The organism is Faecalicatena faecalis (assembly GCF_012524165.2).
Lineage (GTDB): Bacteria > Bacillota > Clostridia > Lachnospirales > Lachnospiraceae > Faecalicatena_A > Faecalicatena_A faecalis.
In genome coordinates this window covers 115,343-226,559 of sequence record NZ_JABACJ020000006.1, presented here as the reverse complement: position 1 = coordinate 226,559, position 111,217 = coordinate 115,343, and the positions used below count along the sequence as shown (strand labels likewise).

Annotated in this window: 98 protein-coding genes, 1 other RNA gene, 3 pseudogenes and 1 riboswitch (1 of these 103 only partly in view); of the genes and pseudogenes, 12 read left to right on the top strand and 90 right to left on the bottom strand. The window is 44.7% G+C overall.

The features are described from left to right. Positions 1-102: 102 nt before the first annotated feature. The 55 genes and pseudogenes from HGO97_RS09100 to HGO97_RS08830 form a co-directional block, all read right to left on the bottom strand. A complete protein-coding gene (locus tag HGO97_RS09100; protein WP_207711964.1) occupies positions 103-483 on the bottom strand; it encodes a MerR family transcriptional regulator in 381 nt (126 codons plus the stop codon). 351 nt (positions 484-834) lie between these two features. Then, complete coding sequence (gene ltrA / locus HGO97_RS09095; RefSeq protein WP_168866438.1) at positions 835-2,088, bottom strand: group II intron reverse transcriptase/maturase; 1,254 nt, start codon at positions 2,086-2,088, stop codon at positions 835-837. Between the two features lie 547 nt (positions 2,089-2,635). Beyond that, positions 2,636-3,016 (bottom strand): TnpV protein, encoded by a 381-nt coding sequence (locus HGO97_RS09090; RefSeq protein WP_005816155.1) that lies wholly within the window; start codon positions 3,014-3,016, stop codon positions 2,636-2,638. 330 nt (positions 3,017-3,346) lie between these two features. After that, the gene (locus HGO97_RS09085; RefSeq protein WP_050619561.1) at positions 3,347-3,526 is read right to left on the bottom strand and encodes a hypothetical protein; all 180 of its coding nucleotides are present in this window, start codon (positions 3,524-3,526) and stop codon (positions 3,347-3,349) included. Further along, a complete protein-coding gene (locus HGO97_RS09080) occupies positions 3,523-4,914 on the bottom strand; it encodes a zinc-ribbon domain-containing protein (RefSeq protein ID WP_216240978.1) in 1,392 nt (463 codons plus the stop codon). The genes HGO97_RS09085 and HGO97_RS09080 overlap by 4 nt, the downstream gene beginning before the upstream one ends. A gap of 286 nt (positions 4,915-5,200) precedes the next feature. After that, a pseudogene (lysS, locus tag HGO97_RS09075) lies at positions 5,201-6,700 on the bottom strand (lysine--tRNA ligase); the annotation flags it as partial. A 73-nt stretch (positions 6,701-6,773) separates the two neighbouring features. Further along, a complete protein-coding gene (gene greA / locus HGO97_RS09070; RefSeq protein WP_216240976.1) occupies positions 6,774-7,259 on the bottom strand; it encodes a transcription elongation factor GreA in 486 nt (161 codons plus the stop codon). A gap of 123 nt (positions 7,260-7,382) precedes the next feature. Beyond that, positions 7,383-8,342 carry a tRNA dihydrouridine synthase DusB gene (gene dusB / locus HGO97_RS09065; protein WP_216240975.1) on the bottom strand — a complete coding sequence of 320 codons (960 nt, stop codon included), beginning with the start codon at positions 8,340-8,342 and terminating at the stop codon, positions 7,383-7,385. Positions 8,343-8,355: 13 nt separating this feature from the next. Continuing rightward, positions 8,356-9,126, bottom strand: coding sequence for a type III pantothenate kinase (locus HGO97_RS09060; protein ID WP_216240974.1), 771 nt, complete (start codon positions 9,124-9,126; stop codon positions 8,356-8,358). Further along, positions 9,110-9,451, bottom strand: coding sequence for a DUF6145 family protein (locus HGO97_RS09055; RefSeq protein WP_216240994.1), 342 nt, complete (start codon positions 9,449-9,451; stop codon positions 9,110-9,112). The genes HGO97_RS09060 and HGO97_RS09055 overlap by 17 nt, the downstream gene beginning before the upstream one ends. A 57-nt stretch (positions 9,452-9,508) precedes the next feature. Then, a complete protein-coding gene (locus HGO97_RS09050; RefSeq protein WP_216240973.1) occupies positions 9,509-10,489 on the bottom strand; it encodes a biotin--[acetyl-CoA-carboxylase] ligase in 981 nt (326 codons plus the stop codon). Between the two features lie 87 nt (positions 10,490-10,576). Beyond that, entirely contained in the window at positions 10,577-12,670 is a 2,094-nt protein-coding gene (gene argF / locus HGO97_RS24385) for an ornithine carbamoyltransferase (protein WP_216240972.1), read from the bottom strand. 169 nt (positions 12,671-12,839) lie between these two features. After that, entirely contained in the window at positions 12,840-13,619 is a 780-nt protein-coding gene (locus HGO97_RS09040; protein ID WP_216240971.1) for a DeoR/GlpR family DNA-binding transcription regulator, read from the bottom strand. A 181-nt stretch (positions 13,620-13,800) separates the two neighbouring features. Beyond that, positions 13,801-15,795 (bottom strand): transketolase, encoded by a 1,995-nt coding sequence (gene tkt / locus HGO97_RS09035; RefSeq protein WP_216240970.1) that lies wholly within the window; start codon positions 15,793-15,795, stop codon positions 13,801-13,803. Further along, positions 15,792-16,736 carry an ABC transporter permease gene (locus tag HGO97_RS09030; RefSeq protein ID WP_216240969.1) on the bottom strand — a complete coding sequence of 315 codons (945 nt, stop codon included), beginning with the start codon at positions 16,734-16,736 and terminating at the stop codon, positions 15,792-15,794. The genes tkt and HGO97_RS09030 overlap by 4 nt, the downstream gene beginning before the upstream one ends. A 1-nt stretch (position 16,737) precedes the next feature. Further along, entirely contained in the window at positions 16,738-17,823 is a 1,086-nt protein-coding gene (locus tag HGO97_RS09025; RefSeq protein WP_216240968.1) for an ABC transporter permease, read from the bottom strand. Then, positions 17,813-19,345, bottom strand: a complete 1,533-nt coding sequence (locus HGO97_RS09020; protein WP_216240967.1) for an ABC transporter ATP-binding protein — start codon at positions 19,343-19,345, stop codon at positions 17,813-17,815. The genes HGO97_RS09025 and HGO97_RS09020 overlap by 11 nt, the downstream gene beginning before the upstream one ends. 15 nt (positions 19,346-19,360) lie before the next feature. After that, positions 19,361-20,194, bottom strand: coding sequence for a nucleoside phosphorylase (locus tag HGO97_RS09015; protein WP_216240966.1), 834 nt, complete (start codon positions 20,192-20,194; stop codon positions 19,361-19,363). A 138-nt stretch (positions 20,195-20,332) separates the two neighbouring features. After that, the gene (locus tag HGO97_RS09010) at positions 20,333-21,424 is read right to left on the bottom strand and encodes a BMP family ABC transporter substrate-binding protein (protein ID WP_246597370.1); all 1,092 of its coding nucleotides are present in this window, start codon (positions 21,422-21,424) and stop codon (positions 20,333-20,335) included. A gap of 31 nt (positions 21,425-21,455) precedes the next feature. Then, positions 21,456-22,775: an amidohydrolase family protein gene (locus tag HGO97_RS09005; protein WP_216240965.1), complete on the bottom strand. Its 1,320-nt coding sequence runs from the start codon at positions 22,773-22,775 to the stop codon at positions 21,456-21,458. Positions 22,776-22,783: 8 nt separating this feature from the next. Next, positions 22,784-23,953, bottom strand: coding sequence for an iron-containing alcohol dehydrogenase (locus HGO97_RS09000; RefSeq protein WP_216240964.1), 1,170 nt, complete (start codon positions 23,951-23,953; stop codon positions 22,784-22,786). A gap of 9 nt (positions 23,954-23,962) precedes the next feature. Further along, positions 23,963-25,126 carry a phosphopentomutase gene (locus tag HGO97_RS08995; RefSeq protein WP_216240963.1) on the bottom strand — a complete coding sequence of 388 codons (1,164 nt, stop codon included), beginning with the start codon at positions 25,124-25,126 and terminating at the stop codon, positions 23,963-23,965. A 9-nt stretch (positions 25,127-25,135) separates the two neighbouring features. After that, entirely contained in the window at positions 25,136-25,573 is a 438-nt protein-coding gene (locus tag HGO97_RS08990) for a VOC family protein (RefSeq protein ID WP_246597369.1), read from the bottom strand. After that, positions 25,563-26,132: a DUF1097 domain-containing protein gene (locus HGO97_RS08985; protein ID WP_216240961.1), complete on the bottom strand. Its 570-nt coding sequence runs from the start codon at positions 26,130-26,132 to the stop codon at positions 25,563-25,565. The genes HGO97_RS08990 and HGO97_RS08985 overlap by 11 nt, the downstream gene beginning before the upstream one ends. Positions 26,133-26,204: 72 nt before the next feature. Continuing rightward, a complete protein-coding gene (locus tag HGO97_RS08980; protein ID WP_216240960.1) occupies positions 26,205-27,518 on the bottom strand; it encodes a transaldolase family protein in 1,314 nt (437 codons plus the stop codon). Between the two features lie 36 nt (positions 27,519-27,554). Beyond that, positions 27,555-28,244, bottom strand: a complete 690-nt coding sequence (deoC, locus tag HGO97_RS08975) for a deoxyribose-phosphate aldolase (RefSeq protein ID WP_216240959.1) — start codon at positions 28,242-28,244, stop codon at positions 27,555-27,557. Between the two features lie 324 nt (positions 28,245-28,568). Next, the gene (locus HGO97_RS08970; protein WP_216240958.1) at positions 28,569-29,345 is read right to left on the bottom strand and encodes a TrmH family RNA methyltransferase; all 777 of its coding nucleotides are present in this window, start codon (positions 29,343-29,345) and stop codon (positions 28,569-28,571) included. An 18-nt stretch (positions 29,346-29,363) separates the two neighbouring features. After that, the gene (locus tag HGO97_RS08965) at positions 29,364-30,008 is read right to left on the bottom strand and encodes a potassium channel family protein (protein WP_216240957.1); all 645 of its coding nucleotides are present in this window, start codon (positions 30,006-30,008) and stop codon (positions 29,364-29,366) included. Between the two features lie 59 nt (positions 30,009-30,067). Beyond that, on the bottom strand, positions 30,068-31,447 hold the full coding sequence (locus HGO97_RS08960; protein ID WP_216240956.1) for a TrkH family potassium uptake protein: 1,380 nt from the start codon (positions 31,445-31,447) through the stop codon (positions 30,068-30,070). Between the two features lie 271 nt (positions 31,448-31,718). Continuing rightward, entirely contained in the window at positions 31,719-32,411 is a 693-nt protein-coding gene (locus HGO97_RS08955; protein ID WP_216240955.1) for a response regulator transcription factor, read from the bottom strand. Then, complete coding sequence (locus HGO97_RS08950) at positions 32,404-33,468, bottom strand: sensor histidine kinase (RefSeq protein ID WP_216240954.1); 1,065 nt, start codon at positions 33,466-33,468, stop codon at positions 32,404-32,406. The genes HGO97_RS08955 and HGO97_RS08950 overlap by 8 nt, the downstream gene beginning before the upstream one ends. A gap of 164 nt (positions 33,469-33,632) precedes the next feature. Then, complete coding sequence (gene metK, locus HGO97_RS08945; RefSeq protein WP_216240953.1) at positions 33,633-34,820, bottom strand: methionine adenosyltransferase; 1,188 nt, start codon at positions 34,818-34,820, stop codon at positions 33,633-33,635. Positions 34,821-34,948: 128 nt separating this feature from the next. Then, positions 34,949-35,046, bottom strand: a riboswitch (SAM riboswitch). A gap of 76 nt (positions 35,047-35,122) precedes the next feature. After that, positions 35,123-35,707, bottom strand: coding sequence for a GNAT family N-acetyltransferase (locus HGO97_RS08940; RefSeq protein WP_216240952.1), 585 nt, complete (start codon positions 35,705-35,707; stop codon positions 35,123-35,125). Further along, positions 35,694-37,139, bottom strand: coding sequence for a CapA family protein (locus tag HGO97_RS08935; protein ID WP_216240951.1), 1,446 nt, complete (start codon positions 37,137-37,139; stop codon positions 35,694-35,696). The genes HGO97_RS08940 and HGO97_RS08935 overlap by 14 nt, the downstream gene beginning before the upstream one ends. A gap of 279 nt (positions 37,140-37,418) precedes the next feature. Then, a complete protein-coding gene (locus HGO97_RS08930; RefSeq protein WP_168866676.1) occupies positions 37,419-38,711 on the bottom strand; it encodes a UDP-N-acetylglucosamine 1-carboxyvinyltransferase in 1,293 nt (430 codons plus the stop codon). A gap of 150 nt (positions 38,712-38,861) precedes the next feature. Next, a complete protein-coding gene (locus HGO97_RS08925) occupies positions 38,862-39,371 on the bottom strand; it encodes a shikimate kinase (RefSeq protein WP_168866675.1) in 510 nt (169 codons plus the stop codon). A 419-nt stretch (positions 39,372-39,790) separates the two neighbouring features. Continuing rightward, a pseudogene (locus tag HGO97_RS24380) lies at positions 39,791-40,105 on the bottom strand (hypothetical protein); the annotation flags it as partial. Positions 40,106-40,288: 183 nt separating this feature from the next. Continuing rightward, positions 40,289-40,507, bottom strand: coding sequence for a hypothetical protein (locus HGO97_RS08915; protein ID WP_216240949.1), 219 nt, complete (start codon positions 40,505-40,507; stop codon positions 40,289-40,291). Positions 40,508-40,570: 63 nt separating this feature from the next. Further along, the gene (locus HGO97_RS08910; protein ID WP_216240948.1) at positions 40,571-40,759 is read right to left on the bottom strand and encodes a hypothetical protein; all 189 of its coding nucleotides are present in this window, start codon (positions 40,757-40,759) and stop codon (positions 40,571-40,573) included. A gap of 477 nt (positions 40,760-41,236) precedes the next feature. Continuing rightward, positions 41,237-41,908 carry a V-type ATP synthase subunit D gene (locus HGO97_RS08905; RefSeq protein WP_216240947.1) on the bottom strand — a complete coding sequence of 224 codons (672 nt, stop codon included), beginning with the start codon at positions 41,906-41,908 and terminating at the stop codon, positions 41,237-41,239. Between the two features lie 80 nt (positions 41,909-41,988). Next, entirely contained in the window at positions 41,989-43,362 is a 1,374-nt protein-coding gene (locus HGO97_RS08900; RefSeq protein ID WP_216240946.1) for a V-type ATP synthase subunit B, read from the bottom strand. After that, the gene (locus HGO97_RS08895; protein WP_216240945.1) at positions 43,363-45,129 is read right to left on the bottom strand and encodes a V-type ATP synthase subunit A; all 1,767 of its coding nucleotides are present in this window, start codon (positions 45,127-45,129) and stop codon (positions 43,363-43,365) included. Positions 45,130-45,267: 138 nt separating this feature from the next. After that, positions 45,268-45,588 carry a V-type ATP synthase subunit F gene (locus tag HGO97_RS08890; RefSeq protein WP_216240944.1) on the bottom strand — a complete coding sequence of 107 codons (321 nt, stop codon included), beginning with the start codon at positions 45,586-45,588 and terminating at the stop codon, positions 45,268-45,270. Beyond that, positions 45,581-46,552 (bottom strand): V0D/AC39 family V-type ATPase subunit, encoded by a 972-nt coding sequence (locus tag HGO97_RS08885; RefSeq protein WP_216240943.1) that lies wholly within the window; start codon positions 46,550-46,552, stop codon positions 45,581-45,583. The genes HGO97_RS08890 and HGO97_RS08885 overlap by 8 nt, the downstream gene beginning before the upstream one ends. A 117-nt stretch (positions 46,553-46,669) precedes the next feature. Continuing rightward, a complete protein-coding gene (locus HGO97_RS08880) occupies positions 46,670-47,260 on the bottom strand; it encodes a V-type ATP synthase subunit E (protein WP_216240942.1) in 591 nt (196 codons plus the stop codon). A gap of 40 nt (positions 47,261-47,300) precedes the next feature. Next, positions 47,301-47,777 carry a V-type ATP synthase subunit K gene (locus HGO97_RS08875; RefSeq protein WP_216240941.1) on the bottom strand — a complete coding sequence of 159 codons (477 nt, stop codon included), beginning with the start codon at positions 47,775-47,777 and terminating at the stop codon, positions 47,301-47,303. Beyond that, positions 47,774-49,792 (bottom strand): V-type ATP synthase subunit I, encoded by a 2,019-nt coding sequence (locus HGO97_RS08870; RefSeq protein WP_216240940.1) that lies wholly within the window; start codon positions 49,790-49,792, stop codon positions 47,774-47,776. Before HGO97_RS08870 ends, HGO97_RS08875 begins: the two co-directional genes overlap by 4 nt. A gap of 83 nt (positions 49,793-49,875) precedes the next feature. Then, on the bottom strand, positions 49,876-50,184 hold the full coding sequence (locus tag HGO97_RS08865; protein ID WP_216240939.1) for an ATP synthase subunit B family protein: 309 nt from the start codon (positions 50,182-50,184) through the stop codon (positions 49,876-49,878). Between the two features lie 331 nt (positions 50,185-50,515). Beyond that, positions 50,516-51,007 carry a tRNA (cytidine(34)-2'-O)-methyltransferase gene (locus HGO97_RS08860; protein ID WP_216240938.1) on the bottom strand — a complete coding sequence of 164 codons (492 nt, stop codon included), beginning with the start codon at positions 51,005-51,007 and terminating at the stop codon, positions 50,516-50,518. Between the two features lie 6 nt (positions 51,008-51,013). Next, positions 51,014-52,183 carry an aminotransferase class I/II-fold pyridoxal phosphate-dependent enzyme gene (locus HGO97_RS08855; RefSeq protein ID WP_216240992.1) on the bottom strand — a complete coding sequence of 390 codons (1,170 nt, stop codon included), beginning with the start codon at positions 52,181-52,183 and terminating at the stop codon, positions 51,014-51,016. Continuing rightward, positions 52,183-52,674 carry an Lrp/AsnC family transcriptional regulator gene (locus tag HGO97_RS08850; RefSeq protein ID WP_216240937.1) on the bottom strand — a complete coding sequence of 164 codons (492 nt, stop codon included), beginning with the start codon at positions 52,672-52,674 and terminating at the stop codon, positions 52,183-52,185. Before HGO97_RS08850 ends, HGO97_RS08855 begins: the two co-directional genes overlap by 1 nt. Positions 52,675-52,772: 98 nt before the next feature. Next, positions 52,773-53,789 (bottom strand): AIR synthase-related protein, encoded by a 1,017-nt coding sequence (locus HGO97_RS08845; protein ID WP_216240936.1) that lies wholly within the window; start codon positions 53,787-53,789, stop codon positions 52,773-52,775. Between the two features lie 57 nt (positions 53,790-53,846). Next, positions 53,847-55,436 carry a VanW family protein gene (locus tag HGO97_RS08840; protein WP_216240935.1) on the bottom strand — a complete coding sequence of 530 codons (1,590 nt, stop codon included), beginning with the start codon at positions 55,434-55,436 and terminating at the stop codon, positions 53,847-53,849. A 227-nt stretch (positions 55,437-55,663) separates the two neighbouring features. Further along, positions 55,664-56,290, bottom strand: coding sequence for an endonuclease III (gene nth / locus HGO97_RS08835; RefSeq protein WP_216240934.1), 627 nt, complete (start codon positions 56,288-56,290; stop codon positions 55,664-55,666). 59 nt (positions 56,291-56,349) lie between these two features. Next, positions 56,350-58,098, bottom strand: coding sequence for a B12-binding domain-containing radical SAM protein (locus HGO97_RS08830; protein WP_216240933.1), 1,749 nt, complete (start codon positions 58,096-58,098; stop codon positions 56,350-56,352). Between the two features lie 209 nt (positions 58,099-58,307). Here HGO97_RS08830 and ffs point away from each other — a divergent pair. Next, positions 58,308-58,571: signal recognition particle sRNA large type (gene ffs, locus HGO97_RS08825), an RNA gene on the top strand. Between the two features lie 107 nt (positions 58,572-58,678). Here the strand turns inward: ffs and tadA are convergent. Both tadA and HGO97_RS08815 read right to left on the bottom strand, forming a co-directional pair. Further along, positions 58,679-59,155: a tRNA adenosine(34) deaminase TadA gene (tadA, locus tag HGO97_RS08820; RefSeq protein ID WP_216240991.1), complete on the bottom strand. Its 477-nt coding sequence runs from the start codon at positions 59,153-59,155 to the stop codon at positions 58,679-58,681. A gap of 29 nt (positions 59,156-59,184) precedes the next feature. Then, on the bottom strand, positions 59,185-59,667 hold the full coding sequence (locus tag HGO97_RS08815; protein WP_216240932.1) for a hypothetical protein: 483 nt from the start codon (positions 59,665-59,667) through the stop codon (positions 59,185-59,187). Positions 59,668-59,887: 220 nt separating this feature from the next. Here HGO97_RS08815 and HGO97_RS08810 point away from each other — a divergent pair, with 220 nt between their 5' ends. The 6 genes from HGO97_RS08810 to HGO97_RS08785 all read left to right on the top strand — a co-directional run bounded on the left by HGO97_RS08810 (position 59,888) and on the right by HGO97_RS08785 (position 66,696). Beyond that, the gene (locus HGO97_RS08810; protein ID WP_216240931.1) at positions 59,888-60,856 is read left to right on the top strand and encodes a DUF6128 domain-containing protein; all 969 of its coding nucleotides are present in this window, start codon (positions 59,888-59,890) and stop codon (positions 60,854-60,856) included. A gap of 240 nt (positions 60,857-61,096) precedes the next feature. Then, on the top strand, positions 61,097-61,726 hold the full coding sequence (locus HGO97_RS08805) for a TetR/AcrR family transcriptional regulator (protein WP_216240930.1): 630 nt from the start codon (positions 61,097-61,099) through the stop codon (positions 61,724-61,726). Between the two features lie 100 nt (positions 61,727-61,826). Then, entirely contained in the window at positions 61,827-63,062 is a 1,236-nt protein-coding gene (locus HGO97_RS08800; protein WP_216240929.1) for an MFS transporter, read from the top strand. Positions 63,063-63,163: 101 nt separating this feature from the next. Continuing rightward, positions 63,164-65,509: an ABC transporter permease gene (locus HGO97_RS08795; protein WP_216240928.1), complete on the top strand. Its 2,346-nt coding sequence runs from the start codon at positions 63,164-63,166 to the stop codon at positions 65,507-65,509. Between the two features lie 13 nt (positions 65,510-65,522). After that, complete coding sequence (locus tag HGO97_RS08790) at positions 65,523-66,281, top strand: ABC transporter ATP-binding protein (RefSeq protein ID WP_216240927.1); 759 nt, start codon at positions 65,523-65,525, stop codon at positions 66,279-66,281. Between the two features lie 118 nt (positions 66,282-66,399). Next, entirely contained in the window at positions 66,400-66,696 is a 297-nt protein-coding gene (locus tag HGO97_RS08785) for a hypothetical protein (RefSeq protein ID WP_216240926.1), read from the top strand. A 113-nt stretch (positions 66,697-66,809) separates the two neighbouring features. Here the strand turns inward: HGO97_RS08785 and HGO97_RS08780 are convergent, their stop codons facing one another. The 7 genes from HGO97_RS08780 to HGO97_RS08750 all read right to left on the bottom strand — a co-directional run bounded on the left by HGO97_RS08780 (position 66,810) and on the right by HGO97_RS08750 (position 76,956). Continuing rightward, entirely contained in the window at positions 66,810-69,299 is a 2,490-nt protein-coding gene (locus tag HGO97_RS08780; protein ID WP_216240925.1) for a transglutaminase domain-containing protein, read from the bottom strand. After that, positions 69,289-70,047 (bottom strand): copper homeostasis protein CutC, encoded by a 759-nt coding sequence (locus HGO97_RS08775; protein WP_216240924.1) that lies wholly within the window; start codon positions 70,045-70,047, stop codon positions 69,289-69,291. The genes HGO97_RS08780 and HGO97_RS08775 overlap by 11 nt, the downstream gene beginning before the upstream one ends. A 53-nt stretch (positions 70,048-70,100) precedes the next feature. After that, on the bottom strand, positions 70,101-71,540 hold the full coding sequence (locus tag HGO97_RS08770; protein ID WP_216240923.1) for a leucyl aminopeptidase family protein: 1,440 nt from the start codon (positions 71,538-71,540) through the stop codon (positions 70,101-70,103). Positions 71,541-71,570: 30 nt separating this feature from the next. Continuing rightward, positions 71,571-73,562 carry a putative glycoside hydrolase gene (locus HGO97_RS08765; protein ID WP_216240922.1) on the bottom strand — a complete coding sequence of 664 codons (1,992 nt, stop codon included), beginning with the start codon at positions 73,560-73,562 and terminating at the stop codon, positions 71,571-71,573. Between the two features lie 15 nt (positions 73,563-73,577). Continuing rightward, positions 73,578-74,423 (bottom strand): carbohydrate ABC transporter permease, encoded by an 846-nt coding sequence (locus tag HGO97_RS08760; RefSeq protein ID WP_216240921.1) that lies wholly within the window; start codon positions 74,421-74,423, stop codon positions 73,578-73,580. An 18-nt stretch (positions 74,424-74,441) separates the two neighbouring features. Next, the gene (locus tag HGO97_RS08755) at positions 74,442-75,329 is read right to left on the bottom strand and encodes a carbohydrate ABC transporter permease (RefSeq protein ID WP_216240920.1); all 888 of its coding nucleotides are present in this window, start codon (positions 75,327-75,329) and stop codon (positions 74,442-74,444) included. Positions 75,330-75,624: 295 nt separating this feature from the next. Beyond that, positions 75,625-76,956 (bottom strand): ABC transporter substrate-binding protein, encoded by a 1,332-nt coding sequence (locus tag HGO97_RS08750; RefSeq protein ID WP_216240919.1) that lies wholly within the window; start codon positions 76,954-76,956, stop codon positions 75,625-75,627. 191 nt (positions 76,957-77,147) lie between these two features. On the opposite strand from HGO97_RS08750, the gene HGO97_RS08745 reads away from it, so the two are divergent. Together HGO97_RS08745 and HGO97_RS08740 are read left to right on the top strand one after the other, a co-directional pair. Continuing rightward, the gene (locus HGO97_RS08745; RefSeq protein ID WP_216240918.1) at positions 77,148-78,869 is read left to right on the top strand and encodes a sensor histidine kinase; all 1,722 of its coding nucleotides are present in this window, start codon (positions 77,148-77,150) and stop codon (positions 78,867-78,869) included. Beyond that, positions 78,841-80,364, top strand: coding sequence for a response regulator (locus tag HGO97_RS08740; protein WP_216240917.1), 1,524 nt, complete (start codon positions 78,841-78,843; stop codon positions 80,362-80,364). Before HGO97_RS08745 ends, HGO97_RS08740 begins: the two co-directional genes overlap by 29 nt. Before the next feature lie 25 nt (positions 80,365-80,389). On the opposite strand, the gene HGO97_RS08735 is transcribed toward HGO97_RS08740, so the two are convergent. The 13 genes and pseudogenes from HGO97_RS08735 to HGO97_RS08675 all read right to left on the bottom strand — a co-directional run. Beyond that, positions 80,390-81,799: a deoxyguanosinetriphosphate triphosphohydrolase gene (locus HGO97_RS08735; protein WP_216240916.1), complete on the bottom strand. Its 1,410-nt coding sequence runs from the start codon at positions 81,797-81,799 to the stop codon at positions 80,390-80,392. A gap of 62 nt (positions 81,800-81,861) precedes the next feature. Further along, complete coding sequence (locus HGO97_RS08730; RefSeq protein WP_216240915.1) at positions 81,862-83,181, bottom strand: ribonuclease E domain-containing protein; 1,320 nt, start codon at positions 83,179-83,181, stop codon at positions 81,862-81,864. A 180-nt stretch (positions 83,182-83,361) separates the two neighbouring features. Next, the gene (locus tag HGO97_RS08725) at positions 83,362-84,156 is read right to left on the bottom strand and encodes a M15 family metallopeptidase (protein WP_330665471.1); all 795 of its coding nucleotides are present in this window, start codon (positions 84,154-84,156) and stop codon (positions 83,362-83,364) included. A gap of 58 nt (positions 84,157-84,214) precedes the next feature. Further along, positions 84,215-84,844, bottom strand: a complete 630-nt coding sequence (locus HGO97_RS08720) for a 4'-phosphopantetheinyl transferase family protein (protein WP_216240914.1) — start codon at positions 84,842-84,844, stop codon at positions 84,215-84,217. A gap of 57 nt (positions 84,845-84,901) precedes the next feature. Beyond that, a complete protein-coding gene (locus HGO97_RS08715; protein ID WP_168866478.1) occupies positions 84,902-86,521 on the bottom strand; it encodes an EAL domain-containing protein in 1,620 nt (539 codons plus the stop codon). 189 nt (positions 86,522-86,710) lie between these two features. Further along, on the bottom strand, positions 86,711-87,127 hold the full coding sequence (atpC, locus tag HGO97_RS08710) for an ATP synthase F1 subunit epsilon (protein ID WP_168866479.1): 417 nt from the start codon (positions 87,125-87,127) through the stop codon (positions 86,711-86,713). Positions 87,128-87,139: 12 nt separating this feature from the next. Further along, positions 87,140-88,537, bottom strand: coding sequence for a F0F1 ATP synthase subunit beta (atpD, locus tag HGO97_RS08705; protein WP_216240913.1), 1,398 nt, complete (start codon positions 88,535-88,537; stop codon positions 87,140-87,142). A gap of 112 nt (positions 88,538-88,649) precedes the next feature. After that, positions 88,650-89,537: an ATP synthase F1 subunit gamma gene (atpG, locus tag HGO97_RS08700; protein ID WP_216240912.1), complete on the bottom strand. Its 888-nt coding sequence runs from the start codon at positions 89,535-89,537 to the stop codon at positions 88,650-88,652. A gap of 1 nt (position 89,538) precedes the next feature. After that, positions 89,539-91,047: a F0F1 ATP synthase subunit alpha gene (gene atpA / locus HGO97_RS08695; protein WP_216240911.1), complete on the bottom strand. Its 1,509-nt coding sequence runs from the start codon at positions 91,045-91,047 to the stop codon at positions 89,539-89,541. 5 nt (positions 91,048-91,052) lie between these two features. After that, complete coding sequence (gene atpH, locus HGO97_RS08690) at positions 91,053-91,658, bottom strand: ATP synthase F1 subunit delta (RefSeq protein WP_246597368.1); 606 nt, start codon at positions 91,656-91,658, stop codon at positions 91,053-91,055. Further along, positions 91,636-92,139 (bottom strand): F0F1 ATP synthase subunit B, encoded by a 504-nt coding sequence (gene atpF, locus HGO97_RS08685; RefSeq protein WP_216240910.1) that lies wholly within the window; start codon positions 92,137-92,139, stop codon positions 91,636-91,638. Before atpF ends, atpH begins: the two co-directional genes overlap by 23 nt. 33 nt (positions 92,140-92,172) lie before the next feature. Further along, positions 92,173-92,397 carry an ATP synthase F0 subunit C gene (atpE, locus tag HGO97_RS08680; protein ID WP_109732527.1) on the bottom strand — a complete coding sequence of 75 codons (225 nt, stop codon included), beginning with the start codon at positions 92,395-92,397 and terminating at the stop codon, positions 92,173-92,175. 126 nt (positions 92,398-92,523) lie between these two features. Beyond that, positions 92,524-93,186, bottom strand: a pseudogene (locus HGO97_RS08675) (F0F1 ATP synthase subunit A); the annotation flags it as partial. A gap of 749 nt (positions 93,187-93,935) precedes the next feature. Here HGO97_RS08675 and HGO97_RS08670 point away from each other — a divergent pair. Next, a complete protein-coding gene (locus HGO97_RS08670) occupies positions 93,936-94,619 on the top strand; it encodes a TMEM164 family acyltransferase (RefSeq protein WP_216240909.1) in 684 nt (227 codons plus the stop codon). A gap of 99 nt (positions 94,620-94,718) precedes the next feature. On the opposite strand, the gene HGO97_RS08665 is transcribed toward HGO97_RS08670, so the two are convergent. Beyond that, positions 94,719-95,615, bottom strand: a complete 897-nt coding sequence (locus HGO97_RS08665; protein WP_216240908.1) for a hypothetical protein — start codon at positions 95,613-95,615, stop codon at positions 94,719-94,721. Between the two features lie 170 nt (positions 95,616-95,785). Here HGO97_RS08665 and HGO97_RS08660 point away from each other — a divergent pair, with 170 nt between their 5' ends. Continuing rightward, positions 95,786-96,493, top strand: a complete 708-nt coding sequence (locus HGO97_RS08660; RefSeq protein ID WP_216240907.1) for a FadR/GntR family transcriptional regulator — start codon at positions 95,786-95,788, stop codon at positions 96,491-96,493. A gap of 62 nt (positions 96,494-96,555) precedes the next feature. Here the strand turns inward: HGO97_RS08660 and HGO97_RS08655 are convergent, their stop codons facing one another. From HGO97_RS08655 to HGO97_RS08625, 7 genes are all read right to left on the bottom strand, one after another. After that, positions 96,556-97,596 (bottom strand): DUF5692 family protein, encoded by a 1,041-nt coding sequence (locus tag HGO97_RS08655; RefSeq protein ID WP_216240906.1) that lies wholly within the window; start codon positions 97,594-97,596, stop codon positions 96,556-96,558. A 13-nt stretch (positions 97,597-97,609) separates the two neighbouring features. Then, positions 97,610-97,954, bottom strand: a complete 345-nt coding sequence (locus tag HGO97_RS08650) for a hydrogenase maturation nickel metallochaperone HypA (RefSeq protein WP_216240905.1) — start codon at positions 97,952-97,954, stop codon at positions 97,610-97,612. A gap of 6 nt (positions 97,955-97,960) precedes the next feature. Beyond that, a complete protein-coding gene (locus HGO97_RS08645) occupies positions 97,961-100,663 on the bottom strand; it encodes an FAD-dependent oxidoreductase (protein WP_216240988.1) in 2,703 nt (900 codons plus the stop codon). A gap of 91 nt (positions 100,664-100,754) precedes the next feature. Further along, positions 100,755-101,423, bottom strand: coding sequence for a hydrogenase nickel incorporation protein HypB (hypB, locus tag HGO97_RS08640; RefSeq protein WP_216240904.1), 669 nt, complete (start codon positions 101,421-101,423; stop codon positions 100,755-100,757). Between the two features lie 304 nt (positions 101,424-101,727). After that, positions 101,728-102,351 carry a DapH/DapD/GlmU-related protein gene (locus HGO97_RS08635; RefSeq protein WP_216240903.1) on the bottom strand — a complete coding sequence of 208 codons (624 nt, stop codon included), beginning with the start codon at positions 102,349-102,351 and terminating at the stop codon, positions 101,728-101,730. Between the two features lie 15 nt (positions 102,352-102,366). Continuing rightward, on the bottom strand, positions 102,367-103,734 hold the full coding sequence (locus HGO97_RS08630) for an MATE family efflux transporter (RefSeq protein ID WP_216240902.1): 1,368 nt from the start codon (positions 103,732-103,734) through the stop codon (positions 102,367-102,369). Next, positions 103,731-104,573 (bottom strand): histidinol-phosphatase HisJ family protein, encoded by an 843-nt coding sequence (locus HGO97_RS08625; RefSeq protein WP_216240901.1) that lies wholly within the window; start codon positions 104,571-104,573, stop codon positions 103,731-103,733. Before HGO97_RS08625 ends, HGO97_RS08630 begins: the two co-directional genes overlap by 4 nt. A 159-nt stretch (positions 104,574-104,732) precedes the next feature. On the opposite strand from HGO97_RS08625, the gene HGO97_RS08620 reads away from it, so the two are divergent. Then, positions 104,733-105,629, top strand: coding sequence for an AraC family transcriptional regulator (locus tag HGO97_RS08620; RefSeq protein ID WP_216240900.1), 897 nt, complete (start codon positions 104,733-104,735; stop codon positions 105,627-105,629). Positions 105,630-105,705: 76 nt separating this feature from the next. Here HGO97_RS08620 and HGO97_RS08615 read toward each other — a convergent pair whose 3' ends face one another. The 5 genes from HGO97_RS08615 to HGO97_RS08595 all read right to left on the bottom strand — a co-directional run. Further along, complete coding sequence (locus tag HGO97_RS08615) at positions 105,706-108,147, bottom strand: ABC transporter permease (RefSeq protein WP_216240899.1); 2,442 nt, start codon at positions 108,145-108,147, stop codon at positions 105,706-105,708. Next, the gene (locus HGO97_RS08610; RefSeq protein ID WP_216240898.1) at positions 108,144-108,824 is read right to left on the bottom strand and encodes an ABC transporter ATP-binding protein; all 681 of its coding nucleotides are present in this window, start codon (positions 108,822-108,824) and stop codon (positions 108,144-108,146) included. Before HGO97_RS08610 ends, HGO97_RS08615 begins: the two co-directional genes overlap by 4 nt. 183 nt (positions 108,825-109,007) lie before the next feature. Then, the gene (locus HGO97_RS08605; protein WP_246597367.1) at positions 109,008-109,949 is read right to left on the bottom strand and encodes a sensor histidine kinase; all 942 of its coding nucleotides are present in this window, start codon (positions 109,947-109,949) and stop codon (positions 109,008-109,010) included. A 72-nt stretch (positions 109,950-110,021) separates the two neighbouring features. Next, positions 110,022-110,771, bottom strand: a complete 750-nt coding sequence (locus HGO97_RS08600) for a response regulator transcription factor (RefSeq protein ID WP_246597366.1) — start codon at positions 110,769-110,771, stop codon at positions 110,022-110,024. Between the two features lie 267 nt (positions 110,772-111,038). Beyond that, a protein-coding gene (locus HGO97_RS08595) for an AP2/ERF family transcription factor (protein ID WP_216240897.1) crosses the window boundary here: on the bottom strand, positions 111,039-111,217 show its 3' portion. It continues 784 nt past the right edge of the window; 179 of the gene's 963 nt are visible here — the last part of the coding sequence; its start codon lies off the right edge, out of view; it ends in the stop codon at positions 111,039-111,041.

Genomic DNA, 111,217 nt, shown 5'->3' with positions numbered 1-111,217 from the left:
GAATATTTAGTACCTTTTGACATATCCATTCTCCTCCTTGTCTTATGACTATCATATAGTATTTATCGAAAATGGTCATGTTTATTTTGTACTATTTATATTCTAGCACCAATCACCAATAGATTCAATGGAGAAATTTTCTATGGTTTTTAGTTCTTGTTTAATACCATCGAGCATATCAAGTTTTACTTGTCTTTCATGTATTTCTTCTTTCAGAATATTTTCTTGTTGTTCAAGCAAAACGGAAATAACACTACCAGGGTCATGTTCAGACAACAACTCTCCTATGCTGTTTATTGAAATGCCAGCATCACGAAGAAAGCAGATAATCTTCATCCGTTTTAAATCCTCTTCTGAATAAAGTCTCCTTCCGCCCTCTGTTAACTCGCTGGGTGTTAGAATGTTACGGGTATCATAATACTGTACCGTTCTGACAGATACACCGCAGAGCTTTGCAATTTCTCCAGTTGTATATTTTGACATAGCCTCCACCTCCTTTCATCACTATCTTATTTCATTACGCAGCGTCATAAGCAATATGTTACGCAGGGGGATTTTTACAAATTTCAAAATTTATTCATTTTCAGTTCTTCTAATCTGTTTTTGTTTGCTTTCAGCCTTCTGTGCAATATTTTTTGAATTTTTAAGAACAGGACACTCTCGAATTATATTCAAGTATAATACCCCTTATTGCAGATTATATATATTTTATTCGCTTAAACAAAGAATATCAACTTTGTAATACGACATCACTCAATACAATTTTACAATCGAGTAGGGGCTAACACGTAGCCCCTCTCACACCACCGGGCATGCCGTTCGGCACTCGGCGGTTCAATTCAAATAATAATCTAAGCAACTGAGAAGTCCTCGCTTTGCGAGGATTTCTTTGCTAATGAGGTGTAGTCCTGTTGTCTTCGCTACTGCCTGATAGTGGTCTCCAAAGCCAACAGACTGCCTCGCCATCCATTCGGGTGCCCCCAGTCTCCTCAGTCCCCAGTAGCGTTTCGGACTTTTCTTCCACTGTTTCCATATGACAATTCTCATCCTTGTACGCAGGTGTTCATCTATTCTTGTTAGAACGGTCTTCATACTTCCCATTCTGAAATAGTTTATCCATCCGCGTATGGCTTGATTGAGTTTCTCAATTCTGTAGTCCATACTCACTGACCAACTTCTTTTTGTCAGCTGTTTCAGCTTTCTTTCAAACCTTTTTATTGAATCCTTGTGTGGTCTTGCCTTCCATCCCTCTGCGTCTTTCCAGAATCCAAAGCCCAGATATTTCAGCTTGCTTGGTGTCGTTACCTTTGTTTTGGTTGCGTTCACTTTTAACCCAAGCTTCTTCTCTATCCACTTTGTTATTGTGTGCATTACTCTGTTAGCTGCTGCACTGCTTCCTACTGCTATCACACAGTCATCTGCATATCTTACAAAGTGAAGTCCTCTGGCTTCCAGTTCCTTATCCAGTTCATTAAGCATTATGTTGCTTAACAGCGGTGAAAGATTGCCACCTTGCGGGGTTCCTTTGTTGGTTTCCTCGTATCTGCCCCTTACCATTACTCCTGCATTAAGGTATTTCCTAATGAGTGATTCAGTATCAGGGTCTTGTATGAGTTTCCCTACCAGTGTCATAAGTTTGTCTTGTGGTACATTGTCGAAGAATTTTTCAAGGTCGATATCCACTACATAAGTGTATCCGTCGTTGAAGTATTCAAGTAGTCTCAAGATTGCCTGCTGAGCTCTGCGATTTGGTCTGAACCCATAGCTGTACTCACTAAAATGTGGCTCAACTATCGGTGTCAGTCTTTGCACAATTGCCTGCTCGATGATTCTGTCTACTACCGTCGGTACTCCAAGATTTCGCACCCCTCCATCCGGTTTTGGTATTTCTACTCGTCTTACCGGCTTTGGCTTGTACTTTCTCTTTCGGATTTTGTCTCGGATATTTACCCAGTTCTCTTTGAGATAGTCGTCGATTTCCTCTATGGTGATTCCGTCGATTCCACTTGCACCTTTATTGGCTTTAACCTTCTTGTATGCAAGTCTCATATTATCTCTGCTGAGAATCTCCTCTAACAGTTGTGACATAGATTCGTCTCCTTTCTTCGTTATGCTTCGCACCCTCTCAGTCCTACCTTCTATGGAAGTTTCACTCCGTTACGTCTTCGCTACTATCTTCCTCGTCGGACATGAGTGTTTACTTTTGCGAGTCCATTTGACTCTTGAATTGTTCAGCCCTTCGCTCCACTTCCATTACAGAAGCTTCCACACTACTATGGCTTCTGCTGACTTCTCACAGTTCGTTGTTACTAGGTTTCCCTCTGTGAGACCTCACGGGATAAGCCGTTAGCCTTTCCTCGTCTACCTGCCTAATCTACCTGCATAGGTTACGGTTGCCTTTTGGACTCTACGGCTCACTGCCCGCTCATCCGCTATGCAAGCCTTGGTATTAGGTTTCTGTTCGTCAGGCTACGATTTCGCTATCCCTTCTTCTCGCCTGCACCTCGCGATACAAACCTTGGGAGTCGCTATCGGGTTCGTCGGCAACTACGCCCCTTGTGGACTTTCACCACAGACGAACGGCATGCCCGTCATACAATAAAGGCGACAGAAAGAAATCTCTGCCGCCTTTGTTTTATGCGTAAATAATTTCTATATTGACGATTTCTCTTGCCCTTGCTTGTATCTCGTTCATTCTTCCAACCCACAACATCGAGTTTTCTGCTTTGAGTTGTTCGGTTACCCCCTCCTTGCCAGCCATTTGCTCGACCAATCGAAACATCATTTCCGCTGCCTGTTCGTCAATATCAGCAAGATAACGGTTCAATTTTCCGCTTGTGAGTAGCGTGGTGTAAACCGCCCGTTTATGTTCCTGTAAGTAGCGTTTGTGCCGCTGCCCCCATAAGCCGATAGGTTTGTGTTCTTTTTCGGTTGGTAAAGTAAGGCAAGGGATATAATAATCTCCCTGCAACTCATACCATAAACCATTCTTTTTATCAAAAATGTACTTGTCCATATAATTAATCCTCCAGTATAATATATTCGCACATACATCACAGTTCTCCGATTGCCACACTCTGTTATATCTTGTTATGAGATTTTCTTGCCCTTGATTTTGCCCTTATAAGCAGTCAGGGAAAGAGTAAACTTGTGTGAAATCATATAAAGGAATAAGGCGAACATATTGCGATAAATCCTTTATTTTCAAGGCTTTTGGAGAATTTTATTGATAACCTATGGAGAGCAATAATCATTCATAATTTTATAGTTTTCAAATTCCAATTTGTCGAACTTACTCTAAATTAGCAAAGACCGCTTACATCGTGTAGGCGGTCTCTTTTCGTGTTCAGATATATTTGATTTTGAACTTTCTTCTCTTGGCTGAAAGCACCTTATAAAGAATATCATCTACTGCATCGGTGCATCTGCCTTGTGCTGTCAGGCTGTTCTTCAAACGAATAAGTGATTGTATCAATCTGCTATATTCGTCATCATTTAGATAGATATGGAACTTTTCTTCTCTCATAGTCGTTTCCTCCATTCATCGAATCTTCTTTTGATTACCGAAACATCTACTTCGACATCAGAATAAATAAAGATATGTACGCTTTTGAAAACTGCTTTTACTCTGTCGGCATACTCCGTTTCCGTTTCGGTTGTCTTAAAAGGGAGTTTTACGAGTTTTATATTTCGCTGCTTGCAAAGGTGGCTTTTGAGAACCTCCATATGTTCTGAGCCGTTCGTAAATTCTATCGCCAGCTTTTCTGACGGAATGTAGGTTTCAAGTGGTATTCCTAATAGTTTATCCGAACCGAGCTGAACCTTTAGTCCTTTTTGATTTGCGTAATAGGCAACAGCCAAGCCGGGGAAGACGGAGCGATATTCGCTTTTGCATACGGTGCATTTTTCTCTAAGAATTGTTCTGTCGCTGATTTTTGCTTTCCAAGAATGTCCGAGTGAACATTTCCACCACACACTTTTCATCGACTTTCTTGATACTTGTGTCGGGAGCAGAGAGTTTTTTTCATAATCCCATTCAGCAAGCAGTTTCCTGTCCGTTGTGGCTAAATCATTGTACCCTGCAAGAACCGCCCTGTCCGCACAAACCGGGCATACTGTTCCTTTTACACGGGCATTTATAACGGACTTCCACTCATTGTCGCAGGTATTACATTTCCACCAAACATTGCGTCTTGATTTTGCGTTTACCTCATCAGGCATTAGGGGATAATTTCTTTCTGACCACTCAGCCGCAAGTTCAGGGTGCGTAGTCGCCAAGTCATTAAATCCTTTGAGCAATGTATATCCGCTACAATACGGACATCTGCTCCCACCGGAACGGGTTGAAATAAGAGTGTGCCACTCGTTTCCGCAATCTTTGCATTTCCACCAAGCCTTACTGTTTGCAAAGGCTGTTACCATTGTAGGCAGCAACGGAAGATTTCTGTCAGACCATTCAGCAGCAATATTGGGATACTGTGAAGCAAGGTCATTGAACCCTGCAAGGACTTTATTATGTGAGCAGTATGGACAGCCTGTGCCGTTTACCGTTCTGCTTTTAACGCTTGCTTCCCATTCGTGTCCGTGTTTACATTTCCAAATAATCTTCTTATGAGAAGCGACAGATACCTCGGTTGGCTTTAATTTGTTCTTTTCAGACCACTCCTGAGCCAACAGGGGCTTCAATGTGACTAAATCATTGATACCCTCTATTACTCTCGCTCCTGAGCATATCGGGCATTTCTCGCCCTTTGAACGAGCTTTAACGCTCGTTTCCCACTCGTGTCCGCAAGCACCTTTCCACCACACTCTTTTATTTGAACCGAAGGTTATCTTATCCGGCGTCAGCGGTAAATTCCTCTCTGACCATTCAGGAATTAGCTCCGGGTGAACGCTTGCTAAACTGTTGCTCATAGTATAACCACCCCTTCCTCTGTGATTATCCTCATTATATTGAGAAAAACAGAATTGGTGTAGTTTGCGATGTAGTCCGAAAACTATGAGAAATGAAAGAAGCTCCTGAGAAGATGTAGCTTCTCAGGAGCTGTGTGAAACTCAAAATTATGCGATTTTTTAGTCTCTGCACCGTTTTTAGCACCGATTGGTGTAAATTTGGTGTAAAGAGGTAAATTTATTCGGTTTGGAAACTCCCGAAACCCGCATAAACACTGGTTTTTTTCGAATTTTACTTGTCGAGGGGCTTCATTGTGGGGAATAACAGCACGTCTCTGATTGCTGCAGAGTCAGTGAGCAGCATACACATTCTGTCGATTCCGAATCCGATTCCACCTGTAGGAGGCATACCGATCTCCAAAGCATTCAGGAAATCTTCGTCGGTTGTGTTCGCTTCCTCATCACCCTGTGCCAGCAGTTCTTCCTGCACTCTAAATCTCTCTCTCTGATCGATCGGATCATTCAGCTCGGAATATGCATTTGCCATCTCCCAGCCATTCATGAAGAACTCAAATCTCTCTGTATACTCTGGATTTTCTGGTTTTTTCTTCGTAAGTGGTGAAATCTCGATTGGATGGTCCATAACAAATGTTGGCTGAATCAAGTGTTCCTCTACATACTCTTCAAAGAACAGGCTCAGAATATCGCCCTTTTTATGTCTGTCTTCGAACTCGATTCCCTTTTCTTTTGCAAGCGCCTTGGCTTCCTCGGTTGTCTTAATCTCGTTAAAGTCAATTCCTGCATATTTCTTAACAGCGTCTACCATTGTGATTCGCTCGAATGGTTTGCCAAGATCCATTTCCACACCATTGTAAACAATCTTTGTGGTTCCCAGAACTTCCTGTGCTACTGTACGGTACAGGTTCTCTGTCAGATTCATCATGCCGTGATAGTCTGTATATGCCTGATATAATTCCATAAGTGTAAATTCTGGATTATGTCTTGTGTCCAGTCCCTCGTTACGGAAGACACGTCCAATCTCATAAACGCGTTCCATTCCACCGACAATCAGTCTCTTTAAGTACAATTCCAAAGAAATACGCAGCTTGAAGTCTTCATCCAGCGCATTGAAATGTGTCTCGAACGGTCTTGCAGCAGCACCGCCCGCATTGCTTACGAGCATCGGAGTCTCTACTTCCATGAATCCCTCAGAATCCAGGTAACGTCTGATCGCACTCAGAATCTTAGAACGCTTTACAAAAGTATCCTTAACATCCGGATTCATGATCAGGTCTACATATCTCTGACGGTAACGGATATCTGTATTCGTCAGTCCATGGAATTTCTCCGGCAGAATCTGGAGACTCTTAGAAAGCAGTGTCACAGAAGCAGCATGGATAGAAATCTCTCCTGTCTTTGTTCTGAACACTTCTCCAACGATTCCAACAACATCGCCAACATCCATCTTCTTGAATTCTTTATATGCATCTTCCCCAACACTATCTCTTGCTACATAAGACTGGATATTGCCCTTTAAATCCTGCACGTTACAGAAAGATGCCTTTCCCATGACGCGCTTGGACATCATACGTCCTGCGATGGATACAGTCTTTCCCTCTAATTCATCGAAATTATCTTTGATCTCCTGGCTATGATGCGTCTGGTCATATTTTGTAATTACGAACGGATCCTTTCCGTTGTTCTGTAAATCTGCCAGCTTCTCACGGCGCACCTTTCTTAACTGATTCAGATCCGGTTCCTGCGTATTCTTCTGCTGTGCGTTATTCTGATTCTTCTGCTCGGACACTGTTTTTCTCCTCCTTCATAAGCGAATTCAGACCCCTTGTTCATAAGGGGTCTGCATTTCATTGGTTTTATTATTACATTGAACGGCTGATCTCAAGTACTTTGTACTGAATGTTTCCTGCCTGTGTCTCTACGTCTACTGTCTCTCCTACTTTTCTGCCCATCAATGCCTGACCTACCGGTGATTCATTGGAAATCTTGCCTTCTAAGCTGTTCGCCTCGGTGGAACCGACAATCTTAAATTCCATTTCCTCATCGAATGTCACGTCAAATACCTTTACTTTACACCCTACATTAATCTTATCGAAATCAACTTCATCTTCCACGACTACTTCTGCATTCTTAAGGATGCCTTCCAGCTCTTCGATACGAGCCTCGATATCACGCTGCTCATCCTTTGCTGCATCATACTCTGCGTTCTCAGATAAGTCTCCCTGTTCTCTTGCTTCTTTGATTTTTCCTGCAACTTCTTTTCGTTTGACTACTTTTAAGTTCTCAAGTTCGTCCTCAAGTGCCTTCAGACCTGCATAAGTAAGTAATCTTTTCTTTGATTCTGCCATTGCTAAATGCTCCCTTTCTTTTTTTGCGTAAATAGGTTTTATTTCTTAAAATCAGCGCTTCTTTTTCCTGACTCTTGTCCTGTTTAAAATTATATTTCACAATTTCAATATTATAACCAATCCCTATAATGATGTCAAGATATTTTCCAGTTCTTCATAGGTCGTGACCTGATTAATTGCTTCCCTAAGCTTTGCGGATCCATGAAGCCCTTTCGTGTACCATGCCACATGCTTGCGCATCTCCCGAATTCCCAGATAATCTCCTTTATATTCGAGCTGAAGACGTGCATGTCGAAGCATCGTTTTCTTAATCTCTTCTACAGATGGGCGGGGAGGAAGTGTCCCGGTCCTCTCATATTCCAACAGCTCCGAGAAAATCCACGGATTTCCCTGTGCACCACGTGCAATCATGATCCCGTCGCAGCCGGTCTGCTCGCGCATGGCAATCGCCCTTTCACCGGAGGTTACATCTCCATTGCCAATGACAGGGATAGACACGGCTTCCTTCACCTGTCTGATGATGTCCCAGTCCGCGCTGCCGGAATAATACTGTTCCCTTGTCCGGCCGTGGACCGCCACCGCGGCAGCTCCCGCCTCCTCAATGATCTTTGCGATCTCTACCGCATTGACATGTTCATCGTCAAATCCTTTTCTGATTTTTACCGTGACGGGCTTTTCGATTGCTTTTACCACAGCGGAAACCAGTTCGTATACCAGCTTCGGATTTTTCATGAGCGCAGAGCCCTCTCCGTTTCGGACTACCTTCGGAACCGGACAGCCCATGTTGATGTCCAGGATTGCGAAGGGACGCTCCTCGATCCGTTTTGCCATCTCACTCACAATCTTCGGGTCCGAACCAAAAAGCTGCAGGGATGCTGGTGTTTCCTCTGGATGAATCGTCAGAAGATTTTCTGTATTCTTATTATTGTACAGGATTCCTTTTGCGCTCACCATTTCCATACATACAAGACCAGCTCCCTGTTCCTTGCACAGCAAGCGAAATGGCAGGTCCGTTACTCCTGCCATAGGTCCTAATATATAAGAGTTCTCAAGTTGTACGCTGCCTATTTTCAACTGTTTCATGTCTATTATCTCACTATTTCCTATTTTTATGATAAATCAGGCGAAGACCATCCAGCGTCAGATCCGGCCTGTACTTATCGATACTGTCCGTCTCCTGCGCAATGATTTTCCCAAGACCGCCAGTTGCAACAACGATTGCATCATCATAGCCGGACTCTTCCTTCATCTTTCCTATAATATACTCCGTCTGTCCGATTGCTCCATAGACCAGGCCCGCCTGCATACTGGAGATTGTCTCCTTCGCCAGGATGGACTGCGGCTTCTTGATCTCAATTGCTGGAAGCATGGCTGCTCCCCCCCATAAAGAACGTCCTGCCGTCTCGATGCCCGGTGCTGTAATTCCCGCCTCAAACGTTCCATTCGGCCCAATCAGATCATAGGTAGTAGCCGTTCCAAAGTCGACCACGATCACCGGCCCGCCGTAAAGCTCATATCCAGCAACCGCATCTACGATCCGGTCCGGTCCGATTTCCTTCGGATTTTCGGTCACAACACGGATTCCGGTCTTAATCCCGGCAGACACGACCAAAGGCTTCACCCTGAGATACTTAATGATTCCATTGACCAGAGAATGCATAATATCTGGCACGACAGATGCAATGATGACCGCATCAATATCCTGTGGAACTACATCCCGATGCTCTAATATGCCACAGATAGTCAGTCCGTATTCATCCGATGTCCTCGGAAGCTTTGTCGTCATACGGAAGGTTCCGAATAATTTCTCATTCTGGAACACGCCCAGAGTAATATTTGTATTTCCAACATCAATCGTCAATAACATTGATATCCTCCCCTAAATAGAAAACCTTAAAAAACAGCTCTAAAGATTCGAACAGCTCCTCCTTTGTCCTCTGGAGCTCTTTTATCTTCAAAGCACTTCCAATCTCGTCAAATGTAAAATCATCCTCCTGGTGGTCCACCTTAAGCTCAAGATTGCCGTCTTCATCGTATACCACCATCAGAACACCGCCCACATCCTCTGTGTACAATACACACATAATCTGAAGCTCCTGCTTGATTCCCTCCGGGAGGGACTCAAATTCCGGGTTCAGATAGAACTTCCGCTCATAAGAACTGGCGGCGCAAAGTACAACCTCTTCTTCCATACCCTTCGATCCTTTCTGCTGCAAAGGGGTCTGACCCTTTTGCTCTCCATTTTCTGATTAAACGTATCCATATATGCCTCTGACAGAAACCTCACCTGCAAAGATTGCTTCCATGCTCCCATCTTCCTTACGTACCAGGAGTTCGCCTTCTTTATTGATACCGAGCGAAAATGCATTATACTCTTCTTTAGCTCCGAGGATACGTACCTCTCTGCCTTGATTGACCAGCAGGCTGTTATATGCATCCTGGATAGGCTCCAGATCTCCAGCCTCTATGAACAAACCATAGTTTTTCTCAAACTTTTTCATTACGGCTGCAATGATTGGACTCCTTTTCATAGGATGTCCCAATTCAACCCGCAACGAAGTGGCCTTCTCACTCAATTCTTTTGGAAATTGTTCCATATTTACATTGATTCCTACGCCGATCACTACATGATTGATATAATCGATTTCCGTACTCATCTCGGTCAGGATACCGACTAGCTTCTTTCCATTTAATACGATATCATTGGGCCATTTAATCTGAACGTCAACTCCGGTAGATTCTTTTATCCCTTCCGCCACGCTCTGTGCCATGACAAGGGTCAACATGGGCGCTTTGACAGGCGGTATCTCTGGGCGCAGTAGAATAGACATGCAGATGCTGCATCCCTTTGGTGTCTCCCAGCCTCTGCCCCGCCTGCCGCGTCCTGCACTCTGTATGTCCGCGACCGCAAGTGTTCCATGGGGCATACCTTCTTCCCCCAACTGTTTTGCACGGATATTGGTGGAGTCCGTCTCCTCATAATAACAGACCTGCTGTGCTGCCCACTGTGTATCCATCTGACTTTTGAGCTCTTCTGCCGTGATGACATCAGGGCTGCTTACGATCTGATACCCCCGGTTGCGCACTGCTTCCACCTGATATCCTTCCTCTTTCAACTGATTGATCGCCTTCCATACTGCCGTGCGGGATACACCGAACTTCTCGCTAATTTGCTGACCGGAAACATAATCTTCACTTTCACGCAGCATTTTCAAAATTTCTGCCTTCAAAACTTCACCCCAAATTCGAACGGAGGGCAAAGGGGTCTGTCCCACTTGCAAAAAGCTTTCCCCTTTTTCCTCCGTTTCAGAATATTTTTAAAATTCTCCTAATGTTGCAGCCATAACTGCCTTGATCGTATGCATACGGTTCTCGGCCTCATCGAATACTTTAGATTGTTCGGATTCGAATACTTCATCTGTCACTTCCATATCCTTGATTCCAAAACGCTCAGCCATCTCTTTACCGATCTTTGTCTCTAAGTCATGGAATGCAGGCAGGCAGTGCAGGAAAATCGCATTCTCTCCTGCGTTGTCCATGACTTCTTTTGTTACTTTATACGGGGTCAGTTCCCTGATTCGCTCTTCCCATACTTCATCCGGCTCACCCATAGAAACCCATACATCAGTATAAATGACATCGGCATCTTTTGTTCCTGCCGCTGTATCTTCTGTCAAGGTAATCGTTGCCCCAGACTGTGCCGCATATTCCTGGCACTGGGCTACCAGCTCCTGATTCGGGAAATATTTTGCTGTCGTACAGGCTACAAAATGCATTCCCATCTTCGCACAGGCAATCATAAGAGAATTCCCCATATTGTATCTCGCATCTCCCATGTATACCAGCTTGATTCCCTTTAGTCTGCCGAAATGTTCACGAATCGTCAGAAGGTCTGCAAGCATCTGTGTCGGATGATATTCATTGGTCAGGCCGTTCCATACCGGAACTCCTGCATATTTTGCCAGCTCTTCCACGATCTCCTGACCAAATCCGCGGTACTCGATTCCATCATACATTCTTCCAAGCACTCTCGCAGTATCCTTGATGCTCTCTTTCTTTCCGATCTGTGAACCGCTTGGATCAAGATAAGTCGTTCCCATTCCCATGTCGTGAGCGGCAACCTCGAAGGAGCAACGTGTTCTGGTGCTTGTCTTCTCAAAAATCAAAGCCACATTCTTCCCTCTGTAATGATCTACCAAAACACCATTTTTCTTCTTCTCTTTCAGATCAGCCGCAAGGTCGATCAGATAAGTAATCTCCTCTGGTGTAAAGTCCTTCAGTGTCAAAAAATTCCTTCCTTTTAAGTTCATGCTGCTTTCCCCTCCTATGTTCATTAGTACATGTGTAAACCTCGGCAGATGTATCTTGCCCGCCAGCTCTTCATAGCGCTTCGCCGTCAGTTCAAATAATTCATCTACTGTATAGATCTGGTATTTTGGAACCCGAAGCTGCTTTGCACTGGCCTCTAACATTGCCATATAGAGCTCCTTCGCTGTAAATTTAAGCGGTACCTTTAAGACAAATGCCATCTCTTTTTTCTCAATATCACTGATGTCTTTTAACCGCTCCTCGAACCATTCCTCATCATGTGTCTGCTCCAGATAATAAATGTATCCATCCAGACCGTACAGCATCCTTTTTGCATCATAGTAGCCTATTTTTAAATTCTGCTGGCTCCTCTTACTGTCAAACTCGATGATACTTCCCAGCCCTACCCTTGGACCGATATGGTACTTCTCACTGTCATCCGGCATCTTCACTCTCGGTTCACGCCCAGGTCCATAAATACGAATCTCTATGATATCAGAATACCCTCTTCTGACCAGCGATCTAAGCGGTACGTTGTTCACCACACCGCCGTCGATGTAACGCTTACCATGCAGCTTTTCATTCTTAAATCCCAGAAGATAGGCGCTTGCAAGCAGAAAATCTTCCAGCATCCCTTCGGGTATATCATCCAGACTCAAATCCAGTTCTTTAAAGTCTGTCAAAGAAAATGTCAGCAGACAGAACTCTTTTCCAGAAGAACGGATTCTCTCCTCATCGATCACTTCATGAATCATCTGACGCAGAGGGGTCACATCCACACCGCCGTCCGCCAGCTTCTTCCAAATTCCAGAAATCACTTCTGTAAACTTGTTCTCATGACTGAACAGCCGCTCCATCCAGTCATCATCTACATCCATGACCTTAGAAAATGTCATCTCGCTCCAGATCTTCTCTGCATTCTCCACATCATCCATGCAGATCAGAGCTCCATTCAACGCACCCACAGAAGTCCCCGCAACTGCATTGATCTTAATTCCGGCTTCCTTTAGCGCCTTCCATGCACCAATCTGATAGGCTCCCCTGGCACCGCCGCCGTCCAGGACAATTCCGTATTCCTTCGATGTATCCAATAGTACTTTCATACGCTCACCTCGATTTATGATAGTATACTATATTCTGGCATAAAAATGCAACTTTATTGACGCTTCCCATGAAAAAATACACAAACAAAAAAATCCCCTCATCAGATTGGCCTGTTAACGCGAATCAAACAGGCACTCCCCGAAGGAAGTGCCTGTCATCCGCATATATTTATACCATATCCAGCCTGATTCCCTTATCCTCGATCATCTGGACCCATTCCTCTGATAGCCCCGTATCTGTAATAATTCTGTCGAAAACATCCAGATTCGTCAGAAAACAAGGCTTGATGACTCCAAATTTGCTCGAGTCCGCAAGCAGTATCTTCTCCGCACCTGACTGAATAATCGTCTGCTTGATCTCCAGCTCATAATTATTCATGCAGGTCACTCCCATAGTATCATGGACACCTGCCGCAGAAGCAAAGACCTTTGTCGCCCTGATGTTCTTGATCAGCGTAATATTCTCAGCCGATTCGAACAGGGTGGTATCGGGATGGTAATACCCCCCCCCAAAGATAATGGAGATATTAGGGTTATTACATATCTTATTGAGAATATTCAGATTACAGGTAAACACTGTCATCTTGGTATCTTTCGGAATATTATCCGCAAGATATTCTACTGTAGATCCATTATCAATGATCACGCAGTCATCCGGCTGTATCAGGGATGCGGCAAACTTTCCGATCTGTTCCTTTTCCTTTGCATGGGAACGAGTCGCCATGGAGAGCTGATACGCATCTTCTTCCTTATCATGTGCATATTGGGTATTCAAAACGGCTGCACCAGGTATATCCAGGATCACGTTCTTCGCCTTGAGTGTGTCCATATCCCTGCGTACGGTCATCTCAGATACATCCAGCACCTGCGCCAGATCACGGATCGTAGCACCGTTCTGCTTTTTTAATATTTCAATTAATCGATTTAATCTTTCCTCTTTTTTACTCAAAAGAAATACCTCTCACTCTTCAATTTCCCTCCGAGAATACGTTGTCACACCGTTTTTATTATATCACAAATACGAGTCCCATAAAAGCCCTCACCAGGCTGTTTGGAAGATGATTTACGAAGTCATTACCGTTCACAGCCAGATAGAAATCAGCAATCATTATATCACAGCATCGCTTTTCTTACAAAAGCTTTTCCCGTATACGATCCGCAGCCGCTTTAGCCGTAAAACCATATTTCTCAAATAACTGTGCTGCAGGTGCCGAAGCCCCGAAACCATCCATTGTAATATAGCAGCCATTTACTCCAACATATTTTCCCCAGGACATACTGCTGCCTGCCTCTATCACCGCACGGTTCGCAACTGACGGCGGGAGTACGAATTCTTGATAGTCCTGATCCTGTTCTTCAAACAGATCCTGACATGGCATACTTACCACTCTGACTGAAACACCTTCCTGCTCCAATATGGAAGCCGCATCTAGTGCCACACTTACCTCTGATCCTGTTGCAAGCAGCAAAAGATCTGCCTTCTCACCCGCTTCTTTTTTCAGGATATATCCTCCACGCAGAGCATCCTTCCCTGTATTTTCAAGTACCGGAAGATTCTGTCTGGATAAGATCAAACAGGTCGGAGTCTTAAGTGATGTCAATGCCGAATACCATGCTGCCCTTGTCTCCATCTCATCTGCAGGCCTGAATACATGCATATTAGGCAGTGCCCTCAGCATCGTAAGCTGTTCTACAGGTTCATGGGTAGGACCGTCCTCGCCAACACCAATACTATCGTGGGTCAGCACAGAAATGAGCGGAAGTCCCATCAGTGAGGACAGTCTTAACATTGGCTTCATATAATCTACAAATACAAAGAATGTCGCTGCATAGGTGCGTAAGCCCCCATGCAGAAGGATTCCATTTGCGATTGCTGTCATCCCAAGTTCTCTGACTCCATAATGGATATTCCGTCCTTGTGGGCACATTGCAGAAAAGTCTGTTTCACCAGACAGGACCGTTTTATTGGAAGGCCCTAAATCTGCAGAACCTCCTATTAGATTCGGAAGTCTGTCTTTCAGCTCGTTGAGCACCTTTCCTGAAATACTTCTGGTAGCTTCCGCCTTTCCTGACCTCTCCCAGAAACCTTCCTCGTCAAGGAGCGATATCGGGCTGTTTTCATCATAATACGCCTCCAGCTTGGCCTTTAATTCAGGATACTTCTCCCCATATTCTTCAAACATCTGCTTCCAGAAATACTCTTTCCCGGCGCCCTGACGTGCCAGTGCATGATAATGCTCATACACTGCGTCCGGTACGGCAAATGCTTCCTCCAAAGGCCAGTCTAGTGACTCTCTTAACGCTTTAACGTTCTCCACGCCCAGAGGCTCACCGTGGGCACATGCCTTTCCTTCTTTTTCTGGGACTCCAAATCCAATTTTCGTCTTAATTTCTATGAAGGATGGTTTTCCTTTCTCCGCCTTTGCCTGTTCGATTGCCCTGCCTATCGCCTTTGGATCATTCCCATCTTCTACGGAAAGGACCTGGAATCCGAATGCTTCAAATCTCTTTCCCACATTCTCTGTGAAGGCGATGTCCGTACTTCCTTCAATCGTAATAGAATTGGAATCATACAAAACAATCAGTTTATCCAGTTGGTTCGTCCCCGCAAAGGACATGACCTCTGATGAAATTCCTTCCATCAGACATCCATCTCCACACAGCACAAATGTATAATGATCAAATACCGGATACCCTTCTCTATTGAATCTCGCCGCCAAATGTTTTTCTGCCAGCGCCATACCTACTGCCATTCCAAGTCCTGCACCAAGAGGACCGGTCGTCGCCTCCACTCCAATCGTATGTCTGTACTCAGGATGTCCCGGAGTCAGAGAGTCCAACTGCCTGAAGTTCTTCAAATCCTCAATCCCAAGATCACCATATCCAAACAGATGGAGAAGGGAATATAACATGGAGGACCCATGTCCTGCTGACAGGATGAACCGGTCCCGATTCATCCAATTGGGATTTTCAGGATTGTGTTTCATCTGATGCGCCCATACCTCATAGGCAATCGGTGCTGCCCCGAGTGGCAGTCCCGGATGTCCTGAATTGGCCTTCTGTACCATATCTGCTGATAAAATCCTGATGGCATTCACTGCCGTTTTCTCTAACTGTTCATTCATGCTGCTTTCTCCTTTTTCTTTTTATGCCCGATCACACCCTTTACCTTCAGCTTTGTTGTATAGGAGCTGACTGCCAATGCCAGGATTGCGAACAAAAATGGGAACATCTGGATGATGGATGGGGAAATATTCATTCCCACCAGCTCGAGTCGAATTCCAATTGCATCCGCAAATCCGAAGAGCAGTGTAACCAGGGAGGAAAATACGGGATGTGCATTTCCAAATACAAGAGCTGTAAATGCATTAAAGCCTCGTCCCTGAATCATATTCTCCGAAAATTGTGATACAGAAATCGTTGATAAATATGCTCCTGCAAGACCGGAAAGTGCACCGGAAATCAGAACGACCTGCCATTTTACCAGAGCCGGTTTAATTCCCGCCGTCTTTGCTGCGACCTCAGACTCTCCGACTGCACAGATACTGAGTCCCAGCCTTGTTTTAAAAAGCATGATGTAGATGACAACGATCAGAAGAATGGCAAAATATGTAACAACACTCTGGCCGCTAATGCATTTCAGGATAGGAATATCTTTGATGATCGGAATGTTTATCATTTCAAGCTTTTTAATCTTATCCGGGCTGTATGCTCCCTGTACGCCGAACATTGCCCGCAAAAGATAAGAGGTGAGCCCTGCTCCCAGCATATTCATAGCAATACTGGCTATGATATTGTCCGCCTTGAACTTTGTGATAAAGAGGGCAAACAGAGCACTGTACAAAGCGCCTACCAGGATTGCTCCAATCAGGCCTGCCCACACATTGCCGCCTGTGAACTGCACCACTGCGATCGCTGCAAATGCTCCGACCAGTGAGAATCCCTCCAAAGCAATGTTGAAGACACCTGCCCGCTGGCACAGCAGACCGCCCAATGCCATCAGCATCAAAGGAGTGGCAATTCGTATCATGGATGCCAATGTATCCGAAATAACTGCTATACTCATCTTACTTACCTCCTTGTCTGACTGGTGTCTTTTCAGTTCCTTTACGTCTCAGCTTCGGTATTACGAATTTCGCACTGATCGTAATGAATATAATTGCTGTTACAATATCTGTTACTGCTGACGGAACATCTGTAATTCGCTCCATGTTGATACCGCCGTTCTTCAAAGCCCCGAAGAAAATTCCTGAGAACAGTACACCGATTGGATTGTTATTTGCCAGCAGGGAAACAACGATACCGTCAAATCCAAAATCAGGGTTGAACCCGGCAAGCAGTCTGTGCTGGACCGCTGTTACTTCTACAGCCCCGATGATACCTGCGATCGCACCGCTCATTGCCATGACCTGAAGGATTGTTTTCTTCGGCTTCATTCCCGCATATTTTGCCAAGACCGGGTTGGAACCTACAATCTTGATCTCATGTCCAAAGGAGGTCCTGAAAAATACAAAAGTTAAAATGATCATCACGACGATTGCTATGTAGAATCCAACATTTGCGGAGGATGGCTCAAAAAACGAAATACGCGGCAGCCATGTATTCTCTCCCAGTACTGCACTGGCATTCAAATTAGTCCCTGCCTCCGGGTCACGCAAAGGTCCTGTGACCAAATACTCTACATAGAGTGCAGCAATAAAGTTCAAAAGCAATGTGGAGACTACTTCATTTGTATCCAGATACACCTTCATTAAAGCAGGAATCATTGCAAACAATGCACCTGCTGCCATCGCGGCCAGAAATACAATCAAAAGTGACACCAGATGGTTCATATCTTTCGGAAGATTCACTGCAACAGCCGTTGCCGCTGCCGCTCCCATATACAACTGTCCATCGACTCCCAGGTTAAATACCTCTGCTTTATAGGTCACGCAGATTGCAAGACCTGCAAGTACCAGAGGAGTAGCCCATCTGATTGTTCCTGCGACATCTACGGTCAGCCCTTCTAAAATTCCATTCACAATTGCCAGCGGCTCATAACCGGAAGCTGCCAAGAATATCGTTGCAAGAATCAAGGCGATAATGATCAAGCCCACCTGTTTTCCTACGATGCCTGCAGCGGATAAAATTCTATTATTCTCTTTATTTTTCATCGTTATCACCGCCTTGCCTCTTTGCACCTGTCATATAGACTGCAATGGTTCTTTCATCTGCTTCTCCGCGTTTAAATTCTGCCATGATCTCTCCTTCATACATGACCAGTATTCTGTCTGAAAGCGAAAGTATCTCATCCAGCTCTGCGCTGACTAACAGTACCCCGCGCCCGGAATCACGTACCTCTATGATCTTGTGGTGGATGGACTCAATTGCTCCGATATCAACACCTCTGGTCGGCTGAGCCGCAATCAGCAGGTCTGGGTCTGCTTCCATCTCACGAGCAAAAATCACCTTCTGCATATTTCCTCCTGAAAGTGTTCCCAGCTTATAATCAGAATCCGGTGTCTTAACGTCAAAATCCTTACACAAATTTTCTGATAAGTCATGAAGCTTTTTATTGTTCAGAATTCCATTCCTACAATACGCCTTCTGATAATATCTGTTCAAAATCAAGTTGTCCCGAATGGTACAGTTTGTCGCACTTCCCATTTTCAGACGGTCCTCTGGAATATGGGACATCCCACTTTCTCTCCGCTGCCTTACATTCTGGGCTGTCACATCTTTTTCTTTAAAGATGACTTGTCCGCTGGTCGGCTTTAACATACCGGAAACGACCTCGATCAGCTCTGTCTGTCCGTTACCTTCCACACCTGCGATACCGACCACTTCTCCTCTGGCCACCTGGAAGCTGATTCCATTGAGTGCTGGAAGCCCTCTCTGGTTCAAAGCCCTGATATCTTTGACTTCCAATACATTCTCTCCCGGCTGATATTCATTCCTTTCAATATTCAGGTTTACCTTCCTTCCCACCATCATATCGGAAAGGCCTTCTGTATTGGCTTCTGATGTGCTTAAGGTTCCTGTCACCAGCCCCTTTCTCATGACCACGATCTTATCCGTAATTGCCATGACCTCGCGGAGCTTATGGGTGATGAATATAATTGCACAGCCTTTTGACTTTAGAAGCCTGAGGACTTCCAGGAGCTTATCTGTTTCTGTCGGCGTGAGTACGGCGGTCGGCTCATCCATGATCAGAATCTTTGCCTCACGGTACAATGCCTTGATGATCTCCACTCTCTGTTTCTCACCCACAGAAAGCTGGTAGACCTTCTCATCCAGATTGACAGGGAGATCATAGGTATCCATGATTTCCTGAATTTTTTCTTTTGCTGCTTTCGTATCGATCAGGCCATTTTTTGTTGGTGCTTTTCCTAATATAATGTTCTGCAGAACACTCAAGTTCGGCATCAGCATGAAATGCTGATGTACCATTCCGATTCCCAGCTTTATCGCCATGTTGGGCGATTGAATCCGAACTTCCTTTCCAAATAATTTGATCACGCCTAAGTCTGGTTCCATCATACCGTACAGCATATTCATCATTGTAGATTTGCCGGCACCATTTTCCCCGATCAGGCCAAGTATCTCTCCCTCATTTACGCTCAAGGATACATTATCGTTCGCAACTACGCCGGGAAAGAATTTTGATATATTCAACATTTCAACCGCTACTGCCATAATATCCTTCCTTTTCTACTTCTTTAGTTTTGCACTCAGCTTCACTTCGCCTGTTTCATCCCATTCCTTCAAAATCTTCATGGCCTCTGCTGCGGCCAGACATGCCTTCTCTTCTCCGCCGTTATCGCCCCATCTGTCCAGTACACGATTAGAAATCACAGAAAGGATAGCGCCCATCCTCATATCATGCAGATAGCCGACAACAAACTGACCGGATGTCTCCATCTCGATATTGGTCACCCCTGCTGTCTGAAGATCTGGTATGATTTTCTCTGCAAATGACGGCCAATAACCGCTTCCATCCTCATTCAGCGGACGTCCCTGCCCGATATAGAAGGAACCTACGGTATAATCCAGTCCCAATCCATAACGGAAACCTAAACGTTCACACGCTTCCATCAGTGCCATCACTACATAGGTATTCGCAAAAGCAGGAAATTCTGGCTCTACATAGGTAGCCGATGTACCATCCTTTCTCACACAGGCCACCGGAATGATCAGGTCTCCCAGATCGAACTGTGGTACAATGCACCCTGTTGTTCCGACTCTGATACAGGTATGTACTCCTAACGTATTTAATTCATGAAGACAGATTTCTGAACTCGGGCCTCCGATTCCTGTGGAAGTACAGGCCATCTCCATCCCCTTATACTTTCCTGTGACAGTTTTATATTCTCTGTAGGATGCCACCTCTTTTGCATCCTCCCAGTTCTTTGCGATCTTTAATGTCCTTTCCGGTGCTCCCGGCAATATTACATATGGCGGAACATCTCCCGGCTTTAATTGAAGATGATAGACTCCTTCATTTTCAGCTTTCGGAGCTGACGCCTTATTTATTTTTTCGTCCATAATGAATCTCCTTTATCCATTTTACAATTCTCTGTTTCACATTCACCTTTTTATAGAAGCTGCCCGTTTTAAGCCGCATCCATCCGCATTCCTGCTGATATGGTATATCTGCTTAAAGGGCAGCCTCTGTCATATTACTTATTCAGCTGAAGCTTTAATTGTGTCCCAATTCGGTACATCTGTAATAAATGGTACTTTCAAGGAACCATCCTTGATCTGTTCTTCCAGTTTCTGTGCCTCTTCAATTGCTGCTTTCATTGTGTCTTTATATTCAGCATTGTTATCAGCAAATCTGTTGAAGGAATCCCAGTCCATAAAATAACCGCCATTCGTAAGGTCACGGATTCCGTGCTCTCCACCAGCAAATTCTCCATTCTCTAACATCTCGATTGCTTTGTATACGGTATCTCCAAATCCAATTCCCTCAATTCCATAAAAACCATCATAAGTGTCATAATAGTCACTGATCTCACCTGAACACAGAATACCTGCATCTTTACATGCCTCAACTACACCTGCATTAGAAGCGCCAGAATCTGTCTGAATTACATCACAGCCCTTTGAAATCATAGCGCTGGCAATCTCTTTTGCCTTTGCAGGGTCTTCATAGCTTCCTACATAAGAAAACTCAACTGTTGCATCTGGGTTAGCAGCCTTTACACCTAACATAAAACCATTTCCTTCTGCATTCGGTGTCGGCTCTTCTGCTCCCACTACAAAACCAACATGATTGGATTTTGTAAGTTTTCCTGCAATATAACCACCCAGGTAGAAGGCTCCTTCGCCGTGGAACTCTGTATCCCAGATATTGTCGTATTTTTCGCTGCCATCATTGATTGTCTGGAAAATAGCAGCATACTTTGTGTCAGGATATTCTTTCGAAACAAGTTTTGTCGCATCTGTCATATACGCATATGTAGTTACGATCAGATCATAACCTGCTTTCGACATCGCACGTACATCTTCTTCGTATTTGGATGCTTCTGCAGACTCCAGCTTTTTAATCTCAACCCCGAAATCCTCTGCTGCCTGATCTGCGCCTTTGGCAAGATCATCCATGGAAGCCTTGTCGCCAAATTTCTGGTTTACAACAAGTGCCACCTTTAACTGTTTCTTGCCTTTGTCTCCTGAATCATCAGAGGAAGCCGGTTCTGATTTCTTTCCACATCCAGCCACAAGCCCAATCACCATCACTGCTGCCAGCATTGCTGCTAATACACGTTTTTTCATAATTTTTTCCTTCCTTTTCTCATTCTGTGAATCAAAGTGCCCTGCTTATCTTTTCCAAAGCGCTCTGCACCTTCTTCATGATTTTGTCTACATCTACAGTCTGTAGCTTTCCATTCTTTACAACATGTCTTCCGTCCACAAATACATCCGTCACATCACGTCCCGTCGCATTATATACAAGCGCGGATGTGACCGTTTCTCTCTCTCCCATAAGCAAAGGCTGCATATGGGGTGCTTTTGTCTCGATTAGTATAAAGTCCGCTTTTTTGCCGGCTTCAATGGTCCCATACTCGTTTTCCAATCCAAAACATTTCGCTCCATTGATGGTCGCCATATCTAGGATATCCGTCTTTTTCAGACTCCTGATTCCGCTATGAATGGTATGAAGCAGCGACATCCCCTTCATTTCCCTGAAGATATCATTGGAGTTATTCCACATGGCCCCGTCTGTTCCCAGACAGACTGTCACGCCCGCTCTTACCATATCTGGAATCGGCGCGATTCCGTCGTCTATTTTCATTTCACAAAGCGGTGTATTTACAACCTTCGTTTCTGTCAATGCGAGCTGTTTGATTTCTTCCTCCGAAGCATATACTACATGTGAACCTATCAGCTTACTGCAAAGTAATTGATTCCGATATAAATAATCAATCGCGGATGTGTTGTATTTTTGCCTTATGATTTCCTGCCTCCAGCGATTTTCTGCCAGATGACAGGTAAGCAGCATATTCCTCTCCCCGGCAGTTCCATGAACCCTCTTGAGTCTGTCTTCGTCATAATCCTCTTCTGAAATTCCACCGAGTACCGGGATAAGCTCCTTTTCTTGACAATTCTCTATAAAGTCTGTCAGGTCCTCTCTGGATATCAATTCATCTGGATTTTTAAAATCCACACGGATGTCCTCCGCCAAAGCGCCTCTGATGCCCACCTCCTTCATTGCACGGACAGAATCTGCTCCAAGTCCCCAGTACATATTTTCCATAATGAATGTTGTACCTGACAACAGAGCCTCGCAATATGTAAGCTGCCTGGAATAGAATCTGTCCTCGTCATCAATCAGGGTGTAAAACCAACCTGTATCAGCAAACTGCTGGTTCTGCTCCAACAAGGTCATATCATCCCCAAGCCCCCGCGCCAGTGTCATGTCCCCGTGGCAGTGCCCGTTGACAAGTCCGGGCATGAGAATCTTTTCCTCTGCATCGATCCAGACCCTGCAATCTTCTTTCTTCAGTTTTCCTTCGGACACCTCTGCTATCCGTCCGTCAACGATTCCTACAGAACCAACGAACGGCCGATATCCATTATGAGATGAAACAATGACTGCTCCACTGATACCTGTTTCGTATTTCATACCCTCACCTACTGTGCCATTCTATAGATTGTTTCCACATCATCGGCATTCAGGGGTTTGATTCCTCCGATATTGCCAAATCTGCACGCATCCTCTGCCATTTTTCGGAACTTCTCATCAGACTCGATGCCTATCTCCTTGAGTGTGACCGGAGCGCCCATGGATCGGAAGAACTCTTGAAGCCTGCGGATTCCTTCTAATGCAGTCTTTTCCTGGTCATAAAAATCCACCTCCACATCGAATACGCGGTTTGCGAACTGCACGAATCTTGGAAGATTTTCTTTGTATACATATCTTGCCCAGCATGGAAACAGAACAGAAAGTGTAGATCCATGTACGGCATTATACTGTGCACTTAACTGTGCCCCGATCGTATGTGTTGCCCAATCCTGATTCCTTCCCGTTGCCAGCAGACCGTTGTGGGCAACAATCGCAGTCCACATAAACTCTGCCCTGGCATTATAGTCGTCCAGATTCTGCATCAGTGCACGGGCATTCACCAGAATCGCTTTCATCACACCCTCACACATATAGTCCGTCAGATTCACATTGACAGAGCTGGAAAAATAACGTTCGAGTACATGGGAGAACATATCGATAATCCCAAATACGGTCTGTCTTTTTGGAATCGTCAGCGTCAGATCTGGGTTCATCAATGTAAATGTAGGTCTTAAAAAGTCGGCCATCACATCCGCGCTCTCGCCCGTCTCTGGATTATTCAGAACACTTCCGTTGCTTCCTTCACTTCCTGTCGCCGGAAGAGTCATGACCGTGCCAATTGGCAGTGCTTCTGTCGGAACTGCCTTTTTATCAAAGAAATCCCATACATCTCCATCGTATTTTGCCCCAAGTGCTACGGCCTTTGCAGTGTCGATCACACTTCCACCGCCGACTGCCAGGACACATCCGATCTGATGGGCCCTGCAGAGTTCAATCCCCTCTCTGACAAGCCCCACCTTCGGATTCGGCTCCACACCAGGCAGTTCATAGTAAACGACTCCAGCCTCCTCCAATGCCTTGATGATTCTCCCGTGGAGACCAGATTTATACATATAGCCGTCTCCGTAATGGACGAATAGTACATTATCTGATAATTTCCTGATTTCCTGTCCGCAGAGTTGGTCTGCATCTTTATCTAATATAAATTTTGTCGGTGACATAAATTCAAAGCTATCCATACCTATACCTTACCTTTCCATCTCTTTCAAAAAAGACGTTCCCGCTTGGAATTCAACCCCGAAGTATTCGGCCGCTGTTGCTGCAATATCCGAAAAGGTACTTCGGATTCCTAAGTCGGTTCCTGCCTTTAGCTGTTTTCCATACACAATGATCGGAATATATTCACGCGTATGGTCTGTCCCTGGTGTGGTAGGATCGCATCCATGATCTGCTGTGATCAGAAGGATATCCTCCTCTTCCAGAAGGTCTATCATATCAGGTACAAATGAATCAAAATACTCTAAAGCCTCTGCATATCCCTCTGGATTATTGCGGTGTCCATAGAGCATGTCAAAGTCTACCAGATTCACAAAAAGCAGACCGTCAAATCCTGTTTTCAAATAGTCCAGAGTCGCCTGTATTCCTTCCCTGTTGTTCTTTGTGTGATTGATCTGAGTCAAGCCTCTTCTGTTGAAGATGTCTTCAATCTTTCCGACTCCGATCACATCCTTCCCATTTTCACTTAAAAGATCCAAGACAGTCACTCCCGGAGGGTCCACCGAAAAGTCCTTTCGGTTCTCTGTACGGTAGTAATTTCCACTTTCCCCTGTAAACGGCCGGCAGATGACCCTGCTCACTGTATCATCCCCTGTCAGAAGCTCCCTGGCGATCTGGCAGATCTCGTATTGCCTTTCCAATGGAATAATGCTCTCATGCATTGCAATCTGCATCAGACTGTCTGCAGACAGATAAACGATGGGATATCCCGTTTTCACATGCTCGTCGCCCAGCACCTTTATGATTTCTGTTCCCGATGCCGGATAATTGCCTATGACCTTCGTTCCAATACGCCGTTCTAGTTCTTCTATGATGCGGGGCGGAAAAGACTCCCCGAATACCTTGAACGGAGTCTTCACCGTAAGTCCGGCAATCTCAAAATGTCCGTTCGTCGTATCTTTGGCTTTCCCGATCTCTGCGGCTTTGCCAAAACATCCTATGGGATTCTCGACCGGTGCAAGTCCAGTTCCCTGAATGTTGTATATTCCAAGCCTCTTTAAATTTGGAATATTCAAACCACCTCTGAATTCATCCACATGTTTTAATGTATTTGTGCCTGCATCGCCGAACTCTGCCGCATCGGGCAGTTCACCGACGCCCACACTGTCCAGTACGATGATCGTAAACTTTGGCATGTGCCCCTCCTAATCCGAAGTTTCCTCTAACAGTCCGGGACCGTTCCCCTCTTCCCAGGCAAAGACCTCCCAGACATTCCCTTCAAAATCCTGGAAATAAGCTGCCCTGGAGCCGAATCCGTATGTCGTCGGTTCCTTGATACAGTTTACCCCGTTTGTAATCAGCTCTTCTGCAATATCATCTACATCCTGAAGCTTAGGCACCTTTACAGCAATCATAAAATGATGCCCGTCACCATCAATATACTTATGGTCCACGACCTCACAGAGCCCTTTCTTCTCCCACAGAGTCACGGCTGTTCCATGGAACTCGAACTCCGCATAATTCGCATGTTCTGAATCAGGCTGAAGCCTTTTCACTTTGAATCCAAATTTCTCTGTGTAGAATTTCAGTGCGCCCTCAAAGTCCTTCACAAATAAACAGATATCATTTAACTTAGTTAACATTTCCAATTTGCTCATGTATCTGATGTACCTCCATGATTTTTTTTACTGAAAGCCTCTTTTCCAGCCACTTCCTAAATACAATACTCATCCATCCGCTCAAGAGTCCCAATACACAATAGACCAGGACAATCCCTGCTGCCTGCCACATCCTGATTCCTTCCACATAACTGTTGATTCCGAAAAAGGCTCCTGCCCCGACAAAGAATACGGCCACATTACTGATGAACCAAGGGGCGAATTCGAAATACATCATGACCGGAACAACGATCAATGCAACCACCGGGACGGTCCATATCCCTGCATCGGGCAGTACATAAGCAAGACCTATCATAATCGCTGCAAATAAGATTCCCAGCACGTATCCGCAAAAGCCTTTCACAGCACCTTTTACCTCACTCCCAAGCAGGAAATATAAAGCCCATGCCTGAAATGCAATGAACACGAATCCGCTGTGCCCGCCGGCCACAAAATGAGTCCCGATGAGCTGGTCGGCCAATTGAAGTAAAAATGATTGAAGCCCTACAAAAACTGCAAATATCAGATATTGACTTTTCTTCATCTCTTCACCCGCCTGTTGATTTTATGAAAGCAAAAGGAGGCACCATATCTGCTATGGTGCCTTACCTTTACATTACTTCTCACCATTTGCAGCATTCATAAATCTTCTCTGATATGTAATAATTTGCGGTGCTGATGTATTCTGTGCCAAATAGCTTGGTTCTGTAGTAATTACGATTCTGTCTGTCATATCCTTGAACTCATCCTCTGTCATCAGTTTGTCCAGTTCTGGATACATCCTGGAGCCCTCAATACTGCAGATGATCAGTCTTGTATCCTCCAGATTTGAATTACGAAGCATCCTCAGGTTATGTCTTACGCCATCCATACCATCAAATCCTTCCCTCTCATTGATCTTTCTGTATTCAATGGTCTCCCGGGCAATCTTCTCTACCAGACGCAGATCCACGTTCTGATCATCCTTAGAAAGGATATCCCACTGAATCATAAAGTTACGGAGTTCCTGAAGGAATCTGTCATCGTAGGTCTTCTGATAAGCGGTCAGCATGCCATTGATATAGGTAGTCACACCAAAGCGCTGACGCACAAAGCTGTTGATGAAATATGGCTTAGCCTGCAATGCCATTCCCGTCTGCCATGGTTCGAACATCAATGTATAGTTGACACGGAAACCATGCTCCTTCATCTTAAGTGCAAGATTGTGCCCATATAGGTAATCCTTTGTCGCAGCCTGATTCCACCGTGTAGACAGCCTCTTGTCCCCGACTAAAAGGTCACCAACATTCGCTGCATTCACAGGACCTGTATGAGGAATCTTAATGACCATACGGTAATCAGAAAACATCTCCCTGAATTCCTCCGCCTCCTCCAGGATCTGGTTAAAGTCTGCAAATGGATTATTCACCTCTACGCTGATATCACATCCAGGTCCTAAGATATCGGCAATTTCTTTCATGACCTCATTTCTAGTCTTGAACTTATTTCCAATATTGGCCGCTGGATTATTGATGAATAGGTCATAGATAATTCCTGGATTGCAAGTCAGGTTTCCGATTAAATTCTTGATTGGTTCAACCTCATATGGATTTGCCGTATCTGCGGAATAAATAAATTTAGTGGGTCTTTTTTTCCCATTTTTATCATACGATATATTTCTGACCAAATCTATTTCCAATATCTGGTTTTCCTTCATGTTATATTCAATCTTAAACCCTGCCGGAGTCTCGCCCTCCGGGACCTTGAATAAATCAATGACATCCTTAAATCTGTCACTTGCGCCGATATATCTCACTGTTTTTTTGAGAAATTCATACTCGTTAAGACTGATATTCTGATGAAGCGCTCTTCTTACATAACCTTCATCACTGGATATGATCTGGGTCTCCCCACCCACAAGAGACGCCAAACTATAATTTACTGTCTGCATAACACCCTCCGCTATTTTTATCCGGTCAGATATCTTCTATTTCAATTCTTCCAGATATTTACTGTACTCTTCTACTAATTTACCTGCACTTCTTGTTCCTACGAGGCTGACTCCCATATGCTCGAACATATGTAGAACTGCCGGCATCGTAAAGGTTCTCGGAACACCTGATACTTTGATTTTTGTATTTCCTGACAGGTTCTCCTTCATGATCTTCACCTGGTCCATTGTCGGGAATGCCTGGGAGCCAGTCGCTGTCTTCACATATGTAACTCCGCATTCGCAGCAGATCTTCGTCAGCTCTGCAATCTCTTCATCAGTCAGGAAACCGACCTCAAAAATCAGCTTGGTATCGCATCCCTCACCGCAGATACGAACGAATTCACTGATCTCATGACGTACCAGTTCATAGTTTTTATCCTTTACAGCCCCGATGTTCACGACCATGTCACAAGCTGTACATCCAAGCTTTACCATCTCTTCAAGTTCAAACAACTTTGCCTTTGTGGACATCGCACCATATGGGAAACCAATTACTGCACTCGGTCCTACATCTGTTCCCTTCAATTCTTCTACTACGAGCTCTGCCCAACAGGAATTGACATTCACTGCATTTACGTGGTACTTCTTTGCGATATCACATGCTTTGATAATGTCTTCCTTCTGTAAATTCGGTGCCAGATACGCCAAATCTAAGTGTTTTGCAAATTCATTTACTGTCAACATTGTAATTCCTCCTAAAATTTAACCTTTCCCTATATTGATGCGCATTTACAATATATTGTTTGTTACAATGTCAATATATCACTCTGATTTTGTTTTGTCAATAACATTTGTTATTATTTTTTCATTTTATTCACGTTTTTATTTGTTTTAAATGAATATATTATAACATTTATTTCAACATTATTTTCTTTACATTACATTATTGTGATTGTGATCACATTTTTGTAAATATTTTCACAGTTTTAGCATCAAAAAAACAGCCGACATCGTCAGCTGCTCTTTTTACTCTTCATTCCATCCATTTATACAAAGATTCCGCTCTCATCATCTGCGTCTCTGTCTACTCACCTCAAACATCAGCACGGTAGCCGCAATCGCTGCATTCAGCGATTCCACCTGTCCCGCCATAGGGATACGCACCCAGGTATCTGCGCATTCTGCCACCTCGGCCCTGAGTCCGTTTCCTTCATTTCCAATCAAGAACGCGGTCCCTCTCTGATAATCTTCCTGGTCATACGCATTTTTCCCATCCAGATGGGCCGCATAGACACGCACATCATGTTCTTTCAACGTTCTGATCCCCTCCATCACATCCTCTATATATAGGAACGGCATCCGATAAATTGCCCCCATAGTAGAACGGATGGTCTTTGGATTATAGATATCCACACAGTCCCTGCTCATCAGGATTCCGGTCACTCCTGCCGCTTCTGCGGTCCGAAAAATCGTCCCTACATTTCCCGGGTCCTGGAGATTATCCAGAACTAAAATATGGGGGGCATCCTTTTTCAATATCTCATCCAGTTGATAATCCATCTGCCTAACCACCGCCAGAATCCCCTGCGGGGTCTTTGTATCAGACACATAGGCAAACACAGTATCGGACAGCACCTCCGGGACCACGCCCAGTCCTTTGATCTCCTTCTCATGCTTGCGGGAATATGTCTCCGAAACATACAGCTTCTTCATCCGCCCTTTGGGTGTCTCCAGGACCATCCTGCTGCCCTCTGCCAGAAACACGCCTGCCTGGTTCCTGGCCTTGCTCTTTTTCTGCAATTGCAGCAATTCCTTTACTCTTGGATTGCTTGTACTTGTAATCATATCTTCACCTCATTTCCTTTACTGGAAATCCGCCAACATGGAATTGGCACCGATCACAATCATGATACAGCCTTCCGGCAGCGGCTCATGAGGGTCAAATGTGACATCCACTTTCTCCCCCTGCATGATTCCTACCACATTCACTCCATACCGTTCTCTCACCTTTAAGTCTGCCAGGCTTTTGCCTACCCACTTTTCAGGTATCACTGTTTCTGCCATGCTATATTCAGATGACAGCTCAATCCAGTCGGTAAATGCCGTTGAGACCAGACTCTTTGCCACCCGGCTTCCCATATCCCGCTCAGGATATACAATAGCATCGGCCCCGATCTTCTCTAAAATCCTTCCCTGCAGCTCATCTCTGGCTTTTGCCAGCACATAGGGAATCCCGATTTCCTTCGCCGCTATAGTCGCCATAATACTTGCTTCCAGACTTTCTGATACCGCTACGACCGCTCCGTCCAGATTCTTTCCGCCCAGCGATACAAGGGCATCCGGGTCGGACACATCGGCCCGCATCGCATAGGCCACAGAGTCAGAAATCTCCTGTACCTTTTCATATGATTTATCTACCACAAACACATCACAGCCCAGGCTCTCTAATGTCAACGCCACACTGCGTCCAAAACTGCCCAGACCTAATACTGCAAACTGTTTCTTCATCGATTCTCTCCTAATTCATGCTTATTGTTCCTATCATTCTTTCGTCTCTGCATCCACCTCTATCCGAGCATGATCCGCTTCTCTGGAAGATCCCGAAGCTGCGCCCCTGTGTCTGCCCGGCCTGCGAAAACAAGAGCCATCGTAATTGGTCCGATACGGCCCACATACATCAATACCATCAATACTGCCTGGCTCGCCCTTCCCAGTTCTGGTGTCAAGTCTGCCGTCAAACCTACTGTCGCCATGGCGGAGGTAGCCTCGTACATGATCCGCAGGAAATCCACATGGGGCTCCAACACGGTAATCAGCGTCACCCCTGAAAGCCAGAACAAAAATGTCAACAGGATAATTGCGATACCTGAGCGCACCACAGACGGCTCGATCTTTCTTCCAAAACACTCGGTATCCCGTTTCCCTTTGATCACACCGATGCAGGTCAGCAGAAGCATGGCAACTGTAGTTGTCTTCACACCGCCCGCGGTTCCCGCAGGGGAACCTCCGACGAACATCAGGATACATCCCAAAAGCTTTGACCCTGGTGTCAGCCCTGCCTGGGACACGCTTGCAAACCCAGCCGTCCTGGTGGTCACAGACTGAAATCCGGCGGCCATCAGCTTCTGTCCAAAATTAAGCCCGCCCATTGTCTCAGGATTCTGGTATTCCAGAATAAAGAAGCCCAAAAATCCTGACAGCAGAAGGACCACCGTCATGGTCAGCACAATCTTTGTCTGGAGCTTTAATCTTGTAAAAAGCCTCCTCACCGGCTGTTTCTCCCTGGCGACCTTCTTTGTATTTTGATAAACATCATGCCATACGGTAAAACCAAGTCCGCCCAGCACAATCAAGAACATGGTCGTAAAACTGATGATCGGGGACTTTACATATCCCATATAGCTGCTGCTTCCAAGAATGTCAATTCCCGCATTACAGAATGCGGAAATCGCATGGAAAATAGAAAAACAGATTCCCTTTAACACCCCGAACTCCGGGATGAATTTCAATGAATACAGCAGTGCGCCGATTCCTTCTACTACAAAAGTTCCCTTGAGGATACGGATGATGAACTTTACCAGACCGCTTAATGTGTCCAGATTGTAGGTCTGTTGAATCACGACGCGCTCCCTCATCGTAATCTTCTTTTTGATAATCAGGAAAAAGGCCATCATACAAGCAATGACTCCCAGACCTCCGACCTGAATCAACACCAAAAGGATTCCTTTTCCAAATACCGTGAACTGCGTCGCAGGTGTAATCGTCACCAGACCTGTCACACACACCGCGGACACCGAGGTAAACAGTGCATCTGCGAATTCAATAGGCTTTTCATTACTAACAGGCAGCCACAATAGCAGGGCGCCCAATAAAATAACGCCTAAAAAACCAAGCGCTATCTTCTGCATGGTGTTCAGGCCGATTTTTCGTAAGCTTTTATTCTTCATGTTATAACACCTTAAGTTTTTATTCTTTCAGTCCGGCAGATATATCAAAATACATCTGTATGACAAACTCTGCGTTTTAGAAATCAACAGCAGAAGTCCCTCCGTGTGAGAAAAGCTGAGCTGCCATGGACTTTGGTTACCATTCTAACACATGCTCCCTAAAAAGGACAGCCCTGATATAAGATTGGACCGACAGATTTTTCATAGCATGCCCTGAAAAGCTCGAAAGCCAGTACAACAAGTATTTCTACCTTGTGCACTGGCTTTACTTTTATACCTTGAACCGATATCCCACGCCCCATATTGTCTCAATATACTGTGGATGGGAGGTATCATACTCAATCTTCTCCCGAATCTTCTTGATATGCACTGTCACCGTAGCAATATCTCCGATCGACTCCATATCCCATATCTCTTTGAACAGTTCTTCCTTCGTATATACATGATTTGGATGTCCAGCAAGAAATGTCAGCAGATCGAATTCTTTCGTTGTAAAGGATCTCTCCTCTCCATTGACCCAAACACGTCTGGCCGTCGTGTCGATCTTAAGTCCTCTGATCTCAATAATCTCATTCTCCTCCACATTGCTCCCGATCAGCCTTTCATAACGGGCCAGATGTGCCTTCACCCGTGCTACCAGCTCACTTGGACTAAAAGGCTTCGTCATATAATCATCCGCACCAAGGCCCAGACCTCTGATTTTATCAATATCATCCTTCTTTGCTGAAACCATGATAATCGGTGTATTCTTGTGGTCACGCACCTGACGGCAGATTTCAAATCCATCTACTCCCGGAAGCATCAGATCCAGGATAATCAGATCAAAATCCTCCTCGAGAGCCTTTTTCATCCCCACATCACCGTCATTAGCCACAGCGACATCAAAATTGCTCAGCTCCAGATAATCTTTTTCCAGATCTGCAATACTTTCCTCATCCTCAATAATCAAAATCTTCTTACTCATCAACGGGTACCTCCTGATATTTTCTGATTACAAAATACATTGTTGTTCCAACCCCATCCTCACTGGTCGCCCAAATCTTTCCGCCATGCTCTTCCACGATCTTCTTGACGATGGAAAGTCCGATACCACTTCCACCTTTGGAAGAATTCCGTGAAGCATCCGTACGGTAAAATCTGTCAAATATATATGGCAGGTCCTTCGGGGCAATCCCTTTACCGTTATCTCCAAGCTCCACCTGGATAAAATCCCCAACATCCTTTAAATTCATAAAAATTGTTCCCTTCGGCTTATCCATATATTTCAGGGAATTCGTCACAATATTATTGATGACGCGCCGAAGCTGTTCTGGATCAACAATCACTTTCGAATCCACCTCCACATAATTGCGGTATGTGAACTCTACCCCCTTTGCCTCCAGCTCCAATGACAGATCCTCCGCGCAGTCGCCAAAATACTGCATTGCCGAGATTGTCGTAAAATTATAAGGGATACGATTCGTATCGATCTTGGAATAAAGGGTCAGTTCATTGATCAGAAGATCCATCTCATTAGCCTTATTGTATATTGTTTTGATGTATCTGTCCATCTTTTCCGGCGTATCTGCCACGCCATCCATGATTCCTTCCACATACCCTTTGATTGCTGTGATCGGCGTTTTCAGGTCATGAGAAATATTACTGATCAATTCCTTGCTCTCCCGGTCATAAGAAACCTTCTCCTCCGCATTTGCCTTTAAGCGCAGGCGCATCTCCTCAAAGTCCCGGCACAGCATCCCGATCTCATCGTCTGTCTCACTCTTGATCTCAAAGTCCAGATTTCCTTCCTTTATATTGCGGGCCGCGATCTGGAGCCTTGAAAGAGGGACCGACACAGTCCTATAGATCCAATAAATCAAAAGTGCCGCAGTCAAAAATACCACCAAAAGATATAACTGCTGGATCTCACCGACCTCTCCTGCTCCGGCCGGCGCAAACGTGTACATCGCAATGATCGCAAAAATCGTAGGAAGAATCATTACCGTCATAAATGCAAGGATCAGTTTCGTTTTCAGCTTCATAATATCACTCCTTGTTCAAAGGGGTCGCTCAAAGGGATCTGCCCCCCTTTGCGCTCCGTTTTCAGAATATTTTCAAATTCCAGTTTCATACTGTAGCAGAAAAGACAGGCACTTCTTACGGTGCCTGTCTTTTCTTATTTTTTAACGCACCTAATACTGTTATATTACAGATATTTTTTCAATGCGTCAACTTTATCTAACTTTTCCCATGGTAAATTTAAATCGTTGCGGCCAAAATGTCCGTATGCTGCGGTCTGTTTGTAGATTGGTCTGCGCAGGTCGAGCATCTTGATGATTCCTGCCGGACGCAGATCAAAATTCTCACGAACGACTTTCACCAGCTCCTCATCGGATAACACTCCGGTTCCAAAGGTCTCTACATTTACAGAAGTGGGCTGAGCAACTCCGATCGCGTAGGAAAGCTGAACCTCACATTTCTTTGCAAGTCCTGCTGCCACGATATTCTTTGCTGCATAGCGTGCTGCATAGGCTGCGGAACGGTCTACCTTTGTACAGTCCTTACCAGAAAATGCACCGCCGCCGTGACGTGCCATTCCGCCGTAAGAATCTACGATGATCTTTCTTCCCGTAACACCGCTGTCTCCGTGCGGTCCGCCGATAACAAAACGCCCTGTCGGGTTAATAAAGAACTTTGTATTCTCATCAATCATCTCTGCCGGCAGCATCTCATCGAATATATATTTCTTAATATCCTCATGAATCTGCTCCTGTGTCACATCCGGGTCGTGCTGTGTTGATAATACAACAGCCTCCAGGCGGCTCGGAACCCCGTTCTCATCATACTCTACTGTCACCTGTGTCTTGCCGTCCGGGCGAAGATAAGGAAGTGTTCCATCCTTTCTAATCTCAGTCAGCTTTCTTGCCAGTTTATGAGCCATTGCGATTGGATATGGCATATACTCCTCTGTCTCATCAGAAGCATATCCGAACATCATCCCCTGATCTCCGGCACCGATCGCTTCGATTTCATCGTCTGACATCTTATTCTCTTTTGCTTCCAGAGCCTTGTCCACACCAAGGGCGATGTCCGGTGACTGCTCGTCAATAGCGGTAAGTACACCGCATGTATCCGCGTCAAATCCATATTTTCCTCTTGTATATCCAATCTCACGTACTGTATCACGTACGATCTTCTGGATATCTACGTATGCATTCGTTGTAATCTCACCCATGACCATGACCAGTCCTGTTGTCGTACATGTCTCACATGCAACACGGCTCATCGGGTCCTCTGCCAGCAGTGCGTCCAAAATCGCATCGGAAATCTGGTCGCACATCTTATCCGGGTGTCCTTCTGTTACTGATTCGGAAGTAAATAATAATTTTTCCATAAGTTCTCTCCTTCTTGAAATCCTGGGACTGCTGCCTTTTGGCCGTCCCCCAGCTCTTTCTCTCCGGGGCTGCTTCATAAAGAAAACAGCCCACAAGAAGCGGACTGTTTATATCTCATAAACGAATCCTCTTATTGTTCGATTACTCGCTCAGGTTGGCACCTTCCTAAAGAGGGGTTGCCGCGGCTTCACAGGTCCTTTGTACCTCCACCGCTCTGAATAAGAGAAAGTTTGCTTTATTTATTTGTTGTTAAGTACAATAGGAACTTTACACTGTATTGCAGAAAATGTCAATATACATCTTACGATTTTTGTAGCCTGGCAGCAATTTCCGCTGTGTCCAGGTCACCAATCGGAATCACTTGCTCAGGATCGCTGGTATGCTCTCCCAGCATTTTCTCCATCCAGACCATGTCATACCAGATTCCCATCTTATACCCACATTTGTGGAAATGTGCGACCGTCTCATACCCCATTTTCTCGTGGAATGCAATACTTTCAGGGTGGGGATATGCAATACACGCATTGACATTCAGGATATGCTGCATCATCAGGATTTCTTCCAGCTTCTCATATAACTTTCTGCCAATTCCTCTTCCCTTTATATCACGTCGTACATATACCGTCGTTTCCACAGACCAGTCATAAGCATCCCGATCCTTAAATTGGGAAACATAACAATATCCGGCAATCTTCCCATCAAAGACCGCTACCAGATAAGGATACATCTTCATGGTATTTTGCATCCTTCTCTTGAATTCCTCCAGAGAAGGAACCTCATACTCAAATGTAATCGCCGTATCCGTCACATAAGGTGTGTAGATATCCAAAATTTCCTCTGCATCACTGATCTCTGCCATCCTGATTTGTAACTCATGATTGTCCATCTTTCTCTTTTACCTCTTTAAATACACCTTTCTTATCTATTTCCAGATTCGGGGAAAGCCCCTCAAAAAACTCGTAGAACTCTGCCTGCTCACTCTTATCTTTAATATACTGTGTCGTATATTCCGTCTGCAGGCAGGGCACAAATGACATTTCCTTTAGCCCCTCCGCCTGGATATCGAGCTTGAGAAGCCCGGTATACTTCGTCTCATCATTGAACCAAAAATCTCCCATACTGTAGATCACTGGCTTTCCATCTATGTATTCCATGCCCTGGAGCACATGAGGGTGTCCACCCACCACAATATCTGCACCAGCATCTAAGAATTCCTTCCCCTGGTCATGCTGATACTGCTCATAAGTATTCGTATCCTCCGGCCCCCAGTGGATATATGCAATCAGATAGTCACACTGTCCGGCCGCCTCCTTGATCTCTTTCTGATATTCCGTCGTATCATAAGCCTCCATGATTCCAGGAGAATCCTTCCCCGCTGCTGGCGTATAATATACGATTTCCGCATTGGATGCCGCAGTAAATCCGACCTTAATGCCATTTATCACGAAATAGACCGGACTTTCGGCCTCCTTTATGTTATGTCCTCCCCCGACATATGGAATCTCTGCTTTCTTCAAAAGGTCTAATGTGTCAAGCAACGCATCTTCCCCATAGTCATATACATGATTGTTCGCCAGAGACACCAGGTCTGTCCCCATCTCTTTTAAAAGCTCCATTCGCTCCGGCTTTGCCCGAAATGTGTACAGCTTCCCTTCCAGAGGTTCCCCGCGGTCGCTAATGGAGTACTCATGATTGAGATAAAACACATCCGCTGCATTCGTCATCTTCAATATCTCCGGTGAGATACATTTTGACAAATCCTTCACCTCATCATAGTGATCCAGCACAAATCCATCCTCGGCAAAACAAAGGTCTCCGGCAATCAACACTTCTGCTGTCTTTTTTGATTGACTGTCCTTGTAATAGATTCCATGCTTTTTCGCCGTCCCTGCATCATCCAGATACCCATTATATCTATCATGGACTACATGCATAGTCTCACCTGCCGCTGCATAGATATCCTTCTCCGTCACTTTTCCCTTGGACGCTTTCTGCAGAACAGCATTCTTTGCATCAGGATACATCTCCAAAAACCAGTCTGCAAAGGCGTCCGCCTTCTTCCCATTATCGGCCAGTGTTTCTACAGCACCATCCTGAGTCTTTAAAAAAGTATCATAACAAGCCTGAATGACTTCTTTTCCCTCCGCCAGCCTCTTTTTTGCAGCGTGGCGCTTTACCCCTGCAATACTTAGTCCGATGACTGCAACAATCAGCAGGGCTCCACCTCCCAGTACCATTAACATCCTGCGGCGCACCTGCCTCCTGCGCTTCATGATCCGCTGTCTCCGCCGTTCCTCATCATACCTGTCGCTGCCCATGCTCCAAGCCTCCTCATCCGTAACGAAATACCCAATCCAACTTCTTTTTCATATACAATGACCATTACATACCATGGAGCAAAAGTCAACCCTTATTGAATGATTCTGCATCCAGAATCATTCTCCATATAACAAAAGCGAGAAATGCCTCCATTCCCCGCTTTTATTCGCGTAAATCTAATATTTGCAATTTTAATATCAGTAATTCCAATCTGCTATTACCTCTGAATCACATCGTTCATGATAGAAAGTGATGCTCCAAGCCTTACTGGGGATTCCTTAACTCACTTTCAGTTTGAACTTCTGAATCTCCTTCTCGCTGGACACTTTCTCAATAATGCCGCCCAGTCCGCGGAGCTTCTCCTCAAATCTCTCATATCCTCTCTGGATATAAACGATATCATCGATAATCGTGATTCCATCTGTTGCCAGTCCTGCGATACAAAGTGCGGCTCCTGCACGAAGATCTGGAGCGCTTACCCGTGCACCTGAAAGTGCCTCCACGCCCTCAATCGTTGCGGAATTGCCTTCGACTTTAATTACAGCTCCCATTCTTGCCAGCTCGTCTAGGTATTTGAAACGATTTTCAAAAATACTCTCTGTAATTGTACTTGTTCCCCTTGCCAGGGCAAGAGTCACACCGATCTGTGGCTGCATGTCAGTCGGATATCCTGGATAAGGAAGGGTCTTCACCTGCGTAGAACGCAGTCTGTCTTTTGCCACGACACGCACGGCGTCGTCAAACTCTTCCACCTCGCACCCAATATCCACAAGCTTGGAAATCGTCGCATCTAAATGCTTCGGAATGACATTCAGAACAGTAACATCACCTTTCGTTGCCGCTGCGGCGAACATAAAGGTTCCCGCCTCAATCTGGTCCGGGATAATGGAATACTCGGTCTTATGCAGTGATTTCACACCACGGATCTTAATCACATCTGTTCCGGCTCCTCTGATATTAGCGCCCATACTGTTCAAGAAGTTGGCCACGTCAACGACATGTGGCTCCTTCGCAACATTCTCCATAATCGTAATGCCATCAGCCATAGCTGCTGCCATCATCACATTGATTGTAGCCCCTACTGTTACTACGTCAAAATAAAGATGAGTTCCTCTCAGAACGTCTGCCTCGGCCACAATCTTACCGTGCTCAATGTCAACATCCGCACCCAGAGCACGGAACCCCTTCAAATGCTGGTCGATCGGACGGCTACCGATATTACATCCGCCCGGGAGAGCTACCTCTGCCCTCTTGTACTTACCAAGCAGTGCCCCCAGCAGATAGTAGGATGCCCTAATCTTCTTAATGTAATCATATTCGATATTAAAGTCGCCGATCGTACTCCCGTTGATCTTGACTGTATGTCGGTCAATCCTCTGTACCATGGCTCCTATTCCTGCAATTGCCTCTAACATTACATTGATATCATTTACATCAGGCAGGTTGTCAATCAGTACAGTCTCATCCGTCATAATCGCCGCCGCCAGAATTGCAAGTGCTGCATTCTTGGCGCCGCCTATCTCGACTTCCCCTACAAGCGGACTGCCGCCTTTAATAATATATTGCTCCATAAACGCACCTCAATTATCCGATATTGTTATCGTGATCCCTTATCATTTATTCCCCTGTTACATTCAAGCCTAATCTTAGATATGCGAAGTTATTATACCATAAAATAAACATTTGTAAAATCATTTTTTCCTTCGATACCTGTAAAGCACCTATTTACCAAGACTTTCCACCGCATCGAGCACGTTTTCTATCGTCTCTTCAATCCGGCATCCGTCCTCACAGATGGTAATATCCGCATACTTTTCAAACAGCTCTGTTCTCTCATGATACAGGTCCTTAAAGGTCTGCCCTTCTCTTAAGACAACCCCTCTCTTTTTGGGACTGCGAATCCTTCTTTTTATTGTTTGATAAGAAGCCTTTAAATATACAACTGTTCCAATTTCTTTAAAATGCTGCATAGCCTCTTCGCAGTAGACCACACTTCCGCCCGGTGAAATCACTGCATTCTCCGCATTCACATCCCGATTGACCTGATTTTCAATCCTTAGGAATCCGTCTTCTCCAACATCTGCGATAATCTCACGCAGGAGTCGATTTTCTTGCTCCTGGATCAAAAGATCCGTGTCAATAAATTTCATTCCGAGTCTTTTTGCAACAACAACACCTACCGTGCTCTTGCCCACGGCAGGCATTCCTATAAAAATAAAATTATTTTTCATAAGTACATCCACCCTGCTTTATCCCAATTATAATCACAATACTTTTTTTACACCAGGCTCATAAAATTGCACCAAGTGCAAATATTATAACATATATTTGCAGATTAGTAAAATCTTCGGTCACAACGGCGGTTATCACATCTGCGTTTGAAAAGTTCCTGGTATAACAATACCTGAATCAAATCACGGAGCCAGTTCTGATTCCCTTGCGGTGGACGGCCTGGGCCTGGCTGCGGCGGACGGCCCGGACCCGGCTGTGGCGGACGACCCGGACCCGGCTGTGGCGGGCGGCCTGGACCCGGCTGTGGTGGGCGGCCTGGACCTGGTTGTGGCGGGCGGCCTGGACCCGGCTGTGGTGGGCGGCCTGGACCTGGTTGTGGCGGGCGGCCTGGACCACCTGGCTGGGGACGGCCTGGGAAGCGGATCTGCTGTTCTTCCATTTCATCTTCGAAATCTCCAAACTCATCTCCAAAAAAGAACTTCTCATGTTTAAGTACATTATCATAAATCCGGTTACTCATCATACGAAGCTGCAGTTGATCTGGATATTCATCATACATCATGCTGCACTGATATTCCATTCTGTCACATTCCTCTTCCACATACGGAAGGACCTTTTTCGCCATTACCGGATAGAGGCTTTTCATATACTCATAGTCCCTGCGCTCAATCTTCTCATCATCATAAGCAAGCGGCATTGGGTATGCCATGTAATACGGCAGTTTTGGATTCATAATACACACTTCCATTTCAAGACATTATATGGTTAGTATATGCATGCACAGCAAAACCGTTCATATGACGTTGTCTGATTATATTCTAACTTAATTTATAGAGAGAACCAACTTTTTAACTGTAAAAAATCGACGTCCTCACTTGAACGCCGATTTTATAATACCTGTTTCATTGAACACATTCTACTTTTGCATACCTGACAGCTTTTCTACCATCTTTCTTAATTCGATTATCTCACTTTCCATTGCTTCAAGCTGTTCCTGCTGCATCTTATTCCTTCTTTCTAATTCTTCATTCTCTTTTTCCATCGCATCGATCCGTTCCTGCTGTTCTTCTATCATATACTGTACTGTATTCCTGTCTATCTCCTGCAGCTCCTTTGAAATGTACTCCTGAAGCATATTTAGCGTTAATCCAGTATTAAAAACCTGCTTTGCCCGATGGATATATTCTTCTTTCAACGCCTAAAACTCAGGCGTACTTTTTTCAAAAAACACAATGGTATAAACTGTCTTCATTTCTTGATATGTAAACTTCTTTTTCTTTTTTCCACGCACACGTTTATACTGTCTTAGAAGTAAATCTGCTGAATAACACGCTCCCCTCTGTCCCGGAAAGGCATAACCAATCATCTGTATTTCTACATTTGCCATACTTCCATCTCCAAGCTCAACAACAATATCCGTAATCAACAATGTGTTCTAATCTGTGGAAAATAGTCCTTCAGCCCTTTCTTCATAGGCAGATACTCCTTTCTTTTTCTTCTGCTTTTTCTTATTTTATTTCACTTGGTACTGCTATTTCATTCACGGAATCTGTTTCGAAACTGAAACACCGAAATGAGATGTCAAATGGCCGTGAGTTGGCGGATATGCCTGCCATTTTGATAGGTTCAGATTAGCACGTTTCCTGATAGAATACAATTAATAATGTATAAAATATTGATGGATTTCTCTTCATTTCTGCCCCTAGATATATCTCCGAAGCTATATAACACAAAAGGTACCCTGTCATTCCCTCCCTTTCGTACTTGCCTTGATAAATTCCTTTTCAACATAAAACAGCCGTCGCAAAACTGATACCTCTTTCTCATAGTATCAGCCTCACAACGGCTGTTCATATCTCTCAATTTAAGCCATGCATTCTTCTTTTTCTTTGTAATGATGTGCTTCCTCAAGCATCATATCTTTCACCTTCATCAGACGGATCTGAGTACTTCTCTCATTCTCGTCCAACTTCATCGTGATATACTTGATATTCTTTTCTGTCTCTGGAATGATAACATGTTCCAGAGCGTTTACACGTCTTCTTGTCTTCTCGATCTCTGCTGCCATCAGCTGACATGCTTTCTCACATTCCGCAAGCCTGATCATGTCCGGCAGGATATCTGCCAGAGATTTTACAGCCCCATCCAGATCACTGGACGTAAATGCAAAACCATAGGAGTAGATATCATTTTCATCTGCTGTCCTTGTTTTGTAATCAAAGGTCGGTATATTTACACTCATGACATTCTGCTCGCCGCAGTTTAAGTTGATCTCCTGCTTCGGTGCCATGAGGGCTGTATTTAAAGCCGCCTCTGACATGCCTGCTTTGGCTATGACAAAGTTCTTATTGGCAGAAAGGATTCCCTTTTCCACCCGTAAACGCACTTCCATGTTCTCCCTTACCAGATCCAGATACCGACGCATTAATTCGTCACGTTTATCCTTCAACAATTTGTGGCCCCTGATTGCTGTGATACGCTTCTTCTTCAGACGCGTCAGCTCCATACGGGTCGGGTTCACTTGTGTGGATGCCAAATATACTCACCTCTCCTTCTGCTGCTTATACAACTTAGGCTTGGTCTTTTCAAGCCTTAGTTGTAAAGTGTCTCCACCTATTACTGTCCCTGATAATACTGATCCAGGAACTTATCATCAATACGCTTCAACTCTGTTCTCGGCAGCATAGAGAGTAATTTCCATCCAATATCCAGTGTCTCCTCGATTCCACGGTCAGTATTGTATCCCTGGGATACATACTCTGCCTCAAATGCATCTGCAAATTTTGCATACACGAGGTCAATGTCTGTCAGGGCCGCTTCACCCAAGATAACCATCAATTCCTTCGCATCTTTACCACGGGCATAAGCTGCAAAGAGCTGGTTCATCGTGTTGGAATGATCCGCACGAGTCTTACCTTCGCCAATACCTTTATCCTTCAAACGTGACAGAGACGGCAGTACATCGATTGGAGGTGTAATACCTTTTCTGTAAAGATCACGGCTCAGGATGATCTGTCCCTCTGTGATATAACCTGTCAGGTCAGGGATCGGATGAGTCTTATCATCCTCAGGCATGGTCAGGATCGGGATCATTGTGATACTTCCCTTCTTGCCGTTCTGACGTCCTGCTCTCTCATACAGAGAAGCAAGGTCAGTATACATATATCCAGGATATCCACGGCGTCCCGGAACCTCCTTACGTGCGGCAGAAACCTCACGCAGGGCGTCTGCATAGTTCGTGATATCGGTCAGGATAACAAGAACGTGCATATCCTTTTCAAATGCCAGATATTCTGCTGCTGTCAGCGCCATACGCGGTGTTGCGATACGCTCGATAGCAGGGTCATTTGCCAGGTTGACGAACAAGACTGTTCTGTCAATTGCTCCTGTCTCTTTAAAACTTTCAATGAAGAAGTTAGATTCCTCGAATGTGATACCCATTGCTGCAAATACAACGGCGAAGTTCTCATCTGTTCCAAGAACCTTTGCCTGTCTTGCGATCTGTGCTGCAAGCTGCGCATGCGGAAGACCGGAAGCTGAGAAAATAGGCAGCTTCTGTCCACGTACCAGTGTATTCAGACCATCAATCGCTGATACACCTGTCTGGATAAACTCTTCCGGGTAGCTTCTTGCTGCCGGGTTCATCGGAAGGCCGTTGATGTCCATACGGGCATCCGGTAAAATCTCCGGTCCTTCATCGATCGGACGTCCCAGACCATCGAAGACACGTCCCAGCATATCTTCTGATACACCAAGCTCCATGCTTCGTCCCAGGAAACGTACTTTACTGTTAGACAGGTTAATACCTGTTGCACTTTCAAACAACTGTACCAGAGCGTCACTTCCGTTGATCTCCAGTACCTTACAACGGCGTGTCTCACCGCTTGCAAGCTCAATCTCTCCCAATTCATCATAGGAGACATTCTCTACGCCGCGCACTAACATCAGAGGGCCGGCTACTTCTTGTATGGTTCTATACTCTTTTGGCATTTAGAAGTCCTCCTTCCCTAATGAATTGGCAATCTCTACGTGCAGCTCTTTCTTCACTTCTTCGTATACTTTGTCGAGTTCATCTTCATGAGTATACTTGAAACGTCCGATCTGCTCGCGGACTGGCATGTTGATGAGTTTCTGAAGCGGAGCACCTTCTGCAAGCGCTGCTACAGCCTTCTCATAGAATGCCATTACCAGTTTCATCATCATATGCTGCTTCTTCAATGAGGTGTAAGTATCAATCTCATGGAAGGAGTTCTGATGCAGGAAGTCCTCACGGATAGAGCGTGCTGCTTCCATTTTCAGTCGGTCAGTCGGGGACAGTGCGTCCATACCAACCATCTTAACGATTTCTTCCAACTCTGCTTCTTCCTGAAGGAGCGTCATCATCTTCTGACGGTTCTCCATCCAGTCCGGAGCGACCTGTGAATTAAACCACTTTTCCATATCATCCAGATACAGAGAGTAGCTGTTCAACCAGTTGATTGCCGGGAAATGTCTCTTATATGCAAGTGCGGAATCCAGTCCCCAGAACACCTTAACGATACGAAGTGTTGCCTGTGAAACCGGCTCGGAAATATCACCACCCGGAGGAGATACGGCACCAATTGCTGAAAGTGCGCCTTCTCTACCTTCTTTACCAAGACAGATCACGTGTCCGGCTCTCTCGTAGAACTGTGCAAGACGGCTTCCCAGATAAGCCGGGTAACCTTCCTCACCAGGCATCTCTTCCAGACGTCCTGACATCTCACGAAGCGCCTCTGCCCAACGGGAAGTAGAATCTGCCATCAAGGCTACGGAGAATCCCATATCACGGAAATACTCTGCGATTGTGATTCCTGTATAAATAGATGCCTCACGGGCTGCAACAGGCATGTCAGACGTATTGGCGATCAATACAGTCCTCTCCATCAATGACTGTCCTGTCTTCGGGTCCTTCAACTCAGGGAACTCGTTCAGAACGTCTGTCATCTCATTTCCACGCTCACCACATCCGATATAAACAACGATATCTGCTTCTGCCCATTTTGCAAGCTGATGCTGAATGACAGTCTTACCGCTTCCGAAAGGTCCCGGAACTGCTGCAACACCACCCTTAGCGATCGGGAAGAAAGTATCAATAACACGCTGGCCCGTTACAAGCGGCATCTCCGGCGGCAGTTTCTTCTTGTAAGGGCGGCCCTTACGAACCGGCCACTTCTGCATCAGGGTCAGATTCTTGTCCCCCTCTGCAGTCTCTACGACCGCAACAGTCTCTTCCACTGTAAACTCTCCAGCTTTGATCTCTTTGATGGTTCCTTTGATACCATAAGGTACCATGATTTTCTGCTGAACAACGATTGTCTCCTGAACCGTACCGATAACATCTCCGGCTTCTACCTCATCTCCCACAGCTGCTGTAGGAACAAACTCCCACTTCAGATCACGCTTCAGAGACGGAACCTCAACTCCACGTTTCAGATTGTTACCGGAAATCTTCATGATATCATCCAACGGTCTCTGGATTCCATCATAGATACTTGAAATCAGGCCAGGCCCCAACTCTACAGACATAGGAACATCCATTGACTCAACCGGTTCTCCCGGTCCCAGTCCAGATGTCTCCTCATATACCTGAATAGAAGCCTCGTCGCCATGTATCTCTATGATTTCGCCAATCAGTCTTTGATTACTTACACGAACCACGTCAAACATGTTCGCATCGCGCATTCCCTCTGCAATAACCAGAGGACCTGCAACTTTTTTAATTGTGCCAGTACTCATTTCGACGAATTTACCTCCTGCTTATGCATCTTAGGCTCGGTCTTTTCGAGCCTTACGTTGCAAAGTACATCCTGTCGACTTAGGTTCGGTTTTTTCGAACCTTAGTGACATGGATGCATCCTTGCCCTTGTTTCCATTTTACTCCTGTGAAAACAGGATATCTGATCCAACCGCCTGTTCCACGGTCTTCTTCACGCCCTCCACTCCTGCGCCCGTATTGCCGGACACGCCCGGTATCTGGATGATAGCCGGAAGGGTGCGCTCTTTATATTCTTCTATCACATCTTTCAGCTCTGCAGCAATTGCCTCGGTGATATAGATGATCCCATATTTCCCTTCAGCAAGCTGCTTTAGCTTATCCTTAGCTTCCTCGCGGTTCTGGACAGGGCAGATGCTTAAGCCCAGTGTCGCAAAGCCGTATATGCTGTCATAATCACCAAGCACTGCTATCTTATACATACATCTCCCTTATCCTTTCCCGGATTGCCTCATCCGGAAATTCATTCTGCTTTCCGGTCAGGATAATCCGAACTGTCTTAATCTCATTCTCTCTGGCAAGCGCATACGCTACCAGAGGACCTACAGAAAATGAATTGTATTTCTGAGGTCTGATCGTTTCCATCATACGGTTGTCGCACCACCGCTCAAATGCGGACGGAGAATCCTCCAGTGCCTGTGCGCCTTCTGCATAGGTCGTTCCGAGCAGGTATTCACGGATCGCATCCATACCGCTCGCTGCTGCTTTTGCCAGCTGGTCCACGTTCACACTCTGGCAGGGTGCCATTGCACGCTTCATGAAATCCAGTGACTTTGCAGTCTTCTGGGAACGCACGGCGATCTTGATATCAGCAATTGCCACAGTAGACTCCGCGTAATTTCTGATGATCTCATCGTCAGCCTTTTGTCCTGCTTCATAAATGGCATCCAGAGCTGCCCTGTCTACAATGACATCGCAGAGCTGCCCATCCCTCGTATGAAGCAGTGTCTCATAAGCTTCCTGTGCCGCCTCTCCCATCTTACCAGGCAGACGGCCAAATTCCTTATTCTGAATAATCGAAAGCATCTCTTTTCCCGGAATTGCACAATCATCATAGAAAATATTCTTATTCTCCATCTCTGTGCACACTTCCTTGATCGCAGCTTTCAGATTATGGTAGAGTTTTGGATAAGAAAGCACATCAAACACAGACAAGTCCGGAGCGACATCGTCAATAACTTCCCATGTCTTCTCCTCTTCCCGCGTGAGCATGGCAGAAGCGTCCATAGAACCTGTCCCGTCTCCCCAGCCCTTCTCGCTTAAAAACTGAAGACACTGCTCTTCATCCTGGCAGGCCATCAGCCTCTCGATATCGGTACTGGAAATCAAAGAGGTCTCCAAAGCACGTATACGCGCGACCGCGTAAGTATATTCTAAATCATTCAAAATATAAACCTCCTGCTTATACAACTTAGGTTCGGTCTTTTCGAACCTTAGTTGTAAAGTACATCCTGTCGACTTTGGTTCAGTTCTCTCGAACCTTAGTGACATGGATGTTTCTGCCTAAAATAATAATCCATGCACCTTATCGGATAACTCATCTCGTTTGGCATCAAACAATGCCTTTATCGTACAGTTTTCTTCAATCCCGCCATACACCAGGATAAAACCGCCATCCATCTCCTTCGCCTCTTTTGCAAGGCTCAAAGCGCCGCCCTTCGCCACTGCTGCTTTTTGGATTTCCTCCTCGAAGCCCGCCGGCATCCGGCTCAAATCCTTTGCTGAAAAGTATATCTCACCGGATTCACCCAGTACATATTTATCCAGCATCTTGCGGACCATATCAAAATATGCATCTGCATCCAGATTCAGGATTCTCTCGTATGCCTGATCAAGCACACCTGATATCACATCCTGCTTCGCACGCAAAAGAGCCTGCTTACGTTGCATTTCACAGGAGGATGCTACACGCTGTGCATAATTTTTGGCATCCGCTGTTGCTTTATTGGAGATTTTCTCAACTTCCGCAGCTGCCTGTGCTTTGGCAGCCTCAATCAATTCCTCTGCCTTCGCCTTGGCCTCCGCGATTTTCACTTCAGCTGAGTGGGTCGCTTCATCCAGGATCTGACTTTTCATTTTGTCTAATCCACTCATTTATACGCTCTCCCTTCTCTGATTCTTTTTCTCCAACAGATTAAATCTGAATAGCAGATACTGCCAAGAATGAAATCAGAAGTGCAAGGATTGCATATGTCTCAACCATTGCAGGGAACAGCATTGCTTTACCGAACTGATCTGGTTTCTTAGCAATGATACCGATAGCTGCAGCAGCAGTCTTTCCCTGAGATCTTCCAGAGATCAGACCAACGATTCCAATTGGAAGGCATGCTGCCAGAATCAAAAGACCTGTCTGAACAGAAACCTCTGCTGCTCCTCCGCCAAGAAGACCAATTTTAGACAGTGTTACGAATCCGATGATCAAACCATAAAGTCCCTGAGTACCAGGCAGAAGCTGTAAGATCAGAACCTTAGCAAACTTACTTGGATCTTCTGAAACTACTCCTGATGCAGCCTGACCTGCAACACCAACGCCAAGAGCTGAACCTGCTCCTGAAAGAAATACCGCAACTGCTGCGCCCAGAAGCGCATAAACAATACCTAACTGACTCATAAATTTGTTTCCTCCTTAATATCTGCATATTTTGTATTTTCTTTAAAAGGATTAAATGCACGTCCGCCTCCCTCATAGAACTTACCGAAAAACTCTACATACTGCAGACGGTTTGTGTGCACATACGCTCCTAAAAGGTTAATTGCTATATTAAACGTGTGACCTACGATGAAGGCAAAAATGAATACAATCGCCCCAAACACGCTCTTGCCGCCCATACTTCCCATCTGATTGACAACAGATGCGATAACTCCCGTCGCAAGTCCCAGTGCCAGAAGTCTGGAATAAGACAATACATCACTGAGCCATCCGCTGACATTGTACAGATCGTACGCACCCAGTGCAATACGAAGCCCGAAATTCTTATTTGCACGGCCCGACATCAAAAGGATGCCGATTGCACCGACAATTGCCAGTCCCTTACCAAGCGCATTGACCGCCGGTGGGAACACAATAGATGTCTGTGCGATAGATGCAAAAATGTCGCTCGGGATCAGCATGATCAAAAGTCCGACTAAAAGCATATACCAAAGAACTACGTCACAGAAGAAGTCCATGTATTTCTTATCTTTCAGACACATATATCCTTTGATTCCAAGTCCGGTAAATAGGTGAATGACTCCAAACAACATGGAATAGATCAAAAGCTTCATTGGTTCATCCAGAGGAACGAACCATACGGCCGGGATTCCGACCTCGTGTCCGAAGAAGGTCTTCGAAACCACATTGATCACATCACCAAAATACCCTCCGAACATGATGCCCCAGAACAGAGTGGAAATACCGCACCAGAAGAACAACTGAATGGATGTCTTCATGCCTTTTCCCATCCTCGGGAACTTCAATATCAGGATTCCGCATACAATTGACACGATTGCCCCGTATGCCGCATCTGAAAGCATCAAACCAAACAAAAAAACATAGAAAACAGACATAATCGCCGTTGGGTCGAGCTCTCCCTTTCCCGGGAGGCCGAATGCCTCAAGGATTCCCTCGGCACTGGATGCGAACTTATTGTTCTTAAGAAGTACAGGTGCTTCCTCATCCTCCTTCAATTCCTCCACGTCCACAACACAGTCATACTTGTCTGTCAGAGCTTTCTGTACCTTCGAAACTTCCTTCGTAGGTACATATCCGCTGATCAGGAAGGTACGTTCCGACTGCGGCAATTGCCCCAGTACATCGTACTTTTCTGCACGAACACGGTAGTAGTCAGCCAAAAGCTTTAGCCCCTCGCGGTTCACTGCCGAATCAATGACTTCCTTTTCGATGGCCGCGATTCTTTCCTGAATTCCAGAAATCTCTGCCTCCATCTCTTCCTTCGCTTTTGAAGGCACCTGATCAATGATCAGTGAAGGCTTTGCAAACCCAATACTGCGCAGTGTCTCTTCTGCCTGCGCGGCATCCTTCTTCAGGCAGAATACCGTAAGATAGGTGGTGTCCTGCTCCGCGGAAATGATGTGAACATCCACTTCCAGGTCCGGTGACTGCTGCGCTAACATAGAATAGATGTTCTCCAGTGTCAGCATCCCCGGCATTGTTCCCGGAATCATCGCCATATGTGCTGTTCCCAAAAAGTTCATCGGCACATCCAGCTTCTGCCACGGCATCAGGCTCTCGATACTGTTCTCAATCTTGAGGATATTGGCTCTTAATTCCGCCTTTTCCTTATCCAGCATCTGAATCCTTTTTGCGGTCTTCAAAAGCTCGTCCTTATTCTCGATCACTGTCTGGAACCGTTCCTTGTCAATCAGGTCCTTTCCTGCCAGTGATGATAGCAGGGACTGCTTGACCGGAGCATACTGCTGTAAAATATCCAGTGCCTGATCTGCGGACGCTGCCGCTTTGTCAAAGCTAAGTCTGGCATTCGCTGTATCCATCCGGCGGAAGTCTTCGTCTTCCTCGAGCACATGGTTGATCTCCATGACGCCCATACTCTGTAGTTTCTCCAGAATGGCCTTTCGGTCTTTCTTCAATGCGCAGATACTCATTCGTTGCATCTGCAATACCGCCATAATACTATCCCTCCTTTATCTCGCTTCTTTTATACCGGCCTATCCCTGTACGGCCTTAAGGCCGCTGCACCCGCCGGTATAAGCTAAACCAGCTGTGATATCACGAGACCTACTGCCTCATCAACTCTGGATGCTGCAGTTTCCTTTAATGTCTGAATCTCATGCTCAACATCAGACATTGAAGTTTTTTGAGCTTGTGCACCTTGTTCCTTCGCATTGTCCATGATGGCATCTGCCTTTTCACGGGCCTGGCCGATCTGTTCAGCCTTCAGGTCCCCGGCCTTAACGGATGCATCCTCCAGTATCTTCTTGCACTGTACCTCTGCATCCTTTACGATGGCCTCGGCTTTTGCCTCTGTCTCTCTAATCACCTGAATGGTTTCCTCTACCATATATTAGTCACCGCCTTTCTACGTACACAATCTTAGAATATCACACAACTTGTTAATAGTCTACAATAATTTGTTATTTTTTTCTTTTCAAATTGTGCATTATTTTCTTTGCTTTCATCCAAACCTCGCTGAATATGTGCATTAACCATAATTTTCCATCCTTCTAATTATGCTATTTTTTATGCATCTTTGCCCATAGCACATTTTCCATTATTATGTGCACAATCCAGGATTCTAAAACCCTCTTTCCTCAGGAATCTGAAAAAGTGAAACCAAACACAGCTCCATACTGTTTTTAGTTCCACTTTTTTGTTTTGTATACATAGACAGATTACCAGTGCAGATGATGTAAATGTCCTTCCAGGTTCATCCCTGCAAATTGGTTCTGACGCAGCGCTTCGTAGAGAATGACTGCTACAGAATTGCCCAGATTCAGTGAGCGGATATCCCCTACCATAGGGATACGTACACAAACTTCCTTATGTTCTACTAGAATTTCCTCCGGTATCCCGGCGCTCTCTTTGCCGAACATAATATAACAATCCGGCTCATACTGGACCTCCGTATAGACCTTAAATGCCTTCGTCGTGGCCATATAAATCTTTGCCCCCGGGTTCTTCTCCAGAAAATCGTTATAGTCGATATATGTCCTTACATCCAGATCGGACCAGTAGTCCATCCCTGCACGCTTCAAAGCTTTCTCATTCAACTTGAATCCGAGCGGCTCAATCAGATGAAGCCTTGTATTGGTCGCGACACAGGTCCTTCCAATATTCCCTGTATTTGCCGGAATTTCCGGTTCATGAAGTACAATATTCAACATTGCAGCCTACCTCTCATTTCTCAGACGCTGTATGAAATTCCCCAGACGTCCCAGTGCTTCTTTTAAATCATCTAGTGAGTAAGCATAGGAGATACGCAGAAATCCCTCGCCGCATTCACCAAAAGCAGTTCCTGGAACGACTGCGACCTTCTCCTCGTTGAGCAGACGAGTCGCAAACTCCTCGGAGGTCATGTTAAATTCCTGAATACTCGGGAACACATAAAATGCTCCGAACGGCTCAAAACATTCCAGTCCCATACGTGCAAATTCGTGCATCAGGAAACGTCTCCTTTGATTATAGGACTTGCGCATCTCTTCCACTTCATCGTTGCAGTTGCGCAGACCTTCAATAGCAGCATATTGGCTGTTCGTCGGTGCACACATAATCGCAAACTGGTGCAGCTTGATCATCTGTTCAATAATCGGCTGTGGTCCGCAGCAGTAGCCCAGACGCCATCCCGTCATGGCAAATCCCTTGGAAAAACCATTGATCACGATGGTACGCTCACGCATTCCCGGAAGACTTGCAATGGAGACATGCTGCGTTTTATATGTCAGCTCGGAATAGATTTCATCGGAAAGAACATACAGGTCATGTTCTTTTACGAATTCAGCAATCGGTTCTAAATCCTCTTTCGTCATAATGGACCCTGTCGGATTGTTCGGGAACGGCATAATCAAGACCTTTGTCTTCGGAGTCGTATACTTCTCTAAATCCTCCACGGTCAGCTTGAACTCATTCTCATACTGAAGCGGAATAACTACCGGTACTCCATCTGCCATGATGGTACATGGAAGATAAGAGACATAGCACGGCTGTGGAATCAGGACCTCGTCTCCCGGGTCCAGCATACAGCGAAGGCCGATATCAATTGCTTCACTGCCTCCTACTGTGACCAAAGTCTCCTTTTTGGGATCATATGTGACATGAATCTTTCTTTCTAAGTATCTGCAGATTTCATTTCTTAATTCTTGTAATCCGGCATTGGATGTATAAAAGGTACGCCCTCTTTCCAAAGAAAAAATACCTTCCTCACGGATACGCCACGGAGTATCAAAATCCGGTTCTCCCACACCAAGGGAAATCGCGTCCTCCATCTCATTTGCCACGTCAAAAAATTTCCGAATACCGGATGGCTCGATTTCTATTATTTTCTTTGATAATGGGTTTCTCATCATGGCGTCACCAACATCCTTTCTGACTCTTTTTTCGGTACCAGGATAGTGCCATGATCTTTATATTTTTTCAGAATGAAATAGGTCGCAGTACTGATCACGGATTCAATCGGGGACAATTTCTCAGATACAAACCGGGAAACCTCTTTCAATGTCTTACCTTCTAATGTAACAAGAAGGTCATACCCTCCTGAAATCAAATATACTGCATGAACCTCTGGATAATTGTAAATCCGTTCTGCGATACGGTCGAAGCCCTGATTGCGCTGTGGAGTCACGCGGACTTCAATCAATGCGGTCACGCTCTCTACACCTGCTTTGTCCCAGTCAATCAGTGTATGATATCCACAGATGATCTTCTCCTTCTCCATATCAGCGATTTCATTTGCTACTGTCACCTCGTCCACTCCGAGCAGTACCCCAAGTTCTCCAAGATTCACTCTGCTGTTCGTCTCCAGATATCTTAAAATTTCATTCCTTAAGTTATCCATATCTACTACCTCCTAAATGTGTCTATACAAATCTGTTTTTTAAATTTACAACTTTTTATTCCCGGACAGACACCCGTCCTGCCGCTTTTTTCCTCTTCTTATGGTGCAGCCGTCTCACTCTTTAAGGCGCGCTCCCACCAGAGCATCAGCTCATCCGGTGCCGGCCTGTCCAGATATCTCTGTTCTTCACCGCTTGTGATCACCCGGGCCTTCCCGTCCGTGGCAACCCCAAGCTTGACGGCTCGTGCGCCCACCCCTTCCAGCTCCTTCACAAGGGCATCACCATCCGCTGCTGTCATCAGAAAGCTTCCTGTGGATGTCATCTGGTAGGGATTGAGATGATAGTATTCGCATACCTCCACCGTCTCCTGACGAATGGACATACGGGAAAGTGCAACCTCCAGGCCGATGCCTGACGCCTCTGCTAATTCCCACAGTGCAGCCAAGATTCCTCCGCTGCCGATCTGGTGGACTGCCGATGCCCCCGCACATTTTGCTGCCCGGATGGCAGGAATTCCCAGAAGCTGATGCCTCAGTCCCTTCATCTGCCGGATGAACGCAGGGACAAACCTCTGTCCCAACTCTTCCTCCCGCTCTGCCAGGATCCTCAGCATCCCCTCCAGTCCGATATAACCACATAAAATAATATCCTCTCCCGGCGCCGCATCCGCTGCCCGGGTCAAATTCTCTTCCTTTGCACTCCCCACCGCTTCTGCCGTAAAAAAGGCCTGGTTCACAGCAGGATTACTTTCTACTTTTAAACAGGTCAACTGTACGCCTGCTTCACTGCAGACCGACTCCATACAGCCTGTCATTGCCTTTACCTGGGCTTCTGTGGCTGACAAAGGCAACACTGCCTGGACAGAGAGACCTACTGGATCTGCCCCCCATGAAGCGACCTCGTTGAGGGCCCGCGCTGCTGCATAGATTCCCGCCTCTTCGACATTTCCAAAAGACTGTGCGCCAGCGTATACTGCCACCTGTCCTTCCGGTACCCGAATTGCACTGCAGGCCTCCTCCATAGAAGGAGGAAAAAGGACCTCTTCACGCACATGCTTTAGTTGTTTTCTAACCGACCTCTTCCATACGGTCTGTGAAATATTTCCTGCTTTCATACTTCTCCTGCTTCTACCAACATGGAATACTTTTGTTTCCCTGCTGTCTTTTACTTCCTAATTCTGTGTACCATCCTGCCCCGCCGAATCATTCTCTGCACCTGAACTATCCTGCGTGCTGTCCTGTGAACTGTCTGATGCTCCTGTCAGCTTCTGGATCGTACTCATGATCTGGCTTTCATCTTGCGAAAGAATAGCCTGATTCATCTGATCCGTCACCTGGGGATCGTCAGAAGCCGTTCCGACCGCAATGGTCTCCTTTGACGGAACATACTCACTGTTATTAATCACATTCCGGCTCACTTCCTCGCCATCCTGATAGACGACCTTTACAAGCTGCGCAGAAATTGCCGGCTGTGCCTGACTCAAAACGTAAAAATTACCAATTCCATCATCTGTAGCTATATAACGTTTTCCTTCCGGCAGGTCCGTCCCTGTTGTCTCACTGACAAACTCCAGTGATCGTCCTGCTTCTCTGGTCTCTTTCCCATAGATATTAAATGTAATGCAGCCGTCAGATAGCACACTTTCAACATAAATTGGTGATTCCAGGTTATTCTTGAACTTAAGGTCTTTCACATCATCTGCAATCGCAGCATCCTGTGATGGTTCCACATAATGAACAAGCATCGTATGCGGAGACCGTTCCGTTACTTCCAATTCCGCATATAGTACCGCATTATACAGCGTAGTAGAAATCTGACAGATACCGCCGCCCATGGACTGTACCACCTTATCATCCTCATAGGAGGCTGCCTCTGTAAACCCATTTTCCTCTGTATAAGGTCTCATGGCGGCATCGGCTGAAAATTCTTCCCCTGGCTTTATAATCGCGCCGTCAATATGCTTTGCGCCGCTCTCTATATTCTGTGCCCTGCCGGAACCGTCACTGCCGTAAAATGTAGTATAGCTGCCAAGCAGATCTGTCATTGTCTTTAGATCAGCTTTCGTAATCTCTGGATCGTTGTAAGTCAGATAGGCCTTTACCTTTCCACCCTTTTCGTCCCAGCTTCCGGCTAAAAATTTATTAATGCTCTTTACCGTTTTCCCGACATCCAGTACTTCACCTGGCTTTTCTTTCACAATGACCACACCGGAATCATCCTGCGTCACTTTTGCATTTTCGGGAAGATTCAGTTGATCCTTAAATGCAGCGTTCAGGCCTGCCAGAGCCGATTTTTCCGTCACTGCATATGTAACAGGAATCTCTTTTTTGTTCTCATGCTTCTGTGCTCGTTTTAAGATTCGATAACAGGAAAGTGCATTTCCCTTTTTCCCATAATCTACAGCTTTCTGGACTACAGAATCTAATTTCTTCACAGTAAGACCGAGCTCTCCAAGAGTCGCCTCTGCCTCTCTTCCATCCTCCAAGGACAGACTGACCTTCACATCCGAATAGACTGAGAGTTCCTTTTGTATCTTCTCTTTCGCTCGCTTTGCATTCAGGCCCGATACATCCGTTTTTCCGATAGAAACTCCCTGTATGATAATACGTTCATCAAACTTCCTGATATACCTGTGCAGGAAAAACTGAACGCAGAGAATTATAACGGCTGCACACAATATCATCTGGAGCAGACGATAGATCACTTTAGCCTGTGCCCTGGTTATCCTCCGCCTGCGCCTTCTTCTTTTTCTGTTCCCCATAAGCTTCCTCTAATTTCCTTTGTAACCGCTTTCGAGACACCTGCCCCTGTCAGAACTCCTGCTAAGCAACAAGATATGGTATCACCATCGTTGCGACCATAGCCAGGATGATTACCATAACAATAATTGATATGATTCTTCTTACTTTTTTATCATATATATTCATTTTCTGTCCACCTCTTATCCGTCTTGGACCTCGATTGGGTCCATGTTGTCAGTTAGTTAGGTTACATTTTATACTCTTTACAGTATTTTTGCAAGAAGCATTCCTCGCATTTCGGACTGCGCGCCGTACAGATGGAGCGCCCAAATGTAATAATCTGGATGTTATAGAGAATCCAGTGGTCCTTCGGAAGCTCTTTCATTAAGTCAAATTCCACCTTTTCCGGGTCCTCGTTCTTTGTCAGTCCAAGCCGCCTGGATATCCGTTTTACATGGGTATCGACCACAACACTGGGTTCGTGGAAAATGTTGCCCCGGATAACATTAGCTGTCTTGCGCCCCACCCCTGCCAGAGAAGTCAGATCCTCCAGGGAGGAGGGAACTGCACCATCAAACTGCTCCACCAAAGCCTTTGTACAGGCAATGATATTCTTGGCTTTATTGTGATAAAATCCTGTGGGCTTAATATCCTGCTCCAACTCCTTTAAATCAGCATATGCAAACTTTTCGAGGGTGTCGTATTTCTGAAATAGATCCTTTGTCACAATATTCACTCGTGCATCCGTGCACTGGGCACTGAGCATAGTAGCGATCAATAGCTGCCAGGGCGTATTGTAATTCAGATAACAGACATATTCCCGCCCATACTGCTGATCAAGGATTTCCAATATTTCTTTGGTACGTTTCTTCATAAAAACCTCCTTTGCGACCTTTTTAGGCCGTATCTTCTTTGTCAGAAGAACGCATTCTTTTATATATAGATGAGCATCGCCTGATTTGTCAGCACATTCCTATTTTGATAATCAAACAATAACAGCTTTCCATCAATTTTCTCCAAATGAGTCATTTTTCGAAGCTGCCTCTTATCAAACTGTTCATACCCCTGGAGATACCGATGTTCCCTGGCTTCCATATCGTAAAACTTTGCCGCTTCCTCTTTTCCCACAGTCTCTTCACCTGCGAAATCAGGCCTGTTCTTCACATTATCCCGCAGGTACAGATCTACTGTCAGCGTATTTTTATAGATTTCCTCATTTTCCCCATCGTATTCCACAGCGAAACGAAACAGTATCTCATAACGGGTAATTCGGGAATGGTTGAGCATATGAAGCTGATTCCTCTCGTAATATCTACCAAGCTCCTCATAGAGGGAAAAAGCATCGGAAAAATGTCTCTCCAATTCTCGCAATGTATAGATGAACTGCCCACTGTTATAATAGACCTCCACCATCTCCTCCACACCTTTTAAACGAATGATGTCCGAATAAGGAAGCCACTTTGTGGACAAAACCTCGAACGGAGGGCGCTCCTGGTACTGAAGTCCATATTTAACGGCATTCTCATGCATGTAGGAACCCTTTAAGACCTTTAAGAATCCAAGCTGAAGCTGTTCGGGATGCAGAGAATATACATCATTAAATGAATTCTGAAAGCTTGCATAATCCTCAAAAGGGAGTCCGGCAATCAAGTCTAAATGCTGATGGACATTCCCCTTTTTATGGATTCTCTCCACAATCCGTCTCACCTCATCGAATTTCATCGTGCGATGGATTTCCTTTATGGTATCCGGGTTGGTAGACTGTACTCCAATTTCGAGTTGAATCAGTCCAGGCCTCATAGATTCAATCAGACACAGTTCTTCCTCATTCAAAAGATCGGCCGATACTTCAAAATGGAAATTCGTCTTCCCTTTATCATGCTCCGCCAGATAAGACCAGATCTCCATCGCATGTTCATGCTTACAGTTGAAGGTCCTGTCCACAAATTTGACCTGTGGGACCTCTGCATCAATAAATACCTGAAGCTCCTTTTTCACCAGCTTAAGATCCCGGAAACGCAGACACTTATCAATAGAAGAAAGACAATAACTGCATGAAAATGGACAGCCTCTGCTTGATTCATAGTAGATGATTTTATTACGGAACTTTTCCATATCATCATATACAAAAGGCACCTTATTTAGATCCATCACCTTTCGCCATGGATTTTCCACAATATCATAATCTGTACGTTCATTCTTTATTGACTTGTTTTCCACATTGTCCGCAGAATCAGGAGATGTTTTCCACATTCGGAACGTAATACCTTTGATATCTTTCAGATTTCTGATCTTCCCATGGTAAAAATCCAATAGCTCCAGAAATGTCTCTTCTCCCTCTCCACACATCACTCCGCTGGCCTGTGGATAAGTATTCAGGACACGCACAGCATTGTAGGAGACCTCTGGGCCTCCAAGCCAAATGTGTACATCCGGCAGAATCTTCTTTATCTCAACGATCAACTGGTTGATATATGTAATGTTCCACAAATAGCAGGAAAAACACAGAATATCGGGCGCTTTTTTATAGATATCAGAAAGAATATCATCTACATTCTGATTGATCGTATACTCCGCGATCTCTACCTCATGTGCATAAACAGAAGCATAGCTTTTCAGACTGTAGACTGCCAGATTGGAATGTATATACTTTGCATTAATTGCTGTTAATAACACTTTCATGATTTTATCATCTCCATTTGGATACAGCAGACTTTTTCATCCAGCTTCCTCAAAGATTGCCCTTTATTGGCCCAAAGTCCTTAAGCCGGATACATCGCACAGTCTGTACTGTAACGTTTAATTTCTAATTTTACTATAATTTTGCCTTTCCGTAAACAAAAACTCCCTTATCCGTTGACAATTCGGTCAAAACAATGTAAAATTAAGACTCGTGCAGCCGGGGTGTTAGCGGTACCTTGTACCTGCAATCCGCTATAGCAGGGGTGATATTACGCAGAGGGTGTTGATTTGCAGAGCTGCCCTCGGAAAGTGGCGTTGAAGATTTGGGTCTCACGCGACGGAAATCTGTGAACTGTGTCAGGTCGGGAACGAAGCAGCACTAAGCAGAATCTTCCGGGTGCCGTGAGGGTGCCTGGATTGAGTTAACTACCGAGGTAACGTCTGTGGAGATACATTCGAAGCGTAATGCACGTAAAATAATTCTGACATCAATAACAAGAACCTTTATACTAATTGGTCTGCGGACCCAATTGTATAAAGGTTCTTTTTTTAACCTCTTTTCATTCATTGGTTCTTAAAATTACTGTTTTTTCTTCTTTTTTTGCTTTTCACGAAGTTCTTTAAAAAACTGCTTCATCATGCTGCTGCATTCTTCCTCAAGAACTCCCGTTGTAAGCTCTGCCTGGTGATTGAATTCCTGCATTTCCAACAGGTTTAGTATGGACCCAGCACATCCAGCTTTCGGATTCATACAGCCGACCACCACGCGCTTGATCCTTGCCTGAACGATTGCACCGGAGCACATCTGGCACGGCTCCAATGTCACATACATCGTACAATCTTCCAGACGCCAGTCATCCATCTTCTTACTAGCCTTTTTAATGGCAAGCAGCTCTGCGTGAGCCAAAGTATTCTTATCTGTGGTACGCCTGTTATAGCCCCTCCCAATAATCTTATCCTGATAAACAATCACACAGCCAATCGGCACCTCATCAAGGGCATAAGCTTTTTTCGCCTGTTTGATTGCCTCTTTCATATATTTTTCATCTAAAGTCATGTTCTTCTTCTGCATTTCTTATACTGCTCCTAATCTCCAAAAGTTTTCATTTCTCCCTGATCAATTGAGATTTCATATTCAATCCTGGTATCTTTTGCACCAATAAGCTTTATCCGGTTTCGGCCTCTTTCTACCCGGAATGTGTCCGTGAATTCATGAGGCTCTTTTGAATCTCCCGTATACTCTCTCAAAACTGTGAGTGTATCATCTGGGGCAATCATGACCAGTTTTGCCTTGCCAGATGAAACAGTTACTTTCCCCTCCATATTAACGTCCACCTCCTCTGGAGCGTCAAATATCCAAACCATCCCCATACCTTCCAGTTTTTCTGCAGAACCTGTTAGACAGTTCCCCTCTATATACTGACTCGATTTATAAAGATTATAAGAGTTATATTCCTCCGCAATTATTTCATCATTATCATATACCTTTGCCCCAGTATTCATGATGCATCCTGATATCATGAAACTAATAAAGCCTGCCGCTACTAATGTTAGAATTCCCTTTTTCATTTACTTTCTCCTATTTCCTACCAATCTTATCGATCATTTTAACTACTATAAAATGATTTTAACACATCCTTTTATAATTTACACAAATATTGTTCTTTTTTCTTTCGGGACCGAATAGATTAGATTGAATAAAAGACAAGACCAGAGGTGCATCATGAATCCCGGTATCTGTTACTTATATGAATACAAAAATGATCAAAAACTTAGGAATGTAGGCTTCATGAAGGTCACACCGCACTATCATTCCTGCATTCTGCAAATCAATGCACGGGGAGTTCCCGTGAAGAACGGCGACACTGTCTCGCTGCTGGCTTTTTATGAAAACGAATCCGAAAGTATTGCAAAACCACTCGAGAAGCTTTCCTGTGGTGAAAAATCTATTTATGCCAGACTCTCCCTGACTGACTCAGAATATCCAGGTGGTAAAATACTGGATGATCTGAACGGTTTTCTACTAAGGACAGAGTCAGGTCAGTACTACGGGGCATTTTCTGATAATATTCCGTTTGATACTGATAAGGTAAAAATCTGGGAAGACAGACCAACAGCAGAAGCGACGGAAGCGTCCATTTTGGAACCAGTAAAAGAACCAGAAGCTGTTGAGGAATCTATGTCAGTCATGGAGGCGGAATCTATCAACGTGTTTCCCGGCGAATTGGAAGAAACTGATCCGTTGGAGACGCAGAAGGATGTGGAGGGAATCTCTGAAAATGCGACAGTACCTAATGAGGAGGAAGCGGAAACATTAACAGAAACGGAATATATTGAAAATGACAATGTACCTGAACCTCCTGAACGTTTCCAGGAACTCTGGGAAGAAGATGCAAAATCACGCACAGAAGAACCCTATTCTTCTGATGAAGTACCTAATCAGCCTGATGAACCTCATGAGACCGTCCGAAAAATACAACGCTCTGATCTTTCAGTGCTCCCTCGTAAATCCTGGAATCTGGCGAATAACAGCTTCCTAATGCATGGCTATCATAATTATAATCATCTATTGCTCGTTGAAGAGGACGGACACTTTTGGCTTGGTGTCCCTGGAATTTATGCTCCCCGTGAAGCAAGAGCAGCAGAACTTTTTGGTTTCCCACAGTTCACACAGACATATACAAATCAGTTGGAACTCGATGAAGAGGAACGAGATGAAAGTGAAAAATTTGGATACTGGTGCCGTTATATACGATAGATACTTATAGCATAAAATTGAAATCAGAAACGGGAAACCGTCAGAAACTCCAATAGTCATCAGGGATTTGGAACAAATGTAAAGGTGTAAACTTTGTAAAAATGAGTTTACACCTTTTTTGTATTATTAATGAGGCGGATTTAAATGACCAAAAAAAGAAACTTTATAAATCCCCTTGACATTCGACCAGCAGTCGAGTAATATATGTTTATAGACCAACGGTCGAGAAAGGAGAAGCTAATGTCACATACAAAAGATTTTGATATAAAAAGAAATGCAATTTTAGATTGTGCAGAACAGTTATTTACTGTAAGAGGCTATGAAGTAACCACTGTGAATACCATTTTAAAAGAAGTTGGAATTGCCAAAGGAACATTCTACTACTACTTCACATCAAAAGAAGAAGTCATGGACGCAGTTATTATGAGAATTATTGACACTGAATTAGAACATGCAAAAGAAGTACTTAACAATAAAAAACTGACACCAATTGAAAAACTAATTACTTCCTTATTTAGGAAATCAGAAACCGTTGAAAAAAAAGTAATAATTGAAAGTTTGAATGAACCAAACAATGCATTGATGAAACAAAGAGCATTACAAAGAACATTGGAAGTTCTATGTCCCATCTATGCAGAAATGATTATTGAAGGAAATAGAAAACAAGATTTTTCATCTGCTAATCCGCTTGAGGATATTCAATTCCTTGTGGCCGGTGTGCAAACAATATATGACCTTAGTAGTATTTCAGATGCAAAGATAGAAGTAAATATTGAGGTTGTCTTGAATACTTTTTTTCATGTATTAAGAATTGATGAATCGAAAAATAGCAAAGAACAAGTAAAACTATTGTTGTTTCAAAATATGTAACTAGACTACCAACATGTTACAAGAGGAAATGGAAATAGAAAGAATAACTTTTAAAATTTTATATTAGGAGGGGTTTATTATAGAATTAACACAAACATCGATGTATCAAACATCATTTAACTTTATTAAATTAGTGACGGGGCAAGCAGTCTCCGTCTTTGGGACATCACTACTTCGTTTTGCACTATCTCTTTATGTTTTAGATATTACAGGGCGGGCGGATATTTACGCAACATTATTTGCAGTATCAAGTCTGCCAGTTTTATTCTCACCAATTGCTGGAGCATTGGCTGATAGATTCAATCGCAAATCAATTATGGTTGGTTTAGATCTAACGAATGGTTTACTTAGTTTATTACTTCTAATCGCATTCTTATTCAACCAGACATCTATTTTTGTTATTGCAGTTGCAATGATTCTATTCGGTTTTGTCGGCGCAATGGATACTCCTGTTGTGACAGCGATTATCCCTGGGATTTCTACAAGTGACAAATTAGAATCAGCAAATGGTATTTTGCAAGGTGTTCAATCTCTATCAGGGATTGTTGCTCCTGTTTTAGGAGGTTTACTTTATAGCTCAATTGGAATGAAGAATATTCTAATGATCATAACAATTTTATTCTTCTTAACTGCATTATTAGAAACACGTATTTTAGTACCGCAAAATAAAACAGAATATTCAGGTAATATTATTAAAGTTTTAGCAAGTGATTTGAAAGAAGGATTCCATTATACATTAACTCATAGTTTCATTCGTAAAACGATGTTGTTAAGTGTAGGGCTTAATTTTGCTCTTACTCCACTCTTTATCATTGGAGTACCATATATTTTAAGAGTCACAATGAACTTAAATACGGGTCTATATGGAATAGGGATTGGAATTATGGAATTTGCAACAATTCTAGGTGCCCTCCTGATAGGAGTCGTTTCAAAAAAAATAAGGGTATCTAATTTCTACCTTTGGATTTTATTTGTTGCAATTCTCTTAATACCGATGGGAATGTCTACTCTTCCCCTACTATTACAGTATGGAACATTTCCAGCATTTGCTTTATTTGTATTTAGTGGTGTTCCGCTTTCTGCGTGCTTATCCATTATATCTATCTTTGCGATAAGCAAAATCCAAAAAGTTACACCATCAAAGAACCTGGGAAAAGTGATGGCCATTATTATGGCGACTGCACAATGTGTTGCTCCTATTGGTCAGATTTTGTATGGAATCGGCTTTGAAACCTTTGAAAACCGTGCATACATTCCAATCATAATTACGTTTGTTGCTACCATATTATTATCGATTTTAAGCAAACTATTGTATCGAAATGAAAAAGATATCTAGTAAATTGTTGGATAAAAGACGAATGGATTCAAAAGGATCAGTACGCATCTCCTTTTGAATTTGACATACACTTTGCGTATTAAAATGAAAGGAGATAATAAATGGTACAACGATTAATGAAAAAAGATTTTAAGAAGAATAAAGTCATTGTTTTTACCCTCTTTACATTTATTTTATTATCCGCAATGCTGTTATCTAGTGCATTAACGATTGCAACTGAATTAACAGGTTCTTTAGACCATTTATTTGAAAAAGCAAAAGTACCTAGCTATGTACAGATGTATGCTGGTGATTTCTCACAAGATGAAATCAACACATTTAGTGAAAATAATGAACTTGTGAAAAACCAGCAGACCGTAACCATGTTAAATATTGATGGCGAAAGTCTATTTCTCCAAGTTAATGGCGACTCGGAAGTAAATAGTATTATTGAAAATAGTTTTGTGAAACAAAATGAAGCATTTGATTTCTTATTAGATTCAAGAGATGAAATCGCTGGTGTTCATGATGGTGAGATCGGTATTCCTGTTTATCATCAACAACTTTATAACTTAGAGTTAGGCTCTAAGGTGCAAGTACAAATAGGGGATTTCAAAAAGACGTATACAATCACTTCATTTATACGTGATGCACAGATGAACCCCTCACTTGTTACCTCGAAGCGATTTCTGGTAAGTGATAATGATTGGAATGAATTAGAAACAAAGCTTAGTAATCAAGAACATTTAATAGAGTTTGAATTGAATGATGACAGCTCGATTTCAGAATTTGAAAAGCAATACGAAGCTTCTAATCTTCCACAAAGCGGAACAGCACTCACGAAATCTTTATACCAAGTATTAAACGCATTAACAGATGGCATTGTTATCGCCATTATTATTCTTATTAGTTTATTGCTATTGCTCATTGCTTCTTTATGCTTGCGATTTACGATCCTTACTGCTATAGAAGAAGATTATCGAGAAATCGGAATTATGAAAGCGACTGGTATCAGCAACAAGAATATACGAAAACTGTATCTTACAAAATATATTGTGATTGCTTCTATTGCTTGTCTTGGCGGTTATCTTGCTTCTCTGGCAGTTACAAACGTATTTACCAAATCAATGTCCGTTTACATGGGCCTGGCTCCTAAAACTATGATTAGCTATTTTCTGCCACTGCTGGGTTCTCTTCTCGTATTCTTGTTTGTTTATTTATTTTGCAGGCTTGTGTTTAGACGCTTCAAAAAGATTTCAGCTTATCAGGCATTACAAGCTGGAGAAATATCCGGAAACCGTAAAATTGCACATAGAATGCAATTAAGCGGCAAGAAACATTGGATAGGGAATCACACGATTTTTATCGGTATTCGGGAAGTGTTAACACAAATAAAAACGTATATATTGTTAATGCTGGTCTTTGCTATTAGTTTGTTTATGATGAGCGTTCCTTTCAACTTTTTACAAACGATTCAAGATTCTAGTTTTATTTCTTATATGGGTGCTGGAGAAAGTGATTTACGAATCGATATTCATCAAATGGATAAGTATAAGGAAGAATCCGAAGAAGTATTCCGTTATTTAACAAATGAAAGCTTGAACAATGATGTGATTGAAAAAGTTGCTTCTTACGAAACAAGTGCATATCAGATGAAAAATGCTGATCATGAGATAAGCACTATTAAAATCGAGAGTTCAAAGGATTATGATGTATTCCCACTTCATTACACGGATGGGCGGGCACCACAAAACGATAAAGAGATTGCTCTATCCAGTATGAATGCAGATGAATTTGAAGTAAGTGTTGGAGATACCGTTACTATCATTTTGGAAGGAAAAGAAGAAAAACTTACGGTAAGCGGCATTTATCAAGATGTAACCAACGGTGGTAAAACTGCGAAAGGGATGCTTGAAAGCGATGATGTGTTATGGACTACTTATAATTTCAATGTCAAAGATGCTTCTAAAATAAATGAAGTAAAAACAAAACTTGAACAAACGTTTACACATATCAAAGTGACTGATATGGATAACTATATTAAGCAGACATTAGGCGGAATTATTGAACAAGTCACCAGCCTTAGTGTAGTATCATTTGCCCTTTCCTTATTTATATCCATTTTGATTACTTCTATGTTCTTTAAAATGATTCTTGCAAAAGAAGCAAAGAATATTGCGATTATGAAGAGTATTGGTATTTCCACGAAAACATTGCAGCGACAGTATATTGTAAGAGCATTATTTACATTACTCATTGGTCTTATTGTTGGAGTGGTACTAACAAATGTACTTGGAACACAAGTCGGCAGCCTATTATTATCAGGTGTTTCAAAACTAACCTTTGTCACAAATCCTCTTATTAACTATCTAATCATTCCTTTTTCATTAGTGTTAGTGGTGAGTTTAAGTGTCTATATTGTTAGCGTATCTATTAAAAAAATGAACATCATGCTAATCGCTGAATAAAGGAGGAATTGTCATGATTTTAAAAGCAACTGGTTTATCAAAGAGTTTTCCAATTGAAAATATGGAACCTCAACATGTATTAAAAAACATTCAATTAACCATCAATAAAGGAGAATTTGTATCCGTTATGGGTGCCAGTGGTTCTGGCAAATCCACTCTGCTTTATACGATCAGCGGCATGATGCAGCCAAGTGCAGGAACTGTAGAATTTGCCGGAGAACAATTAAATAAATTAACGGAAGAACAGTTAACAAGTATTCGATTAAATAAAATGGGATTCGTTTTTCAACAGGCAAACCTATTAAAGAATTTTAACTTGAAAGACAACATTATTCTCTCTGCCTATCTCGGAAAAAAAGAATCGCAAAAAGAAATTGATAAGCGTGCTGTTCAATTGATGAAACAGACTGGTGTCCATCAACTAGCCTTAAAAGATATTACGCAAGCTTCTGGAGGACAATTGCAAAGAGTTTCCATTTGTCGTGCATTAATTAATAAACCAGAAATAATATTTGGTGATGAACCTACTGGTGCATTGAATTCAAAATCTGCTTCTGAGATTATGATGCTTTTTAATGAAATTAATCAAAACGGAACAACCATCTTATTAGTTACTCATGATGCTAAAGTAGCGTCAAAAACAGAACGCATTTTATTTATGGCAGATGGTGAAATTGTTTCTGAAAAGTATTTAGGTAAAATGAAAGATGAGTCAACATTAAAGGAACGTGAAAAACAAGTAGCAAAGTGGTTGAACGGATTAGATTTTTAGAAATGTACCTCCAATTAGATTCTATTCCCAAATGAACTGGTCTTGAGATTTTATTGAGTTTTTTCCCCGTAAGGTTTATAATTACCGTATATTATGATAACAGGCAGGAGGAAATACAATGAAGATTTATGATTCAGTAAAGAAGGAAGAGGTTGAGATCTCCGGTACAAAGGATCTGATTAAACTAATGGAAGATGGAGGCCGTCAGGTGGACCTATATTTAAAAGAGAAAAAGTCGGATGAAGATGGCTACCTTACCTGGGATGTTGAACATTGGTCAAGTATTGATAAAAAACGCTTTATTCGCTGCTATTCTCTGGAAGGCAGGGTCCTGAGCGAATCAACAGGACATAATATCTATGATTTAGAGACAGATTTCAAGCCGGAAGAAGCAGCTAAAATCGAACTCAGCTAATAAGCAATTTATGAAAGGGTGCTTTCAAGGTCCATAAGCCTTGATAAGCACCCTTTTCTATTGATAATCAAAACGAATATTTGAATCACCCTATGCACAGTTCATCCCGTCGTTTACAGGATGCCTGCACCCAGAATCTTCAGTATCATATCCGCTGTTCCAACGTTGTACCCACTTGTGACATAAACACAGTTGGACTCCCTATCCATCACCAGAATCAATGGTATGCTTTCTGGATCCACATAAAATCTTCTTCCCAGAACAGATACGCGTTCTTCTACACAGTCGCAGAGAAGCTGTACCCCATTTAAGGCCTCAAGCGTTCTGTTAAGCGTCGGCTGTTTTACCGCCTCCTGGCTGTTCACTAGGAACAGAATATCCGCATCGCTATGGTTGAATTCCTCGGCTCTCTCATACAGTTCATTTAAAATATGTTCTGTCGGCTCCTGGCCCTCGGACAGCCAGACCACCAAATGCGGTTTTCCTTTCAGAATATCCGTAATATTGGTCTTTGTGCCCTCAAACCCTTCCACCTCAAAAGGGGGCATTGGTACACACTCCAGCATCTGACTTAGTTCTGCTTCCTCTAACTTCAACTCTACAGAAACATGACTTCCCGGAGTGACTTCTACTTCTATGACACGTCCAAGAATATTCCCATTGGGAAGTCTGTTGGCCGTCACCACTTCATAAATTCCAGACGGAACGGATGTGCTCATGCATCTGCCTGCAGGATTCCCGTCATTTAAATGACTCAAATCCAACAGCTTCCGCTCTCCCGGATACCTTCTGACAACAGACCAATTCTGGAAATAGACAAGCCCCTCTGATTCAACGGAACAAACTTCAAGCGTTCCCGTCTCCTTTGGTGCAATCACTTGGATAAAATGACCTTCTGCATAATATTCCATTGCACCATCTACTGGATTCAATCTCGCAGGAATTCCCAAGGTCCTGCACACTGCGACAAACAGCATTTCCTGTGACTTCCTGCTGCCAATCTTGTATTTCAGGCATGGCAGCGGCAGAGTCAGTAAAGCATCATACTCTTCCTGTGGACACTCGTGAACCTCCTGACTGATAAATCTCCAAATCTTACCCGGATCATTACGGAATTCCTCTTTCTGTCCTTGGGATAGCAGAGTCTCGATTCCACTTCTAAAATCTGTCAAAGTCTCCAAATAAATTCTAGGAGACAAAATATATTTCACAAAGACATCTTCCGGAAAACTTCCCTGATACTGCATCGCATGGTTTAAGTGTGCTTCAAGTACCTCTGCCTTTAAATCCAAAGAGTCCTTTTGTGTTAAAGTACCGAATAACAGCCTTCTAAATTCTTCCTTTCCTACTCCGTTTAAAAAGGCTTCCGTCTCTGCCTCATTCCCAGTCCCTGCTTTCTTTAAACGAAGTGCGGTTCTCTCTGCCAGCCTCTCCTTCTGTCTCCTTCTCTGTTCTTCTGTCACAGAGCCACTGTGGATGACTGCATCCTGTGGGGCAAAACTTTCAAAGGACTGCCATGTTTCTTCCTTTGTCTTACAATCTGGTTCCGTTAGAACCAAAATCACATCCCCAAATTCTCTGACATCTACCATGGTACATCCAGAAGCATCTCCTTTTCTTGCACAGATTCGACAGCTTCCAAGACCTAATTCTATCTCCGCACTGCCGTCTTCCTTCGTCTCCAACACTGCAATCGGGAAAAATTCAGAATAATTCAATACCTCGATCCTGACCTCTGCATTTTTAAGAGGCTTACCATCCGTATCTGTCACCTGAATTCTCAGTCGTTTTGTATTTGCGTAGGTCCCAATTTCGTTGATTTCTGTCGTGATGCCCTGAGTGGATACGATATTCTCATCCTTTATTACCTCCCCTCTAAGCTCCAGGCTTCCATACCATCTGGAATGAATCAGCATGGCACGGGAGGACGCATGTAAGAACCATCCTTTATCCAGTATTTCCTCCGGCTCGCAGGCACCCAGGAAATGCCATTCTCCGTCACACCATGCCTCTACCCAGGCATGGTTGTCATCGCAATGAGACCATCTTGGCGCATACACCTGTCTTGCAGGAATCCCCATACTGCGCAATACGCTCACAGTAAATGTAGATTCCTCCCCGCATCTGCCGTGTGCACTTCTGTACGTAGTCATAGGGGAAGCTGTCCTGTCATCCGAAGCACGGTAAGTGGCCTCCTGGGCACACCAGTAATTCAACGCCAGGACTGCTTCTGCCATGGACTTAGCTCCCATCATCTCCGCGTGGGCCTTCTCATAAAAAAAGCTCCGGCACGGGCTGATATCCTCCGTATTGATTCTATGATATACCACATATTGACAGAAAAGCGCCTCGCTTATTTTTTCTCGAAATGCCCCCTGATTCCAAAGAAATGCTCCATGGGACGCATAATCTAAAAATGTCTCAAAAGGGTAATTCAGAACATCAGATAGCGGCATATTCCCATAAAGGTAACGGAGCAGAATCTGCTCATCTGATGTACAGGCCTTGATTTTTTCATTGATTCCATCAAAAATACCAGGAACCGAACTGTTCCTGTCTGCATATATCTTTTCTATTTTTATTGTAAATTTCTCAGAAAACATTTGGACTCCTCTCAAGCACTTCTGCTGCTTTTCGTATTTCTTCTTCCTCTGTGCGCCAGATACTGAATTCACTGATTCCCGGAAGCCCCATTGGAACCCCTTCCCGACGGTACTTCATCGAACTGTCTAATACCTTTTTCCCACTCATATGGAATTGGTTCAACCCTGTCACACGACATAACTCTTCCAGATTCCCGGAATTCACACCTGCTCCGACCAAAATATGGATTCTTCCAGCCGCTGCTTCATTCAGCCTTCTAAGAAGACCCGCTCCTGCCAATGCGCTTTCCTCCTGGCCGGATGTCAGAATCGTGTGGATTCCCAGTTCCACACATTCTTCTAAGACCCGCATTGGATCACTGCACACATCGAATGCCCGGTGCAGGGTAAGCTTCATCTCTCCTGCTTCCCGGACCAATTCCTCCATCTGCTCCATATTCAAAGTCCCATCTGGACGCAGTATCCCGATTACTGCTCCATCCGCTCCAAGTTCACGAAACTGCCTGACTTCCTTTCGAATAATCTTAAATTCCGCATCCGTATAGCAGAAATCCCCGAACCTCGGACGGATCAGCACATGAATTTTTATATCCACTGCCTTCCTGACCGCACAGAACAGGGCCGGCGTCGGTGTGGTTCCGCCTATAATAAGATTACTGCACAATTCCAGACGTTTCGCGCCACCTCGTTCGGCAGCTATCGCAGATTCTACTGAATCCACACAAACTTCAAGCATATAATCCTTCATTTTTTCCATTCCTTTCCCAACATTCCTGATACATTAAGTGCCCAGACATTCTTTTACTTTTCTTTTCCTTTGCACAGCTCATACAGTGTACTCACGCCTGCCCCTGTAGCACCTTTACTCTGAAATTTCCAGATTGGTCCGTCCACCCAGGCAGTCCCGGCGATGTCCATATGAAGCCACGGTCTTTCCTTCGCGAACCGCCGGATAAACAGCCCCGCTGTGATTGTCCCACAGTAATCCGGGCCCAAATTTTTAATATCGGCACACCCACTCTTTAACATCTCCTCATGCTCTGCAAAATATGGGATTCTTGCATACTGCTCAGTAGATCTGTCTTTGGCCTCCTCGAATCGAGTATATAATTCGTCGCTGTCACAGAGCACACCGCCAATTGAAAAACCGAACAGATTCACAACGGCGCCCGTCAACGTAGCAATATCAACCACTTGTTCGACCCCCTCGCGTTCCACAGCATAGGCCACAGCATCCCCCAAGATCAGCCGGCCTTCTGCATCTGTGTTGCAGATTTCCACCCGGGTCTTATTATACATCGTAATGACATCTCCGGGAAGATAACTGCCCGGGGAAATACGGTTCTCGCAGATTGGGATGACCCCTGTTACATTGACCTCGACACGATCTGCTGCAAGTGCATATATACATCCAGCCACCGCTGCTCCCCCTGCCATATCCCCGCGAATGCCAGCCATAGAGCCGGACGGTTTCAAACAATAGCCGCCAGTATCACAAGTAACTCCCTTTCCAATCAAACCGAGCGTCTCTGATTTTTTTTCTGCTTTTGCTCCCCGGTACCGCAGAACCACCATACACGGCGGATAAGCACTGCCGCTTCCTACAGTCAACAGACCTCCCATTTCCATTTCTTCAAGCTGATTCTGTTGAAAAATCTCCACCTCTACATCCAGATCTTCCATCTGCATGCGGATGGCCTCTGCGAAATCCGCGGGACGCAGGAGATTTCCCGGATAATTGACCATGTCTCTGGCAAATGAAATTGCCTGGGCCATATGCTGTCCCTGGCTGAGCAGCACCTCCAGATGCTCCTTTGTAAGTCCCGTTACTTCTTCTAAATCACCTGTCAAAATTGCCTCTACCTCGTACCGCTTTTCTGCGCCGAAATTGGGCTGTTCATATCCTCCCAGACAGATGCCCTGAATCAGACAGGTGAATTTTTCTTCTGTCAACATTCCTTTTAACCCAGTTACATCTACATAAAACCGGCTAATTTTATGTTCCCGCATAAATGCGGTGCCGCAAGCAGCGGCCTCCATGACTTCTCTTTTTGTCAGAGCCTTTTCACCCAGCCCCACACAGCATTCCTGTTTTCCCCCCAAAGACAGACGGGGAAGGGTCTGCAGATATTCCCCCTGGAATACGCCCCCTTCCCCGTCATACAGCTTACTTGCTGCTGCCTTTGTGAAGAACAGGATGCCCGTTTTTATGTCCGTCCCGGACGAGATCCTGATCCTCATTTAATATTCCTCCCACCTTATTTTAAGGATTTATTTTATCTCGATCATTTCATGCCCCTCAATCAAAGGCACAGAGAACGTAATATATCCAGCGTCCCTGGTAAACTCTATCTTCTCCGAACGTATAACATTTTTAACAGTGGTGATTTCCTTTTCTCCCACATAAACTCGGAATTCTGTGTTGTAAAGAGGAATCACGTCCTCTACTGTATAGATGTCTTCAGAACGTTTCTCTGTAATATAATGCAGAATATGCAGGATATCACGTTCTTCCTTTTCCTGATGATTCAATGCAGCCAGGATTGTAGAAGGTCCGTTATGTGATACCAGCTTCTCCTCAAGAAGGATTTCCAATGCATCCTTTACCATAGCTTTGCACCACGCCGCGGCGTTCTTACGGTAACAATGGAATACAGGATGGGAGAAATAAATAGCTCCCTGATACATGGTAACCTCTGGATATCCTACCTTTCCTGAGGATGGAGCGTGCTGATGGGAACAGAACTTTTCTCCGGCCCTGTCAAAATATGGTTCGATCTTATCCATCAGCACCTCGGCCTTATCCGCCTCAACATCCAGACCGCGCAGGTACATTACGAATTCTTCTTTCGGAAGCTTCTTACCGATCTTTTCATTTGGCATCACGAACTCACGGTAATATGGGGAATCCTGTTTATATCTGACTCCATAAATACTCTCAGAACCGTCCTTTTTCAGACAGGATTCATAAGAAGCAAGCACCTTGCCGCCCTGTTCCAAATACGCTTTCAAAAGCTGGTCCAGCTTTTCATTGCCGTAAATACAATCCGGCAGAATCAGGACCTTGTATGCGGAAAAGTCCATATCTGTATCAATAATATCAAATTGGTAACACATCTCCTGAAGCATACGCACGGTACCGATCAGAGACGGCGAAATGCTCAGATCATAGGAATCCTCAGGATAAAATTCCTCCGGGTTGAGCACTGCGATCTCCGTCTTTGCTTTCGCATCCCAGCAGTATGGTTCTTTTTCCTTCACACTTGCATAAACATTTCCAATCAGGTCATATGCGCCCTTAGACAGCCTGCCAGATGGATGAAGCTGGTCTCCGATGGAGCATCCCGCCCCCATTGCCAGCATACTGAAGCACTCCAGCTCCAGAGCAGCCTTATTCTTCAGAGAGTGGAAATCGCCCCAGTATGTATGGAATTTTCCTGTCATACCGATCATTTCTTTTCCGAGCATCCGGGCATAACGGCTTGTCGCCGGAAAATGGTCATATCCCCAGCCGCCGCTCGGAAGAGACTCTAATTCCAGATGGCTGTAATCCTTAAAGCTGTTCTTATACGCCGGCCCAATGTGGGAGCTATTATAGAAAACTGTCGCATTCGGAGCCATTTCGTGAATAAACGCCGTAATCTCTTCCTTAAATTCATCCAGCATGTGGCTCGCATATCTGAGTCTTTCCGCTTTATCCTCTGTATTCATGCCCAGTTCTTTCATCTTTGCAACGCAGCTCGGGCATTTGCAGTCTACGTGGAAAAGGATATCAATAAAAATACCATCCACGTTTTCCGGGCCTGTCACCTCGATCATATCCTCCAGATGCTCTTTAAAAAACTGGCGGTAACCGCTGTTCAGGCAGATCGTGTTGTAAAAATGCGGTGCCGGTACATGCTGTGTGTCAATGTATTCTCCATTCTCATCCAACGCCAGCCACTCCGGGTGTTCCCGCATGATTCGTCCATCCCACTGTGCAGTCGTATAGATCGGCACACGGATTCCTCTCTTATGGCATGCCTCGATCTGCTCTAACAGAAGGTTGTGATTCTTCAGATTCGGATGAATCAGCTCCGGGAATCTTTTAGAAGGATAATAGAGCCAGCCGTGGTGGCATCGTCCAAAACAAGTTATAGAATTGACATTTGCTTTTTCCAGGGTATCTCCGAATTCCTCCATAGAAAAGTCCTCGCCCACGGATGGAATGAACTCACTTGTATGAAAGTCAAGATGCACCTGACGATATGATATTGATGACATATGTATTCTCCTTTTTTATTCTTTTACTGCGCCTGCTGCCAGACCACCCTCTACCTTTTCCTGGAAGAGCAGATAAATCACGAGCGGCACAGCAACGGTAATCACGATTGCAGCCATCAAAGGACCATAATCACTTCCACGTTCTCCGTTGAAGTTCAGAAGTCCCAACGCGATCGGCTTTAAGTTCTTGTCGTTGATGAACAAAAGTGGGAACAGAATGTTGTTCCATGCACTTAAAAAGTTAAAAATTGAAATCGTTGATATAGCCGGTACACACAGCGGCAGCATTACTTTTCTGTAAATCTGGAAATAGGTCGCACCGTCGATCAGTGCTGCCTCTTCCAGAGAGTGGTTGACTCCCTGCATAAAGTTGCTCATGACCATGATACTAAATGGTAAGCTGAATGCTACGTAAATCAGTACCAGTGCCGGGATATTATTTTTCAGATTCAGAGTTCCGATGATGTAGGAAACTGGAACAAGTACCGTATGCATCGGCACCATCATTCCCAGCATAAAGAACAACATCAAAAACTTATTGCCTTTGAACTGAAATCTGGACAGTACATATGCTGCCATAGATGATACAAGTGCAAGGACGATTACAGTTGCCCCTGCCTGGATAATACTGTTGATAAAGTATCTGCTCATGTTGGCCGCCTGCCATGCCTCCGTATAGTTGCCCCACTGGAACACTGCCGGAAGATCGAACGGCTTAGCGAAAATCTCTGTCTTTGTCTTTACGGATGAAAGAAGAGTAAATATCATCGGCATTGCGAACATAAATGCCATAACGAGCAAAAACGCATATTTGGCTATAATCCCTCCGGGATTCTGTTTAATCTTTGCTTTTTTATTCATAGTACTCACCTTTCCTCCTTACTGGTCATTCTTCTTGCTTGTCAGTTTATTGCTGAGCATGGTTCCTGCAAGACAGATTACCATGATGATAATACCGATTGCACTTCCAAGTCCGTAGTGGCTGTACTTGAATGCCTCGTTGTACATCAACGTTGTCGGCAGGTTCGTCAGACCATTCGGTCCGCCTCCTGTCATGGCAAATACCAGGTCGAACACCTTTACAGAACCGATAATATCCATCAGGATACACATTGCGATCGTAGGCTTTAACATCGGCACTGTAATCTGGAAGAAGCACTGAAGCTTATTGGCTCCATCGATCGCCGCAGCCTCGTAGACATCCTCGGAGATCGTAGTCAGTCCTGCCAGCAGGATGACCATATAGTATCCAACACCGGCCCAGATGTTAACGAATACAATCGTATTCATCGCTGTTGCCGGATTTACAAGCCATGCCTGTGCAACGCCTCCAAGACCAAACACCTTTAAGAAGGAGTTGAAGACACCTGTCGGCATGAATACGAAATACCACATCAGACCTACTGCTGTCAGAGGGAATACAGTCGGCACGAAGAACAATGCCTTAAAGATACGGTATCCCTTACACTTTGTATTAATCACCGCTGCCATGACCAGAGCAATCGGAGTATGGAACAGCACACTGAAAACAACCATTTTGAACATATTCTTCAGTGAAAGAATAAAGTCTGGATTTTGAAAAGCACTCACATAATTCTTAATTCCAACAAACTCAAGAGATGAACCCCCGATTCCGTTCCATTCCATAAAAGAGAAAAATACAGCACCAATCAGTGGCAGTATCTGAAACAGAATATAAATCAGCAAAGCCGGGAGTACAAACAATGCGAGCGTAAGACGCATTTTATTATTTTTTACTTTAATCATAGATTTTCTCCTGCTTATGTTACTTGGGCTTGGTCCTTTCAAGCCCTAGTTACAAAGTACATCCTGTCGACTTAGGTCCGGTCCTTTCGGACCTTAGTGACATGGATGTTACCCTGCTTATGTTACTTAGGCTTGGTCCTTTCAAGCCTTAGTTACAAAGTACATCCTGTCGACTTAGGTCCGGTCCTTTCGGACCTTAGTGACATGGATGTTACCCCGCTTATGTTACTTAGGTCCGGTCCTTTCAGACCTTAGTTGCAAAACTGCCGGAGACACATCCCCGGCAGCTTATTTTTTATTTTGCGTTATCTATTTCTGCCTGAATCTCTTTTGCTGCATCTTCTGCGGATGTTCCTGTGAACATGCTCACGATGGAGTTTCTTGTTCTATCCTGCATAGATGTCAATGGGTCGAAGTCAAATACATCGACACCAATACCTGTAGATGTTCCGCCAAGCTCCATGTTGTCAATGAACAATGGTTCGCATTTGCTCTCATCAAGATCGATATCTGTTCTTGGAATCAGGAATGCACATTCCTCTGCGAATCTCTTAGCTGCGTCTTTATCTGTCAGCATTTTTACAAGCTCGATCGTCAGGTCTAACTCTTTGCCTTCCAGTTTTCCACTGATCATGTATGGGCTGAGTGTCTGCATGTCTTCGTTCTTGAATTCCGGCTTCTCTTCGAAGTATGGGAATTTTGCTACTTTAATGCTGTCTTTTACAGGTGTCTCTGCTGGATCTGTGAAGGTACTGATGTTCCATGGTCCAGTGATGACCATAGCTGCCTCACCGTTCTGGAACTGGCTCATTGCGATGTTGTCCTGAATTCCTGCTGCACTCTCGTCGAATGCACCTGCATCAATCAGGTCTTTTACATACTGCAGTGTCTCAACTACTTCTGGATCTGTCCATTTCATATCGCGGCTTCCTAATTTCTTAGCAGCCTCTGTTCCAGCCCATTTGTAGAAGATCTGATCATGAAGATGTCCTGCCATGTATGTTGTCTGAGCTCCCATAGCAATCGGGATGACACCTGAATCTTTCAGTTTCTTTACTGCATCGAGTAAATCTGTCCATGTCTCCGGGAATTTATCAATTCCAGCTTTTTTGAATAAGTCTTCATTATAGTAAACACCGATCAGACCAGATTCCATCGGTACTGCATATGTTCCTTCATGTCCCGGTACCTGATAATAAGAAAGAGCACCCTCTGTAAAACCGCCGCCCCACTCAGGATCTTCATCCAGATATGGCTGAACATTCAGAAGCAGTCCGTTGTCGATGTATTCTCCCAGGTTTGCAACACCCTGAATACGGAAGATGTTCGCCATGTTTCCAGAAGCAATATCTGTTGAAAGGATGTTGTTGAATGCGGACTCGTCACTCTGTGAATCATCAATGATTGTTACGTCTGGATGTTTTTCCTTGAATTCATCCAGGATATCATTGTAAATTCCTACCTGTGGGGATGTACCTGCCATTCTTGTGAGAAGACGGATTGTAACTCCACCATCTTTCCCTTCCTTTTTAGAGTCCTTGTCTCCTCCAGAAGAACCGCATCCTGCGAGCAGCCCGGCACACATCAGTCCGGCAAGCCCAAGTGCAATCAATCTTTTTGCTTTCATAATTTTTCCTCCTTTTTCTAACTGTTACATTTGCTAAACACAATATACCGTAAAATTCCCAGATACCAAATGGTCATTTTCTAGATTTTTTGGAGATTTCCTAAATGAGTTTCCAAGTCCTCTTTCTCCTACATAGACATTCTTTCCATATTCATATAGAATAAATATGACATGAAAAAGGAGGCACTTACATGAAAAATACAAATACGAGCCCTTCCATCCGTTCCAAAATTTTCCGCAGCATGACCCTGGTCGCATCCTGCCTGATGCTGCTGTTAACAATTGCGACCTCATTTATGTATTACAATTATTTTATTAAGAGCACAACTGACTCCTCCCTGGCACAGCTTGATTATATTGCAGGACAGTTAGATTACTATATGGACTCTGTCTCCAACTACTCCCTGGCTCTTATGACTGATGATACCATTCAAAACGGTCTTAAGAAATATAAAAATGCTCCAGAGACATTTTCTGCCATGGATAAAATGCATATGAAGGATAGTATCAATCATACGATCCAGTCCACCCCGTTCATTCATTCGGTCACCTTTTATTCAGGAGAACGAAAGCTGGTCGCTACCACGGAATATTATCCTGTTTCTAATATGGCAGATGTCCCCTCCTCAAAGGATGGTGTCTGGTTCCTGCAGCTAAAGAATTCCAATATCAGAAAGAACGCACCTCTGTACACCCTGTCAATGATTCAGCCGGTCTACAGCATTGCCACCGGAGGCTTGCTTGGGTATATCGAGATTTCCATACCAGAACGTACGATTTCTGATATTTATTCAGGCAACACAGATGAGAACCGCCATATTTATATTACAGATAAAAACGGAATTGTAAAAAGTACCGATGGAAGCCTCATGTTAGAAACCAAATATGCACAGTTCACCACAAGTACGAGAGACATCGCAGCGAGAGATATTCGATTCACCAGGCATCTGCCGCGGCTTGACTGGTACATCATAAACAGTATTTCCTTCGCCACCTTTTTCCGGCCGCTGATGCATGTACTTCTGCTGAGTGTGCTGGCCGTGATCTTCTGCGTGGGTATTTGTTTTCTAATATCAAGGAAGCTGTCCGGTACTATCACATCTCCGCTGTACAGGTTAATTGACCACACCCAGAAAATCAAACAGGGGGACTGGTCCACAATTGACGATGCTCCCTGCGATGACCGGGATATCGCACTGCTCTTCTCTGAATTCAATGCCATGATTCAGGCACAGGAGCAGTTAAAGGATAATCTTCTGGAGACCACAAAGCTCAAAAATAAGATTTCACTGGATCTGATACAGCAGCAGGTGAATCCACATTTTCTATATAATACGCTGGATAATATCTGTTCCCTTGCAGAATTGGATGAAAAGCAGACACTCATTGATATCGTAATGAATCTGTCAACCTTTTACAGAGTAGGCTTAAGCAGCGGCAAATTCCGTGTCACTGTCGGGGATGAACTGGAAATCACCACTGCATATCTTCACATAATGCAGATACGTTATTTCCATAAATTCGATTATACAATAGAATGTCCCGATGAATTGAAAAAATACTCCTGTATCAAACTGCTTTTGCAGCCCATTGTTGAGAACAGTATTTATCATGGCATCAAGGAAATGGAATCCAAGGGACTTCTGGAAATTAAGATTGGGGAGCACGATGACAATATCCTGATCGTCGTACAGGATAACGGGGTAGGATTTACACAGGAAGCTTATCGGAAGATCTGGGAATGCAGTGACCATTTCGGTGTCAAGAATATCCACCAGCGGATACAGCTCTACTACGGTGAGGAATATGGACTTACCATGGAGAACCGGCGTGAGGGCGGGTGTATCACAACAATTACTATACCAAAGAAGGAGGCTGTCAATCATGCAGACAACATTATTGATCGCAGATGATGAATATTTTATCCGGCAGAGGCTCAAAAGAATCATTCCATGGACAGAGCTGAACTTAAAACTGGCGGGAGAAGCAGAAAATGGAGTGGAGGTCTTGAATTTCCTGAACGAGCAGCATATCGATATTGTACTTTTAGATATCCGTATGCCCAAAATGCTGGGGACTGAGACAGCCCTGCATATCCATCAGAATTTCCCGGAGACCCAGGTCATCATCCTCTCCGGCTATAATGAGTTCGAGTATGCACGTTCAGCCCTGCAAAATGGAGTCAGCGATTACCTGCTCAAGCCTGTGGATTCCTCCTCCCTGCATGCGTCTCTGGAAAAATGTATAGAAAAGCTGGAGCAGCGCAGAAAGACGACCGCCAAGCTCTTATCTTTTGACCGTCATATGCGCAGCAATGCGCTTGCAGATGTGAGGGACGGAAAGCTAAGCTCAGCAGAATTCTGTCTTCAATATCCCGAATTCGCAAAATATAAATACTCTGCCTACATCGGAATCTATACCATGGAGGATACTCCCGCTGGAGCCCTCGGGCTTGCAGAGCAGATACGAAGCAGACTAGACCTCTTCTGTGAGCATTTCCAGGAATCCGGGCATATTTATGTCATTCAGCTCTTCTTCTGCTCTGGATCTGATATCAGCCACCTGGGAAGCCTTCTGACTGAATTTGTGCAAAATGCTCACAGTTATATCTTCCTCACTGCCAACCATGTATTTTCCTTGGAGGAGAACTGGGGAATCTATTACCGCCGAATCCTATCCAGTTTAAATCAAAGGTACTTCCATCCTCATTCTGAATTGTTCATGGAATTCAAACACAAGGAGCAGGGAAATGAGAAGCTGGATCTGATGAAGCTTCGGCAGACGGTCATGGAATATCTGAATCTGGGAGATGCCAAAAATTTCGAGAGTTTTATTGAGAAGTCTTTTGATACCATTGTACAAAAGAAAAATATCGACCTGCTTTTTTCTTTCCTCAATGAACTCTTCATCACCTTTCAGATCCATTATAAGATTCCGGCGAATTTGGACTTAAGTATCTCAGATTTTATTTCTGTGATGATCGAAGAAGAATATTCCTGTGACAGGCTTAAGGATACGGTGCTGCATTATGGAAGCCAATGCATGCAGTTCAAGAAGACACCGCCTTCTGATGTCACCTATTGTAAAAAGATCACGGCCTACATCGATGAGAATTACATGAATCCAGAATTAACAGTCTCAGCGATTGCAGAGCATTTCCAATTGAATGCTTCTTATCTGGGAACGATCTTCAAGAATGTGCGTGATCAGTCCATCCTTCAATACATCACTAAGGTACGGATGGAGGCTGCAAAAAAGCTGCTCGCAGCCGGGGACCATCTCGTGTCCGAGGTTGCAGCAGCTATTGGCTACTCCGATGTCTTTTATTTTAGTAAATGCTTTAAGAAAAACTTTGGATGTTCCCCAAAGGAATTCATCCGTATCTGTGAGTCGGAAAAAGAATCCTAAAAACACCTCTGGTATAGCGGATATGCTAGACCAGACCGTTCATCTCCTGGTACAGACGCTTGGCATAGCTGTCGGTCATGCCGCATACATAGTCTGTTACCAGCAGCAGGCGGAGATAAAGCTTCTCCGCTTCGCTTTTTCCTTCTGCCTGATATTTATAAGCATTCTTATAATTCTCCGAAATGAATGAGACAACTCTGCTGTCGATCGAGTTCATCTTCGCATCCGTATCGTAATATAATACTGCATGAACGAGCTTATCCATTAGAAAATCTAGAATCACTGCTTCTGTCACTTCCATCTTATAAATCGCCGTAGACGAAAAAACATATCGGTACGCCATGTCTCCCAGTAAATCCATGAGTTTCTCACCAAAAGTCCCATGAAAAATATCCTGTTTGAATGTTCCCGCCATGATGCTTTCATAATTTGAAGTAAATCCAGAAGTTGCGCAGCTTATGAGAAATCCCTGTACACGTACGATCCAGTTCTTCACCGCATAGGCCTCTGGATTATCTGCCTGCTTCTCTTTCCCTCTCTCATACAGTGTACGCAGCTTACCAAGGGCATCGAAGGATAAATCCGTGAAACTGCTTTGAAGTCCCTCCAGTTCCTTCTCCAGATCATGATAAGAAATAAATCCCTTCACAAATGCATCCTCAATATCGGCCGTCTTATATGCCAGGTCATCCGCCGCCTCCAGAATATAAGTCAGCGGGTGTCTGTTTTTACCTGCCCCGGTGGATGAGACAATTTCCTCGAAAATGTTCTGATCGGCATAGTAATAGCCCATCTTTTTATCCTTGATATTTCCGGTCGTCTTATCGATTCCTGTGGAAGCCACAGGATATTTTACAATGGTATTGAGCAGTGCATAGGTCAGGTTCATTCCATTTTCGTCCACCAGATAGTGCAGCTTCGTCACCAAACGCAGCGCCTGTGCATTCCCTTCAAAGTGATAGAAGTCTTCTCTCATCTGCGGAGTCAAAAGTTCCTCCACAGGTGTCCCGAAAAAGTCCAGCTCTGGCAGATGCCTTGTGAACCATTCCCGAATTGCATCCTCTCCAAAATGTCCGAACGGAGGATTCCCGATATCATGAATCAGGCCAGCACACTGAAGGATATGGCAGATATCCTCTTTCATCTGCAGGGTGAATCCGGGGTCTTTTCTATTTGACAGGATATTCTCCCCGATATTCTGCCCCAGAGACTTCCCAAATGACGATACCTCTAATGAGTGTGTCAGCCGGGTACGGATAAAATCGCTTTTATCCAGAGGAAAGACCTGCGTCTTATCCTGGAGCCGTCTAAAGGAAGCGCTGCCTATGATTCTGTGGTAATCCTTTTCAAACTCACTTCTCAAATCCACCGGCTTCCCTTTTTTATTTGCGCCCCCCCGCATCCGCTGGGTCGAGAGCAATGTATTCCATTCCATAACTGACCTTCACCTCCGTGGATATCTGCGATCCATTGTGCTGTTTCGTTCTAAAGTCCCGATTAATCCAGATAGATCGGTGGCTCATAATCCTTACCGAGCAGTGCTTTCTTCCTCTCCTGATAGCCAAGAAATGCCCATTCCGTCATATCTGTCCATTTATGAGAATTGCGGTCGTATACCTGTACATATCCAATCCGGTTCGGATGCATACGCACACTATTGGACTGGTATTCACGGCCTGTGTATGGGTTGATCTCGCCCTGCTCTCTGTCCTCATCCACATCGTCATATTTGATGACTGGTTCAAAATCATCGAAATCCGGCTCATTCTTTACGGGTTCTTCTTGAACTGGCACCGTCTCTGTAAAGGAGGTCCTTACCGTTTCTTCTCTGATCGGCTCTTCCTGGACCGGTTCTTCCTTCACCACGGGTTCGGCTGCTGGCTGTGTCTTAGCCCCCCTCTTGCGAAGGAAAATACCGCCTGTGCGGAAACGCTCCTTTTTCGGCTTGATCTGTTCGACTGGCTTTTCCAGCTCTTTCTTAATCGCTTCCACTGGTTCTCCGGCTTCCACGCTCTTTTCTAGTTCCGTGAGACCCTCGTGGATATCATAAAGCTCCCCGATCGTCATGTCCACTTCCTCAGCATCCTCAGGAATCAATTCCAGCTCCTCTTCCTGAGCCTCTATCTCTGGCTGCTCCTGCTCATATGACGGCTCGAAAGGCTCTGCTTCCTCCTCATAGACCACAGCATCCTCTCTTGGTTCTGCTTCATATGACTGATCGGAATCATCAGACTCTGCAGAAGTCTCCTCCTGATATACATCGGCTTCCTCATCTGCCATATCTGGCTCTTCTGCAACATACGGCTCTTCTGCTATGTCCTCCAGAACCATATCCTCCTCAATGACTTCCTCTGACTGATATGTCTCGTGGACAGACTCTTTTGGTTCTTCCACTACAGCAGACTGGATTGCCACGTCCTCGAACAGGCTCATCTGGTAAGGCTCTGCCTCTGTAATCTCTTCTACTTCCCGTGTCTTGTGGGACACCTCTGTTTTACGCACCTTATGGCCTGTACTCTTCTTCTTTTGCTTCTGTGACCTCTGGGCACGGTCTGCCAGAATCGCCTGTACCGCACCTGCAGAAGCCGCCTGCACTTCGTTGGTCAGGATGCTCAAATGAAACGGGCATCCCAGAATATCTGCGATCATACGCATATCCTGTTCCTGAAAATTGTCTCTGCCCAGACGCTGTGTCAGATTCTGCCTGGACATCTTCTTGCCTGTACGTTGTTCTATGATCTCTGCTAGTTCCTTAATAGTCATGCCTTTGCGGCCCAAAATGATTTTGACTTGTTCTCCAAATGTAAGATCTTCCATGGTTCTTTGTGCTCCTCCTTATCTTAATTAACCTTATACTCCTGTCATTAGAAACAATATAATTGCTTCATAAACCTATTTTTTTCCCTTTCTCCATTTTAACAAATCCCCAGAAACACGTCAACGACATTTAAAAAGAATACCCAGGACAATGCCTGGGTATTCCAAAAATTTATCTCACTATGCTGCCCCCAGATATTCTTCCAGGGTAATTCCTTTATCCATGATCTTTTTAGCAGCATCTTTTCCAACATAGCGGTAATGCCATGGTTCGTATACGATACCGGTGATATCTGACTTATCCGTCGGATAACGCAGAATAAATCCATATTTATAACAGTTCTCGGCAAGCCACTTTGACTCCTCGGTATCTGCCTGTTTATCATCCAGATCCTGATATTCCTCAGACACAATATCTAAGGCAAGTCCTGTCGCATGTTCGCTGTGCCCCGGCAGGGCAACGGATTTCTTCGTCTCATTATAAGCATCCAGATAGGTATCTCCCTGATTGATCCAGTCCTGCATCGTAGTATTAAATACTTCCTTCTGATCCTCTGGAGAGCGGTATGCTGAAACAAGATGCATCTTAAGTCCTGCTCCCTCCGCATCGGAGAGCATCTTCTTCGTATCCTCCAGAATACGGGCATCGACTGAATAGCCTTCTGAAATCTCTTTCAGTTCGGGCTTGTACTTTGCATCCAAAGGATACTGATTATTTACAAGGATCAGTTCCCAATTATCTGCGCCTTCTTTGGACAAATTGGCTGCTGCCTCTATTGTCTTCTGCTGCTTGATTTTCTCCTCAAGTGCCTTATTCTCTTTTTTCAGCTTACTTTCCGTCTTCGCCATCACGGCTGCTTTTTGATCCACCGCTTTATTCGCCGCTGCGAAGGTAATCAATATCCCGACTGCAGCGCCCATTACGGCGCCAAATATCAAAGCCTTTTTTACCTTTCGGTTCATCTTCATACTCATCATCTGCCTCCTGATGGGCGGACTATACTCCTGCCCACTTTATTCACAGAACCGCTTACTAGAAACGCAGTTCTGTATGTATCTTCGGATTCATCTCTCTTACTGTAGAACAAACTGCTATTTTATAAGGTATCCCGGATAATTCGTACTCCTGATAAAAATAGTTTCTCGGAAATTCCTCCGGCTTCTTTGTAAGCACCGACGGACTTCCAAGCTGTATCTCGAAGCTTTTCATATCAAGGGCCATCCCCTTACGTGTGGCCTTCATAAAACTTTCTTTGAGCACCCAGAAACGGTAAAACACATTCTTCTGCCCATCCCCCGGCTTCTGTCCCAGAATTACTCCATACTCCGACGGACAGAAAAAACGCTTAGCAATCTTCATATTTGGTTCATCTACGAATTCTATATCACATCCTACCTGGGTATCTTCCCCGCAATCCATATCAACAGAACACAGCACATAATCTCCCGAATGTGAGAGATTAAATGCTGCTCTTTCCGAAATTCCATATTCTTTTCGAATCCGTTCCAGTAAGGACCACGCCCCGACACTCTGGGCCTTCCCATTCTGAAAACGCATCCTGTCCGCCTTTTCCTTACGGAAATTGGGAACCTGCATATAATATTTCCGATAACATTCCTCGTTATACAATGGGGTGATATCGGCGATCCAAGTCTCTATCATTGCTGCTCCTGCTTTCTGGATGTTCTGCTCTTATCAGACCATCCCGCTGCCCGATAATCAGCCTTTCATATAACGTACTTCAAATGTATCGATCGTGATTGGCTTGTTGAATAAGGTTCCCTGTGCATAATCACAGCCTAATTCTTTGAGCACATTTAACTGATCCTGGGTCTCGACCCCTGCCGCTGCCACATGCACTCCAAGCTGACGGCATACATCAATCACAGCCTTTGCGACGATCTGACTGCGGTCATTGCCCACAATATTGGTGACCAGACTCTTATCCAGCTTTAATCCGTCGAATTCCATAATAGAAAGGATGGAAAAACTAGAATCCTTTGCGCCAAAATGATCCAGAACAACACGGACATTTTCTTTTCTGATCTTGTTGCTTGTCTCTGCCAGCATCTCCTGATTCATATCCGCATAGGACTCTGAAACCTCGACCTCCAGATACTCACAGGACACACGGTACTTCTCGACCAGAGCAAGCATCTTCTGTGCAATACTCTCCTCACGGAGCGTTGCCCCTGCAAAATTCACAGAAACAGGAAGCATCGGCATATCTTCCAGCTCCCATTTTCTCAATGTCTTACATACCTGTTCAAACACGTATAAATCCAGGAAATGAGACAGCTTCGTCTCCTCCAAGAGGGTGATATACTTCCCTGGGTCTACGATTCCCAAATCCTTATGATGGTAGCGGACAACTGCTTCCGCTCCCACGACTTCCTCTGTCATGACATCCATCTTAGGTACAAAGCAGACAATAAAATTCCCCTGCTTGATGTCCTCCAGAAGGTCCTGCTTGATGATCGGTTCATGATGTCCCTTCTTCAAATGCTTATAATACTTCTGCTTTTCTTCGCGCATCATATTCTCTGCATCTGCCACAAGGCTGTCCACATCGATATCGATCTTCTCCCACGCATAACCCATCGTTACCAGTCCGAGGCTGATATTATCAAGCTTGTTATGCGCACCATGGACATTTTTCATGAACTCCTCGTAAGAAACATTCTCCATGATCGCCAGATATTCATCACCTGTCAGTCGAAATACCATCGCTCCACGAAAATACTCTTCCAGAACTTCACCGACACGAATCACCACTTCATCGCCATATTCCCTGCCGAATTCCTTATTAAAATTCTTCAGGCCATTGATATCCACCGATAAAGCACCAAGTGCCCTTAATTCCTCCTGCTTCACCTCTGCCAGATAGCCGACAAAACTATTCCGGTTCAGAAGTCCGGTCAGGTCATCATGATAACTCAGATACTCCTGCTGCTTCTGCATCTTCTGCAGGATAATTGCCTGTGAGATATACGGCAGGACCGCCCTCATAAGGGAAAGGTCACATCCCCCTCTGTGGACTCCCACTGCTGCCAGAATCGCGGTCACATTCTCATCTAGAGGGCGGAATACACTGTAGTCTGCCTCTGTTGTATCCGTAATCTCCTGCTTCATCCACCTGGGCATCTGATCAGCATCCAGCATCTTGATACGGTCTCTCTGCCACGGAACATTCTCTGCACACCATTCATAGATTGTAAGGATATCATCCTCTTCTTTTTCTATATAATAAACATATTCCGAATCATAGTAGTCGCGTATCGTGCTTAATACGTCGTTCATGATTTCAATAATAGAACGTTGTTTATACTTTTCGCTCATGAATTCCTCTCCCCTGTTTTCACTAGATAACAGCTTACTATTCTGTACCCTTGTACATACATTGTCAAGTTCCAGACATAAACATTGTAGTATAATCTTATTTAAATTGCAAGACGGAAAAAACGGGGAGCAAAGGGGTCAGACCCTTTTGCTCTCCGTTTTCAGAATATTCTAAAATGTGTTAATTATCTACAAATTCCATCGTTTCCCCTGTGACACCTTCAATCGGTTCATTGCCCTCGCCAGCGATGCCTGGGTCCGGTAATATTCTTGTATGCTCTGCTTCTGCCTCATCTGCTCTTCTGCGCGCTCTTTGGCTTCTTCTGCCCTGCGCACATCAATTTCCTCCGGGCGCTCGGCAGTATCGACCAGGACTGTGACACGGTTGTTCACGACCTCCGCAAATCCCCTGCCGACTGCAACATCCACCCAGTTTCCTTCCTCGATCTCCATCCGCGCATCACCAACATTCACCGCGATGACCATGTTCTCGTGGTTCGCAAGGATTCCCATCTCGCCGTCAGGAGCGGGAAGGATGAGCTTTCTGCATCGTCCTTCATAGAATACTCTGTCACTTGCTATTATTTTCAGACCAAATGTATCCATATGTATACACCTCTATTCTGCGGCGCTTTCCGCCTTTGCTTTTTCAATGACATCTTCGATGGTTCCTACATTGAAAAATGCAGATTCTGGATATTGGTCCATCTCTCCGTTGATAATCATCTTAAAGCCACGGATCGTCTCTTTCAGCGGCACATATTTTCCCGGAATTCCGGTAAATGTCTCAGCAACATAGAATGGCTGTGACAAAAATCTCTGGATCTTCCTTGCACGCATAACGGTTGCTTTATCTTCATCTGACAGCTCTTCCATACCCAGAATTGCAATGATATCCTGCAATTCCTTGTATTTCTGCAGAATTGCCGTCACCTGGTTTGCCACTTCATAGTGCTCCTCGCCTACAATGTCAGCTTCCAGGATACGGGAGTTGGATTCCAACGGGTCAACCGCCGGATAGATTCCCTGCTCTACAATTTTTCTGGACAATACGGTTGTCGCATCCAAATGGGCAAATGTCGTCGCCGGAGCCGGGTCTGTCAGGTCATCGGCTGGCACATAGACAGCCTGCACGGAGGTAACAGAACCATTTTTAGTCGAAGCAATACGCTCCTGCAGCTCACCCATTTCCGTGGCAAGCGTCGGCTGGTAACCAACGGCTGAAGGCATACGTCCTAACAGTGCGGACACCTCAGAACCTGCCTGTGTAAAACGGAAAATATTATCGATGAACAGCAGCACGTTCTGATGCTCCTCATCCCTGAAATACTCTGCCATCGTAAGTCCTGTCTCGGCAACACGCATACGTGCTCCAGGCGGCTCATTCATCTGACCGAATACCAGGGCTGTCTTCTCCAGAACTCCGGATGCCTTCATCTCTGTCCATAAGTCATTTCCCTCACGGGAACGCTCTCCAACACCTGTAAAAATAGAATATCCGCCATGCTCTGTCGCAATGTTACGGATCAGTTCCTGAATCAGTACGGTCTTACCAACACCGGCACCGCCGAACAGACCAATCTTACCACCCTTTGCATAAGGTGCAAGAAGGTCGATGACCTTGATTCCAGTCTCTAATATTTCAATGACCGGACTCTGGTCCTCAAAACTCGGCGGGTCTCTGTGGATGACCCACTTCTGGTCGCTCTCGATCGGCGCACCATCATCAATGGTCTCACCTAATACATTAAACAATCTTCCCAATGTCTGCTCTCCGACCGGAACCTTGATTCCCTCTCCGGTAGCAGTCACTTCCATATCCTTATGCAGCCCTTCGCTGGCAGCAAGCATCAGGCAACGCACCTCATTATTTCCAAGATGCTGCGCAACCTCCATGATGCAGGTCTTTCCGTTGTTCACAACTTCCAGTGCATCCTTGATAAAAGGAAGATTGCCGTCTTCAAATACTACGTCAACGACAGGTCCCATGACCTGTACAATTCGTCCTTTATTCATAATCGTTCTCACTTCCTTATTTATGGTGGGGCTTGATATTGCATGTTCTATTTTTCACACGGACCGCGCAATAAATGTGCAGTCCTGTACAGAACAATTGCAAGAATTATTATTATTTCCTCTTCTGCGCATTCGCCCCGCTGCACACCTCGGTGATCTCCTGGGTGATTGCAGCCTGTCTTGCCCTATTATATAAGGTAGACAATTCTTTGATAATACTCTCGGCGCTGTCTGTAGCGGACTTCATTGCCATCATGCGGGCGTTGTGTTCGCTGGCATAAGCCTCTACCAGACAGCCGTAGATCATACCTGTTACATAACTCGGAACAATACTGTCCATCACATCTTTGGCGGATGGATAGAGTTCAATCTCTTCCCGGTGCATGTTCAGCGGCATGATCATCTGATTAAAGGATGCCCTCTCCAGCGGAAGGAGCTTCACTTTCTCAGCCTCTGACTGCACAGAGTTCTCCATTCGTGTGTAAATCATGTATACTTCGTCCAACTCTCCCTCGCCGAATAACTCGAGAATCCTGTTGGATATATTTCTTGCGCGGTGCATCGTCGGTTTCTGGACAGTATACTGGAAGTTCGTATCGATTTCCACGTCATGCTTGGAAAAATAATGTCTCCCCAGTTCTCCGACGACAAACAGTTTATGTTTACCAGGACCGTTAAGCAGCTCTTCTTCAAGCTTGATGATATTATGGTTATATGCCCCTGCGAGTCCTTTATCCGCCGTAATGACAATCGAGCCGATCTTCCGCTCACTTGCGGGGATCTTCTCTCTTAAATCAAAATACGGATGCTCAATATCAGGGACATGGCGCAGGATTCTGGAAATCTCCCCCTGCAGACCATAGAAATACGGCTCTGTATCGACCAGTTTCTTCTTCGCCTGCTTCATCTTGGAAGAAGAGATCATATACATCGCGTTCGTAATCTTCATCGTATCCTTTACGCTGTTTATACGGGTCTGTATTTCTCTGATATTTGCCATATTAACACCTGCTCTTCTTGAATTCCTTCGCTGTCTCCACAATCTTTTCAATCAGCTCATCGGTAAGGGCCTGTTTCTCTTCGATCTCCTGACCGATTTCTGGATATTGCGTATCAAAATAACTCAGCATATCAGCCTGGAATTTCTTGATCTGCTTCTTTTCTATACCAAGCAGCACCTTGTGGGTTGCCACCAGAAGGGTAATGACCTTATCATGCAGACTCAAAGGCTGACATAATGGCTGCTTTAACAGCTCCATCAGTCCGCCGCCGTATTCCAACTGCTCCTTTGTGGCAGCATCCAGATCAGAACTGAACTGCGTGAACACTTCCATCTCTCTATATTGTGCCAGGTCGATTCGAATACTTCCTGATGCCTTCTTCATAGCCTTTGTCTGAGCCGCACCACCAACACGGGATACAGACAGACCGACATTGACCGCCGGCCTCATTCCTGAGAAGAACAAGTCACTTTCCAGGAAAATCTGACCATCTGTAATAGAAATTACATTGGTCGGTATGTAGGCAGATACGTCTCCTGCCTGGGTCTCAATAATCGGAAGTGCTGTAATGGAACCTCCGCCAAGTGCGTCGCTCAGACGGCTGGAACGTTCCAGAAGTCTGGAATGCAGGTAGAAAACGTCTCCCGGATAAGCCTCACGTCCCGGAGAACGTCCGAGCAGCAGGGACAATGCACGGTATGCGACCGCATGCTTGGATAAATCATCGTAAACGATCAGGACATCTTTTCCCTGATGCATAAAATGCTCTGCCATCGCAGTTCCTGCATAAGGTGCGATGTACTGCAGCGGCGCGCAGTCACTTGCTGTTGAGGAAACAACGATCGTGTAATCCATTGCACCATTCGTAGTCAGGGTATTCACGACCTTGGCTACCGTAGACGCCTTCTGTCCGACTGCTACATAGATACAGATAACATCCTTCCCCTTCTGATTGATAATCGTGTCCAAAGCAATGGAAGTCTTTCCTGTCTGCCGGTCCCCGATGATCAACTCTCTTTGTCCGCGTCCGATCGGGAACATGGCGTCGATGGAGAGGATTCCCGTCTCCAGCGGAACACTGACTGACTTTCTGTCTATAATTCCAGGCGCCTCCTGCTCGATCGGCCTGTAGTCATCGGCTTCGATTTCCCCCTTGCCGTCGATAGGGGCTCCCAGTGAATTAACAACTCTTCCTATATATTTATCTCCGACCGGAACACCAGCCTTCTTCCCTGTGCGGGTCACTTTTGTGCCTTCCTTGATTTCAGTGTCGTGTCCAAAAAGGATACATCCGATGGAATCCTTCTGGATGTCCTGGACCATCGCCTTTAATCCGTTCTCAAAAGTCACAATCTCCCCGTACATGGCGTGATCAATTCCATAAACAGTCGCAATACCGTCACCTACAGCGATGACTGTACCAATTTCACTGTCTTTGCTGATTGTATCAAAATTCTCTATTTCATTCTTCAGAATAGAAATAATTTCATCTGAATTGATTGAACTCACCTTGTTCACCTCCAGGTCAATTTTTGTTCTAATCTATTCAGGCGTCCTTTCAGGCTCCAGTCATACTCATCACTGCCGGCATGTAATACAAAGCCTCCCAGCAGAGTCTGATCCGTCCTGATCTCAATATCAGCCTTAACGGCATCATATTTTTTACAAAGAAACGCCTTCATTTCTTTTAGCTGTACCTCACTTGGAGGTTCTACACAAGTCAGTACTGCGTTCAGAATATGCTCCTGTTCATCACAGTATCTGTCATAGGCTGCAAAAATATCATCCATCAGATCCATCCTCTGATATCTGCACGCCACCTTCAGGAAATTCCGAATCTCCTCCGGGAAAACCTGATCTATCACTCTTTGTTTCTGGTCCGTCTGGATGGTCGGATTTACGAACACATCATGTAACTGTGGGACCTCTGTAAATATATCCCTTGCTTTCTGTATGGCTTCTTTGGAAATATTCAGCTCATACAACACCTTTGCGTACCTTGTACTGCAGCTTATGCTGCCGACCTGCCCGTAAGGGCATGTATTACGGGATGCCCTCTGGGTATATTTGACTGCCGCCTGCGGGCAGTACTGGCTGTTAGTGTCTGTCTGTGTCATCATGAGCATCACCTACTTCTTCCAGAAACTGATTATATATGTCCTGATTTCCTTGATTCTCTGTCTTTTCGCTTACAATCTTAGCAGCCGCTGTCATAGCAAGTCCTGCAATCTCTGACTGCAGTGCCTTCATCGTCTGCTCCCGTTCCAACTGAATATTCGCCTTAGCCGAATCCAGCATACTTCCTGCCTTATCGCCCGCTTCCTTCACGATGCGTTCATACTCAGCTTTTGCCTGTACCTGCGCCTTTTCCACAATCTTCACAGATTCTTCCCTGGCACCTGTAAGCGCTGCCTCATACTCACTTTTCAGCCTGGCAGCCTCTTCTTTTGCGCTGCTCGCCTCATTTAAGCCGTCCGCGATCAGTTTTTCGCGCTTTTCCATCACATCGGTTACCGGTTTGATTAAAAACTTTTTCAACAAAAGATAAAGAACAACAAGGTTTATGATGGTAAAGAGAAGGTTCACATTTAATTGCAGCACCTGTCCCACCTGCCTTTCCTGTTATATGTCCTATTATTTCAAAAGTAAGATAATCAATAAACCGATGATGAAACCATAAATAGCTGTTGCCTCAGCAAGTGCACATCCAAGGATCAGAGTCTTGCTGATCTTGCTCTCAGCCTCCGGCTGTCTTGCGATTGCGTCTGCTGCCTTACCTGTTGCAATACCAATACCGATACCTGCTCCAACACCTGTTAAAACCGCGATTCCTGCCCCAATTGCTATAATTGTTCCCATAATACAAATCTCCTTTTTCTTCAAAATTTAGAAATTTTTGATTTACCCTGTAAATCATCCTGTAAAAAACTGTCTGGCTGACTTCTTCTTTTTCGTTTTCCGAAATATGTAACGTGACCTGACACGCTACTCCTGTTCCTCATTCATAAACAGTGCCGTCAAAAATACAAACACATATGCCTGCAGTAACCCGTCAAAAATGTCAAAATAGAAACTGAACGGTATCGGCACTAAGACCGGAACAATGGCCTTCAAAAGTTCCATGATAACAAATGCTCCCAGCACGTTACCAAATAACCGCATACAAAGAGACAGCGGACGGATAATAATCTCCAGAACCATGATCGGTGCAACCACTGGTACAGGCTCGGCAAAGTGTTTCATCCAATGCTTGACTCCATTTTTATGTATGCCTGAATATTCAATCAGGAACATGCTCATAATCGCGAGCGCTGCTGTCACATTCAAATCCTTTGTCGGCGGTTTGAATCCGAACAGACTGATAATATTGGAAACACCAAGATAGAGAATAATCGTAATAAGATAAGGTATGTACCTTTTATTCTCTTTTCCTATGATGCCCTCGAAGAAGTCAGAAGCCCATCCAATCGCCGACTCCAGTACAAGCTGCTTCTTCCCCGGATTCTCGACCTTAAGATTCCGCACGAAGATGATAGACAACCCTACAAGCACGGCCATGATCACCCATGTCACGACGACCGATTCCGCCACGCCAATTCCGCCGAATATCGGAATCGTGAACACAGTTTCACAATTCAGCTCCTCTAGTAACTTCTCTGTTAAACTTCCCGTATCGCTCCCTCCCTTTCTTAATGAAGCGGACTTTCACGATCCACTCCGTTCTTTGCCCTTGAATACAGAGTTATTCCAACTTTCTGCATTCCTTCCACGCCGGAAAACGAACTTCTGTGATACACTGTTTCTTGCATAAAAAAAGAACTTCTATCCTCGAAATTCCCTCTCCGCCGCGCACTTTTAAGATTGTTTCCTCTTAAAAGTTAAATAAAGATTACGCCCAATTTTTAGGTTTGTCAACGAAAAAAAATTGCAGCTATTTGTCGGCTCTATCCACATTTTTTTATCCATTATTTCTGTCTTTTAAATCTGCATTTTTATGATTTTTATATAATTTTAATCTTTCTTTTTCTTATTTTAATAAATTAGAAATACTTATAAAGGCATTTTATACAGTATCGCCCCTGTCAAACGCAATTCATTTCGTGATTATGCACACAATTATGTCTATATTTTAACAAGCATTATGGAAACTTTAGCAATTTCTGAATGGATTATCATCTTTTTCTACATTATAGTACCAATGTGTTTATTTTCTCATATGAATCGTATATAGAATCCAGAAAATTTATCTCTATTCTCATATTTACGTGCATTTTTCTAACACCTGATTTATAATCCACTTAAGCAGATCACATCAACAGAATATAAATAGATGGTCTTAGACCAATTGACTGCACAGTTCCTGATAATTTTCCAGAGTACATAAGCGGGATGATAATATGAAGAACGTAAGAAACAAAGAAAAAATAATCCGCAGACTAAATTTCTTTTTCCTCCTCTGTGGCTTTATCATGACTGGAAGTGAAATCTGGAAGCAGTGGTGCCTGACCTTTCATGTGAATGGAAGCTCCTATGATTGGTGGTATTTCCCGTTTCAGTTGTGCAGTATAGCAATGTATATTCTCCTGGCTCTTCCCTGGATAAAAAAGCAGTGTGTCCGCACTCTGTTTCTTTCCTTTCTTATGAATTACAGCCTGCTTGGAGGAATCGCCGTCTTTGCTGATACGAGCGGACTCCACTACCCCTTATTGCCTTTGACGATTCATTCCTATCTATGGCATATCCTGCTGATTATCATTGGGGTTACCGCTGGGGCTGCCTGCCTGATTGAAAATGATTTATCTGCACCTTCCTACCGAAACTTTAGAGACTGTACATTCCTCTATCTCGGCTGCTGTGGAATTGCCGCTGGAATTAATCAACTTTTCGGTTGCTATGGAACGATAAACATGTTCTATATTAATCCCGACTTTGAAATGCAGCAGATTGGGTTCACCAGGCTGGTCCCACTTATTGGAAATATACCAACCATTCTTGTTTATATCCTGGCAACCATACTGGGAGCAGCAATACTTTTCCACATCTGGCGACTGATTTCCTTCTGTTATCAACATTTTATATAGAAAAATTCCACAATATTATCCTTAAAAATATTCTTTCCCAAAATTGACAAACCCGTTTTTCATCCATCAGTCTCAATGGATAAAAAACGGGTCTTATCATTACTCTTTTTTCTCAAGATTCTCTTTTTCTTCCTGTGCCTCCACAATTTTCAGAAAATCCCGCTCTTCTTTTTTCTTACGTGGAACAAATCTTCTAACGACATTCCCTTTTCCCCTATTCTTTACATAGAAGAACCCAATCACAGAGAACACTACAGCGCCTATAAAATTGACCATAAGGTCCTTCATAGTATCAATCAGCCCTATATCCAGATATCCACCCAGACCAAGGTCCTTTCCCTGAACGACCACACTGGTAATGTGGTTGATGCTTGCCACATTATTCCCTCCGGCAGGGTCCAGCATAACGGAGCGAATCGTATGGATGATCGTATCCTTCTGCATATCAAATCCCAAAATCTGATCCATTCCGAATTCAAAGAATTCCCAGATCACGCCGATGGTCATGGAGAAACAGAATGCAACGATCGCAGTAAATAACGGCGACAGCTTAAAGACCATTCGCTCACTGCGGTTCAGCAGATCCACCATCGAAAATCCGATTGCCGCTGCAAGAAAGCCATTCAATGTATGCAGCACTGTATCCCAAAACGGAAAAACAATATAAAACTCCCTGATCTCTCCCAAAATCTCCGCCGCAAAAATAAACACAAGAATAATAATCTCCAGTGTCGTAGGCAGTTCAATCTTCATAGTCACCTGTACAAAGCTTGGAATTACCAACAAAAGCAGTGTCAGGATACAGAGGAATACATTTTCATAGTTTTTATTAAAAATCTGCAGAATCATCACAACAATGACCAGCAGGCGCAGGATAAAATATACCATAAATGAACTTTTGTGCTCCCGCAGCTCCATCCCAAGTGCTCTCCACATATTACGGAAACGTCTCTTCTCTCTTTTCTCGTTCTTATCTTTCTTTTCCTTTTTTTCCATCCAATCTCCATTCCTTATCTCAGTATGTTTCTTTTTACCTTTACATCATTATATGTAGAAACTCTGGATAAAGCAAGGCGAAACATTATTTGAAAAAACCTTTCTTTTCCCCTATAATAAATTTATAAACTGGTATATGGCCAGACCACAAATCAAAAAGGAGGTATTCCATGGAATTTCAAAAAATCAGTTCCCCCTCTCTTCGGGAACTTTTTGTAGATCAGTTAGAACATATGATACTATCAGGCAAGCTGAAAATCGGGGAAAAGCTGCCGCCGGAACGTCAGCTTGCGGAGATGATGCAGGTCAGCCGTGCGGTTGTGAACGGCGGAATCTCTGAGCTGGAGAAGAAGGGGTTCCTGATCGTAAAGCCACGAAGCGGCACCTATGTAGCGGACTACCGCCGCAAGGGAACGTTGGACACGCTGATGTCGATCATGAAGTACAACGGCGGACGCATCCGCAACGAAGAGATCCGCTCCATCTTCGAGGTCCGTATTGCGTTAGATACATTGGCCGCACAGCTCTGCATTGACCGGATCAGTGACGAGGAGGTCCAGGTTCTGTTAAAAATAATTGAGCAGATCCGGGATGCCAAGGACACACAAGAGGCAATCGAGGCTGCCTTCGAGTTCCAGCACGAATTCGCCCTGGCCTCACACAATACACTGCTGCCGCTGATCTTTCAGTCCTTCCGTGCCCCCATTTTCACCATGTGGGAGCGCTACTGTGATCTCTACGGAATCGAATCTCTCTATCATAGTAATTACAAGATGTGGACCTACATCCGCGACCGGGATACCAAGGGTGCCATCGAATGGATCAACTATTCTATGGGAGAATGCATCAGCGGAAGCCGACAGATATATTACGATTAGTTCCTATTGGCTCCAAAAAAGGTGTGCTCCCATTGGAAGCACACCCTCATTATTTTTTTCTATTATTTCTCAGCTCTTGCCATTGCAATCTGGAAGTCCTTCTGATCTGTAAAGATCTCGTTCTTATAAGGATTCTTCTTCTGCTCTTTAGAGCGCTTGATGATGAACGCCAGGCAGATTACATTTGCCGCAAGGGCAATGATTGCTATTACACCCTGCATGGTCGGATTGGCTGCCGTCGGCCTGGTAGCCGCATCCATAAATCCATCCGCATACAGTACCGGAATCGTCGCGAACCGGCTTGTATCCTGGAACATCGGGAATACCTGTGCGAACATGCACCACAGTGCCAGTGTATTGGCTCTGTTCTGAATCCAGCCGCCCTTGTTCCACAGTGCATTGGCAAATGTCGGAGCAAGTAAAAGTGCCAGTCCGCAGTACCATGCATGGGTCGGGAGATTGTTGTAAGTATATTCAAAGTTCCAGAGGTCGTATGCAATGATAAAGCACCATGTCATATCCGGCCACAGCATATCTTTTTTGTCCTTGGAGGAATAGATTCCCCACCATCCGGTCATACATAAGATGTTCAGAATTCCTGCAATACCGTTGACCCAGTTCCACCATCCGCCGTACAGCCATACATTTTCAGAGGACAGCCACCAGCGGTCTCCCTGAGATGCAAGTGCCATGAGCCCTCTGATACCGGACTCGAAATCACTGGCTACTGCGATCAGGATGTTGATTGCCACGATTACAAACGGGAACACCTTGAACCACTCTGTCTTTCCGATTTTCCACTTATACTTTAACATCATAAATCCGATACATCCGGCTGTTGCCGCATACAGCTTTGCGTAGTGGAACCAGCTGCTCATGTGGACGTAAGTCGGGTTATTCAGTGCCCAATCCGCGCCCATTGCAGCGCCCACATAGATTGCGATAAAGTAAACGGTCAGCGCCGCCGGTAGAATCAGAAAGCAGAAGATTCCGCCTTTCTTTGTACGTCTTGCCAATTCATTTGCAAGTATCAGACCTGCAAATACCAGGACCCATCCTAATAACTGCCAGCCGGCATTTTCCCCATAAATTTGAAATAGCATATGTTCACCCTCCTTAACATGCTTCTATTTCTTTCATATTAAACTCATTCCCTGTCACTAAATATGTATTGCCGCCAGAGCAGAACGGACAGGTCTTCCCATGCTCCAGTGTACTGTAAGTCTTATTGCAGTCTTCGCAGAATGTCACCGCCTTGATCGGCAGCGTACGAAGCTCGGCGCCTTTGAGAAGTTCGGACTTGTCGGATGCCCATTTCCAGCAGTCTTTCAGATAATCATCCAGAACCCCTGAGACTTCTCCGACCTCCAGTGTGACACTCGCCACCTGCGTCAGCTTATTTTCCCTGCCTATTTTCTCCAGACTGTCGATGATATGAAACACAATTCCCAGTTCATGCATGATTCTTTATTCCTTTCTGCCGAACTTGATCTTTAAGCCACGTTTTGCAGCATATGGCAGTATCGCTTTCATCTTATCCTCGGAGCGGCGCATCGTACTGCACTCAGGCAGATCCCTGTGAAGGTGGATTGCATCGAACTCACACTTTGTCGTGCAGACACCGCAGCCGATACATTTATTTTCATCTACGATGGAAGCTCCACAGCCCAGACAGCGTGCCGTCTCGATCTTGACCTGTTCCTCTGTGAATACCTTCTTCGGGTCCCGGAATGACTTATGCCTGTCAATGCTCTCATCCACTCCCGGAATCTGGCGGGAAGAATTATCATATTCCTCTAACTTGATATTCTCCTTATCCAGCTCGATGAACTGACGGCGGTTTCTTCCGATCGTCAGGCTGCTGTGCGGCTGTACAAAACGATGGATGGAGACTGCCGCCTCTTTTCCTGCCGCAATCGCATCGATTGCAAACTTCGGTCCTGTATAAACATCGCCGCCCACGAAAATATCCGGCTCTGCGGTCTGGTAAGTGAGCTGGTCAGCCACTGCTCCATTGCCCCTGCCAAGTTCCACCTTCGTGCCGTTCAGCAGACCGCCCCACTGGATACTCTGACCGATACTTAAGAACACTCTCTCACACGGAACTGTGATAGTCTCATTCTCATCATAAACCGGGGCAAACTTCTTTTCCTCATTGAATACGGACAGACACTTCTTGAATACGATGCCTGTTACTTTCCCGTTCTCTGTCAGAATCTCTTTCGGACCCCAGCCACAGTTGATGGTTACTGCATCTTCCTCTGCTTCGGCTACTTCTTCATCAGATGCAGGCATGATATCCCTGCTCTCCAGACAATACATGGAAACCTCGGATGCACCGCATCTTCCCGCTGTCCTTGCCACGTCGATGGCAACATTTCCGCCGCCGACTACCACTGTCCGGCCTTCCACTGGATAGTGCTCATCCTCTGCAGTTTTGTGCAGGAAGTCGACTGCTGTCATCACACCTTCTGCATCCTCGCCCGGGATTCCGGCTTTCCTTCCACCCTGGCAGCCGATTGCAATGTAAAATGCCTGATATCCCTCTGCACGCAGCTGATCTAATGTAATATCTTTTCCAACCTCAACGCCGCAACGGATCTCCACGCCCATCTGACGGATAATCTCGATCTCCGCATCCACCACTTCTTTTTCCAGTTTGAAGGACGGAATTCCGTAAACGAGCATACCGCCCGGCTTCTCATTTTTCTCAAATACCACCGGATGATATCCTTTTTCTGCCAGATAAAATGCACAGCTTAAGCCCGCGGGACCGCCGCCGATGATAGCAATCTTCTCGTCGAACAGTCTTCCCGTTGTCGGCGGGATAATCGGCGGAATGTAGCGGTTCTCAGCGTCCAGATCCTGACGTGCGATGAACTTCTTCACCTCATCGATGGCCACGGCCTGATCCACCGTTCCTCTGGTACAAGCATCCTCACAGCGGCGGTTGCAGATATGACCACAGACTGCCGGGAAAGGATTCTCTTTCTTAATCAACGCCAGAGCTTCTCTGTATTTGCCCTGTGCTGCCTTTTTCAGATATCCCTGCACCGCGATATGCGCCGGACAGGCTGTCTTGCAAGGAGCGGTTCCCGTATCATAGCAGTTGATCCGGTTGTTGTCCCGGTAATTCTCATCCCATTTCTCCGGTCCCCATTTCGTACGGTCCGGAAGCTCATGCTTTGGATAGGTGACAGGTCCATCTTTTGTACACAGCTTCTGCCCCAGTTTTACCGCACCTGCCGGGCAATACTCTACGCAGCGTCCACATGCCACGCAGTCTTCGGTCTCCACCTTCGCCACGTAAGCAGAACGTGACATATTCGGGGTGTTAAAAAGCTGGGAAGTCCGCAGCGCATAGCAGACATTCACGTTACAGTTACAGATTGCAAAGATCTTGTCTTTTCCGTCAATATTGGTAATCTGATGAACGAATCCGTTATCCTCCGCGCGCTTTAAGATATCCATGACCTCATCGTATGTAATATATCTTCCGCCCTTATTCGTCTCCACAACATAATCCGCCATATCGCCCACTGCAATACACCAGTCAGCCGGATCATCCGCACATCCCTCGTCAAATGTCTTCCTGGACATACGGCAGGAACACGGGCTTGCCGCATATTTTCCATCGTACTTTTTCAACCAGTGGGAAATGTGTTCGATGTCGATGGACTGATTCTCCATCTCGATTGCTTTCTCTACCGGTATGACATGCATACCGATGCCCGCACCTCCCGGCGGTACCATCGGTGTGACCTTCTCAAGCGGCAGCCTGGACATGTTCTCGAAAAACTTTCCAAGCTCAGGATGTTCTTCCAGCTGCTTCGCATTCATATTGGTAAACTCTGCACTTCCAGGCACAAACATCGGAAGGACGTACTGCTTCTCTCTTCTCGGGTTCTCCCAGTTATACTCCAGGATACCCACATTGCTCATCTCATCCAGAAGCTTCTGCAGTTCCTTCTCTTCCTTGCCCGTAGCTTTCAGAAGCTGTTCAAAAGTCATCGGCTTGCGCACCTTCATCTTTAACGCTACTTCGGCCATCTCATCCGTCACAACACAGGCGAGACCCCAATATTCAGGATCGTCTACTGTTACTTTGTGGCCGATTCTGTCTGTGACCATCTGGCCCAGTTTTAAAATCAGTTCCCTCTGCTCTGCCATATCTCTTTCCATTCCCTTTCTATTGCATTCCTCTTATGCTTTTGTTTCTGTTTTATGCCCTTATTCTTCTTGTGCTTTTCCTCTTATACGCTTATTCCTTCCACGCCTTGACTTCGCTTCTCAGCCAGTCAGCCCATTTATCCACGCCTTCCCCGGTGCGTGCACAGATTGGGATGATCTTCGCGTTCGGATTGCGCATCTTAATATTCTGTTCGCACTTCTCCATATCGAAATCAAAATATGGAAGTACATCGATCTTATTGATCAGCACCACATCGCAGATAGAAAACATCAACGGGTACTTCAGCGGTTTGTCATCCCCTTCCGGCACACTTAAGATCATGGCATTCTTCACTGCACCAGTGTCAAACTCTGCCGGGCAGACAAGATTCCCCACATTTTCCAGAATCGCCAGGTCTACATCTCCGGTCTCAAGCCCTTCCAGTCCCTGTGCCGTCATATCCGCATCCAGGTGGCACATGCCCCCGGTATGTAACTGAATCGCCTTCACGCCAAGGTCTGAGATTGTCCTCGCATCTACATCGGAGTCGATATCCGCCTCCATGACACCAATCTTCATCTCATCCTTCAACTGCTCGATCGTCCTTGAAAGTGTCGTTGTCTTACCTGATCCGGGAGAGGACATCAGGTTCAGAAGAAAGACCTTCTTTTCCTTTAATTCCTTCCTTAATTCCTCCGCTCTTTTGTCATTATCCGCAAAGACACTCTGCTTAATTTCAAGAACCCTGAATTTTTCCATTTTCTTGGCTCCTTTCTGGTTATACCAATTTCGTTATTTTTCTATCATTCTGTCTTCATTATAGTATCGCGCATATACTTTTGTCAATTTATAGCTTGATTTTTGGGAGTTTTGTATCATTTTGGAAGAGATTTTTGGGCAGTTTTTCCTGGAATTTTATTTTGGAATCTGGTATAACCAATTCCACTTTTAAAGAAAAAGCAGGGAAATTAGATCTTTGTAATACATAACACCAGATGCATATGAATACAGGAAGAGCTGCAATCAAAAAAGGACCCATTTCTGGTCCCTTTCACAAAGTTTCCTAATTCCGCAGCGCCTTTTCCTCAAGAAGGTCCTCCGGCTCAATCTTCCTGTCTTTATAATAATACACGGAATCCTTCTCCCCGATTGCCCGGATCACTTTACACGGATTTCCCGCCGCCACGGAATTCTCTGGGATATCATGAATGACGACACTGCCTGCACCAATGACACTGTTTTTGCCAATCGTAACCCCGGGACAGATGGTAACATTTGCCCCGATCCAGCAGTTATCCTCAATCTTGACCGGATCTGTATACATATATTCCCGCATACTCGGGTTGACTGGATGTCCTACTGTCGCAATTGTAACTGCAGGACCGAACATGACGCGCTCCCCGATCTGAATCAGGCCATCATCCACGAAATTGCAGTTCATATTGATGTAGGTCCCATCCCCTATTGTGATATGTGTCCCGTAGCAGAAATAAAAAGGCGGCTCAATCCAGGCTTTTGTCTCCCGCCCGAAAATTTCATTCTGCAGGGATATCCGCTTTTCCATCTCATCGGGTTCCAGACTGTTGAAAGCCTTCATCCGCTTCTTTGCGGCCAGCCGCTCTTCGGGCAGTCCTTCGCACTCGTCTGTAAATAACTTTCCCTGTATGATTCTTTCTCTCATTGTCATAATTTGTGTTCTCCTCTACTCTTTTATTGTCAGGTCTTTCAACCAGATATATTTTTTGTAATGTTGATAAACCGCCGGAAGTTTTACGATCTCATCCAGATTCACGATGAAATAAACAAGCAGCACGGGCCATTTTAACACAAATGCCGCAAGTAATCCGGCCGGAACCGTAAAGCACCAGAGCGTGACCGTATCGCACTTCAGACCAAATCTGGAATCACCCCCTGCGCAGAAGATACCGCCGATAGTCGTTCCGTTAACATACTTTCCTACCATATAGTAGGTGCACATGACAAGCATCCACTGTAGATATTGTTCCGCCTGCGGGGAGAGGTCTGTTACAGAAAGGACCAGAGGACTGAGTAAAAGCAGCAGTCCACCGGATACAATGCCATATTTGATTGAGATGCGGCACAGCCTGCCGCCATATGTCCGGGCTCTGTCTAGATTCCCCGCTCCAAGCTCATTTCCGACAAGAATGCTTCCGCCGTTGCCGATTCCAATTGCGAGGCTGGCAATCAGATTTTTCACAATATTGGCTATGGAATTCGCGGCGACTGCGTCCGTTCCCAGATGCCCCATAATAACGGAATACATCGTGAAGCCCCCGCCCCATACCAGTTCATTTCCTAGAACCGGAAGTGTGTAATGCCAGAAGTCTTTTCTCAGCCTCTGGTCCTGATTGATCAAGTAAGAAAACCGAATCTTGATCCGGTCCTTTTTCCCATGCTCCACCAGGACCCATGCCAGTTCGACCACCCGTGCAATCGCTGTGGCTGCTGCCGCTCCGGCCGCCTCCATGCGCGGCGCGCCGAACAGCCCATAGATGAGGACAGCGTTTAATATCAGATTTAAAAACGCCGTCACAGATCCGATCACCATACTTTTTGATGCCAGATCACTGTTCTTCATGATGCACAGATAGATCTGGGAGATTCCGCACAAAAGGTAGGTAATCCCTGCGATTCTCAAATACGCCGCCCCATACCCGATGAGTACAGGATCCGAGGTGAAAATCTTCATCAGCAGGCCGGGGCAGAACACTGCCGCCAGGAAGAAACCAGAGGAAACAAGCATGGAAATCCGCAGTACGATCGCCAGGATCTTCTCAATAGAATCCCGGTCTCCTTTCCCCCAGTACTGTGCGGCAAAAATGCTCGTTCCAATCGTCATCGCCGCAAGGAACAGGTTATAGACAAAGGTCACCTGGCTTGCAAGAGACACCGCAGAAAGCAGATCCTGCCCGATCACTCCGACCATCAGCGCATCCGAGGCACTGACGACCGCCAGCATGAACTGCTGGAATGTGATGGGAAGGACCAGTGCCAGCAGCTTTTTCCGAAACTCTTTCTGATCCACCTTTCCGTTCTCCTTCTCTCTCATAATGGTTCCTGCAGATCATGAAAGATTGGCTTCATTTTCTCAAATGTACAGTATTGTCTGAAGCCCAGTTCTCTTAGCAGCTTCATTGTTTCCCCGATATATGCCCCCAGGTGCGCTGCCTTGTGGCTGTCACTGCCGATGGTAATCACGCGGCCGCCCAGTTCACGGTACAGCTTTAAGATTTCTACGGAAGGGGTCGTATCTGCCAGACCATACCTGTGTGAAGACGTATTGACTTCGATTCCCTTACCGTCCGCTATCACTGTCTTCAAAATTTCCTCTACAATCGGCCGTACCCTTTCAAAAGGATAGATTCCAGCCTCATCATATCTTGTGATCAGGTCCATATGTCCAAGCACACTGTAATTTTTAAAATGTTTCACGACCTCCAGCATTTCCTCATAATATCTTTCATTATATTCCTGCTGCGTCTTTCCTCTCTGAAAATCCTGTGTCCACAATTCCTGGTCATCCACCTGATGTACAGACAAGATAATAAAATCAAAAGGATAACGCTGAAACAGTACTTCAAACTGGGAAATCGTATGCCTCTGTACTCCGAATTCCAGCCCTGGTTTTACCAGAATCCTATCACCGTACAACTGGTTCATCCGTTTGATTTCTTCCATATATCGGGGATAATCCACATTTGCATATGGCTCACCGTTCCGGTATCGGATCTCTTTTCCACAGTCCCAGTCTATTTTTATCCCATAATCCACATGGTCCGTGACACATATCTCTTCCAGTCCCATTTTTATGGCATCCTTTACTACATCCTCCATCGGATAGACAGAGTCGTCACTGAACTCCGTATGTACATGATAATCTGCAAACATCCTTCCTGCCTCCATTGACTCCTTATTGATATCAGATTATAATTATAGAATGTATTTTTTTATTTTTCTATCAGATACCTGCTAAATTATATAACAATCCTGCGCATTAACTTTTAGATAGATAACTTTTAGATGAAGTACTTTATATGGAGGCTCAGTATGAAAGATTTTAAAAATATGCCGATTTCTATGAAGTTAAATACGGATTACTCGGAGAAAGTACAATATGACCATACGGATTATCCTATCTATATCCGCAGAGATCTTCTTTCCCACTACCCGAACTTCACCGCGCCGAACCACTGGCACGCTGATATTGAGATGATTGCTGTCATATCCGGGGAAATGAAGTACAATGTGAACGGGAAAAAACTGCTCCTGAAAAGCGGTGAGGGGATTTTCGTGAATGCAGAACAAATGCATTATGGATATTCAGATACAGGGACAGAATGTGATTTTATATGCATCCTGCTCCATCCCATGCTGCTTTGTTCCTCACTTTCCTATGAGCAGGACTTCATCCTTCCACTGATCAGAAACAGCCGGATGCCATTTGTGCTGCTTCATTCTGAAACGTCCTGGCAGCGTGAGATATATGACCAGATTCGGTTCCTCTATGAAAAGAGAGACACCAGGACAGCACCTTTAAGAATATTGTCATCATTTTCCAACATCTGGCTGCTTCTTTATGAGAATATGCCCGCAGATGATAGCCAGGATACCCGGCAGGACCGCGATCTGACGATCACAAAAGATATGGTTGGCTTTATCCAGAAAAACTATACCCGGAAACTGTCGCTTGCAGACATCTCCGCCTCCGGCTCTGTCGGACAGAGTAAATGCTGCCGGCTGTTTTCCAGATACTTCTCGCAGACGCCTACGATGTATCTGAATCAGTACCGGCTGAATAAAAGTATTGAACTGCTGCGCAACACAGATCTGATGATTACCGAGATTGCACTCTCCGTCGGGTTCGGTGGTGCGAGCTACTTTGCAGAGACTTTTCGGAAGTGGGCGGGGATGAGCCCTACAAAATTTCGGAAAAAGCTTCTGTGAAACAGAAAAAGCCGACAGATGTCTCCCCTCTCTGCCGGCTTCTCCCTCAATCTTCTCTTATTTTCATTCCGTCTTTCTACCTCAGTCTCTCCACCAGTGCCTCCTTCTGGAATCCCTTTATCATCACCGTGGACACGACCACAGGTACGATCGCGGTGACCACCGCATATGCCAGGAACAGAATCCCCGGGAAGTGAAAGTGCATATATTCGACGCCGAAATATTGTAGAATCCTGACCATCACATATCCTGCTGTCGTTCCGAACACCAGCGTTATGACCAGATTTCCGGCCGTCAGCATCAGCCCTTCTATCTGAATCATATGGGACAACTGCTTTGTCGTCATACCAACGGACTGCAGCATGGCGAATTCGCGCTTTCTTGTCAAAATATTTGTAATCAGCGTATTCAGCATGTTTAAGAGACTGAATGCGACGATGAAAATGCTGAGTCCGAGCATGACTGAAAAAAGAATGGTAAACTGATTTTCGGTCATGGCCTCGTTTTCCTTTAATGTTGACATCGTCAAAGAAGGATATTCTTCCAGAATCTGATTCAATCCTTTTTCAATCTGTTTCTCTTTCTCCCGGTCCGTCTTCACAACCACCTGGCTGTTCAGATTCATTCCCTTTGTCATCTGCGCCAGTTTTTCTTCTGGCAGGACAAAGTCTCCATACTGATTACTGTACTTTATATACTTATCCGTATCCAGAATTCCTGCAACTGTAAATTCCTCCTCGCACTCCTTCTGTCCATCGTACCAGCTAAGTCTGATTCTATCTCCAATCTGATATTTCCACCCATATATCTCCTCATTTAAATCATTATGAGTAATCAGAAGGGTGTCTTCTTTCATCATAGCATCATAATCGGCCTGGCCGGATTCCAGCATGGTTTTTAACTTAGCTTCCTCTTCCGGTCCGAATGCCACCATGCTATCGTCACTGTTATCACCATGTGCCTCCCATTTTATCAACGCTTCCCGGTATACACTTGTCTTTTCCACTCCATCAATAGATTCGACTTTTTCCAGGAACTCCTCATTGATGGCATTATTGATCTGCAGATCCGTTATCCCATGTTCTGCCGTCTCAGCCATATTATAAGAAAGATCTATAACAAACTCCCCATGTTGGAACGGGCCCTGTCTGGCATATTCCTCCAGACTTGTGGAAGTGCAAAAGAATGCTGCCAGCATAAATAAGACTCCGCCGACTCCCAGTGAAATCATGGTCAATGCTGCCTTCTTCCGGTTCCGGCTGCGGTTCATCAATGCCAGATGAAGCGGCGTGATCTTTCGATAAAGCTTATTACTTTCCTTTACATCCACGCCTGAATACCGGCTTGCCTCCACAGGTGAGACTGAGGATGCAATCACCGCTGGTTTGCGTACAGAAATCAGAACGGTAATGATATCCGCCGCGGTGACAGCAAGACCTATCAGCAATGTATTCACCCAGCTCCATCCGCCCGGCTTGAGCAGATAGCCGATGAGACCACCGACCAACAGGCCTGCTGGAATACCAATACTACATAAAGCCAGCCCTTCATAGCGTACCATTCTGCGAATCTGCCGTTTTGTCATACCTATTGTACGTAACTGGCCAAATTGCTGGATTCTCCCGACCACAGCAAGATAAAATACACTATAGATTACGAGTACACTTACGAACAAGATTCCGATTCCCACACCGATAATCATCAGGTTCTGCTGTACCTGTCTTTTACCTCCAGACAAAGTGTCCAGAAAATAATTGTTCTCGTTTACATTTTTCCTTTCTATCCCATAATCAGAAGCTATGGTACGAATCTCCTCCAGAAAAGCGGTCTGGCTCATCTTGTTGGCACCGTGAATTCGGACGATTCCGTCATAGGATATATCTCTTAACTGTGCTCCCTTTTCCCCATATTCTTCTGAAAGAACAATACTAAAATATTTCGACTCTCCATCCTGATGAAAGATTCCTGATATCACAAATTCCTCGGTCGTACCGTCCAGGAAGGTAAATGATACTTTTTCTCCTGGTTCCCCCTGTATACCCAGGAATTTACAGAAGGCATCGGATATCGTGACCTCGTCGATCTTCTCTGGCACTGTCCCTTTGACTGGTTCTATCGTACTGATCTGCACGTCTTCTGACTTGGATGGAGAACTGTCATAACATATGGGCTGGAGCAGCCTTCCATCTACTTCCACGCTCTTTCCCCGCTTCATCCCCAGCACATATTCCGTTCTTTCGTCCTGTGCGAGCTCTTTGATCTGCTCTTTGTCCAGGCCATAGTATACGACATGCTGCATCTTGGACACCTGGCGGAAATTTTCTGTATCCAGCTCTGCATAGAACAGGGCCATGACCATCAGAAGGCTGACAGATAGAATGATGGTCAGAACGATGAAAATATTACGCATCCTGCTGCTTTTCACACTGTTGACAGCCAGTTTCCAGATGGATTTCCCATTATTATTAGAGCTTACCTTCTCTGCCCTCTTTGGTTTCTGTCCTGATGACTTACTCATGAATTCCACCTGCTTTCCCTGATTTTTCCATCCTCAATACGGATGGTCCTGTCAGCAAGCTGTGCGATTTCTACATTATGTGTAATCATCACCACGGTCTGATGAAACTGTCTGCTTGTCATTTTAATCAGTCCGAGCACATCCTGACTGGTCCTGGAATCCAGGTTTCCCGTTGGTTCATCGGCTAAAATAATCGCTGGCTTTGCAGCAAGTGCCCTTGCGATCGCAACTCTCTGCTGCTGCCCTCCCGAGAGGTTCAGAGGCATCTCCTTTAACCTTTCCTCCAGGCCAAGCAGAGAAATGATTTTTTTCAGATAGCTCTGATCTGGTATTTCTCCATCCAGTGAAGTCGGCAGCACGATATTTTCATAGACATTTAACATTGGAATCAGATTATAGTTCTGAAATACAAATCCAATTCTCCTGCGCCGGAAAATAGTGAGCTGCTCATCATCCATCCCGGACAGCTCCTTATCCGCAACGATGACCTTTCCGTCCGTTGGAACATCCAGGCCACCCATCATATTCAAAAGGGTAGACTTTCCGCTGCCCGACGTACCTACAATTGCGACAAATTCTCCCTCTTCTATTTCCAGTGACACACCATCCAGCGCACGAACAATATTAGGCTCTTTCCCATAATACTTTCTAAGATTTTCTGTTTTCAGTATACTCATGCCACACTCTCCTTTTCCTATTCTTCCTGATTTTGTTCTTTCCTTGTTCTGAAAACAGGATAACAGGGAAATGTTTCAAAATCCTCTCGAAAAATACAAGAAATCCCTAAAGTTCCTTAAAGAAATAAAAGTTATGCACATTTCGGAAATATCGGCTGTGCATAACTTTTATTTTTGTTCTTTTCATACGGCTCTTAACAGAAACACCTGAACCCGGGTCCCCTTTCCTTCCTCTGACTGTATCTTAAGATATCCGCCCTGTTTCATAATAATCTCACGGGTCAGATATAGACCGATTCCTACACCTTCCACATGATTGGCCTTCTCTTCCCTAAAAAAGCGCTTACACACATCGTTGATATGTTCCGGTGCGATTCCTACTCCATCATCCTTCACCGTAATTCTGGTATACATCTCCATCGGCTCCACATAAATCAGTACTTTTCCACCAACATTCGTATATTTGACAGAGTTATCCACAAGATTGAAGATTGCTTCTGCTGTCCACTTTTCATCATAACGCAGAATCAGCCCCTTGGGGCAGTCCAGTTCTATACTGATATTCTTTTTCAACGCCTTAATTCTCGCATTCTCTACAACTTCAAACAACGTATCTTTAATGTCATTTTCTTCCACATGAAGTTCAATAATATTGTTCTCCAGACGTGACATCTGCACAAGAGACTGGATCAGGGAATCCAGCCTTTTCACCTGTTTCTCCATCGTCTCCAGACACTGTTTGTGCATCTCCTCTGAAAGTCCGGGGCGCAGGGCAGTGTCACAGTACATCGTAATATTGGCGATCGGTGTCTTCAACTGGTGCGAAATGTCAGAGACAATACTTTGCACCTGTTTTTTCTGGTCCTCACTTTCCCTTGCCGCGGCCTCGGTGATTTCTGAAAGTCTTTTCAATCTCATCTGGATTTTGGAAAGTAACGTCTCCTCTTCAAGTTCAAAAACAGAAGTCCCTTTTCCCTTTAAAATCATATCTATAGAATCACAGACTTGTGTTGCAAAAGCAACGTATTTTCGTCTCATGTGAACCCACATGGCTGCACAGATCAGGACTATACAAAATACCGCAGCAGCGGCACATACAACTACAAAGGCCATCCCATTCTCCATGTTTCCCGTACCTCCTTCTCTTACCTATTGAACTACTCATGTTCCATAAGGTCCAACTGTCAAGTGTTGTATCTACCCTTTTTCAGCACCGATCCACCGGTATCCCGTTCCATAAACAGTCTTGATATAAGTAAATTCCTCATCCGATATTTTTCCACGCAGGCGGCTTACAAAAATCGTTAAGGTATGTTCATCCACATAATTCTCATCCTTATCCCACAATTCTTCCAAGAGGACCTGTCTGGTCAGAACGGTTCCCGGATTCTGGCAAAGTTTGACCAACAGCTTGAATTCCGTCGGGGTAAGAGAAATCATCTTGCCATTTTTTTCCACTGTATAGCTTTCAAAATCAATGACCAGATTGCCAACTTTCATAGATTTTGCTTCGTCTTCCGCTGTCTGATATCTCCGAAGGACCGCATGGACCCGCTGAAGAAGTACCTGTACATTGAACGGCTTCGTAATATAGTCATCCGCTCCCGCCTGAAAGCCGGCAATCATATCCTCATCCATATCCTTTGCTGTCAAAAATATGATAGGAATACTGAGACTGGCACGTATCTCCCTGGCAAACCGAATGCCATCTCCATCTGGAAGATTCACGTCCAGAATCAACAGACTGAATTGTCCGCTTTGTGTGTCTCTGGTAAGATATCCTTTTGCTTCTTCTATATTATGTGCAATAAGGACAGAAAAACCGGACAATTCCAGGTTAATCTTTACTCCCTCGGCAAGAACTGTATCATCCTCTGTGATTAAGATCTTACATTGATTCATTTCATGTACCTCATACCATTTATGTTTTTCCTCTTCATATCCCATTGGAGAGGACTGCTGCATACTAATTACTTCTCAATTATAATCAGGACTGTGGAATATATCAAACACTTCCTTTTGGAAATGTACTGTATAAAAAATAAAAATCTTGAATTAGTCCCCTCATCTGGGAAATAATCAAGATTTTTATATCTAAGTAATGTAGTTTCATACCTGCATCTTCAATATTAGCTTTTCTTTACCAACTCTGTCATCCGTTATGAGGCACTAATCAAATAGAATCACATTATCCCCATAAGCAGTCTCATCTAATTACTCAACAGACAGATCTTGTCTTAGTTCTTCAATATTTGTAAGGACCTCTAATTGACCATGTACTTTTTCTACCTCAAAGATCAGGGGATGTTCCTCTCCCCATTCGGCTTCTCCCAAGGCTTTTTGACTCCACACATAATATGCCTCTACGAACCCATCATGAATCAAGCGCTCGG

Bases quoted from the DNA above. Each gene is read 5' to 3' on its own strand.
- HGO97_RS08890 (WP_216240944.1), bottom strand. From the start codon at position 45,588: ATGTATAAGATAGCAGTGCTTGGTGATTATGACAGCATATACGGCTTT.
- HGO97_RS09100 (WP_207711964.1), bottom strand. From the start codon at position 483: ATGTCAAAATATACAACTGGAGAAATTGCAAAGCTCTGCGGTGTATCT.
- HGO97_RS08915 (WP_216240949.1), bottom strand. From the start codon at position 40,507: ATGCTTCAGGAGTACATTTCAAAGGAGCTGCAGGAGATAGACAGGAAT.
- HGO97_RS08600 (WP_246597366.1), bottom strand. From the start codon at position 110,771: ATGGGATATGAAGAGGAAAAACATAAATGGTATGAGGTACATGAAATG.
- HGO97_RS09015 (WP_216240966.1), bottom strand. From the start codon at position 20,194: ATGGACGAAAAAATAAATAAGGCGTCAGCTCCGAAAGCTGAAAATGAA.
- hypB (WP_216240904.1), bottom strand. From the start codon at position 101,423: ATGGAAAAATTCAGGGTTCTTGAAATTAAGCAGAGTGTCTTTGCGGAT.
- HGO97_RS08980 (WP_216240960.1), bottom strand. From the start codon at position 27,518: ATGCAGACAGTAAATTATAGTTTGGCGTCTCTTGTGGGTGGGGAGACC.
- HGO97_RS09060 (WP_216240974.1), bottom strand. From the start codon at position 9,126: ATGTTATTGACGATTGATGTTGGAAATACAAATATTACTCTGGGCGTG.
- HGO97_RS08940 (WP_216240952.1), bottom strand. From the start codon at position 35,707: ATGGACAATCATGAGTTACAAATCAGGATGGCAGAGATCAGTGATGCA.
- atpD (WP_216240913.1), bottom strand. From the start codon at position 88,537: ATGAATAAAGGACGAATTGTACAGGTCATGGGACCTGTCGTTGACGTA.
- HGO97_RS08660 (WP_216240907.1), top strand. From the start codon at position 95,786: ATGGAATTTCAAAAAATCAGTTCCCCCTCTCTTCGGGAACTTTTTGTA.
- HGO97_RS08870 (WP_216240940.1), bottom strand. From the start codon at position 49,792: ATGGCGGTATTGCAGATGCAACGAATGAGTATCTGCGCATTGAAGAAA.
- HGO97_RS08855 (WP_216240992.1), bottom strand. From the start codon at position 52,183: ATGAGAAACCCATTATCAAAGAAAATAATAGAAATCGAGCCATCCGGT.
- tadA (WP_216240991.1), bottom strand. From the start codon at position 59,155: ATGACTTTAGATGAAAAATATATGAAAGAGGCAATCAAACAGGCGAAA.
- HGO97_RS09055 (WP_216240994.1), bottom strand. From the start codon at position 9,451: ATGGAAGAAGAGGTTGTACTTTGCGCCGCCAGTTCTTATGAGCGGAAG.
- HGO97_RS08740 (WP_216240917.1), top strand. From the start codon at position 78,841: ATGCAGACAACATTATTGATCGCAGATGATGAATATTTTATCCGGCAG.
- HGO97_RS08800 (WP_216240929.1), top strand. From the start codon at position 61,827: ATGTATCAAACATCATTTAACTTTATTAAATTAGTGACGGGGCAAGCA.
- HGO97_RS08880 (WP_216240942.1), bottom strand. From the start codon at position 47,260: ATGAGTGGATTAGACAAAATGAAAAGTCAGATCCTGGATGAAGCGACC.
- HGO97_RS09030 (WP_216240969.1), bottom strand. From the start codon at position 16,736: ATGAGTATAGCAGTTATTTCGGATACATTGGCATCCATGATACGAATT.
- HGO97_RS08725 (WP_330665471.1), bottom strand. From the start codon at position 84,156: ATGAGTATGAAGATGAACCGAAAGGTAAAAAAGGCTTTGATATTTGGC.
- HGO97_RS08805 (WP_216240930.1), top strand. From the start codon at position 61,097: ATGTCACATACAAAAGATTTTGATATAAAAAGAAATGCAATTTTAGAT.
- HGO97_RS08775 (WP_216240924.1), bottom strand. From the start codon at position 70,047: ATGAAGGATTATATGCTTGAAGTTTGTGTGGATTCAGTAGAATCTGCG.
- HGO97_RS08960 (WP_216240956.1), bottom strand. From the start codon at position 31,447: ATGAAGAATAAAAGCTTACGAAAAATCGGCCTGAACACCATGCAGAAG.
- HGO97_RS09085 (WP_050619561.1), bottom strand. From the start codon at position 3,526: ATGAGAGAAGAAAAGTTCCATATCTATCTAAATGATGACGAATATAGC.
- atpE (WP_109732527.1), bottom strand. From the start codon at position 92,397: ATGGGAACAATTATAGCAATTGGGGCAGGAATCGCGGTTTTAACAGGT.
- HGO97_RS08785 (WP_216240926.1), top strand. From the start codon at position 66,400: ATGAAGATTTATGATTCAGTAAAGAAGGAAGAGGTTGAGATCTCCGGT.
- HGO97_RS08950 (WP_216240954.1), bottom strand. From the start codon at position 33,468: ATGAAGCTGAAAACGAAACTGATCCTTGCATTTATGACGGTAATGATT.
- HGO97_RS09020 (WP_216240967.1), bottom strand. From the start codon at position 19,345: ATGGCAGTAGCGGTTGAAATGTTGAATATATCAAAATTCTTTCCCGGC.
- deoC (WP_216240959.1), bottom strand. From the start codon at position 28,244: ATGTTGACAGTAAATGAATTTGCAAAACACTTAGATTTGGCGTATCTG.
- HGO97_RS09080 (WP_216240978.1), bottom strand. From the start codon at position 4,914: ATGAGCAACAGTTTAGCAAGCGTTCACCCGGAGCTAATTCCTGAATGG.
- HGO97_RS08965 (WP_216240957.1), bottom strand. From the start codon at position 30,008: ATGAAGAAACAGTTTGCAGTATTAGGTCTGGGCAGTTTTGGACGCAGT.
- HGO97_RS08730 (WP_216240915.1), bottom strand. From the start codon at position 83,181: ATGGAAGATCTTACATTTGGAGAACAAGTCAAAATCATTTTGGGCCGC.
- HGO97_RS08635 (WP_216240903.1), bottom strand. From the start codon at position 102,351: ATGACAATGAGAGAAAGAATCATACAGGGAAAGTTATTTACAGACGAG.
- HGO97_RS08865 (WP_216240939.1), bottom strand. From the start codon at position 50,184: ATGGTAGAGGAAACCATTCAGGTGATTAGAGAGACAGAGGCAAAAGCC.
- HGO97_RS08815 (WP_216240932.1), bottom strand. From the start codon at position 59,667: ATGAAAAAGGGAATTCTAACATTAGTAGCGGCAGGCTTTATTAGTTTC.
- HGO97_RS08615 (WP_216240899.1), bottom strand. From the start codon at position 108,147: ATGAGTAAGTCATCAGGACAGAAACCAAAGAGGGCAGAGAAGGTAAGC.
- HGO97_RS08990 (WP_246597369.1), bottom strand. From the start codon at position 25,573: ATGTTAACTAAGTTAAATGATATCTGTTTATTTGTGAAGGACTTTGAG.
- HGO97_RS08760 (WP_216240921.1), bottom strand. From the start codon at position 74,423: ATGAATAAAAAAGCAAAGATTAAACAGAATCCCGGAGGGATTATAGCC.
- HGO97_RS08720 (WP_216240914.1), bottom strand. From the start codon at position 84,844: ATGATAGAGACTTGGATCGCCGATATCACCCCATTGTATAACGAGGAA.
- HGO97_RS09000 (WP_216240964.1), bottom strand. From the start codon at position 23,953: ATGGATAGCTTTGAATTTATGTCACCGACAAAATTTATATTAGATAAA.
- HGO97_RS08605 (WP_246597367.1), bottom strand. From the start codon at position 109,949: ATGGAGAATGGGATGGCCTTTGTAGTTGTATGTGCCGCTGCTGCGGTA.
- HGO97_RS08665 (WP_216240908.1), bottom strand. From the start codon at position 95,615: ATGGAAAAAAAGGAAAAGAAAGATAAGAACGAGAAAAGAGAGAAGAGA.
- HGO97_RS08650 (WP_216240905.1), bottom strand. From the start codon at position 97,954: ATGCATGAACTGGGAATTGTGTTTCATATCATCGACAGTCTGGAGAAA.
- HGO97_RS08745 (WP_216240918.1), top strand. From the start codon at position 77,148: ATGAAAAATACAAATACGAGCCCTTCCATCCGTTCCAAAATTTTCCGC.
- HGO97_RS09010 (WP_246597370.1), bottom strand. From the start codon at position 21,424: ATGAAAAAACGTGTATTAGCAGCAATGCTGGCAGCAGTGATGGTGATT.
- HGO97_RS08630 (WP_216240902.1), bottom strand. From the start codon at position 103,734: ATGAGAGAGAAGGAGAACGGAAAGGTGGATCAGAAAGAGTTTCGGAAA.
- HGO97_RS08830 (WP_216240933.1), bottom strand. From the start codon at position 58,098: ATGAAAGTGTTATTAACAGCAATTAATGCAAAGTATATACATTCCAAT.
- atpH (WP_246597368.1), bottom strand. From the start codon at position 91,658: ATGATGACACAGACAGACACTAACAGCCAGTACTGCCCGCAGGCGGCA.
- HGO97_RS08610 (WP_216240898.1), bottom strand. From the start codon at position 108,824: ATGAGTATACTGAAAACAGAAAATCTTAGAAAGTATTATGGGAAAGAG.
- HGO97_RS08655 (WP_216240906.1), bottom strand. From the start codon at position 97,596: ATGCTATTTCAAATTTATGGGGAAAATGCCGGCTGGCAGTTATTAGGA.
- HGO97_RS08930 (WP_168866676.1), bottom strand. From the start codon at position 38,711: ATGGAGCAATATATTATTAAAGGCGGCAGTCCGCTTGTAGGGGAAGTC.
- HGO97_RS09090 (WP_005816155.1), bottom strand. From the start codon at position 3,016: ATGGACAAGTACATTTTTGATAAAAAGAATGGTTTATGGTATGAGTTG.
- atpC (WP_168866479.1), bottom strand. From the start codon at position 87,127: ATGGATACATTTGGTCTGAAAATAATAGCAAGTGACAGAGTATTCTAT.
- HGO97_RS08620 (WP_216240900.1), top strand. From the start codon at position 104,733: ATGAAAGATTTTAAAAATATGCCGATTTCTATGAAGTTAAATACGGAT.
- HGO97_RS08750 (WP_216240919.1), bottom strand. From the start codon at position 76,956: ATGAAAGCAAAAAGATTGATTGCACTTGGGCTTGCCGGACTGATGTGT.
- HGO97_RS08900 (WP_216240946.1), bottom strand. From the start codon at position 43,362: ATGCCAAAAGAGTATAGAACCATACAAGAAGTAGCCGGCCCTCTGATG.
- HGO97_RS08845 (WP_216240936.1), bottom strand. From the start codon at position 53,789: ATGAAAGCAGGAAATATTTCACAGACCGTATGGAAGAGGTCGGTTAGA.
- HGO97_RS08810 (WP_216240931.1), top strand. From the start codon at position 59,888: ATGAAGGTCACACCGCACTATCATTCCTGCATTCTGCAAATCAATGCA.
- HGO97_RS08850 (WP_216240937.1), bottom strand. From the start codon at position 52,674: ATGGATAACTTAAGGAATGAAATTTTAAGATATCTGGAGACGAACAGC.
- HGO97_RS08780 (WP_216240925.1), bottom strand. From the start codon at position 69,299: ATGTTTTCTGAGAAATTTACAATAAAAATAGAAAAGATATATGCAGAC.
- HGO97_RS08715 (WP_168866478.1), bottom strand. From the start codon at position 86,521: ATGAGCGAAAAGTATAAACAACGTTCTATTATTGAAATCATGAACGAC.
- HGO97_RS08770 (WP_216240923.1), bottom strand. From the start codon at position 71,540: ATGAGGATCAGGATCTCGTCCGGGACGGACATAAAAACGGGCATCCTG.
- dusB (WP_216240975.1), bottom strand. From the start codon at position 8,342: ATGAAACAGTTGAAAATAGGCAGCGTACAACTTGAGAACTCTTATATA.
- greA (WP_216240976.1), bottom strand. From the start codon at position 7,259: ATGGCAGAATCAAAGAAAAGATTACTTACTTATGCAGGTCTGAAGGCA.
- HGO97_RS08765 (WP_216240922.1), bottom strand. From the start codon at position 73,562: ATGTCATCAATATCATATCGTCAGGTGCATCTTGACTTTCATACAAGT.
- HGO97_RS08645 (WP_216240988.1), bottom strand. From the start codon at position 100,663: ATGGCAGAGCAGAGGGAACTGATTTTAAAACTGGGCCAGATGGTCACA.
- HGO97_RS08795 (WP_216240928.1), top strand. From the start codon at position 63,164: ATGGTACAACGATTAATGAAAAAAGATTTTAAGAAGAATAAAGTCATT.
- nth (WP_216240934.1), bottom strand. From the start codon at position 56,290: ATGAAGAAACGTACCAAAGAAATATTGGAAATCCTTGATCAGCAGTAT.
- HGO97_RS08955 (WP_216240955.1), bottom strand. From the start codon at position 32,411: ATGAGTAAGAAGATTTTGATTATTGAGGATGAGGAAAGTATTGCAGAT.
- HGO97_RS08970 (WP_216240958.1), bottom strand. From the start codon at position 29,345: ATGATTACAAGTACAAGCAATCCAAGAGTAAAGGAATTGCTGCAATTG.
- argF (WP_216240972.1), bottom strand. From the start codon at position 12,670: ATGAAAGTACTATTGGATACATCGAAGGAATACGGAATTGTCCTGGAC.
- HGO97_RS09025 (WP_216240968.1), bottom strand. From the start codon at position 17,823: ATGAAAAATAAAGAGAATAATAGAATTTTATCCGCTGCAGGCATCGTA.
- HGO97_RS08895 (WP_216240945.1), bottom strand. From the start codon at position 45,129: ATGAGTACTGGCACAATTAAAAAAGTTGCAGGTCCTCTGGTTATTGCA.
- HGO97_RS08995 (WP_216240963.1), bottom strand. From the start codon at position 25,126: ATGCCAAAGTTTACGATCATCGTACTGGACAGTGTGGGCGTCGGTGAA.
- metK (WP_216240953.1), bottom strand. From the start codon at position 34,820: ATGGAAAAATTATTATTTACTTCCGAATCAGTAACAGAAGGACACCCG.
- HGO97_RS09005 (WP_216240965.1), bottom strand. From the start codon at position 22,775: ATGAAATACGAAACAGGTATCAGTGGAGCAGTCATTGTTTCATCTCAT.
- HGO97_RS08925 (WP_168866675.1), bottom strand. From the start codon at position 39,371: ATGAAAAATAATTTTATTTTTATAGGAATGCCTGCCGTGGGCAAGAGC.
- HGO97_RS08985 (WP_216240961.1), bottom strand. From the start codon at position 26,132: ATGAAGAAAAGTCAATATCTGATATTTGCAGTTTTTGTAGGGCTTCAA.
- HGO97_RS08670 (WP_216240909.1), top strand. From the start codon at position 93,936: ATGAAGAACGTAAGAAACAAAGAAAAAATAATCCGCAGACTAAATTTC.
- HGO97_RS08860 (WP_216240938.1), bottom strand. From the start codon at position 51,007: ATGTTGAATATTGTACTTCATGAACCGGAAATTCCGGCAAATACAGGG.
- HGO97_RS08910 (WP_216240948.1), bottom strand. From the start codon at position 40,759: ATGGCAAATGTAGAAATACAGATGATTGGTTATGCCTTTCCGGGACAG.
- HGO97_RS08875 (WP_216240941.1), bottom strand. From the start codon at position 47,777: ATGAGTCAGTTAGGTATTGTTTATGCGCTTCTGGGCGCAGCAGTTGCG.
- HGO97_RS08840 (WP_216240935.1), bottom strand. From the start codon at position 55,436: ATGGGGAACAGAAAAAGAAGAAGGCGCAGGCGGAGGATAACCAGGGCA.
- HGO97_RS08735 (WP_216240916.1), bottom strand. From the start codon at position 81,799: ATGGAATGGAATACATTGCTCTCGACCCAGCGGATGCGGGGGGGCGCA.
- tkt (WP_216240970.1), bottom strand. From the start codon at position 15,795: ATGAATGAACAGTTAGAGAAAACGGCAGTGAATGCCATCAGGATTTTA.
- HGO97_RS08790 (WP_216240927.1), top strand. From the start codon at position 65,523: ATGATTTTAAAAGCAACTGGTTTATCAAAGAGTTTTCCAATTGAAAAT.
- HGO97_RS08625 (WP_216240901.1), bottom strand. From the start codon at position 104,573: ATGTTTGCAGATTATCATGTACATACGGAGTTCAGTGACGACTCTGTC.
- HGO97_RS08755 (WP_216240920.1), bottom strand. From the start codon at position 75,329: ATGATTAAAGTAAAAAATAATAAAATGCGTCTTACGCTCGCATTGTTT.
- HGO97_RS08935 (WP_216240951.1), bottom strand. From the start codon at position 37,139: ATGGGCAGCGACAGGTATGATGAGGAACGGCGGAGACAGCGGATCATG.
- ltrA (WP_168866438.1), bottom strand. From the start codon at position 2,088: ATGTCACAACTGTTAGAGGAGATTCTCAGCAGAGATAATATGAGACTT.
- atpG (WP_216240912.1), bottom strand. From the start codon at position 89,537: ATGGCAAATATCAGAGAAATACAGACCCGTATAAACAGCGTAAAGGAT.